Origin of the sequence: Ancylomarina salipaludis (genome assembly GCF_004122035.1) — a bacterium.
Classification (GTDB): domain Bacteria; phylum Bacteroidota; class Bacteroidia; order Bacteroidales; family Marinifilaceae; genus Ancylomarina; species Ancylomarina salipaludis.
The window spans coordinates 1-115,343 of the sequence record NZ_SAXA01000010.1; the positions used below are offsets into that span (position 1 = coordinate 1).

The following is a 115,343-nucleotide window of genomic DNA, read 5'->3' on the forward strand; positions in this document are numbered from 1 at the left end:
GGTACAATACATGTAGAAGACATTCTTCTTTAAATTATTTATCTCCTTTAGAATATGGAAGGCTATTAAATAATGACAAGAGAGCGGCATGACTTAACTTATTGTCCACATTTTTGTTGCAAGTCCACGGGGTGGTGCTTTAGTTATCTAAAAAGAAATCACCTTGCCCGAGTGGTTACCCGATTATTTGGCTGAATTGAAACAAAATAGGGGCAATAAAAAAATTGACCCCAAACCCCTGAAGGGGCTTAAAGTAGACTTGGACTTTTAACAAGAGGCGTAATGTTTCCTCTCCTTTATAAGCAACTCCCTAAGACAAGTTGCGCACCCCTCCTTAACCTAGAATTTGTCTGTATTTAAACTTGACAGATTTGACAGTATGAATCTTAGTTTAGATTTAATACCTTAGTGAAAATTTTCAATATCTCTATAATACATGATATTTAAAATGAATCATAATATAGTATTGTTATCCCTCCAATAGGTCAGGATAACAACAGCTTTTCAGTAGATATATAAGAAATAACAAGTATATGCTTGTTTTAAACAAGTTGTGCGTCATGTGGTGCAACGATGACAACAAGTTTTAATGAAACGATTGAATGAATAACTTTTACGATAAATATGAGTTTTTTCCTCTGACAATTTTAGATAGTCCACTTGAAACTGTGGAATTAGAGATAAAGGAAATATTGAAGAATTGGTGGAAAGATTCAAAAATAGAATTTGGGACTGTAGACTTAGGCAAAATAAACCCTCCTCCAATGCTTACTGCTGGAGGTGCACATTTTCCGAAATTTTTGATATGGGAACCTAAAAATAATCCTAATTCGACAGCCTTCTTTGGTAATTATCAAGACGGATTAAATAGTTTGATTCACGTATGGAATCAACGCTTTGGAAAGAGAGCTGTATCGGTTCGACTTTCAAACGATTCAATATGTGATTATCCTCACCACGAGATAAATGTAAAGACTACTGACAATGAAGAAAGAATCGTTCATACTCATGTGGAATCAAAATGGGAGTTTTTTCAAACTGGACCTGTTCAAGAATTTGAGGATATTGAAAATTATAAAGCAAGGAAAATTAAGGACAGATTAAGTAATGACATTGTAAATAAATATTTAACTAAACTTGGATTCGAAATTAGGGAAGAAGATTTTTATAAATCTAACCAAGAAGGTATTTATTTTGAGAGATTGTCATGGAACAAATAAAAAACACGAACGCACAACAATGTGTATAGCGCATAAGGGTTTCAGAGATTTTCGAGTGGTATCACCCGCATCAAGTTTGGGTGGTAACTTGATAAGTTTGAAGCCCGCAATCCCTTACGACACCATACACTCACCGTTAGCTGCAAGTGAAAAGAACGAAACTGCAACATTGAAACCTGATAATAAAATTTGAAAAAACTGATAGAAAATATTAGCTCTTTGATTGAAGGTTGGTGCAATCAAAAATTAGTTTTTGCCCGCCCGCTTCTGCCCTTCGGGACAGTTGGGGATGCCAACGCACATTGCCCACATTTGTAAATCGCACAAGCCAACACACAAACCAAAATTTGCAAAAGAGCGCAATTAACCTTAACTAAATTAAAACAGATATATTATGGGAGAATATTCAAAACGTATAGGCGAAGTTGGAGAAGCAGTCGTTACTGAGTTTCTTAGCCTTGTTGGATGGGACAATCCAATGCAAAATGATGATATTGCAAGTATTGATACCGAGTTTCGTAAACGAACCAATGGAATCGATGGTTACTATCACTACATTAACCCGATGGTCAGTAATACGATTGAGAATGTTCTCTATTCTGTGAAATATAGTAAAGACCCATATCCTTTATCAAAAATAACAACTCAATTTAAAGAACGCTACTATGAATTAGCTAAAGCAATTGAGTCGTTTAAGAAATCTACATTGAAACAGCAAACTATTGAAATGTATGAAGAAATAGAAAACCATTTTGATAGAGGAATACTTTTTTGGTTGAATAATTCTAACCAAGGTGAGAATGATTTAATTAGTAGATTAAGTAGAGTTGAAGTAAATTCTGGAGTTGAACATGATGGTATTATTTTAGTAGATAATAAAAGAGTTGAATTTATTTATGATTCAATCTGTTTCACATTACTTAAATATCGAGATTATGATATTGAGTTCCTATATTTCTCAAATGGTTTAAATAATGATGAGAGGAATGCACGTAATGGTAAAATAATGCCAGTTCAATATATTAACTCAAGTGTTATTCCTATCAGAGTAAATAGAGGCAGCGAAACAACAGTTTTGCTATTTACCATAGATTATTTCAGTAAAGAAGACTTGATGAAATATATGGGTATTGCAAAAAATATAGGCTGTAATTGTCAGGGTGCAACTCTAATTTGTTTTCCTGATTATATAGAAACAGAACATTTACCAACTGTAAATGTAGTAAAGCGAATTTTTAATGATGATTCCTTTACAGCTAACTTAACTATAGCCAATTATAATAACCCTTTGTTGAAATAAATTATGGAAAAACTAGATGTAAATAAACATATCCCTTTTGGTTTAACTCTTCAAGATGTTTTAAATCATCCATCAATTACAGTTTCTAAGTTACGTAGTTTGCTTAGACAAAAAGGTGTTTTTTTAGAAGATTATTCACCTAATAATTCTTATCCTCTACTTTTATCAATGTTACTTTCACCTTTTGAATTTGAGTTTATTAAGGAGAATATTAGAGGGAAAGAAAAGACACAAAAAATAACATCCCGTCCTCTAGCATGGCACAACAAGGAGAACCTAATTCAAGTTGTTCCTGACAAGATTGATTTAAAAGAAATTCTAAGAGAAGCAGGTTCGCGCCATAAAATAATCTCTCAATCTAATTTTGCACCTGTGGATCATAATCCTAATAAGGTTCGCATGCAGTTCAAGTGTAGAACTAATAATTACAACTCTGGTTGGTATCGTACAACGAATGAATATGAAGGTGAAATTGTTATTGAGAAGGTTCAAGATGATGATAAAACATATTTGCGGATGATTTATACGTCTCCTGAAACTCAGAATATTGCAGATTTAGGAGTAAAATATCTTGCTAAAGTGTTTAAAGAAAAAAAATATACCAAGCCAAACACAGAAGTTGAACGTATTTTATATAATAGTTTCAATAATGAGGAGCGTATAAGTTTCTTTTTGAGTTTAACTGACAGCTCTGACATATTTGATTTTCAACGAGCAACTGATTTAGATATTGCTCCAGATAGGTCTAAGGAAATGCCTGCAGAAGTGAATAAGCTCATGACAGGAAAGGTAAATATTTTGAGAATAAATGGTGAGAATTTACATGAGCATTATTTGATAAAAGAGAAAGACAATCATCAATATATTGAACTTGCAGGTATTGAGGCTGTTTATAATTTTTCTTATCATGCAGCTGAAGGTAATTGTGTTGTATGGTTTGGGTTTGATGGTTATTTTAAAAAGAGGTTAACCAATATTGAATTTTCAATTAATATTACAACGGTCAATCTTAAAAGCGAATATAGTAACGTAAGTAAAGATAAGGTTCGGTTATTCTTACTTCAAGAATTTGAGAAATTCAAAATGGAGAAATACAACTGGCTTAAATATCAAAAAATCAGTAATCAATATATCTAATGACAAACGTAGATTATACAGAAGTAGAAATCAGAAACCTGATAACACATCAAATTGGGAATAAGCTTAGAGATGAGAAAATATCTCTTTCTAAAGAAGAAACTAGTACTGATTTTGAAACGAAGAAACTGCTCTTGAAATATTTCTTAATTCCATTAAAATCAGACGATGTTTATTGTTTTACTCACCCTGTAAACCTGGAAATGAATGATTTATTTCTTGTAATTAGTAATTTATTTGAAAATCAGAATACCTTTTTGACTAGTTCACATGATATTGGTAGATTATTATATGAAGAATCCATGCATCCAAAAATTAAAGAAGGGAAATTAAATATTGTTTATTTCTCAAATGTATTTTTAGATGACGAGGTTGTTGATGCAATTGGAATTTATAAGTCAGAAAAGGATATCCCTTTCATAAGAATGAAGGCAGGTCATTCCAAGTTTGATATTTCGCATGAGTATGGTTTTGACTTAAAAGGGATTGATAAAGGTTGTATTGTTTTTAATTCAAGTAAGGAGAAAGGCTATAAGATACTATTGACTGATAACTCAAATAAAACAGTTGAAGCGCAATATTGGAAGGATGACTTCCTCAAAGTAACTTCAATTAGTAATGAGTACAACCAAACTAACAACTTTCTTGGTTTAACTAAGCAGTTTTTGACAAAGCAATTGACTGATGATGTTGATATCTCAAAATCAGAGCAGATTGATTTACTAAATCGTTCAGTTGAGTATTTTAAAACAAATGAATCATTTATCAAAGAGGATTTTGAAGAAACTGTATTAGGGAATAATGACATTATTGAATCATTTAGAAATTTTGATGAAGGATATAGAGAAAAGCATGATATTCAATTATCGGACAACTTTAATATCTCACCAAAAGCCGTAAAGAAACAGGCTAGAGCATTTAAGCGTGTTTTAAAACTCGATGAAAACTTCGATATATATATAAAAGGGAATAAAGAGTTGATTGAAAAGGGAATTGACGAAAATGGCAGGAAATATTATAAAATTTACTACAATGAAGAGAAATAACCCCCCACACAGTCAAGCACATTTGAAATTCACACAAGCCAACTCACTTCCAAAAATTACAAAAGAGTATGGCTTTGCCGACGCTGATGAACACAGTCAGCATACAACAATATGTATAAAAAATTGCAGAATAGTGCGTTATTAAAGCTTTGTAGCTCGTCTCAAATTCATGTCGATTTGATAAGTTTGAGCTTCGAAGTCGGCAACATTTCATACATTTAACGTTAAAACATATTTTTATGAGTTCATCAATAAAAATCATTTGGATATTCAGTATACTAATTTGGGTAATCATGCTGATCGTATTAACGATTGCATTGACTGATTTAATTCCTGAAAACCCTTTTAGAGAATATAGAATACTTATAGGAATTGGTTTTATAACAATATCTGGATTTATTCGAAACGCTTACAAGAACAGAAAAAGGATACTAAATGTTTAGAATTCTAAGCTGGTGCGCGATTGCATCGCGTTCCCCATTTGAACGGTGTGACGGTTTTATAGGAAAGTGCAACGCAATCGGCTACTATTCTTATATATATATCGTTAAGAATAACGCTAAATGACCTGTATTTTTTTAAGCCATCACAATTGTAACAGAGTTGAAAATGAAATTTATTTGTCCATTAATTACAGTATCAGATATAAAAAGGTCTCGTGATTTTTACGAGAAACTATTAAATCAAAAGGTAAAATATGATTTTGGAGAGAATGTAACGTTTCATGGTGATTTTGCTATTCATTTGAAATCGCACTTCAAGGAATTAATTGATAATAAAGAAATAAAACAGGGAGGCCATAACTTTGAATTGTACTTTGAATTTGATGATATTGAAAAATTAGTCAATACACTGAAAGCAGGGGATGTTGTGTTTGTTCATGAACTAAGAGAACAAGCCTGGAAACAAAAAGTTGTCCGATTCTATGATCCGGATAATCATATCATCGAAGTGGGAGAATCAATGGAGCATCTGGTCTTTAGATTGCAAAAAGAAGGTTTATCAATAGAACAAATATCAAAATTAACAGGAATGTCTGTTGCTTTGGTTAATGATTTGAGTGAGAACGCAAATAGAGCACAAACGACCAATATAGGGGGATAGCGCATGCTGAGGTAAGGCTTGGCTTGATATAGAAGTGAGTATTTGAACGAGAGGACATAAAAGTTGATTAAAAAACAATAAGACTATGAAAAAAATGAAAAGTTATGCAATTCTTCCAATTGTGGCTATATTTTTAATAGCAATGTCAGTAAGTGATAAATTTATGTCTTTACCATATTTACTGAAGACTATATTCGCCTTGACTCTAATACTTATATCTTTGATTTTTTTGATAATTGATTTAAGAAAAAGAAATAGGACTAACTGATTTGCATAGATTTAATTTCAGGATTTTGAATATAGAATAAAAGCACAGCCATAACAAAAGTAAGCGTTGCACAACTCCCTGATATTGCCACAAAAGATAAGCATTTAGAAAATTAGCGTGAATTAGGGTCTGCCTTGTTTTATATGGAAAAATTTGGAGGAAAATATCGAATAGAATCCAACCGGGCTAAATTTTGGGATTATTCATCACCAGCCGATTATTTTATAACGATCTGCGTTTCGGGTCGTGCATGTATACTGGGTGATATCATTGATGGTGAAATGATTTTGTCAGAATATGGTAAAATCGTCGAACGAGAAATACAAAAAATACCTGAATACCATAAACGTGTCATAATGAATGTCTGGACAGTTATGCCCAATCATATCCATCTGCTTGTTTCCCTGGGCGATTATGCTTTCGATAATGGGCTATCAACGATTGATAATGATACCGCCATCGTAAATGATACCGTTAACACCGTAAAGAAAATTCATGAATTTTCTCTGCAGGCATCATCACCCCTATCAGAACAAGACGGGTGGATCAACCCTAATGATCAACCTGATATCAACAACATAAAACAATACCGTAAAGAACGCAGGAGAATGCTAATCCCTAAAATATTGGGTAAATTCAAACAACAAACATCAAAACAGATTAATTGTCTGCGTCATGTATCGGGCATTAAAAATTGGCAATCCGATTATCATGACCACATCATCCGCAATGATGAGGAATATCAACGCATCGAGGCCTATATTATCAACAATCCTAAAAATTGGAAGGTCGATAAATTCAAGGGCTAAAATAATTGGATGAATAAACGGTTAGCTCAAACCTCTTAGAGGCGAATGCTTGCAAAGACTTTAGTCCATTAAGTCAATTCCCAGCTGGTGCGCGATTGCATCGCATTCCCCATTTGAACTGTGTAGCGATTTGGTAGGAAAGAAGGCTACAATTTGCCAACTTGAAAGAGGATGAGCATTTATTAGTAGATAAAATTAGAGGAGCCGTATGATGAGCATTACGAAGTAATCATGAATACCATTTTATAAAATACTCGTGAATAGACTATCACGTACGGTTCTGTGAGAGGCTTAGGGTGAATTGAAAATCGACGAAGTCATACTCACTTTGCCTACTCGATGCGCTATCTGTTACCACAAATTATAAAAGCGAGAAAAACATGAAATACATTTATTGTGGATTTAAAAAATACCACATAATCACAAACTTTTGTAACTTGAATGTAATTCACTAAAATTAAATATTAAGAACTTATATAAAGTTATGGAAGCCGCTTTAGTTTTTAATAAGAAGAAGGATTTTTTGCAAGTTCTTTTGGGTTTTATTTTTGTCAGTTTTTTTTCTAATATTCTCGTCGCCCAAAATAATAAAACATTTACTGTTGGCTCAATCGAAGCTGATCAAGGAGAAATGGCAAAAGGCAGTTTATCTATTGAAAAAGGAATTGACGAAGGTACCTTTATTCCTATTACAATAATCAACGGAGCAAAATCAGGACCGGTATTAACACTGGTTGCCGGGATTCACGGTACTGAATATGTTCCTATAATTACTGCCCAAAAATTAGTAAAAGAAATAACACCGGATGAATTATCGGGAACACTAATTATTGTACATATTGCAAATATACCAGCATTTAGCAGCAGAAGTGATTATTCCAGCCCAATTGATTATAAAAACCTGAACAGGATTTTCCCTGGGAAAATAGATGGAACCGTTTCAGAACGTATTGCTTTTACTCTTTCAAATGAAATTATGAGTAAAAGTGATTATTATATTGACATGCATGGTGGAGAGTTTAATGAACGAATAATAGATTATCTTTATTTTTATTATGGTTGTCCTGATGGTGATTTGTGCAAAAAATCATACCAATTGGCTCATGCCATGGGAAATAAATACTTGTTTCCTGATAAATATAACTCGGTACCTGATTCCTTACCTTCAGGATATTCAGATTTGGAAGCGTTTCGTCGAGGAGTTGCATCAATTACTTTAGAATGGGGAGACCAGGGAGCTGTTAAGCCTGAAGAAATAGACAAGGCTCTAAAAGGAATAAAGAATGTAATGAAAACAATAGGGATGCTTGAAGGAAAACCATTTATTAATGAAAATCCAGTATATCTGATAAATGAAAAATTGGTAAACAGCAATTATGATGGAATTTTATTCACGTTTGTTGATAGAGCCCAATATATTACAAAAGGTACATTAATAGGTTACACAACTGACTATTGGGGGAATGTCTTAGAGGAATACCATTCACCAATAAGCGGGATAGTAGTTGTTGTTAAAATTTGTCCTTCAATTAACAAAGGAGAAAGTGTTTTTCGTATTGCTGAACCAGTTGATGAATACAAAGAATGAATAAATAACTTGTGGTAACAAATTGTATATGGCAGGCGGGGGTTTTAGCGGTCTGACAGGATTTCTGTTGGAAATCTCGCCCGACCACATACAAGTGATCGTTGTATACCATATTATTTAAAGATATCATATTAACTAAACGTTACAGAGATGAAAACAATATTAACAGGAGCAGCCTTTTTTTTATTGATTATCACATCGTATTGTCAAACAATTGAACAACAATTTCAGAAAACAATCGATTCGATTTACAATGCGAATCCTGATGTGATCGGCTATATTGTTGCGATTGAAGCACCTGATCGTAATATTTCTTGGACTGGAGCAATCGGGTATTCAAGCAAGGATAGTTTACACAAACTCGACCCATACCAACCGGTATTAATTGCCAGCAATATTAAAACTTATGTCGCTGCTACAATTCTAAGACTTGTGGAAGAACAAAAGATAGATATTCAACAGCCAATTAAAGAACTGCTTACCCAGAAAACAAGGAAGTTATTCGAGTCGGATGGATATGTATTGGACTCCATCAAAGTAGTACACTTGTTATCTCACAAAAGTGGGATTGGTAATTACGGTAATGACGAATACTATAAATTTGTTTCAGAAAATCCAGAACATAGATGGACCCGAAATGAGCAATTGGAGCGCACAATTACTGTGAGCGATCCTCTCTGTAAATCTGGAATGAGCTATCATTACTCAGATGTAAACTACTTATTGCTGACCGAGATAATCGAACGACTAACCGATCAACCATTTTATGCTGCAATGCGAGAATTGCTAATGTATAAGGAATTTGGCCTTGATGATACATGGCTGGTTACACTTGAAGATAAGCCGTCCAGTTGTAAACCATTGGCACATCAGTATTTCAGCTCGGCTAGCTGGGATTCTTATAAAATTGATCCTTCTTGGGATTTGTATGGTGGAGGTGGAATAGCCTGCACAATGGAAGATATGGCAAAGTTTATATCGAATCTGCATAATCAGAAGATCGTAAAAGATCCCGCAGTTCTGGACTTGATCTTCACACGAATTGAAACTATGGACAGTACTGGAAACAATTACTGTTTAGGTATACAGGAATATACTGTTGAGGGCACGAAAGGTTTTGGACATGGGGGTGCCTGGGGTACCTTTAATATTTATTTTCCTGAGTTAAATACTACAATTGCGCTCTGTCCATTAGAAGCGGAAAAACGGAATCTCAATGGTGATGTGATCGCAGAAATAATAAATCTATTAACATCCAAAGAATAAACGGCATACTACAATGGTAATCGTTGCACAACTCCCTAATATTGCTACAAAAGAGAATCATTTAGAAAATTAGCGTGAATTAGGGTCCGCCTTGTTTTAATATGGAAAAATTTGGAGGGAAATATCGAATAGAATCCAATCGGGCTAAATTTTGGGATTATTCATCACCAGCCGATTATTTTATAACGATCTGCGTTTCGGGTCGTGAATGTATACTGGGTGATATCATTGATGGTGAGATGATTTTGTCTGAATATGGTAAGATCGTTGAAACGGAAATAAAAAAAATACCAGAATACCATAAACGTGTCATTATGAATGTTTGGACAGTCATGCCCAATCATATCCATCTGCTTGTTTCCTTGGGCGATTATGCTTTCGATAATGGACTATCAACAATTGATAATGATACCGTAAAGAAAATTCATGAATTTTCTCTGCAGGCCTCACCACAATTACCACAACAACGCTGGTGGATCAACCCTAAATATCAACCCAACATCAATGAAATAAAACAATACCGTAAAGAACGCAGGAGAATGCTAATCCCTAAAATATTGGGCAAATTCAAATAACAAACATCAAAACAGATTAATACTCTGCGGCATGTATCGGGTATTAAAAACTGGCAATCCGATTATCATGACCACATCATCCGCAATGATGAAGAATATCAGCGCATCGAGGCCTATATTATCAACAATCCTAAAAATTGGAAGGGCGATAAATTCAAGGGCTAAAACAATTGAATGAATACACAGTCATCTCAAATCTCTTAGGTGCGAATGCTTGCAAAGACTTTAGTCCATTAAGCCAATTCGTGCGAATTTCGTGAAAAACAACAAATGTCATTTTATGGAATTTGATAGCTTTGTGCTTTTAAATCATCTTTAAACAATTTGGCAACTGATATTGAGCTGAGTTGTTGGATGTATCACCTGTCATATCAAGAATGAAGCCATAATAATGCAAACACACACACTGAATCTTCAAGATATATTGCCTTTAAGCTGTTCGCGAACGGGTTATTGCTGCTTTGGAAAAATTATTTACATTAATCCGTGGGAGCTGCTCAGTCTTGCCAACGAGAAGAAAATTACGGCAAGGAAATTCCGCGATCTTTATAGCGATTTTGGAGGAATTCGTTTACGCTTCGACGGCAAAACAGGCTTCAATAATCAACAGGCTTGTTCTCAATATGTCGATAATTTTGGATGTAGTGTTCATGGGGGGCGTCCACTTGCTTGTCGCTTATATCCACTGGGTAGGCAGGTACAAAGCGATGACGTTCATTATATGTATCAGGGAGATGAATTTCCTTGTTTGGAGGCATGCTCGGGAGTATTGGAATTAGCTCAGTTTCGTGTCGGTGAATATCTTAAAGGGCAGATGACCGATAAGTTCGAAAAGGCTCAGGATGGCTATTTGGAACTGATGCAAAATATAGCAGATATCGCATTTGAATTATTCCTTGATACGGGTTTGGCTGAATCGGGAGACAGGAAAACATTGGCACTGTGGAGAAAGATGGGGAATGAGCTCCCGGAAGTATTGGCAGAGAGGATAGGACCTGAGTGGGTCGATTGTTTGATGATACCAGATATCTCGGATGATGATCCGCTTGCCTTTGTTGCCAAGCATAATGACTTGATTCTATTAAAGGCACAAGAAAAATTCGGAGCCTTGACTACAAATCAGGAATTACATGAAGCGTCTGTATTAATGATGGGCCTTGCATTACATCTGGCTCGTGGCTTGGGTGCAAATCCCAAAGAGCTTGCTGAACTTTGGATAGATACGGCAAAGAGGCATGGTGGACAGGAATAATTTTCCTGTGATCGGGAGCCGATGATTAGAAAAAAACAAGGAAACCCACAGATTAAACAGATGACACAAATCTAATTGGTGTCAGTTTGAGAAATTTAATCGCAAGCGCATTGACGACTTGGGGTTTAAACAGATTCCATCTCATTTTAAAGATAATTTTGAAATGAGATGGGTGTTTGGGATAATCCGTCTGAAAAGTTTTAAACCTGTGCTTTCCGGGTACGTTTTCTCAGTTTAAAAAGCCGATCGGTGTAGTAGGCCTTGAGTTCCTCGGCAAAGAGCATGGGGTTTTCGTAATCTTTTAGCACCCTGTAGGTTTGCCTGTTTTTAGCCTGTGCCAATTTCTTTTCGAGGGCTTCCTTTTCCAGTTGCAGATAGTGATCTTCTATGGCAGAATTGGTGACCTTACTGTTTATCTTGCTGGTTTGCAATAAGGCATTCCCCGAGAAAATATGAGAATGGAAGGCTTGTAGCTCTCTTAAGCTGCCCGATTTGTAAATGTCAATCAGTTTGCCCGTTATCTCTGTTGCCAAATCAATCTGATCGTCATTTGTCGAGAATTTATCGGGGTGTACATGAAGCATGGCCTCACGGTACAGTCGTTTCTTCTCTTTTTCAATTTCTATCGATTGGCTTGTTTCTAATTTTTGTTTGGGAATTGTTTTTAAGCCTTGAGGTTCTTTATAATTCTTACCTCGTTTTTTCTGTTCCAGACGTTTTTCTTTTTTCGCCTTCTGCATTCGTCTGTACAAGTCGCTGAGTTCCTGTTCCTCAATAATCAGATCGATAAGAATGGCACGTAGCTTGGCTTCAAAGGCTAATGTTTCCTGTTCAACCCGCATCAATTCCTCACTTAAAGCCTGAATTTCTGCTTTAAGCCTGGCTTGCTCTTGTAGCTTATGTTGACGATCGGGATAATTTTGCTTGTTCATGAATATTGTTGTAAGGCTGCAAAGTTGAGCAAAATAAATCGAGATACGCATTCGATTAAAGGAAATTAACAAACAAGGCTTTTGTTTCATAGAAGGTATCGATTGATTCAACAGATTTTTTAATAAGTTTGAATTGATATTGTGTTTCAATTCTGATGTGAGAAATTATGGATTACAGAGATGAGGTTTTTTTATCGGTTGCAGAAAACTTAAGTTTTTCGAAGGCTGCAGAAGATTTGTTTATCAGCCAACCCGCTGTAACCAAGCATATCAAAGAGTTGGAAGCCAGGTTGAATATGGCCCTGTTCGAACGAAGAGGGAATAAGGTGTATCTGACCAAGGCAGGCAAGCTCACCTACAGCTATCTGAATCGAATTAAGCAGGAATACCGCGAGATGGAATTCGAGTTGGGGAGGCTGAATGATACTTTTAAAGGCACACTGCGCATAGGTGCCAGTTCAACCATTTCGCAATACATTATACCCAGGGTGATTGCTGCATTTCACAAACGCTATCCAAAAATTGAGCTCTATTTGCTCAATGGCAATTCCTTTGAGATGGAGCAAAAACTGTTTGACAATGAGATTGATTTGGCCCTGGTTGAGAATGCATCCTCTCAGGCCAGTATTAAATATATCGATTTTTTAGACGATGAGATTGTGGTTGTCACCGGGAGTCAGAGCGTTTATTCGAAACAGAAATTGATTTCAGTTGCCGATTTTATGACGCTTCCCATTGTCCTTCGCGAGAAGGGGTCCGGAACCCTTGAGGTGATTCAGAAAGCCCTGTCAAAACACCATATTCATCTGGATAAATTGAATATTCTCATTCATCTGGGAAGTACCGAAGCCATAAAGAATTTTCTGTGCGATTTTGATGGCATTGCCCTGGTTTCGGAAAAATCGATTGAAAAAGAATTGCAACTGAAAGAAATAACAAAGCTTAGCCTAAATAGCATCCGTTTGAATAGAAAGTTCAGGATGGCCCTACTGCAAGGCCACGAGGTTTCATCGACGAAATTATTTATAGAATTCCTTTCGGCTTATAACTTTTAGTTATTAGCTATAAGAATTGAGTATTTGCTTTGGTTATAGCTTGGGTGTAAGTTTGTCTTAAAATATAGAAGACAAACATGAAACTAAATCAAAGACATATCAGAACACTTTACGGCATTATCCTTTTTCTCTGTTTTATGCCATTTATCTCTCCGGCTATAGCTTTAGGCTTGGGAATTATGCTTTCATTTTTGGGTTTAAAATATGAGAATGCGGCAAAGTATACGGCTTTTTCATTGCAAGCTTCAATTGTACTGATGGGTTTTGGGATGAATCTCACTCAAATTATAAACACATCACGACTTGGTTTTGCGGATACTGCCATCTCGGTTGTATTTGTGATGACTTGTGGTTTAGTATTGGGGAAACTTCTTAAGATTGATTCAAAAATTAGTCTTTTAATTTCTGCCGGAACGGCAATTTGCGGCGGCAGTGCTATTGCTGCTGTTGCTCCGGTTATTCGGGCTAAAAATGCTCAGATTTCTTTTGCTTTGGTTGTGGTATTTATTCTCAATGCCATTGCCTTGCTCATATTTCCGGGCATTGGACACTATTTTAATCTGAGTCAGGAAACCTTTGGTTACTGGGCAGCTATTGCGATTCACGATACCAGTTCGGTAGTTGGTGCAGGTGCCACCTATGGTGCCAAAGCACTCGAAGTTGCAACCACCGTAAAATTGATAAGAGCTTTATGGATTATTCCTTTATCTCTATTGATTGCTTTCTCGCAAAAGGATAAAATTAAGGGAAAATTAAAATTCCCATGGTTTATTGCTTTGTTTATAATGAGTATATTTCTAGCCTATTGGCTGCCTGATTTTGCAAAAACCTTCTCTCATTTGCATTGGTTAGGTCAGCGGGGAATGGTGCTTGCCCTATTTTTGATAGGTTCCAATATTTCATTTTCGGAAGCCAAAAAAGCAGGGGCTAAAAGTTTTGTGCTGGGAATTTTACTTTGGTTATTAATAGGATTCGGTTCATTTATTATGCTTACATCTAAATTCTAAATGCGATGCTTTATTTTTGGATTATACTGATTGTATCAGTGGCAAGTTTGGTTAAGGGGATTACGGGTTTTGGTTTTGCTTTGGTGGCTCTGCCGCCATTAATGATTTGGTATTCCCCAAAGGAGTTAATTCCGGTATTAATTCTTTGCAGTCTGTTTTCCTCCCTTATTATCGTTTTGCAAAAAAAAGATAGAAAACTCGTGAACAAAGCGTTTCAGGTCCTGATTGTTTATGGTGCTTTATTCACGATTTTTGGGGTATTCATGCTCAAGTACATTTCGGAGCACACACTTATAATTGTGATGAGTGTTTTTTTCATTTTGTTATCGATACTGACTTTGTTAGGTGTCAAATACACCCTCAAATTATCGCGCCTATCGTATAAAATAATGGGGGCATTCCTGGGTTTCTTAACGGGAAGTATATCCGTTAGCGGACCGCCTCTGGCTCTCTTTCTGCATTCGGCTAATGTAGATAATCAGGAATTCCGCGAAATTTTTTCATGGTTTAGTATTGTAACGGCATGTATTGCTCTTGTGGGGTATTATTTTGTGGGACTTTTAACAATGACAACTGTTAAAATGACACTTATATTTATTCCGATACTCTATCTGGGCTCGTATTTAGGTAAAAGATTAAATTATCGAATTTCACCTGTTTTGTTTAAAAATATGAGTGTGATTATTACGCTGCTTTCGAGCCTGTTTTTAATCTTAAAATGATTCTTAAATTTTGTGATAAAATGCGGACTTTCTGTTTAAATTTAGGATCTTATTATAAACAGAAGACGCATAAATGAATCAAGATAAAATAATAGAAAAAACCGTTGAATTTGTAAAGGCGGTTTTAGCTGATGCTGAGGGCGGACACGATTGGTGGCATATTTACCGGGTGTGGAAATCAACTAAACGAATCGCACAATTCGAACAAGTAGACTTATTTGTGGTTGAGCTGGGTGCCTTGCTTCACGATATTGCCGACTCGAAGTTTCATGGCGGAGATGAATCAGTCGGTCCTCAAAAGGCACGCGCTTTTTTACAGTCTTTGCATGTGGATGAGGATGTGATTGTTCATATCGAAAATATCATCTCGAATATCTCATTCAAAGGGGGGAATCAGGAACAACCGTTTAAGTCTGCTGAGCTGGATGTTGTTCAGGATGCCGATCGTTTGGATGCTTTGGGAGCCATTGGTATTGCACGAACCTTTAATTATGGCGGCCATAAAAACAGGGAGATCTACAACCCCGAAATAAAGCCCAATTTAAAAATGACCAAGGAGGAGTATAAAAGAAGTATGGCTCCAACACTAAATCATTTTTACGAAAAATTACTGCTGTTAAAAGATAGAATGAACACTGAAGCCGGAAGGAGAATGGCCGAACAACGACATGCCTTTATGGAGACCTATTTGGAACAATTTTATCAGGAATGGGAAGGTGTTTTGTAAGTTCCGTTTTTTAGATAAAGCAATTTACCAAAGCTTAATAGTAATAAGTCAGTTGACTGATAACTTATGGAACAGATTAGATTAACAGATATAAGTCAGCCCTGGTTTGATAGGGCCTGGGCATTGTATAAGGAGGCTTTTCCTTTGAATGAGAGGCGTCTGCTTAAAAGTCAGACCTCTATAATGTGTCATCCCAATTATCATTTTGAAGTGATTTTACAGGATGCTTGTTTTCTGGGGATATTATTTTGGTGGGGATTTGATGATTTAAGATTTATCGAGCACTTTGCCATATTACCGGAGTGCAGGCAAAAAGGATATGGCGAGAGACTCTTGGAGGGATTCAAACAAAACGATTCGAGACCTGTAATCCTGGAAGTCGAACGTCCCACTGGTGAGATTGAGCAAAGGCGTATCCAGTTTTACGAACGTCTGGGTTTTGTTTTAAACCAGCATTATTACGAACAGCCTGCCTATCAGGAAGAAGGACAGCCAATGCAACTGCTGCTGATGTCTTACCCTTTGGGGATTTCAGATGAGGATATGGCCCATTTTATTAAGGATTATCACCCGATTATTTATGGACTTAAGTTGAATTGAAAGTGAGGCTTAATAATGGTCTTAGTTTATTGTATCTGTCTGTTTTTTTTTGATTGAAAAGGGTTAACTTAAGAAGATGAAAGTCTTATCTCTTATAATTTGTATCATGATCGTGAATAATTTGATTCTTTTTGATTTTAACAAAGATAGCACACTTGCCAACTGGCATGTTGTGAACGATGGGGTAATGGGGGGGAACTCCGAAGCTCAATTTGGAATTAACTCAGAAGGGCATGCTGTTTTTTCAGGAGAGGTCTCTCTCGAAAACAATGGTGGTTTTACCTCTGTGCGTTATCGTTTTACACCAATAGATGTCAGAAGCCATCAAAAAGTAGTCCTGAGAATCAAGGGAGATGGTAAGACCTATCAATTCAGACTTAAATCAAGTTTGAATGATGCTCACTCTTATGCCAAACTTTTTACAACAACAGGCAAGTGGCAAACTATCGAAATTCATTTTGCTGATATGCATCCCCGCTTCAGAGGGAGAGTATTAAATAGCCCGAATTACCCGGGAGAAAGCCTGTGTGAAATTGCTTTCCTGATAGCCAATAAAAAGGCAGAAACCTTTTGCCTGGAGATAGATGAAATTAGTTTAAACTGATAGCCTTCTCCCCTTTATTTATGGGCTGTTTGCTTGCATTTGTGCAATCATTTTAGCCGTAATCTGTATTATTTTTAAAAGAATCATAAATTAGAACAGCATAAGATTGGCAAAATTCCTATTTTAGACTTCTTAATTCCCCAATTCTAAAATTTTACTTATGAAGTTGATACGCTATATTGTCTTCCTTTGCTTTTTATTTTTATCTCTTCAATCCTTTTCTTCAGTTAGGAAAAAAATACTGGTGCTGCATTCTTATCACCAGGGTTTGCGGTGGACTGATAATGTCAATTCCGGAATTAAGACTGTTTTGGATTCTTTGGGAAATCAGTTTGAACTGGATTATGAATATCTCGATACCAAAAGGAATCCCTCCCTCGAATATCTGAATAAGATTACCGAACTCTATGATCTGAAACTTTTAAAGGAAAAATACGATGTCATTATTGTTTCAGATAATAATGCTTTATCCTTTGTTAAAGATCATCGTGAAAAATATTTTCAGAATACCCCCATCATTTTTTGTGGAATTAATCATTTTGCAGATGAAATGATTGCAGGAATGAAGAACATAACAGGTATTGCTGAAGCTATTGATTTGGAAAGTACTGTCAATTTGGTCTTAAGTACAAGACCAGGCACGAAACATCTTCTTGTTATTAACGATGATAAAACAACAACAGCAAAGTTGAATAAACTGTTAATGGGCGATCTTGAAGCTAAGTATAAGGCTAGACTTGATTTTATTTATTATGAGAATGAAAGTCTTAACGAACTGGTTAATAAGGTTGAGCAAGTACAGGGTGATACTTCAATTTTGCTATTGACTTTCAACAAAGATAAAGATGGAAAGTTTGTTAGTTTTCAGGATAATTTAGATCTGATAGTGCCTCGTAGTAAAGTACCTGTTTATATTGCATGGGCTTTTTTTATATCCGATGGTGTTTTGGGTGGAAAAGTGGTTAGTGGAAAACTCCACGGGCAAATGGCGGCCCAAATGGTTCTCAAAGTTCTTGCAGGAACACCAGTTGATTCAATCCCGATTTATCGGAAACCACTTGATGAGTATGTGGCAAATTATAATGAACTCAAACGGTTTGGAATAAATGAGGCTGTACTTCCTGCTGAGACACATATCGTTAATAAACCTCAATCTTTTTACAGTGATAATAAGGAATGGATTCAGATCGTGTTTGGAATTCTCCTTATTGCAACAGCTATAATTCTGGTTCTTGCTCAGGCGATTGTACGAAGAGTTAGGGCAGAAAAAGCTTTGTTGAGAGAGCAGGGGCGACTGAAGATATCGGTTATGCACGAGCGTTTAATGGCTAAAATTGGACGTTTATTAAATGCTGCTGAGGATTTTAAAAATGTGTTGGATGATGTTTTAAAACTGATGACGGATGAAATGAATGTAGCACGGGTCAGTCTTTATTCTTTTAACGATTCATCAGATGCCGCTGTGAAAATTAAGAGTCGGTTTTTAACTAAGGGGGATGTTATTAAGGATGTTGATCGCTTTCATTTTTCAGAAATCGAACATGCTATTAATCGTGTGAAGATGAATTTGAGCGTTGTTTCGACAGATTTATCAAATTTAAATGAAAAAGAACAGGCGTATTACAGAAAAAGAAATATCAAGGCCGTTGTGCTTTTACCTGTTGTGGTTGGGAATGAAGTCTTAGGTTTGATGGGTTTTTCACAAAATGAGGTTCATAAATGGACGCGTGATGAAATAGGTGTTTTCTTTTCAACGGTGAATATGATAGCGAATGCCTGGGAGCGCAATTCATTAATGAATGCCAGACTTGAGGCTGAACAGAAGAATGTTGAAGCCATGAGAATGTTGGAGGAATCGTCTCTTTTGGCTTCAATAGGGGTTTTGTCTGCGGGAATTACCCATGAAATTAATCAACCCTTAAATGCCATAAAAATATCCGCAGATAGTATTTTGTATTGGCAGAAGAGAAATCCAGGTGAATTGCCTGAAATGTTTGTTCGGAAAATCAATACAATTTCGGAAGAAACATCGAGGATTGACGCCATTATAAAGCATATGCGAACTTTCTATGATAAACCCAATGTGGTAAAGGATGAGTTTGTTGATATGGTAGAAGGTGTGAGACGTTCTTTGTCATTGGTGAAACGCCAGGTTTGTGATCATAGCATAAAATTGGTGGATGAATTGCCCCAAAGGTCTGTGTTGATTACTGCAAATTACGTTCAGTTTGAACAAATTGTTGTGAATTTAATTGTTAATGCGATTCAATCTTTGGATCAGGTTCAGAAAGAGGATAAAAAAATCAGACTTGTTGTTTATCAGGATGCCAAGCATGGTGTTTTGGAAATTCATGATAATGGGACAGGAATTGATCACTCAATTCGTGAGAAGATATACGATCCCTTGTTTACAACAAAAGGATCAACTGAAGGAAGTGGCCTGGGTATGGCAATTGTTAAGTTGTTTATTGATCGCTTTCAAGCAGAGATATCTGATTATAATAATGACGAAGGAGGGGCTAGTTTTATTTTGCGATTTAAATTAAAAGATTAAAAAGAGATTGGTATTTTAGGCTGAGAATCTGATGGGAGCAAGTAAACTTGTATATTTGCTTACTCTTAGTCTTGGCATAGAAGTTAGCCGGATAACGGTGTGAAAATGACATGAAATAATAGCCATATGAATATTCTTATTGTTGATGACGATACATCCAGTGGATCTGCAGTCGCAGAATTTATTGACGAGCAGTTGGGTTACAAAACAAAACTTTGCCACAATGGGGAAGAGGCTTTGCTTGCTTTAAAAGAGGGTGATTTTCAAATGGTCATCTCGGATATGAGGATGCCAGGGATTTCAGGTTTGGATCTTCTGAAAAGAATTAAACAACTCCCCAATGGTTCGGCAATCGAAGTGGTGATAATGACGGGTTTTGGTGATCTGGACACCTCGATTGAGGCTTTGCGTAGCAATGCTTATGATTACCTGCTTAAGCCTGTTAATGTTGAGGAATTAGCGATTCTTATCGAACGTGTTGTTGAGAGCATTCAATTAAAAGCAGAAAAATCCGATTTAAATCAGCATTCCAATGCAGCTGTTTCAACCACAAAGAGCGAAGAAAGTGAACGCGTGAAATACTATGAAACCACAATTCGCGATATCACCAGTGTGGGTAAAGTGGGTGTGTTTTCTGATGCCATGCGTAGTGTGGTGAAAATGGCGGAACAATTTCATGAGGACAGAACAGTTCCTGTTTTGATTGAAGGAGAAACCGGTACTGGGAAAGAAGTTATGGCGCGTTTGGTTCATTTCGGACAGGAAAGCGATATTCTTCAGCCTTTTATTTCAATCAACTGTTCAGCCATATCACCTACATTGTTCGAAAGTGAACTGTTTGGATATGAAACTGGGGCTTTTACCGGCGCTCGAAAAGAAGGAAAGCTCGGGAAATTGGAATTGGCACAAGGCGGAACCCTGTTTTTGGATGAGATAGGAGAGATGCCTTTGGATATGCAACCCAAATTGTTGCGTGTGTTACAACAAAAGGAAATGTATCGCGTGGGGGGAAACAAAGCCATTAGTTTGGATGTGAGGGTGATCTTCGCTACAAATAGAAATCTGAAGCAGATGGTGGCCGAAAAAACATTCCGTAGTGATCTTTATTATCGTTTGAATACAGGCAGATTGTATATTCCACCTTTGAGAGAACGCAAAGAGGCCATTTTATCCTTTTCACAAGTCTTTCTGGATCAGTATTCAAAAAAACGCGGACGTCGATTTCGCTTTATCAGTAAGGATGCAAAAAAGATGTTACAGGAATACGATTGGCCTGGAAATATCAGAGAGCTTAAGAATTCGATAGAAAGGGCAACCCTACTGTTCAACGATTTGGAGTTGAAACCTGAACATCTGCGTTTTTTGCAGGCGGATGACAGTGATTTTATAAGTTCTGAACAAGTTTTGGTTCCTGGTAGAATTGTTCTACCTGATGATGAGCTGGATATCGAGCAGTTGGAGTTGGAAATTGTCAGGAAAGCCTTAAAAAAGTTTGATAATAATAAGTCTAAGACCGCTGATTATTTGTGTATTACAAGAAGTGCGCTTCGGAGCAGAATGAATAAACTTTAGATAATCTAAAGGTATTCTTTTAATAGCCTTAGGAAAATATCAAAGTATTTGTATAAAAGCCAATCTCATATGTTAATATGCATATGGGCTTGGCTTTTGTTGTGTGCAATTTGGAACACCTGTTCGTTTTCGAAAAAGGGGTTTGATTGATTGTGCAGAATTGAACATCTTAGTTTTTGCTTTCATAATCGATTTGTGTTTTGTAAGTATCTTGTAATTAGAGAGTAGTGGTTTGTTGTGTCTGTTTGAGCTTTATATTAGATCTTTGGCATTTCTTTTGTCTTCCACTAAACCAAGTCTCACCTAAATTTAAATGGATATGGATGTCATTACGGAAAAACAATTGAAAAAAAATGTTTGCGGCGATCAAAATGGAAGTCTTTTGGATTTATTTCTGATGAACTCAAAGAGTTTGGGGCACGATTCCTTGAAAGTTGATCGTAACTTGTTTCTTGAAGCGGCAAGCAAACCCAATGTTGAGTTTGAATTTGTTCGATTAAAGAGTTTTGATCTCAATAAAGCATCTTTAAATAAAGGGGATTCTAAGAATGCGATACTGGAGGCCGATTTTGGGATTGCTGATTCCGGGAAATTGCTTGTCGATACAGAAGATTCCGATGTTTTAGTAAATTTGCTTTTGGCTGAATCCTTGCATATTATTCTTCCGTCCAGTAAGATCCGTTATTCGATGACAGAACACGAACTTAAGGCTGGAAGGCCGGTTGTGGATTTGTTTCGGGGTATTGCTAGCCATACTGCCACATCTTATAATAATGAACTGTGTTTCTCTTCAGATAATCTTCAAACCATCGTTTATATCATTGAAGATCTTTAATTGTCCTAAACAATGATGTATTTCAAAAAACCTCTTATAAAGAGGTTTTTTTTATTCTGACAACTGACCTTGGCTACTCAGATGATTTCATTTCGTCTTCTGGTTTTAATAGAAAGAATCTTTATTTATCGATTTAGATTTAATGATTTTAAGTTCTTATTTGAGGTTTTAATCTCCCCGATTTCCTGTTCGAAAATAGCCAACTGTTCAGAATGGCACAGTGTCTATTTTGTTAGTGTTCAAAATGGAACAGTAACGAAAACGATTGAAATAGACATTTCTGAAAACCTTTTCGATACTTAAAATACTGTAATACAGCTGTAAAAATCTTAGAAAGATTCTATATAACAATTCGGGTGATTTTTTGGCACTCCTCTTGGTTAGGGAAGTCACATCAAAACAAAAAAAAACTAACCCGAATACGATATGAAAGTTATGAAATTACTAGAACAGTTTTTGGAAAAATCGACCCTTGTTGGAAATGAAAACCGTTTAGTCACAACTGTAGATTTCCAGAATGATTTTAAAAGAGAAGATTATGAATATATCCATTTACCTGGCCTGAATATATTTCTTGATAAGCAAGCTGGAGAAGCGGGTATACGCCGGGCATTAATCGAGGCAGATTATGCAATTGCTGAAACTGGCTCGGTTGTGATCGATAGTTGTAATGAGAATTTAAGATTGGCAAGCTGTCTGGCTGAAAAATTGGATGTGGTTTTCCCTTTAAGCAAACTGGTGGACAATATGCATGATGTTGCCGATTTCCTCGAAGAAAGGACATCAGAAAGTGGTGGCTATGTTGCTTTTATTACAGGAGCCAGTCGAACTGCAGATATTGAAAGAGTTTTGACTGTTGGGGTACACGGTCCCAAGGAAATGACAGTGATTATTTTGAACGATTTATAAGCCGAAGCCATGACAATACATACAAAAATAGACGAAAAATTAAACGATAAGGTTTTGTATCAAAATCTTAAGGGATTTGCTACAGCCTATAAGGCATCAAAAGAGAATGCCTATAAAGGATTGGATTTTGAAGCCTTACGAACCAAAGTTCATGATTTAAAGGATCGTGATTTGAATAAAGTCATGCAACAATTCAATCAGTTTAAAGAAAACGTTGAGAAGCATGGCTGCAAAGTCTTTCAAGCAAAGACTGGTGACGATGCTTGCAGGTATATTGCCGATGTGATGAAATCTCACGGTGCCAAATACATGGTGAAGAGTAAATCCATGACCTCTGAGGAAATTCAATTGAATCAGTACTTGGAAAAAGAGGGTTTAAGTCCTATCGAAACCGATTTGGGTGAGTGGATTTTGCAAATTGCCAATGAGCATCCGTCCCACATGGTGATGCCAGCCATTCATAAAACCCGTCAGCAGGTTGCTAAGATATTCTCAGATTATACAGGCGAAAAAGTTGATCCCGATGACATTAAAGCTATGGTTGAGATAGCGCGCCGATTCCTTAGGGAATATTATTTTAAAGCAGGAGTAGGTATGACAGGTGCAAATGTTGCTGTAGCCAGTACAGGAACCATTGGTTTGGTAACCAATGAAGGTAACGCACGTTTGTCATCTACAGTGCCTCCTGTGCATATTGTTTTGGTCGGCTACGAAAAGCTTTGCGATGATTTCGGACAGGCTTTGGATATTGTTCGTGTGTTGCCTAAAAGTGCAACCGGACAGATTATTACCTCTTATACAACATGGATTAAGGGAAGAACGCCATCACATAAAAACGCGGATGGAATAAAAGAAACGCATTATGTGTTTCTTGACAACGGCCGATTGGCTTTTTTGGAACATCCCAAATTCAAGGAAGCATTAAAATGTATCCGTTGTGGCAGTTGTGCTAATATTTGTCCTGCTTACGAAATGGTTGGTGGTCATGTTTATGGTGATCGTTATATCGGTTCTATTGGTTTGATTCTGACTGCGCTTTATCAGGGCGATGCGGCTGCCAAGGATATTCTTAAAATGTGTATTGGCTGCCGGGCTTGTTCTTTCAATTGTCCATCAGGTATCGATCTTCAAACTTTGATCTCAGATTTGAAACTGGTTGTCGGCAAGAAGTATGGTATCAACCCTGTAAAAAAGAAAGTGTTTAAATCTGTGGTTGCAAAACCTAAAAGAATGAAGTCGCTTTTAAGTGTGGGAGCCAATTTCCAGTTTCCTTTAACTACAACCAACAAGTTAAATCAGGAAAAAATAATCAAAACGGTTCCTATGTTGCCTAAGGAAATGGATTTTAGGAAATTTCCGGCTTTGGCTTCCAAAACCTTTAGCAAACGTTTCTTTAAGGACGGTTACGATCAGTTTTCTTCACAACGTAAAGTTTTCTTTTATCCTGGCTGTGCCATCGAATATTTTTATCCCGAAATGGGTTTGGCAATGGTTAAGTTGCTTCAAAAGAGTGGTATCCAGGTTGATATTCCTAAAGTGGCAGCCTGTTGTGGTATTCCTGCAATTGCCTCAGGGGATCCTGACAATGCCAGAACAATGATCTTTAATACGCTTGATAAACTTAATGATGCCAAAGACTATGAAGCTTTGCTGGTTCTTTGTCCAACTTGTGGAGGCGCAATTAAACATGAGTTTTTGGATTTTACGAAAGCAGATCCTGATCGATACAAAAAGGCTTCTCAATTGGGACAGATGGTGACACCTGTAGGTCAGTTTTTGGAAGATCAGGGAATTCAATTCAAGGTAATAGGAAATAAAACGGTGACTTATCATACCCCGTGTCACGATTCCAGATCTCTAAGTTATTCAGCTGAAGCATTTCTTTCGTCTGTACTTGGCGAACAATTTATCCCTCTGACTGATAGTAATGTGTGTTGTGGTTTTGGAGGAACTTATTCTCTCGACTTTTCAAGTATTTCAAATGGTATTTTAAATAAGAAAATTGAAAATATCGAAGCGACCAAAGCTGAGATTCTTGTAACCGATTGCCCGGGTTGTGTCATGCAGATAAATGGTGGTCTGATGCACCAAAAGAAAGCAGTAAAGGTGATGCACCTTACCGAATTTATCGAAAATCATTTGGTCGTTGTCGAATAATTACAAATAAAAAAAATGCCCTATGGAATTTAATGTAAATAAGATTGAAACGAATGAAAACCTAAAGAATTTGAGACGCAAACTCGTTGCCTTGGATGGCATTATGCAACCCATGTTTAAACTCAAATACCTTCAAGACGATAATTATTCAACTGTAGATGTGGATAATCAATCAAATCAAATGGCTATAAATAAAGCCTGTAGTAACTAACCCATACCTAAATCATAATTTATGAACGCATTATTAGCATTTTCCCCAATTCTATTGACAATCATCCTGATGGTTGGTTTCAACTGGGGAGCAAAAAAAGCATTACCCTTAGCCTTATTACTTGCAATAACCATCGCTTTTGGTGTTTGGAAAATAGACTTGCACCATATTTTAGGATATTCCGTCTTTGGATTTTTAAAGGCATTTGATATCCTTATTATCATATTCGGGGCGATTCTGATTCTAAATACAATGAAGATATCAGGTGCCATGGCAGCCATCAATAACGGTTTCAATGGCATTACCACCGATAGGCGCATACAGGCGATTATCATTGGGTTTATGTTTGGAGCCTTTATCGAAGGGGCTGCAGGCTTTGGTACGCCAGCGGCATTGGCCGGACCGCTTTTGGTCGGTTTAGGTTTTCCTCCTTTGGCAGCCGCTATGGTGGCATTAATTTACAATTCGGTACCTGTTCCTTTTGGTGCGGTGGGGACTCCCATCAGTGGTGGAGCCATGGTGACCTTAGAACAAAATTTAGCAAGTGCTGGCGCAAACGTTGAAGGATTCAAGTTGATGTTGACCAAGTGGGTTGCTATCCCCAATGCCATGGTTGGTATTTTTATTCCTTTATTGGGCTTGATCATTTTGACCCGATTCTTCGGAAAGGAAAAATCGATAAAACCAGCCTTGGCAGCGGCACCTTTTGCTTTGTTTGCCGGTTTGGCTTTTGTTATTCCTTATGTGCTGATTGCATCGACTTTGGGGCCTGACTTGCCTTCTCTTTTAGGAGGGTTCATCGGTTTGGGTATTGTTATTTTCGCCGCGAAGAAAGGCTTTCTTGTGCCTAAAAAGAAATGGGATTTTCCTGCCAAATCTGAATGGGAGTCTTCGTGGATGTCAAATGAGACCATACAGGAACCAAGTCAAACCAAGATGAGTCTTTTTAAAGCCTGGTTGCCTTATGCAATGATTGCTGTTATTCTGGTTGTGACACGAATTCCATCTTTGGGATTAAAAAGTTTATTGGCATCACAAACCCTGAGCTTATCGAATGTATTGGGTATCGAAGGGCTTAATTATGTGTTGAAATGGGCTTATCTGCCAGGCACTGTTCCTTTTATTTTAGTTGCCTTAATTACGAATGTGATTTACCGTATGAAGACCAAAGAGGTTGTTAGTTCTTGGAAAACAACATTTAAACAAATCAATGGTGCTGCAATTGCTTTGCTTGCCGGAGTTGCTATGGTTCAGTTGATGTTAAAGTCGGGAACCAATGGAGCTGGTTTGGAGAGTATGTTGACGGTTATGGCAAATTCGATTGCTGATCTGGCTGGGGGAGCTTATCCTGTTATTTCGCCTATAGTTGGCATTTTAGGTTCTTTTATGTCGGGGTCAGCAACTGTGTCCAACTTATTGTTTGCATCCTTACAATTCGAAACCGCTTCCATCCTGCATATTCCTGAGGTATTGGTTGTGGCTGCACAAACCAGTGGTGCTGCACTTGGAAATATGATTTGTATTAACAATGTGGTTGCCGTTTGTGCTACCGTGGGTTGTGTCGGAGCAGAGGGAAGCATCATACGTCGGAATGCAATTCCTGCCTTCATCTATTATCTTCTCATCATGATAATTATAGTGGTTTTTATCAGTTTGGGTGTTAACCCAATGCCATTGTAAATAAACCAGAGAAATGGAATATTGGTTTCGGTTCAATAATTCGAAGGATAGATTGCCAAACCATTTACCCGTTTATTGATAAGCCTTATTTCATGAATGATTTAGGCATAATTTAATATTGGACCCATACTAAAACATAAAGAAATGTTGGAAGGAAATTATAAGAAGTTTTATGATGAAATAAAATCAACGATTGAAGCTTCGCGTTTGTATACAGATGAAATTAGAAATTTAGGCTATGGAACTGATGCCGGTTTTTACCGCTTAATTCCTCAAATTATTGTACGGGCTAAGAATGAATCTGAAGTTCAAAAAGCATTGCTTTTAGCCAATAAATATGCATTGCCTGTGACGTTTAGGGCAGCAGGGACGAGTTTGGCAGGTCAGGCAATTACCGACTCCATACTTATTGTTGCCGGTAAAAACTGGGAAGATTATGAAGTGCTTAAAGATGGCGATGTGATTCGAATGCAACCCGGTATTGTTGGGGCACGAGTAAATCAAATTCTGGCTCCTTATGGTCGTAAACTAGGGCCCGATCCGGCTTCTATCAATTCCGCAATGATTGGGGGAATTGTGATGAACAATGCTTCGGGTATGAATTGTGGCACACATGAGAATTCGTACAAAACAATTCTGTCTGCTCGTTTGATTTTTGCTGACGGAACCGTGCTTGACACGGGCAGTTATGAAAGCAAAAAGAATTTTATGAAAACGCATGCTTCTTTTATTCAGAAGATTGAAGAAATGCGTGATCGGGTGCGTGCTAATCAGACTTTGGCAGATCGAATTCGTCATAAGTACAGCATTAAGAATACCACAGGTTTGAGTATCAATCCGTTTATCGATTATACGGATCCTTTTCAAATTATTGTGAATTTGATGGTTGGGTCAGAAGGGACTCTGGCATTTATGTCTGAGTTGACCATGAAGACGGTTGTGAATCCAAAATTCAAAGCCAGTGCCATGATTTATTTTCATGATATCGTAAGCGCATGTAAATCGGTATTGAGCATGAAACTTGGACCGGTGCATGGAGCTGAGATGCTTGATAGAGTTGCCTTGCGATCGGTTGAAAACGCCGATGGTATTCCGCCATTTATTAAAGATTTTCCGGATGGTGTAACGGCAATTCTTGTTGAGACTTTGGCCAGTTCTAAAGCAGAGCTATACGCTAATATCAAAGAAATTAAATCGCTTTTAAAGGGATTCGAAACCGTTCGTCCCATCGAATTTACCGATAAGGTCGAAGAATATTCAAAATATTGGAATATTCGAAAAGGGGTATTCCCTGCTGTTGGCGGTTTACGCGAAAAAGGAACCACATGTATTATCGAAGATGTTGCCTTTCATCTCAAAGATTTACCGCAAGCCACTGCAGATTTGCAGGATCTGATTGCCAAGTATGGTTATAAGGATGGGGTGATTTACGGGCATGCTCTTGAAGGGAACTTCCATTTTATATTCAATCAGAATTTTGACAAGCCGGAAGAGCTCGAACAATATAAAAGCTTTATGGCTGAGGTTGACCATCTGGTTGTTGATAAATATGATGGTTCGTTGAAGGCAGAACATGGTACGGGGCGAAATATGGCACCCTTTGTCAAACATGAATGGGGAGAAGAGGCTTATCAATTGATGAAAGAGATCAAACAGCTTTTCGATCCTAAAAAATTATTAAATCCTGGTGTGATTATCAATGATGATCCTGATTGTTATATTAAGAATTTTAAGACATTAGCACCTGTTCATGAAATTGTTGATACCTGTATTGAATGTGGTTTTTGTGAGGTGAATTGTTTAACTGCAGGTTATTCGCTTTCTGCCCGTCAGCGAACTGTGGTGCAACGTGAAATCAGACGATTGGAAATGACAGGTGAAGATGCTGGGCGCTTAGAAGCATTGAGAAAAGGCTTTGTTTATTTAGGTGAACAAACCTGTGCCGGTGATGGTTTATGTGCCACATCATGTCCTGTTGGTATCGATACGGGCAAATATATTAAGTATCTGAGATCGTTAAACGTGGCCGGAGATCGACCACAAAAACAGAGTCAGTGGGTGGCTGACAACTTCCATAAATTGGGGCCAGTCATTCGAGGCAGTTTAAATTTTGTAAATGGTGTTCATACTGTTATGGGATCGACTTTATTGGGAGCTGTGGCTGGTGGATTCAGAACTCTGAGCGGGAAGACAATTCCACTTTGGACGCCGGCAATGCCTAAGGGGGCTAATGCGCCTAAACCACATCCGGTAAATAAAGAAAATCCGTTAAAAGTAGTCTATTTCCCTTCTTGTATTGCCCAAACCATGGGACCTGCAAAAGGGGATCCCTACAAACAACCTTTGCACATTGTAACACAAAATTTATTGGAAAAAGCGGGCTACGAGGTGATTTTTCCTGAGAAGATGAGTTCCTTATGTTGTGGTACACCATGGGAGAGTAAAGGTTTTACCAAACAGGCTGATCAAAAATCTTCAGAACTCGAAGCCGCTTTGAATAAAGCATCTGAGGGTGGAAAATATCCAATCCTTTGTGATACTTCCCCTTGCTTGTATCGCATGCGTCGGGTGATGGATGCTAAACTAAAGCTCTACGAACCTGTTGAATTCATCTATGAATTTATAATGGACAAACTAACATTTACAAAAGTGAATGAGGTGGTTGCCATTCATGCAACCTGTACTACGACTAAAATGGGATTAACCCCTCAATTAAGAGCTGTTGCCGAAGCCTGCGCTCAGCAAGTGGTGATGCCTGGTGAAGTGGGCTGTTGTGGCTTTGCCGGAGACAGAGGTTTCAATTTCCCTGAGATTAATCAATATGCCCTTCGCAAGTTACGCCCTGTCTTAAACGAAGGAAAGGTGGTTGCCGGATATTCCAACAGCCGAACTTGTGAAATTGGCCTGAGTCATAACGGCGGTGTTCCGTATCAGTCAATTATCTATTTGGTTGATCGGGTGACTCAAGCGAAATATTTTAGTGAAGAATTAGTATAAAAGTGCTTTTGGGACGAAGTCCCGCTTCAAGTTGTCGTGATTATGCATATAAGGCAGCCCCGATATTTTATCGAAGGATTTTTATTAGACATAGCTTTCAAAAGATCAATTAGGGGCTGTTCTTATATGCATTTATAAACCTGTATCTAACCCTTATAATTTAAACCCCAAACACCGAGGTAAGTTTATCGTGCAAACTGAAGTGTTTTAAATGAAAGATAATAATGAAAAAGATTGTGTTGCTGTTTCTTGCCTTAGCTCCAATTTTGGGCCTGGCGCAAAAAAAAGAAGAGATAAAAGTGAAATTAAGTGGTTTTGTATCAGCTGAAGCCATAGTGGATACAAGAAAAACAATCAATTCCCGTGAAGGTGATGTTTTGTTGTACCCGGCTTCCAAGTTGTCTGATATCAATGGGGCTGACCTTAATGATCGATCTCAATTGTATATGACCAGTATTCATTCCCGTTTGAATGTTGGTATTTCGGGTTTCGAAGCTTTTGGGGCACAAGGCTCTGCTTGCATTCAGGGTGATTTTGTTGGAACATCGAATGATAAGGTGGGTTTGTTTCGATTACGACATGCTTTTGTAAAATTGAATTGGGAGAAAGATGAGTTATTGGTTGGAAAATATTGGCATCCTATGTTTGTTACGTCTTGTTATCCGAATGTGTTGCATTGGGGAGGCGGTTTGCCTTTCAATGTTTTAGGAAGAGCCCCTCAGTTTCGATACACTCGAAAGCTAAGTAAAAAAGGCTATGCGATGTTGGCTGTCTTATCAGAGATGGACTTTAAAAGCACAGGTCCCGAAGGTGCCAATGTGAAGTATGCGCAACAAGCCAGTATCCCCGAATTTTCAGCTCAGTTGAAGTACGATTTGGCAAAGGGATTCAGTCTGGGAGCAACGGCTGGTTACAAGTTTTTAAAGCCTATGCTTGTCAACGAAATGGGAGCAAAAACCGATGAACTTTTATCCAGCTATCAAATGAATGCATGGATGTCTTTAAAGACAGATAAAATTGCCTGGAATTTGCAAACTATTTACGGACAGAATATGTACAATTTTGTAATGATTGGTGGATATGGTGTAAAGCAGGTGAAAGCGAATGGCGATTATGAATACACCAATATAAAGACCACTTCTGTTTGGTCGGATGTGTACACCACTAAGGGTAATGTGCATTATGGTTTGTTTGCAGGTTATACTAAAAATTTAGGCGCAGATGATGATCTGGCTAAAGATACTGATGGTTTTGTAGGCCTGTATAGCCGAGGTGCAGATATCGATTATGTGTATCAATTCGGACCTCGTGTAGAAATCTATTCGGGTAGCTTTATGATTGGAACACAAGTTTTGTATACGGCTGCGGCCTATGGTGAAACACAGGTAAATGGTACAGTTGATCATGCTCATGAAGTCGGAAGTACTCGCTTTCAGCTTCATTTTAAATATACTTTTTAGATAGTGTTATTTTGGTTTAATTAATTTGTTTCACAAATCCGGATTTCATGTTTTGAAATCCATCTGTTTCACTAGCCCTGGCCTTTGGTTGGGGCTAATTTTTGAATGTGATTTCGACAGATTGTCGGTATCTAAAAAAAAATCCTGCAATAAGCTTGAATCTTATTGCAGGATTTTGGTTCTGGTCTTATTTTTTTAATGTTTTCAAGTAGTTGACTAATAACCAACGGTCTTCGTCATCTCTGATTTTCTTTTCGTACGAAGGCATTTCATCCCGACCAAAAATGGTTTTATAATAGATTTCACCGTCAGTTTGATCTTGAAATTCTTTTTGGGTGAAATCAGGTAGTCGGGTTTTTAAGGATTTACTTTTCGTTCCGTTTCCTAAGCCTGTTTTTCCATGACAGGATTTGCAGTGCATTACGTAGAGTGATTGACCAACTCTGCCTGAGTCTTTGTCTCCTGCAAGGGGATTTTTCATTTTCTTATACTTTGCTGGAACCTCCCAGCTCTCATTTGTTGAGAATGGTTTAATAAAAGCCATTAAAAACAAAGTTGAGACTCCAATTAGTACGATTACTAAAGTTTTTGTGTTCATAGTGTTTGTTTTTTAATGATTATTCCTTTTTAATTAAATACATTTCGTAACAGATGTAGATGATAATTCCCCATACGCCCAATAAGAGGGAGTTGACCAGAAGTAAGAGGCTAAGGGGGGCATTTGCCCGTGCTGCCCAAAGCGATCTTTTTTCTTCTGTTACATCGTAAATAACGGGTATGCCCCATTTAACTTCTGTATGTATGATGGTATCGCGAATGGTTTCGGCATCTTCAATTTTTAAGATTAATTTAAGATTTCCCTTTGAATCACCAGGAAGATCCGATGGCATATGAATTTCAACATAGCCATTCTCATCAGTCGTATTGAATCGGTCTCCCACAGGTAAATAACTAAACAAGCGCTCAACATAGAGCGATATGTCCAACTCTTCAACAGGTTTGAGTGCCGAATCTCCTTGTTGAAAAACCTGAATAGCGACTCGTTTGTCAGCTTGGTCATCCAAAAATTTAAAATGGATTTCAGCCGATTGTTTTTGTGAAAAAACCGTCTGGCCAACAAGTAGCAAAAGAAACAGAAAGAAATTTCTGATCAGGCTGTATTGGGGTATTATGGAGATGAAGTTTTTCATATTTCATTGGATTGGTCTTCTGATTTATCTTGATGATGGATATATTCCTGAATGGGTATAATCGGGAATAGTTTGAGAAGAAGTGAAATAATAAGCAGAACGCCGGCAAACGAAGCAAAAGTAATGGCCCATTCTTCCCAGCTGGGATAATAATGCAGATACGATTCATCCACATCCTGAATAGGTAAGTAAGGATGCTGAAGCGAAGGAATAACAATCAGAAACCTTTTAAACCAGGCTCCCATAAGTATAAAGAATGAGATGATCATGATATTAAAGGGTTTTCGTCCGCGTTTGAATACCATGAGCAATATGGGCAGCATTAATCCGGGAACCTGAACAAGCCAGTACATGGCAGCATAATCCCCACTGAAAAGTTCAGTAATGTGTTCTCCTTCGACCCCAACCATTTTAAAGGCGGGTCCCAGGTATTCGTTGATATTGAAATACAGGTAAACCAGTGATAATAAGACCAGAATCTTCCCCATTTTATCGAAATGATCATTGGTGATAAAATCTTCAAGTTTAAAGGATTTACGAATAAAGAACATGGCAACAATAATGACGGCAGCTCCCAGCATAAAGGCACCTGAAACAAAATAGGGGCCAAGGTTGGTACTGTCCCAACCAGGACGCCAGGTTGTTGCAAATAGCCATGAGGTAATGGTGTGGATGGCAAATGCCACTGGAATCACCATGATTTCGAGTATGGTAGAGGTCTTTTTCAAACGGTTTAATTGTCCGGGTTTATTCTGCCAGTTGAGGGCCAGAATTCTGTATAAGTTTTGTTTCCACTTTGCAACATGTTTCAAGCGGTCGCGACAAAGTGCAATATCAGGAAGCATGGGCAGATATAATAAAAGGACACTGATAACCAGATAAGTCATAATCACCAAAACATCCCATATAATTGGGGATTGTATCCTACCATAAATAATAACATTAAAAAAACGATCGGGACGCCCCATATCAACAATGATAATAACGGCTGCACAGATGATTGCAGCGACTGCAATTATTTCTGATATTCGGGTCAAAGGGTAGGACCATTTGACTTTGGCCAGTTTTAAAATAGAACTCACTAGAGAGCCAATCAGACTGACGGCCACAAAAAAGACAAAATTCGAGATGTATATACCCCATGATGTGTAATCCCGCATGGATGTGACTACCAATCCCAGCCTGAGTTGACGATAATAGGCAAAACAACCTATCGAAATGATGACCAAAAGGGCAATAATCCATATTTTAAAAGCAGGATTGTGTCGACCCACCGAACTTAATAGCTTGTCAATGACTTGATCATTATGCTTTTTCATATTGCTGTGTTTTCAGATATTAAGCTTCCGTATCTTTAAAAGGAAATAAGCGGTCTACCGGAGGCAGATAATAAACATTGGGTTCGGTACCCAAATCTTCCAAATATCGGTAACCCGCCTTTTCACGAAGTAACTTACTCAAGCGGACAGTTTCTTCACCATTGGTAACCGTATCCTCATTGGCATCACCAAAATACAGCACCCCATTGGGACAAGCCGTGATGCAGTGAGGCAGTTTCTTTTCTCGAATCATATCCGGGCAAAAATCACATTTTTCAACCGTTCCAATTTTACTGGGCGTACTGGCTTCGGGAGAGTACTTAAGATTTAGCACCTCTTGACTTTGCTTGGGTTTTCCCCAATTAAACACACGTGCCGAATAGGGGCAGGCAGCCATACAAAATCGACAACCAATGCATCGCTCGTTGTCAACGAGCACGATATTATCCGAGCGTTTGAAGGTTGCGCCTACCGGACAGACTTTAACACAGGGCGGGTTGTCGCACTGGAAACATTTTTTTGGCATCCAATAGGGGGCCGATCTGGGATTATCCTGAATTTTCAGAACTTTAATAAAAGGGCGGTCCGGAGTTAAATTATGGTGATGCTCGCAGGCTTTAATACACTCCCTGGCATTTTTACATTTGGCTAAATCAACCACCATCACAAATTTTCTTCCGGGAATCCCTTTTCGGGATTCTTCTATTGATGCAGGATGAGGATGTGCCATAGATAAATGGGCCTCATTTACCTCCATCAGTTTGCCATCAGGAGTCATAACTTTAACTTTTTTCCCTTCAGGTTGTGAGGGAGATGTACAGGATAGAAATTTAAGACCAAGTATTGAACCAACCCCCAGAAGGCCGGTGTATTTAATTAAATTTCGTCGGGTAAAACGGTTTGAGTCCTGCTTTTTCATTTTGCCGAATTAATTAAATTTGAAACGAGTTTTCGAGATATCAGCTGTTTAGCTTCTTATAAATATACAAAATATTTAGTCAAATGCCAGTGTCAAATTTTCCAGGAATCATTTAAAAGATGTTTATCATTTTTATTAATTTATGTGATCTTAGATGAGTGGGAGTTGGGAATTTCATTATTTTAGAGCAATGGAGGCTGATTGGATTTCAGCTTAAAATGAATTTATTTAAAATGGAAGGAAGCATAAGACTCAATACTGAGCGTTTGATTTTACGAGGTCTTAAGCCGGGTGATACTGAGGCCGTATTTAAATACCGATCGGATGCTATTACCAACCGATATCAGGGGTGGGTTCCCAAAAACCTTGAAGATACCCGTCAATTTATTTCAAAAGTTGCCTCAGAGATTGACCAGTACAATTCCTGGTTTCAGTTTGGCATTCTTAAAAAAGACAATGGCGAATTGATTGGCGACTTGGGCATTCACTTTTTCGATGTGGAAAAGTTCCAGGTTGAGATTGGTTGTACTTTGGCTAAAAGTCAGCATGGGAAAGGTTTTGCACGAGAGGCTTTAAGTGCTACTATAAGCTATCTGTTTCGGGATTTGAATAAACGCCGAATCATTTGTTCTATTGATCCTCGCAATGTCAACTCAATTAAAATGGTCGAGGCCCTTGGCTTTCGGAAAGAGGCACATTTTAAGCAGAGCATTCTGATTGATGGGGAATGGTTTGACGATGTGGTTTATGCTCTTTTGAAGGATGAGTGGAATAGGTAAATCAGCTTTAACAGGATGCCACACAACTCTATGGCGGTCTTATTGGAATATTCGGCCTATCTTTAAAATAAGGATGCTTGCTTTGTGAGTATTATCCTTAAAATAGTCGTATTTTTGCAGATTACTGATCGTTTAATTTAAACGATGTGGTATTGATTATTCATATACAGATTATAAGAGCTATGCTTCCAGATAAAAAAGAACACGCTAAAATCAAATCAAGATTACACCCTCGTAATAAGAATCGAGAGCGTTACAATTTTAAAGAATTAATAGAGACCTGTCACGATTTAAAATCCTTTGTTGTTCTGAATAAGTACGACGATCAATCCATTGATTTTGCCGATCCTAAGGCTGTTAAAATGCTGAATAAGGCCTTGTTGATGCACTATTATGGCTTGAGTGACTGGGATATTCCTGAGAACTATTTATGTCCACCCATTCCGGGCAGAGCCGATTATATCCATCATATGGCTGATTTACTGTGCAGCAGTAATTATGGTGTGATGCCTAAGGGGGATAAAATTACATGCATGGATATTGGAGTGGGAGCCAACTGTATTTATCCTATTGTGGGGCGTACAGAATATGGCTGGTCTTTTATCGGAACCGATATCGACCCTGTGGCCATTGCCTCGGCGAATAAAATTATCGAACTGAATCCTTCCTTAAAGGGGCATGTAGAATGCCGTCTGCAGCCAAGCTCTAAGGATTATTTCTATGGCGTATTTACTCGTGAAGAGCGTGTGGATATGACGGTTTGTAATCCGCCATTTCATGCTTCCGCTGAAGATGCACATGCCGCATCGAAACGTAAGGTGACGAATTTGAGTGGCAAGCAAGCAGAAGCGGTAAAGTTGAATTTCGGAGGACAAAGCAACGAGTTGTGGTGCGAAGGGGGTGAAGGTCGTTTCCTGAAGACTATGATATCCGAAAGTAAGAAATTTGGTAAAAGCTGTTTCTGGTTTTCAAGTTTGGTTTCCAAACAATCGAACTTAAAATTGGTGAATAAAACATTAAAGGCAATGGGTGCTGAAAAGGTTGAGATCATTCCTATGGGACAAGGGAATAAAACCAGCCGTATTGTCGCCTGGACCTTTCTAACTGCAGAAGAGCAGAAGGAGTGGCGTGAAACCCGCTGGAAGTAAATCCAGACAAAATGGAATTGAAAACGAGGAAGACCCAATAGGAGCTTCCTCGTTTTTTATTGCAGGCTATACTGAATATAACTGGCCTATATTTAAGCAGACTAATAAGAGCTTATATCTTTTTGGGAAGAGAAGTCTTGTGATCCCGAAGAGACTTGTTTTTGTAAGGCTGATTCGTTTATTGAAGCATACGACTCATTGAGAATTGAGAGATGGATAGCATAAGTGGTGATTGTTATTTACTATGTAGAGCCTTTCTATTTTATGCGGGTATGTTATTTTACATGTTTTTTTAATATTGTTTACTTATTATAATTTTTATATTTAATCTTTCTTATTAGCTATTGTTGTTACATATACATTGGGCTTCATTATAAAAACCAGACAATTCATGATAGAAATAGAAAAATTACAAGACCTTGTTATCAATGAAAGTCAAAGACTTGAAAAGCTAAAGCTATTTTTAAGTCAACCAAACTATCTAGAAATACTGGGTATTAGTCATAGAGAATTACAGCATTCAAATTTTTTAGCGTGGATGATGAATTCAAGGTCATCTCATGATATTGGTAATTATTTCTTAAAGAGTTTCATAAATCTTTTGCCCTTTTCACCCGAAGATAAGATTAGAATAAACCTATCAAATCTAGAAGGCACAAAAATACTTAGAGAATACAATGACATTGATTTACTTATTGTGAATGACAGTTTGAAATTTTCAATATGTATTGAAAACAAGATTAAAGCGGGTAAATCTGGCGATAATCAACTTCTTAAATATTATGAAATTGTTGAAAATATCTGGAGTGATAAGGAGCACAGAAATTACTATGTGTATTTAACTCCATTTCCGAGAACATTGACAGAAAAAGAACTTGAAATTGAATATATCAATCTGACTTATCAATCAATTCTGGAGATACTTGAAGATACAGTAAAAAGTAAACAACCGTCAGAAGAAACAGCACCTTTGATTGATAATTATATCAATAACCTGAAGAAGAACATTATGGGAATAAGTAAAGAGGCAAAACTCGCACAAGAAATATATAGAAAGCACAAATCTGCAATTGATTTTATTGTGAATAATAAACCAAGCCTATATAGTAAAGAGTTGTTCAGACAAATAAATGAGTTTTTTATTCAACATGAGCAATATGAAAATCTAACACCTAAAGACAAAAATATTATTAGAATCTTGCCAGTAAATACAGTGCCATATTTTAATTATAAAACAAATTCATGGGGAGAAACAAAGAGTTCTTTTGCATTAGAAATATTTTGTGAACAAGAAAAAATATGGATGAAATTCTGTTTCGGAGCTATTAATATAAAAAGTGAAAATGAAAGATTAAGATTTCAAAGTATTAAAGATGAAATGTTTTCTTTGATGAAAGAGTTCTCATCAATAAGCAGTAAGATAGTAAGACGTTCAAAATCATCTTCAGGTTATCCATCTGTTGCAAATTTTGATATAATAAGATTAAATGATAAGGTATTATTAGAAACTGATGATGTGTTTTCAGCCTTTAAGATTAAATTCCAGAAGTTTGAAGAAAATACGCTAAACAAATGGACAGAAGAAGTGGTAAATAAAATATCGAAAGCCCAATAATATGTATAGTGTATTAGGGTTTTATAGGCGTAGTAACCCGCTCTAAAATTTGCTATAACTTAACAGGTAAGAAGCCCGCAATCCCTTACTAACCATACCGCCATCCGTTAGCTGCAAGTGGGTACGGTCAAGGAACATCGTTGACACCTAAGTGTCAAATGAGATAAAAAAAGGATGATCAGTAGTGGTCATCCTTTTTTCTCGCATGTGTTGTCTCGTTCTGAAATAAGTTGTCAGAAAAACGACTTATTTCTTGTTTACTGATTTACTTTTGGCTTGATTCAATTTCTTAATGCTATCAGTCATAAGATAATTGATGCCTGTTGAATCAATTTTGATACGAACATTTGCTGATTTCGAATTTACAATTGTATCACTACTTGTGTTTAGAACTATTTTACTTCCATCTGAAAGAATTAAGACAGCCTGCCTTCTTCCAGGTTTAATTTCCTTATCTGCAAGTGCTTGCTTGTTTATGGGGAAGACAAAAATTAAAAAAACAACTGCAAAAACAATTTGTTTCATATTTATAGGTAAGCATTGGGCTACTTTCTCACATTTGCCTTTAAACTCAGATGAGTTTTTTATTCCGGCACACTCTCTCTTCTTCATTAATTCTTTCTGCTTATTTACGCTAATTAAGCGACTCTTTAAATTTACAATACAAAGATACTCGATAGGAATAAAGGGGTGAACAATGATATGTTATTATCTGTTAAAAGATTTTTAAATGTTGTTATCGGATGCGATATGTGTTGATTTAAGGGATAATCCTTGTTATTTATTTGTGGTTATAACAGTATCACGCTTGATGGCAGGCTGTCAGAGCACGTTCTATTGTTATTAAGAGATAATTGAAAATGATAATCGTTTTTCAGGTTCCTGAATTTGTCGAAGGCGGAGGGTGTATTTTGATTCGTCATTATAATTCCGGATGAAAGCCAGCATCATTCTGCTTTTTCTTATCTTGTGTGTTCAACACAAAGCACAGCTATGAATATATTACAAATCATACCGGGCTCAGGGGGGAGTTTCTACTGCGGCAATTGTTTACGCGATGATAAGTTTCATCTTGCCATGAAAAAGCAAGGCCATCAGGTAACCAAATTGCCCATGTATCTGCCTTTGTTTTCCGATGAGCATGATCTGAGCGATATTCCTGTTTTTTATGGCGCTATCAGTATTTACCTGAAACAATTGTATCCCATTTTCAGGCATGTACCTGCCTGGGTGGATCGTCTTTTGAACTCGGGTCCCATGTTAAAACTGGCAGCAAGTATGGCCGGATCGACCAGTGCTAAAGGGCTGGAAGAAATGACCGTTTCGATGTTGATGGGCGAAGAGGGCAAGCAAAAAGAGGAACTGAACCGGATGGTCAGCTGGATGGCAGAATACCTTCAGCCGGATGTCATTCACTTATCCAATGCGCTTTTGTTGGGCTTAGCGCCAAAATTAAAAGCGGTTTTTCCTCAGGCAGCACTAATTTGTTCTTTACAGGATGAGGATGTTTGGGTTGATGCCATGAAAGATTCCTTTCGGGATAAAATTTGGGCTCTGATGAGCAGCAAAGCAGAATATATTGATGGCTTTATTGCGGTTAGCAATTTTTATGCAGGTGTTTCCCTTGAAAAAATGGACATTCCCAAAGAGAAGGTATTCATTAACCATTTAGGCGTTGATCCGGATGAATACAGGTTTATTGCTGCTGATCAGAAAGAACGAAACATTGGTTATATATCCCAAATGTGCGAAGCCAATGGCTTTGATATTATGGTTGATGCCTTTATTCATCTTAAAAAAGATCCGGATTTTGATGATGTGAAACTGATTGTAACCGGAGGCTCAACAGGTGATGATAAGGCTTTAATCAAACAAGTCCGGAACAAATTAAAGGCAGCAGGTCTGACCCATCAGGTTGAATTTCACGAAGACTTTGATGGTGAAGGCAGGCACGAATTTTTCTCAAAGCTCAGAATGATTTCGGTTCCCGTTCGAAACGGAGAAGCCTTTGGTTTGTATCTGCTGGAAAGTATGGCTTCGGGTGTGCCGGTTGTTCAACCCGCTTTGGGGGCATTCCCCGAAATTATTGAAAAATCGAAGGGGGGCCTTATCTATGAGACTAACAGCCCTGAAACACTGGCTGCTGCTTTAAAAGATTTGTTAAAGAATGATGATCAGTTGCAGGAATTATCTTTTGCTGCCCGAAAAGGGGTCGAGGAGGAGTTTAATATCTATACCCAGACAGATAGACTCATTGATATTTACACACAATTTTTCAAAAGGAATTAGTTCTTAACCATTAAATTCCCTCTTTTGTTTCATCACGAAGGCCAGGAGGGGACACAGATATAGCTTATATTTTAAGGAAGCTCCGAATAAGGAACTTCCTTTTTTTTGCAAGTTATGATTTTGTTTATGGTTTAGTAAGGTCCGTCGATGGATTGCCACAGATTATAATTCGATTTATGAAGTTGATATAAGGCTTGCAAAGCCAGCTATACAGTATTCGGAAGCTGCTATAAAGGATTCGGAAACTGCTACATCGAATTCGGAAACAGCTATAAAGGATTCGAGAACTGCTACACGCCATGTTATTACAGCTACATCGAATTCGGAGACAGCAAAATCAAATTCGAAAAGCATAAAAAGCAATTCGAAAGCAGCTAAATGCTTTTCAATAAGATGAAAATTCAATTCGAAAGCAGCTAAATGCCTTTCAATAAGATGAAAATTCAATTCGAAAGCAACGAAATGCCTTTCGAAAAGAAGAAAATCAGATTCATTAACATCAAAATGACTTTCGAAGCATGCAGAATAGAATTCAATGAGAACTAAATGGTTTTCAATAAATGCTAAATCGGTAGTGTCTCTAATTTTGTGTAATTGAATTTAATTGATATTAATGTGTTGACATCTATCAGGAAATGCCATATAAGTTCCCGAAGGATTTATAATCTGTTTAGCAAACGAGACAAAGGTGAGGACGTGGAATTGTTTGATAAACTGAGAGGGTCTATTTATTATGTAGAGTCTTTCTATTTTATCGTGTTGTTTAATTATACATCTTGTTGAAATATTGTTTATGATTTGTAATTGTTAAATTTAGTTCTCCTTATTATCTATTGTTCTTACACTGCCGTATTGGGCTAATAACAACAATAAAACAAGCGAGATAAGAGAAATAACATCAATATTGATGTTGTCATAGGTTGGTTGCAATCTAAAGAGAGTGTGAAACGAAGTAAGATAATTTAAATAAATATATAATGGCAAAAGCATTTTTATCACATAGTAGCAAAGACAAAGATTTAGTTAGAAGAGTGGCTACTCAGCTTGGTAACAAGAATTGTGTACTTGATGAAATTTCATTTGACCCAGGAAGAAAAACACTCGAACAAATCTTTAGTGAATTAGATAGCTCAGATGTTTTTGTTTTATTTATATCAAGCGATTCACTTGATTCACCTTGGGTGAAGAAGGAAATTAGGAGGTCAAAAGAAAATCTAAAGACAGATTATTTAGATAGGATTATTCCTATTATAATTGATGTAAATGTTAAATACTCTGATGAAAGAATACCTAAATGGATATCCAAGCCTTACAACTTAAAATATATCAATAACGAAGTAATTATCTTAAAAAAGATTCATCAGGCCTTAAAGGAAGTGAACTTCAAGAAAACTAAATTTAATCAAGATATTGAGAATAACTTTGTTGGGCGGAATTCTGAGATGCAAAAATTTGAGAATGAGATAAATAATCTTGATAATTGGATGCCAACTTATATTGTAGCTTACAATTATTTTGAAGGTATAGGTCGAAGAACATTCTTAAAAAACGCTTTAAGAAAATACAAACTTACGGAATATCTTGAAACACCTACTGCAATTACTGTTGATGCAAAAGAGAGTATAGAAAATTTTATCTATAAACTTAATACTATAAGTAAAAATTCGGAAATTTTAGATTATGATTTTTCGGCAATAGAATTTGAGGAAAAAATTGATATTGCAGTTAACCTCGTTAAGCAATTTATGGAGTTCAAAGAAATTATCTACATAATTGATGATGGAGGTATTATTTTACCAAACGGCTCAATTGTTAATTGGTTTACTTCTCTTGTTAACTATGATATATTTGATAATAACTTAGTTATCTGTTTAATATCTCGCTTTCGTCCCAATGAGTTCAAATTAAAAAGAGAAAAGAAATCACTAGTTTATAGAATTCCTGAGTTGTCTCAGCCAGAAACTAAAAACTTATTTCTTAGACTTTTAAGAATCTATGGTCTAGAAAATATAAATCGTGAAGATAAAGAATACTTTATTGGTCATTTAAGAGGAATTCCTTCTCAAATAATCTACGCTGTAAACTTGATTGAAATTAGTTCTCTTGAAGCAAAAAGGAATATTAGTGAAATTGCAGAATTTTCAGATAATTATAGTAGTACAATTTTAAATCACCTAAAGGATTCACCTATAGCATATCAATTAGTTGTCTTTATGGCATCAAATGAAATATTTAGTTTGGAATTAATTAATAAAGTATTTGGTGATAATAATGATACATCAATTGCGCTTCAAAAGTTGTACGATTTATCATTATTTAACTTTGTTTTTGGAGGCTATGAATATCTTAAACTAAATCCAACTTTGTCTGATTATATCAATAGGTCAAAGATTAAATTAGACAAAAAATATGACAATCAACTAACACAAATTTCAAAGCAATTATTAAATGAAGATTTGGATGATATAATTGTTGAAGACTATTCTGAGTTTTTATTGACCCTTCAAAAAATGCTTGAAAACGAGGTTAAAATCCCTAAGAAATACTTCATCCCTTCATTAATTATTAAAAATATCATCAAAGAGTATGATAAAGGAAATTACGACTATGTAATTAAGATTTGCTTAGAATTATTAGAACAAACCAATTATGATGACCAAGTTATTTGGGAAACAAATTATAGATTAACTCAGGCATATGCTAGAACTAGAAATGAAAAATTCTTTGATTACGTTCAATTCTTTAATAATGATGTAAACAAATTAGATTATTATTTCTTGCTTGGTTTTTATCATAGACATAAAGGAAATAAGAGTAGAGCAATTGATAACTATTTAAAGGCTTTAGAGTATTACCCAGAACATTCAAGAACAAAAAGAGAAATAGTAAACCTTTATTTATCAACTGGAAATTATGGAGACGCTTTAAATTTAGCAAAAGAAAACTATGAAAAAAGAAGAACAAACATATATCATATTCACTCATATTTTATTTGCTTGTTAAGGAGTAAAAAGAAGCCAACAAAATCTGTTGTGGAAACATTAAATGAATTGATGGAAGCAGTAAAAAGAAGTTCCGACATTAAATCAGAGGATATGTTTCAGTGTATGAAAGGTGAATACTTGTATTATGTAGAAGATGATTTTGAGCAGGCAAATGAAATTCTTATAGAAGCTATGAAATTGAATAAAAATAAATCTTACCCAAAGAAATCATTGTTGGCGATTTATAAAGATAAAGGTTTGGAAAGTGCATTTGATGAATTACAATCAAGTATAGAAATTGAGGATGATGAAGATTAGTTGAAATAAAAACTGTACTCATACAATTTACCGTTAAAAGTTAAATAAAGGAATCATTTAAGAAAACAAAAGCCCGGAAGCATTAGCTTTGAGAATCGATATGTGTTAGCGTCGCAATTAATCGCGTCTGTGCAGATGTGAATATATTGGGGGGATGAAAAATAAATAAAGTAGCATTTAATAAAATGCTACTTTTGTTTTTCAAACACAAAACAACAAACGATTAAGAAGAAAGATGAGTATCGATTTTATATTTATGTTGACCAAGGATGATCAGACCGTATCTGATGCAAGAAAGTATGTGAAGGAGATTGCAGCAGCAGGAGTCAAGCATATTGGTTTTAAAGATATTGGTTTGCCCACTAGCGAATTAAAGAACCTTGCAGATGATTTGAGAAGGGAAGGCGTTGAGGTATATTTGGAGGTGGTGAGTTTGGATGCTGAGAGCGAAATGAGATCGGCCAAAGTTGCCATGGATCTGAACGTCGACTACTTGTTGGGGGGAACCCGACCGGAACTCATTGCTTCTCTGGTTAAAGATCACCCACTAAAATATTACCCTTTTGTAGGCAAAATAGAAGATCACCCAAGTATTCTTAAGGGCACAATTCCTGAGATTGCAGCTCATGCCGCAACAATTACAGCGATTGATGGTGTAGATGGCTTGGATTTGCTGGCTTACCGATTTACTGGTGAAGATATTCCTTTACTGATTCAGGAGGTTTGCAAAAGCTCATCGAAACCTGTTATAGTTGCGGGCAGTATCGACAGTCAGGAAAGAATAGAGGTGGTTAAAACGACCGGAGCCTCAGCATTTACCGTTGGGACAGCAGCATTCGAAATGGAATTCCCATCGGTGAAACCCGGAATTTCGGGCCAGGTTGAAAGCATTCTGGAAATGACCAGACTGTAATATAAAAAAGAGGATCATCTGTCGTGATGGTTCTCTTTTCTCATTGTCAGAAATTTTTGGATCTGCGTATATTGTTTAACTTTAGTCATTAAAAATTTAAGCTTATACACTATTTAGCTGATGAAAAAGTCCGGAAATAAAACGTACTCCCCACTCGAAGAAAAGATAAATATTTATTCGCATGCTTTCGGATTTGTACTGTCTTGCATAGGTTTTGTTGCCCTAATCAGATCCGCTTATCTGCATGGTGAAACGAAACATCTGCTTAGCTTTGGTATTTTTGGAATGAGTATGATGATTCTTTTTGCCGCATCAACACTTTACCATCGGGCGGTAGATCCCGTTAAAAGAGCAGGTTTGAGAATCTTCGACCATGCTTCTATTTATGTTCTGATTGCGGGAACTTATACCCCCTTTTGTTTGGTGACCTTACCCGAGGGAACAGGGCTCATTGTTTTTGCAGCCGTTTGGCTGTTTGCTTTACTGGGCATTAGTATCAAGCTTTTTTTTACAGGGCGATTTTCTTTGATCTCCACCCTGATGTATTTATTTATGGGCTGGATGGTTGTTTTCATATATCAACCACTTGTCGAAAATCTTGCCGAAGCTGGTTTGTACTGGCTTTTTGCCGGAGGTTTAGCCTATACAATTGGCGCCATTCTTTATAGCATAAAGCGAATTCCATTAAATCATGCCTGTTTTCATATTTTGGTGCTGATCGGATGTTTTTGTCACTATATGAGCATCTATTTGTATGTGATTTAATTCTGCAGGAATTTTTCGAAAAGAATAAGGCCCCTCTTTTTTGTGAAAAGGAGGGGCCTTATACATAGCGGAATTTAAAAGCTTAGGAATATCAGTTCCTAAATCAAAGAATTCTAATTGTTTTGTTTGATATAAACGGTTCGGTGTGGGAAAGGGATTTCAACACCTTCCCGGTCAAATCGTTCTTTAATCGATTTAAACAGGTCACATTTCATTGTAAAAGCATTGCCCGAGGTTTCAGCCCAAATATAGGCTCTAAGAACCACGCTTGATTCGGCAAGTTGAATGACACGTACACAAACGGGATGTAGGTTATCTTTTATTTCTTCTTCAGTTCGATTATCCATGAAATTGGGGTGTGCCAAAGCTTCTTCCTGCATGATACGGCTAGCCAAATCGATGGACGATGCATAACTAATTCCAATTTCAAGAAATGAGCAAATCCTCGGGTCAGATATCGTGGAGTTTAAGATGGTTTCAGAACTGATAACTGAGTTGGGGATAATCACACGCCTGTTTTCAGGATTGCGGATAACCGTATGACGCAGGGTAATATCTTCGACATTTCCAAAGTTTAAATCACCTATCTTGATATAATCACCCACTCTAAAGGGTTTAAAAATAACGATGAAGATCCCGCTGATGATGTTCGAGAAGGCCTGTTGAGAGGCAAAACCCAAAATCGCCGCCAGTATACCGGCACTGGCCAGTAAACTGACACCTAAACTTTTCAGTTCAGGAATGGAATAGAAAATGATAATGACAACGGTGATAAAAATTAGGAAACTCACCGCATTCTTCAGAAAATTATAATTGGTTGGATCTACGTTTAGTTTGTCGGCCGATCGCTTCAGCACACGGGTCATAAAGAATCGAATCAGTTTTGATACGATGAATCCGGTTACCGCAACAAATATTACAAACAGGAGCTTATAACCGAGCCCAAGATCTTTTAGAATAGTTTCCAGCATTTCCATTTTTCTAAACGAATATTGATTAAATTTAAAATAGTTATATTAAAGGTAATATTATTCATATCTGTACAGATGATACCACATAAAAAAATGAAAAAAAATTCCTCTAAAAAAGGGATGCCACCCGGTTCTTTAGTTCATGTTGGACAACAAAATCTAAGTCAGGCTTCAATACAGGAAATCCGATTTAATGCCGATGAGTTTCACCTTAAGGAATATAAAAGTAATTTGGAAACGGTAAAATTCAATAGAAAACATTCTGATTGTGTGACATGGATCAATTTAAAAGGCGTTGATGTGCCTGCCTTGGAAAATATAGGCCTTCAGTTTAATATCCACAATTTGGTACTCGAAGATATTTTAAATACTTTTTTGAGACCCAAGTTTGAGGTTTTGGAAGATTATTGTTATCTCTCACTTAAAATGGTTTTAAATGAGAAAGATTCTCTGGCATATGCTTCTGTTCCCGTCCATTTTGTTTTGGGGGATAAGTTTGTCCTTTCATTTATCGATTCTGAAGATCCAATTTTTGATTCCGTGATATCCCGACTTCAAAATCAAAGCCGAAAGATAAGATCAAAAGGGGCCGATTATTTAATGTTTGCGCTTGCTGATCTGGTTGTTGACTGCTATTTTGAATTAATAGAAACGGGGAACGATATCATCGAAAGCCTTGAGGATTATGTGGTTCAGAATTCGGGAATTGATATTCCCGGTAAGATTAGAGAATACAGACGGGTTTTACTCAGAGCGCGCCGAAGTATTCTTCCTCTAAAAGAAGTTTACGATCAAATTATAAGTGGGGAACTGGATCTGATTGATAAGGAGAATCTTAAATATTACAGAGATACCGAAGATCATGTGATGTTTGTGCTCGATCAGTTGGATTTCCTGAGAGATAATTTATATGCTATTAATGATTCTTATCAGTCGATGCAGGATAATCAGCTGAATAAGATCATGAAGTTGTTGACCTTAGTGGCAACCATATTTATCCCCCTAACTTTTTTAGCAGGTATTTACGGGATGAACTTTTCCAATATGCCGGAGCTGAATTACCGATATGGTTACTTTTACCTCCTGTTTATTATGCTTGTAATGGCAATAGGAATGGGCATTTGGTTTAAGAAAAAGAAATGGATGTAGGCGAATTAAAATACGTGTTGCTAAATTACAAGATGATTAATTATTCCCGGATATAAAACAAAGGTTCAATTTTGTTTTATATTATCTCCTTTTGATGAAGGCCCCTTTCAAATAATAAAAAAAAACGTCTGTCTTGAAAGAGGCTTGATGCTGATAGGAGAATACACAATAAGTATAATTTTTTTTTTAATATACTTATTCATAATATAGATTAAAAAGCATCTCTAGTTTTAGTTGGTTTTTAATACTTAATTTTTGATTTACTTTTTAGATTATAGATATAGAATGTCGATATTTTCATCCAGATCTTTAAAAAATTGATCTTTTTTACCCTTAGAGATAGGTATTGTTTCATTATTTATTTTAATCATATTTCCTTCGATGCACGATATGTTATCAATATTGATGATATAAGATTTGTGAACCCTAAGGAATTTATCTTTGGGAAGATGTTCACTTAATTTGAATAATGATGTGAGGCTTGTATATTTATTATTTTTAGTAAAGATTTGTGTATATCTCTGCATACCTTGAATGTAAAGGATTTCATTGAGTGAAATATTAATAATTTTACCATCTACCTTAATGAATAATTTTCCTGCGTTAGTTTTATTTTCAGATGTTGAGATATTATATAGTGTGGCTTTATTCAATGCTTGTATAAAGCGGTTAAATTCAATGGGTTTGGTGAGATAATCGATTGCGTTTAACTCAAAGGCCTCCAATGCAGATTGTTCGCAAGCAGTTGTAAAAATAATTTTATAATTTCTGCGTAATGATTTGACAAAATCGGTGCCTTTCATTCCTGGCATATCGATATCAACAAAAATAATATCCACACTATTTTCGTATAGAAAAGAGTAGGCCTCTATTGCATTTGGAAAGGCTCCGGCACAGCTAAGAAATGGAATTTTTTCAACGTATGATAGCAACAAATCAATTGCTAGTTGCTCATCTTCAACAATTATACAAGTTTGATTTTTCATTACTTAGTTTTATTATAGATTTTTAGAACGATAGAATAAATATTGTCATTTATATTCTCTATTAGTTTATATCTGCCAGGATATAAGAGTTCTAACCGGCGTTTAGTGTTCTCGTTACCAATACCCGAAACAGAATGATTGGGTAAATTATAGATGGTATTTTCTACTTGAAATTCCAGATTTTTCGATTCATCTACAAAGCAGTTTATTGATATACTTGCTTCAGTGTTGTGAAATATATTTGAGTGTTTAAAAGCATTTTCTACAAAATTAATAAGCAGCATAGGTGTGATGAAATAATCATTAATGTAGCCATCGCTATATACGTCAATATCAGTAGATTTAGGTTTTTTAAGTAGTTGGAAGTAAACAAAATTCTCGATGAAATCAATCTCTTTATCAAGTGATATTTTAGACAGACGTGAATTATAAATATACGAGCGCATCATGTCTGAAAGACGAGAAATCATTACCGTTATATTCTCATCCTTTTTTATCGCCATACTGTAGATATTGTTGAGATTGTTAAAGAAAAAATGTGGATCTATCTGACTTTTTAAGTAGTTAAGTTCAGTTGTTATTTTTTCATTCTTTAATTGATATTCTCTTTCCAGACTATTTTGTAAATCATAATATGATCTTGCAAAAACTGCAATCACCGAATAATATAGTATAGATGGAATATTGTATGAATAGTTTTTTAAATATCCTCTCGTATTCCATTCAAACATATCCTTGATATAGAGTTGATAGCCTAGCATTATAGAAAAACAGAAGAATGATATAACCGCAAGTAAGAGTATATATATAGCAAATTTTTTCCAGCTAAGAAATTGACTAACAAGTAAAAAATAGTTTAAATAGAATATTGCTAGTGAAAATAGATTTTCACTTATGAACTGATTGAAGTTATTGGCTAATACGATTCCATCCACAAATAAATAGGGGGGTAGAATTAAGATACACCAAAGTATAAAATGGAGTAGTATTATTTGATATTTCTGTTTCCCTATTATCATATTAGTTTGTGAGTATTACGATACTTGAGGCCTCTAAAGTAGGAAAATAAGTTTAATAACTTGATTAATGTTTTATCACTTGATAAATGCAGTAGGGCTTTGGTTTATCTCATTTTAGCGAAAGTGTAATGCTTGCAAGTTGTTGGGATACAGTTTTGTTTTTTTGTATGACTGTTTTTGTAGTTAACAATCATATGCTTCAAGTCTTATTTCTGTGTTGAATGTTTTTGAGCATGTTTCATTTCTATTTGATCCCAGGCTGATGGCTTTCCTGTCAATTTTGATTCTGATTATATTTTAACTGGGGTAGGTAGCTCTTCCTTTTTTTTAAAAAAAGCTTTTTAGATACGAATTATTTTACGGGACGTAATTCTTGAAAAAGACTTACTGATTGCTGCAAGGGCTCATTAATGCCCGAGTAAAGGCAAGCAGTTAGATTCCTGTCTTCAGTATATAAAGCCCCCTTAACGGTTCGCAAACGATTCTAAATAATTGACATCATATAGTAAATTTTGAGGAATGATAGTGAAAGACAACAATTCGAAAAATCGATTATGCGTGAAAAGATGGCAATCGATACATATAATGAGCCGTTGAGATAAAAATATTTTTTATCCCGAAGGGCTGGGATATATTCGACCTAAATACTAACCCATAAATAGAAAAACTATGAAAATTAATCGACTAATTGTGTTTTTTTCGTTTCTCTTTTTACTTGGATCTTTGGCATCTTGTGAAAAGGATGATCTCGAGGGTAAAATTAAAGAGAGCGAAGATATGACAACTATCTATTTTATGACACAAGATAGTAAGAATTTAGATGTTGTTATTAAAACGAATCAGAAGGAACAGGAAATTTACTGGTTCGAAGCAGGTAAAAAGCAAACCGTGATCATACCTGATGATGGGGTTCTTAATCTTCCATCGAATACCGAATTAAGAGTGTTAAATAATATTGTTGATGAATTGAGTTGTACTACACCATCTCTTATTGGGTTTGATGTAGATAGCTTGGTTAGCTTGAAAGTCCTGGATCTTTCTAATAGTGGGATAACAGAAATGAAGGTGAGTAAATCTGTAAATTTACAGAGCTTGAATTGTTCAAGTACTCCAATTATTTCACTTGATCTGACAAGTAATACTAATTTGAAAGAATTGGATTGTTCACATACAAGTGTGGCAACACTGGATATTTCAGAAAATATTGCGCTGACAAAGCTTAATATTAGCGAGACCAATATCACAACATTAGATATGTCTAAAAATGTTGGGTTAATCGATTTTATCAGTCAGAATGCAGCTTTTGAAGAACTTACTTTTACTGAGAATATTAAGCTTGAAAATATTGACATTGAAAATAGTGCAGCATTAACAATGTTAGATTTATCGGGACTTGAGAATATCAAGACTCTGGCCTGTGCTAATCTTGAAAAAATTGAAAAGATTCTTTATGCTGCGACTGATATTTCAACTGTACCTGCTATAATAAAAGATAATAGTGTTATACAGGAATATTGTGCTATTGATGGTAAATGTAGATTGTCATTAAACTCTGTTTCCAACTACTATTTTGAGGATGGTGAATGGAAGAACGTAAGAGATATTCCTGCCTCGATGAATATAACCAATCTACGTAGCTATGGTAGACCTATAACCCTTATCTCTTTGGTGGATAATATTGTTATTGACAATGAGGGGGTAGAGACGAAGCTACCTGCCGATGAAGAGGTGGAATTATACATTCCTGGTAAGGGCTATATTGTTGTCGATAATGCAAAAGTGTTGCAGAAAATACAGTATACATGGAATGATGTAGAGGAGCTAGATGTAACGAATTGTTATGCATTGGAACATTTAGACTGTGGAGATACTAAAATTAAAAAAATAGATCTTACTAACTGTACGAAACTAAAATACTTTTCTGCCTCTTTGTGTTATGGCTTAACAGAACTTGATCTTACTCAATGTCCTGAGTTAACTGTAGCGAATTGTGGACAAACTTCAATTTCGACTATTAACCTATCCAATAATACAAAACTGGAAGAATTCTCTTGTCAAAATACGCAAATTGAGACCTTAGATTTGTCAGCTAATATAAATTTAAAGCAATTGAGATTTGGTCGTTCAAAAATTACGGCTATTGATTGTTCTATGCTGATAAATTTGGAATTCTTACATGCTGATAAGATTGGCTTAACAAATTTGGATCTGACTAATTGTACTAAGTTGAAAGAACTGTACTGCCTTGAGACAGACGTTAACAGTTTAGATTTATCTAAATGTGTTGATTTGGAAAAATTATATTGTGATAATAATGATTTACTAGCAACAATTAACGTTTCAGGTTGCAGTTCTTTATTAGAAATAAGCTGTTCTAATACAAAGCTTAGCAGTCTTAATTTAGCGGATGTTACTGCATTGGAGTCTCTTAGTTTTAGCGATACTCCAAATCTAAAGAGTCTTGATTTATCGACTAATGTTAACTTAACACATCTTGATGGATCATCTAGTTCATTAACTAGTCTGGACTTGTCTAGCTGTCCTTTAATTACATATTTGTCAATATCTTATTCTGAGATGGAAGAGCTGAATTTATCAAATTGTAATTCAAGCTTATACCTTTCTTGTTATAGTATGCCAAATATTTCCAAGATAATTTACAATGCAGCATCAATTGACGAAGTGTCTTCTAAGGTACTTGATAAAGGAAGTATTCAGGATTACTGTTTTGAAGATCAGACATGTCGTTTGTACATAAACGATACCGATAAGTTCTATTTTAAATACACAGGAAAACATCCTGATTATGGGTATGATATAGGAGAATGGTTTAAAGAGTAATAAATCATAAAAATAAATAAGAATAATATGTTATACACTTCGTTAGGTTTTCAATTCGTGGTAAGTATCATGTTTTGAATTATAAATGAGGGATTATCAACGGTAGAGATAAGCCTAACGAAGTGTTGGTATTTTTAAAAGTATAGATATGCAAATGAGAATTTTTAGAGTTGTAGTACTAGCCTTGTTGGTGAGTTTTTTTTCGTCATGTGAGAAAGAGGGAGGTGCAGAAAGACTGATGGCTGAAGAGTTGACTCTATCAGATACGGCTGTTAAGTTGGAAAAGATTGGTGAGACGTATCAATTGTATGCCATTGTTAAACCGGAAAATGCCGATAACAAAAGTGTGAAATGGAGTTCTGATGCACGTGATATCATGTCAGTTTCAAGTAGCGGATTAGTAACCGTAAAAGCTATGGGGTCAGCCACGATAACAGCAACTCTTATTTCTAATCCCGACATTTCAGCTTCTTGCGAACTTTCCTTAATAGCTGATGAGTTAGTGGGTATATGGAAATCTAAGGGGGCTGATGAGATGATAATCCAATTTAATGGACTGGCAAATCCGGAAGAGGGACGATTTACTTATGATGAGTTTATTACCTATTGCGAAGAGGGCTTGGCTGCTGCAACAACCGAGGAAGAAAAAGCTGATTTTACTGCAAATATTGCTTATGCTGAGCAATGTAAATTAATTTATGGTATAGGATACTCGTTGGAGATAAAGGAACAAAATGAGCTTAAAGTAATTTTGGGAAAAGAGGGCGTATACTGTACCGATTGTTCATGGAAGTCTATGGAATTGAATAAATACTATATCGATTTTACAGAGAACTGGAATTCTAAAAGAGTGCGAAACAGTATTTTAACACTTAGTGAAGATAAAAATAAGGCTGTTCTTGATTTATCGCCTGATCCTGCTGTAAGCCACACCTGGTATATCTCTTTAGAGAGAGTTGAGTAAAAAACAATCTTGAATATATTACAATCCAAACATATATTATAATGAAAGCTTTAAAGATAAATTTAATATTTGGTGCCTTAATTGGCCTATTCTTTTTTACCTCTTGTGATAAGGAGGATGCGGATAATACTATAGCTAGTATTAAGATTTTTGAAGAAATGACGGTTGAGTTGGGGTCTCAAATGAAGTTGGAGGCTGTTGTGTCTGGAAGTTCTGAAACACAGGAACTAGGTTGGTTATCTTATAATCCTGATTTTGTATCTATTGATAGTGACGGGAATATTGAAGCATTAAAATCGGGAATAGCTACAATAAAGGTTTATCTTCTTGATAAGCCGGAGGTGTTTAAGAAGTGTGCCATTATTGTAAATCCCGATCGTTTTCTTGGTAAGTGGACAACTGTAAATGATGTAGAAGTCGTATTAAACAATTTTGAAGGGCAGAGTGAGGTCACCTATTCTGCTTCAGATATTGTTAAATTACTTAATGATACTATTGTTTCGACAAGTGATTACGATAAGCGATCAGTTTATGTAGACCTGGTTAGGTTTATTATGTATACTAATTCTATTTTTGAAAAAGATTTTTCGTTTACGGTAGGGGAAGATTCTGATTTGGAAATTGAAGTTGTAAGAGGTGTTTATGAGGTAGAAGTAAGCGACCAATCCTGGTCAAGATCAAAAGAACCCTCTACTTATGAAGTGAACTATGTAGAGCATCATGATGAAGGCACTCAAATAGCCAGAGAAACATTAGTTACTCTTTCAGATGATATGAATTCTGCAGTTATGAGTTTGTTTCCTTTTACTGAAGGGTTTGATATTAGGGTTAAACTTGATAGGGTAGAGTAATTAAATAATAAGTATTGAAGAAGTTACGAAACAACCATGATATAATAATTATTAGTCCGATACTTCGGGTTAGACGGGTAGAGATCTTATTTAATTCATGGTTAGTTTCATCTGACAAATAAGAAAATATAAACAGATGAAAAATAGATTTATAAAATTGAAAGCTTTGTTGATATGTTCACTTATGCTTGTGTCACTTTTTTCTTGTACGAATAAAGAGGACGAGAACATAATCAGAACTGTAGTAGTGACCGAAACGTTTAAGACCATTAAGGCAGGAGAGTCTTTTGAGATTAGTCTTACCAAAGAATCTGCGGCTCAAAATTTAAGTTACAGAAGTTATAATCTTGAGGTGGCTACAGTTGATGATAAAGGGGTGGTTACTGGTTTAAACGCTGGTTTTGCAATAATTGGTATTGAGAATGAAAGCGGCGCGGAGGCGACTATTGAATTAACGGTAGAAAAAGCAGATTTTATTGTTCCTGCCGAGATCGTTGGACAATGGACAGGCGTGAAAATAGAACTTATCAATAAGGTATCGGGAGATATTTATGATGAGGAGACCATTCTGAGCATGCTAAATAGCGAATTGACTGATGCAGAGAAGGAAAGTTGGTTTAATTCTGTTAGAACCCAATATTCATATACCATGAATGATGACAATTCAATTGTTATGACACTTTCTATGGACGATGGAAGTAATAAGGATGTATATGGAGAGCTTTCAGAAGACGAAAAATACAAAAATACATATCATGCAACTTTTGATGTCGCTGCTAGTGGAATAAGCGGCATTGAAGTTTTAATGAATCAGCCAATTGTTTATAATGGCGAGTATGTGGCAATTGAGACGTCCTTCGGTCCTGATTTTGATCTTGTGACCTATTACAATATAGAGAGGGAATAATTTTTCATAAGCATTTTATGCTGAAATAGAACTAATATGCTGGTAAAGTGTTTCGCTTATTGCATATTAGTTCTATTCGTAATATTTCTCTTTTAATAAGAAAGACGACCTAACCTTAATTATAAAATTCATAATACATGAAAAAAATATTAATATGTCTTGTTGGTGTATTCATCCTATTGAAGGTTAATGCGCAGCTTAAAGACAACACAGGTTTGCCTGAAAAAAGATTTGGATTGATAGAAATTACTGCAGAAAATAGAGCAGAGGCTCTTGAAGCATTGAGCCGGATTCCCAAACTGTCTATTTCGCCTTCTTTAAAAACAGCGAAGTCAGGAGAAACTGCTGTCACTTTTGTTGATAATTCAGATACGAAATTCTTTCCACCGATAGTTAGTCAAATAAGTAACTCATGTGGTCCGGCATCAAATGTCCACTACATTTATACTTACGAGCTAAATCTTTTGCACGACAGAGATGGTAAGTTACCGGAAAATATTGCCAATTATATGTATATCTGGAACTTCATGAATGGAGGTATAGAGAGGGGAACATATGCCTGGGATGTTTATGCAACAATTGAAGCCAATGGTGTTGTACCAGAGTCGGTTTATGTAACCGAAAGCACTACGGAATGGGCATCTGGTTTCGATGTCTACAAAACAGGTATGTCTAATAGAGTTGGTACACTAAGTAGACTTGATCCAACTGTACCGGGTGATTTAGAATTAATGAAGCAATATCTTATCGATCACGGGAATGGTTCTGCTCATGGTGGATTGATCCAATTTTCTGCATTTGCTGATCCTTTGGCTGCAACCCCATATGATGAAGTAACCGATACCGGATTAAAAGCAATTATTCCTGAATTTGGTACCAGTGGAATGCATTCTATGGCTATTGTCGGATTTGATGATTCTGTTTGGTGGGATTATAACAAAGATGGTCAGAAGGACGATTATGAAATGGGTGCCTTTATTGTTGCGAATTCCTGGGGGACTTCCTGGGGAGATCAAGGAAAATTTTATGCTCCCTATCACACATTTACCACTTTAGAACAAGGTGAGGGAGGCACAGGAAATATGGGGAAGGAATGTTTAATGATTGCTGCTGAAGAGCGGGATGTTAAAGTTGCAATTTGCTTGGGTCTTGAGCATGATTCAAGAAATGATGTGAGCGTTAAGGTAGGCATAGCAGCTGATAAGGATGCAAAATATGCCACTACCAGCAGATATTTTAAATGGATGAGAAACGCTGGTGGAGATCATTATATGAGAGGTAAGTATGGACCTTCCAATAAAATTATTGAAGTAGGTATTGATGTGACAGATTTATTGGATGAAGTTGAGGGCACTGAATCTCCTGCATTCTTTGTTGATATAAATGATAAAGATGCCGGGGCTAAATCGGGTGATGGTGAAATTCTCTACTGTACTTTAGTCGATTATCGGACTACACCTGCTAAAGAATATATAGGAGTTGTTGATGCTAAGACATTGGAACCAGGTGAGTTCGTGAAAATTAAAATAAATACGACTCCTATTGCTGCTTTAAATGATAATGCGGGAACGGATTTTATGGGTTTTTCAACTCTTGTTGGTAAGCGGTGTGTGTCTGTCGTTCTGAATTCAAAGAAAGAAAGTCAGATTACAGCGGAATTATTAGATGAAGTAGGAAGTGTAGTCACAATTATGTTTGAAGATACGACAACGGTTGGAACAAACGTGAAGATTTGGGAAGCGAAAAATATTCCTGTTGGGAAATATACAGTTAGAGTGGTTGCAGATAATCAGATTATGTGTAAAACAATAGAACTTAAGTAAGCTGAAATAAGCATGTAAATTTTATGAATAAGTTCCACGATGTGGAATGATTAAAATTTACTTGCGGCTTCCATATGACAATTGAAAGAAAATTATAGACATATGAAACATATATTATTAATACTGCTTGTAGCAACAATTGCATTTGTTTCTTGTAGTAAAGATGAAGGATTTTTAGGAAGAACCGTTAAGGTGGATGGGGGCGATTATATTATGAATATGCCCACCTTAACCATCGATTATGCTACTTCAAAGCTTGAATTTACGAAATATTTTAAAGATGTAAAATTGGATGAAAAAGAAGATTGTATTGTAATTACAGCTTCTAATCCATTTAGTCAGAGCGCCTTATTTGAATCGATTATTTGTACTTATCATCTTTCAGATGGTAAATATGAATCACTTAATTTGGCTGTTGATTATTCCATTGAGAGTTTAAATGAACAATCAGTTAAAGATGTTCAGCAAATTCTTAGAGAGCAAACAACAATATTGCTATAGAATTTAGCTAAAGCATAAACTCTGACAGATAACATATGATACAGTCTGTCAATCATTGCTTGCAAAAGGTAATATTCTTGAGCCTTGTCATGTTTAAAATGAAAAACAATAGACTTTGACAAAGCTCAAGATCATCTTAGAAGGTTGCTTAATCGGGAGACTACTCTCGGTCTGCATAATTTGGGTTTTGATCAATTTTCTTCAGTGTGCTTATTGTGTTCTCTTTTACCCTCAGAAGAATTGTTATCTAAATAATATAATTTATGACGAAATTCTACCGTATTAAAAAATCGATTGATCGTATATTTATTATAAAGATTCCTTTGGTCTTATTTGCTTTAATGTCAATTTTCGGTTTTTCCAATCTGAATAATGATAAGATAGATGTAATATCTCCAGACATTAAATTATTAAGTCCTAAAATGTACACTGAGGTGTTGCCTGGAAGTAAGTTTTTTGTTAGAGCAGACTTGAAGGATAATCAAAAATTGGATTCCTATAAAATACGGATTGAAAAGGGAGGCTCTTCAGATGAAGAGTATGAGAAAGCCTTTTCTGTTTACTACAACCAAGATGCTTCAGGTAATCAATTGCCAAAAATTAATGGGGAGCAATTTGTGCAGTTTGAATTCGATGTCGAGGTTAAATCGAATGCTATTGTTGGAGATTATATTTTTTCTCTTGCGGTTAAGGATAAAGCTGGAAATCATCATGAAATTAAACGCTATTTTAATGTGTGTCGACCCCGATTGTAAGCCTGAAAGCTGTTGATTTCGAATAATAGGGAGAGTCCGTATGGATAGTTAATGAGAGTATGCTCTCGTTCTATTTATCACCAGTTTAAAGAGATGTAAATTAGTGTTTTAAGAATATTATATAAAAATACAGCTAACCATAAATCCTAAAGTTGATGAATTTCAAAGACTTACTATTTACCATGTGCCTTCTCCTTCTTATGAGTGGATGCGGGCCCAATAAACAACTTGCTCAGGTGGCAACATCAAGCTCAAAGCAAATGTACCAACTAATTGCACATAAAAAGTATGGTGAAAATGCTGAGTGCTTTCTAAACCCGAATCTGAGCTATGTACTTTGCCAAAAGCGGAATCCCGATACTCAGCTCATTCCGAATCAACTGATCGAATTTTTCGTTTACGATATTCAGAAACAGAAAATAATTTATGAGGATAAAATTGCTAATGCCGAAATTACCTGGCACAATAACACCCAGCTATTGATCACCAATCAGAGGGGATACATTACTGGCCCTACAGATACAGGAAAATGGACCTATTTATTCGATTTACTTACGAAGAAAAAAATTACCCCTGGAAAGACCCAATAAGATTACTTAAACCATAAGCTAACTAATAAACTTAACCATCCTGAAGATGGACGGGACGCCTAAGATTCCGATGCCTGTTCAATGGCCGAATAATCTTCGGAAAGGTCCCAATGTCATCTTTAGAAAATTATCAATCTATGAAAAAAAAATACCTCTTGGGTACTGTAGGAATTCTGGCCCTTTCGGCGATTCTAATCGGTAACTACACTCAACCTGCGGGAAAGGAATTTTGCTTCGGTAATTTCACCCCGAAAGAGTTTTGGCAGAAGCAGTTTCAGGAAAAGAAAGTCAAAAGAATGGTTGGCTATAGTAAAGCCAATAAGCCGGATATGTACGGCAAGTATTTTAAGGATATCACCACAAAAATAGGAGAGAGCGAATCGGGCTACAAGATGAACTACAAAACTCTGGAGCTTGAAAACGCGCGAAACAATGGTTCAAAATTAAAAAGCACTAAAGCGGCCTTGAACTTCATTCAGCGAGGCCCGGCCAACATCGGAGGACGTACCCGAGCCATTATTGTAGATCCGGATGATCCCAATAAAAACACTTGGATTGCCGGTAGTGCTACAGGAGGTATCTGGAGAACTACAGATGGAGCTGAAAACTGGACTCATCTATCGGACGATCTTACCAATCTATCAGTGAACGCTTTGGTTATGGCTAATTCAGATCATAGTATTATTTATGCAGGTACAGGAGAAAGTTTTCCCGGAGGTGCCGGAAATATGGGTAATGGTATCTGGAAATCGGTTGATAGAGGAGCTAACTGGACCCAACTAGTTAACACGGCTACGGATGAAAAATTTAGTTATACCAACCGACTTTGGGTGAATCCTGTAAATGCAGATATTGTTATTGCTGCTACAGAATACGGCATATTCAAATCAAAAGATGGAGGTGAAAATTGGAATCAGGTATATGAAAGTGATCCGTTGCTATATGGTGTTGACGATCTTGCCGCTCATCCAGAGGAAGAAAATATCATTTACGCGGGAGAAGGTAGAAAAGGTATTCTTCGCACCACAGATGGAGGAGATACTTGGGAGTTATTTTCCAGAGGTTTGGCTATCGGTACCCGTTACGAGATAGCTGTGTCTCCTGTTAATAAAGACATTGTTTACACCAGTATCAATATTTCGGAAGCAGAATCCACTGTTTTTGTTTCCTGGGATAAGGCAACGAACTGGTATCGATATAAGGATGAAGACTCAATTGAGATTAACGAGAACTTATTAGGGGGGCAGGGTAACTACAATAACACTATAGTGGCACATCCGTTTATTGATAGTGTTGTATTTGTTGGAGGTGTTAATATGTGGAAACTTGCTATTAATCATACAACCACTAAAATTGCCCCGGCCATTAAAGCAGCCTATACTGTTAATACTGATTTTCTATCTTTCGTAAATTTTGAAGGCAGTCACTTGGGAGGAGGTTTAAACTCCGAAGGAGGAACTAACCTTTTAGACTCAGACTGGACTTCAATTGAAATTCGTTTTGGAGAAGGAATCTCGCAAATGGCACATCGTTTTATCGTTCCCGATCAAGCCACTTCAGGGGTTGCAAACTCAAGTTACACTTACGCTGATTACAAAGAGGTGCCCTTCCAGGTTTGGGATATTACAAACAACAAACAGTTAATGGTTTCATTCCGTGACCAGGAAAGAGATGGTTCTTATAATCTCTATACCAGAAAAGGGGAAGGGAAAGAATATGGTGATTTAGGGAGAGAGTATATCTTCATCAATGCCGTGGAGTACAATGCAGACACCCCAGATAATAATATTGCGAAAGCAGGTGGCCACATGTATAAATCGATGTATATGATCTGGCCCGAATTGAAAGAGGGGGCGATCTGGGAGGCCGAAAACTTGCCAGAATCTAAAATCATTGTGGAATACGGAGCCATTGAGTTAGCAGGTGGAGAGACCATCAGTGTTGCAGATGCTTATGGAAACGTGGGTGGAGCAAATAGTTATCAACAAGCTTTCGCCAGAGGTGAAACTAAGATTGAAGGTTTGCATCCCGACCATCACAACATCACCATTATACCAGGAGAAGATAATAATTTCAGAATTATTAACGGAAATGACGGGGGAATTGGTGTTTCAGAGGATAATGGTGTAACATTTAAACAGAAACCCAACAACTATATTACGACACAATTTTATGGCGTAGCTAAAAATCCTGAAGCTAATGAATATATGGGGGGGATGCAGGATAACGGAACATGGCAGTCAGCTGCAGATGAAGATGCCTCCTCCAGCTCCAATTACTATTTCCGTTTGGGTGGAGATGGTTTCGAATGCCTTTGGCATAGTAAAGATCCTAAAAAGCTTTTGGGAAGTATCTACTATAATTCCATCTACAAATCTTTAGACGGTGGGAATAACTGGTCAGCCATTAGTGGGATCTCTTATCAGGATGGTCCCTTCATTACCAGGTTGTCCGCTTCCAAGTGGCATCCTGATGTTGTATTTGCTATTGCCAAAGCCGGTGTTTACAAATCCACCGATTTCGGGGCCAATTGGAAACTTAAAAGAATTAATTCCTATTGGGCAGGAGCCACGAGTAAACACAATGTTGAGGTGTCTTTAGCAGATCCGAACATTGTTTGGGCCGGAGCTGCTATGGTGAAAGATGGTGAATATAAAATTCATGTATCTAAGGATGAGGGAGAAACTTTTACAGCAGTGAATGAATATGAAGAAAAAGACATGAGAGCCTACATCAGTGGAATTGCAACCCATCCTTCGGAACCTTCCACAGCCTATTTGCTTTTTGCTGTTAGTAAATCACCCAAAATTCTTAGAACTACCGATTTGGGGCAAAGCTGGGAGGACATTTCCGGATTTGGAACGGGGGAGAAAAGCTCCAATGGCTTTCCCGATGTAGTGACCCACTCTTTGTTAGTAATGCCTCATGCTCCTAATATCATTTGGGCAGGTACCGAAATAGGTTTGTTTGAATCTACTGACAACGGAGCCAATTGGCATGCTGTAATCAGCAATATGCCTCCTGTTTCTATCTACGATATGCATATTGTTGGTAAGCAAGTTATATTTGCAACGCACGGTAGAGGTGTTTGGAGTGTGGACGTTCCTGAAATAGACAAGGTTCCTGAGATCTCGGAATACAAAGAGGTCGATAATAAAGTCATCAAGCTTGATATGGATGTTAAAGTAAACTACGATCAACTGGATGTTTACCTTAACGGAGAATTGAATCAGGTGATTTCATCTCCAGATTTAGGTGCTCTTAATATTTTATTTGATGTGGAGGAATTCGGGGTTTACAGTTCTTATGTGGTTGGTCACATCGGACAGGAAACTTTTAAATCTAACGTGCAAGAGCTTGAAGTCAAGGACAAAACTCCAGTTATTTCAAGCTTTGAAGTTCTGGATGATTATAAAATGAATATCCAAATGGATGTAACAGTTCCCTATGATAAGCTTGAGGTCTATCTGGATAATAACCTTTATGAGACCGTTAATCATTCAACTTTGGGTACAATTAATATTAAGGTAGACGTGGATGAGGCAAGAGTCTACGAGACTTATGCCATTGGCTATATATTTGATACGTCTTTTCAGTCAGATAGCAAATTTGCAGAAATGATTCCAACTGGTGTGGAGACAATCCATAATGAGGTGGATGATTTCAAGATCTATCCAAACCCTTGCCGTGGGGAATTTAGACTGCAACTCAATAGTTCCAAACAAGCATATACTCTTGAAATCTTCAATTTGATGGGTCGAAAGGTATATGTCAAAAAGGATGAGAATCTTGGGACCAACAGTATTTTTATTAATTCTTTACAAAACGGTGTTTATATCGTTCGCATTACTTCTGGTAATGAGACTTTTAGTTCTAAACTTCGAGTGCTGAAATAATATCGATTATCGTATTTTAAAGAAATGAATTAGAATATTGATATAAGAGCTTGGCTTCGCAATTCAATTGTGTATTGATCAGTTTTATTCGATGGAAGAGAATACAATACATTTTACCGTAAATTAAAAAGATATGGAAATATTAAAATATATCATAGTTATAATCTTCGCTATAGTTTTTATAGGCTGTGAAGATGATGAGAAAAATATTGATGAAATCAAACCAAATATTATTTTGTATAGTCCCACTCGTGCTGCGACAGTTACTGTAGGGAGTGTTTTGAATGTAAGAGCATTAATTTCAGATAATAAAGAATTGAAGGACTATGTTGTGGAAATTAACTATGGAGGTGTAAAATCAACTAAAAATATAGAAGAATTTTATTTTAGCTCTTTTATCGACACTGATGCTTACGGAAATGCTTTACCTGAACTGGTAAAGGGAGCTATTTCTTATAATTTAAATTTTGATATTGCCGTGGGGTACAATACCTATCTAGGCGATTATAATTTAACATTGACTGTAATTGATCAATCTGGCAACTTGATGGAAGAAGTGGTTCAGTTTAGTATTGTTCGACCTTAAGCAGTGCTAAAAGATTTATGGCATTCAACTGGTTTTAACCACCTCCTTAATTAGGAGGTGGTTTTTTATTGTCGAATAACATTGGCTTTCTATGTTGGGTTTAGATATGAAACGGTGATATTTCTCCAGATTATCTACTTCTCATCTAAGTTACACTCCCCGAATTAAACTGTCTCGTTTGATAAGAGAATAGGGAGTGAAAGATGCCTGACAGAGTAATTCTCGAAACTCTGGTGAATTTATTTTGGATATCAGTTGTGTTTTGTTGTAAAGGGTTAAAATTTCATGAATTTCTACTGATTTAGGAGACATTTTAAGATCTAATATTATTTTTTCTTTCCACTTTGTAAATTGAAATAAATGATAAAGATACATTATTGGTTAATAATGGGAATGGAGAATTTAGAGGTCGTGGAGGATAGAGAGTGTTGAGATTCTATTAAAATCAGAAGGACTGGCTTCTGGTAATAGCATCAAACTTCAATTGAAGCATAAATCGTTGAAATGATTTAACTGATGATGTAATCTTTCCTTCACCTGTGGAAAAATGATTGTATTTACTATTGAATAGAGAAATAATTCTCTATAAATAGAATGTGCAATAAGGAATCCTATTAATTTACTCTCTGTACTCAAAATCTTTTTTTTTCGCTAGCTGGAATCCATAGTTTTTTAATCAAACTGCTAAATTATTCGCATCATCTTTATAAGCTAATGGACACACTGAAGCGATTTTTATTTGTACAAAAAATAATCATTAGCATTTTGATACTAATGACTAATTATTCCCATCAACAGGTAGTTTGGTGATTATTAGTTGCTGTTTGAATTAAATATTAGAAGGCGAGTTGTTAGTATGTAGCCTTTCCTTGATAGAAAATGAGATTGAAAAATTCCCAGATTGGGTATTTTCACCCACCAACTATATGTTGTATAGTATTTCTTCTAAAATTTTGATCTAATTTGATAAAGGTCATCCGTTGCTACTTAATTACTTGAAGAATAAGATGATATGTGGTTGTTGGTGGTCGTGTTAGTTGATATACAAACGTTTACGGACATGTATTGGTGTTTTAAAACAGTTTCATATCTACAATGAAAGTATTTATATTCGTCCATCAATAATGAAATAATTCTTTAAACTGGATTCGGATCTAAACAGAAGGTTTAAATATTTAGGTTTAAAATTGAATAGCAATTGAAGTAAAATAGAAACTCCTTGAGGTTTTCTTAGCAAATTACTTGAAAAAAAATATAAAATGAAGGTATCTGAAAAGTTAGATCTCTTAAAGAAAAAAAGAGAAGAAGTTAAAAAAATGGGTGGAGAAGCTCGTGTTGCCAAGCAGCATGAGAAAGGTAAGCTTTCCGCACGTGAGAGAATAGACTTGCTTTTTGATGAAGGAAGTTTTAGAGAGTTGGATATGTTTGTGGAACATCGTTGCGTAAACTTTGGTTTTGAAACAACAGAAATTCCTGCTGATGGCGTAATTACTGGTCATGGTTTAGTGAATGGACGAACAGTATTTGCTTACTCTCAGGATTTTACTTCGCGTGGAGGATCTTTGGGTGAAATGCATGCAGCAAAAATCTGTAAAATAATGGATTTGGCAGTAAGTGCCGGAGCGCCTATTGTTGGACTTAATGATTCAGGTGGAGCACGCGTAGAAGAGGGTGTTGATGCACTAAAAGGTTACGGTGAGGTATTTATGCGTAATTCAAGAGCTTCTGGTGTAATTCCACAGATTTCTGCTATTATGGGTCCTTGTGCCGGTGGAGCAGTTTATTCTCCAGCTATGACTGACTTTGTATACATGGTTAAAAAGCAGAGTCACATGTTTATTACATCTCCTTATGTAATTAAAACAGTAACAGGTGAAGAAACGACTTTTGAAGAACTTGGTGGAGCTATGGCTCACAACGCTAAAAGTGGTAATGCACATTTTGCCTGCGATACTGACGAAGAAACAATTGAGGCTATTCGTGATATTTTAAGTTATCTTCCAAATAATAACTTAGAGGAAACGCCTCAGATTCCAATGGGTGACGATCCTGAGCGTGTTTGCGAGGAACTGGATACGATTATTCCGGATGATCCTAAAACACCTTACGATATGAAAGCTGTAATCGAATCAGTTCTTGATCAGGGTGAGTTTTACGAAGTACATGAGTATTATGCAGAAAATGCAATCATTGGTTTTGGTCGATTAGATAATCGTTCGGTAGGTATTATTGCCAATCAACCTTTAATTCAGGCAGGTTGTTTAGATATTGATGCTTCTGATAAAATTAGCCGGTTTGTTCGTACTTGTGATGCCTTTAATATTCCAATGGTAACCTTTGTTGATGTTCCGGGATACCTTCCAGGTGTACAACAAGAACTAGGTGGTATTATTCGCCATGGAGCAAAACTACTTTGGAGTTATGCAGAAGCTACAGTGCCTAAATTTACTGTAGTAACACGTAAGGATTATGGTGGTGCTTATTTGGCAATGTGTTCTAAGCCATTGGGAGCTGATATGGTATTCGCTTGGCCAACTGCCGAAATTGCAGTAATGGGAGCTAAAGGCGCTGTAGAGGTTATTTCTACTTATAAAAAAGAAATTTCGGCTGCTGATGATAAGCAAGCGAAGACTGATGAGAAAATTAAGGAGTACGAAAATGCATTTAACGTTCCTTATTTGGCAGCTCAGCGTGGCTATATTGATGATGTGATTCTTCCAAGCGAAACTCGTGCCCGATTGATTGATGCATTGAAAGCGATGCATACAAAAGCGGAGGTTTTACCAGCTAAGAAACACGGAAATATTCCATTGTAAGAAAGACTTTAATAAACTAATTATTAATACCAATAATTATGACACGAGAAGAAAAGATTAAAAAAGCAGTTCTTATAGCAGTTGCTCACCATATAGAATTAGAGAAAGCTGAAGCATTAAACGTTGAAAGTTCGACTAATGGTTCTTGGGCACGTACCGGCATTAAAATGATGATGTCCAAACGTAAGATTGTACAGCTTCGTGGTCGAAATCTACGAAGTGCATAATTCTATTTTCCTGTGAATTGGGAAAAGTATTAATTCAAAAAAAAAATAAAAAGATGATATACGATAAGCACGGGGTTTTACAAATGACCCAACTTAATTATGACAGTGATCGTCCGAAAGCTGAGAATCCAATTAAAATTAACGACGTAAGTTTACGTGATGGTCACCAGTCTCTATTCGCTACACGTGGTCGTACAGAGGATATGTTGCCTGTTGCCGAAATGATTGATGAAGCTGGATACAATGCAGTTGAAACATGGGGTGGTGCTACTTTTGATACGATGCACCGTTTCTTGGGTGAAGATCCATGGGAGCGTTTAAGAGTATTGAAAAAGCATATGCCTAAAACACCATTTTCGATGCTTCTTCGTGGGCAGAATGTGGTAGGATACCGTAATTATGCCGATGATGTGGTTCGGGCTTTTGTTCAGCGTTCAATCGATAATGGTATGGATATCTTCCGTTGTTTTGACGCACTGAATGATTTCAGAAATTTCGAAACGGCAGCTAAAGTTATTAAAGATAACAAGAAGCACTTACAAGGTGTTGTATGTTATACTTTGAACCAGCCTCGTTTGGGTGGTGAAGTATACAATATGGAATACTACATCAATAAGGTAAAAGATTTGATCAAGTTTGGTGTTGATTCTATCTGTATCAAAGATATGGCTGGTTTGATTGCACCTTACGATATCTATAATTTGGTACGTGAAATCAAGAAATTCACTGACACACCAATTAACCTGCATACTCACTTTACTTCAGGTATGGGTGACTTGGCAATTTTCAAAGCCATCGAAGCAGGTGTGGATATTGTTGATACATGTATCGGACCTTACGCATACCGTACTTCTCACCCTGCTGTTGAGCCAATGATTATGTCATTATTAGGCACAAACCGCGACTCTGGAATGGATATTAATAAAATTAATGCCATTGCTGAAGAAATGGAGAAATACATTCCTAAATATAAGCACTTAGACAATAGTCCTAAGTATGCAACTACGGATATTAATGTGTTATTACACCAAACTCCGGGAGGAATGCTTTCTAACTTAGTAAATCAGTTGAAAGCTATGGATGCATTGGATAAATTACCAGAAGTATATCGTTTACTTCCTAAAGTTCGTAAAGATCTGGGTAATATTCCATTGGTTACGCCTACATCTCAAATTGTTGGTGTACAAACAGTAAACAATGTACTATTCGATTCTTATGAAGGGGAATATGCACAAATTACCAAAGAAGTAAAAGATCTTTGTTACGGATTGTATGGTAAAACGACTCATCCAATTAACCCTGAGGTTCAAAAGAAAGCGCTTAATGGTTATCCTCGAGGTGAAGAGCCTATTACAGTTCGTCCGGGATCTATTCTTGAGCCAGAGATGGAAGATGTTAAAACTGAATTCGGAAATCTTGCTAAAGATATTGATGACGAAGTTTTATGCGCACTTTATCCTATTACAGGAAAACGCTTCTTGAAATGGAAATATGGTTTGGAAGAAGTACCAGCCGATGTCAAAGCAAAAACCATGGCAGAAGTTGAGAAAGAGCAAGAGCTGATAAGAAAAGCCCTTTCAGGAGAATTGACTTCTAAAGGAAAAGGTAAGGGACGTGAGCTTGAAGTTACTGTTGATGGCGAAACCTTTACTGTAGAAATCAATGACCCTAACGGTCCTGCTACACCTCAATTCAAAGGTCGTAAGAAAAAGGAATCAGCTGCTGACGAATTTGCCACAGGAAGTGTTGTTGCTCCAATTCCAGGTATGATTGTGGAGTGCAAAGTAAAAGTTGGTGATGAAGTAAAAGTAGGAGATACATTAGTAGTACTTGAAGCAATGAAGATGATGAATAATCTTGATGCTAAAGCAGAAGGTACTGTAAAAGAGATTAAATGTGATTCTGGTGATTCTGTTGCTAAAGGCGATTTGCTTTTAGTAATAGAGCCAAAGGCCTAATGACTATTTAATAATTGAGTATTACACCCCCTGAATCTATTTTCAGGGGGTATTTTTTTGTTTTATTTTCCCGGATGTATACTCCAAATGTAAGTTTATTGATTTTTTGAACCTCCAATTCGATTAAAGCCTTCCGTCGCAGAAACGGCTTTGGTTAGGGAATCTAGCCAGGAGTTTTGCATATTAATTGTGTAAGGAATTTGAATTAGATAAACAGGTTAAAGAGCGAAATCAAGTAGTGGTATCTAAGATTTCAACAGAGGAGCAAGTCCTCAAGAAATGGACAGATTTGATGAGCTTATTGGGTGGTTCAAAGCATGTTTTTAATACTTATGTGCAGCGTTTGACCCTTCATAATCTGATTCAGCTAGCTAATGTGTATTTGTTAAAACTAAACAAGCGTTATTCTCTCAGATTGGATTCCATTTATAAATCAGGCAAGGAGCTTTTTTTTTTTAAGTTAATTGACCATTGTCAGACCGATGAAGCCCGCTATTTGGATACATCAGGTGGAGGGGATAAGTTTTTGATCAGTTTGGCTTTAGCACTTGTTTTATCAGATTTGGCCAGTAATTAATGTAAGCATCAATTCACTATTCATTGATGAAGGTTTTGGTATTTTGGATGACCAAAACTTATAGACAGTTATCTCAAGCTTAGAAACGCTACAATCTTAAGGTAAAATGATAGGACCTACCTCTCATGTACAGAATTTGAAGGAATGTAGACCTGCTCAAATAAAAGTTCTTAAAAGGAGCAGTGGCGTGAGTGAGGTTGAGCTGGTGTAGCAATTACTCATATATTCCCAACGACAAAATCGAACTAATTTCTAAGCCTACTATACTTACATATCGTTGAGAAAGCTGAATTAGTTGGATCAACCTCACATCTTAATAGGAGCGAGCCTTTTTTCGTTAATTTTTCGTTTGATATATATTTGGAATACATTATTTATGAATGAGATAACTAAAAGTCTTTGTTTGGATTTAGTTTAAATATTGGGCTGGTTTAAACTTGACAGATTTGACAACTTGTAATTTTAATTATGTGGTGTAAGTTTATTGTGAATTGTTGCATTCTATAAAGAAATGTAGCTGCTTGTTTGTTTTAAACCTAAATCAGGATATGATTAAACCTTTACTCTCATTTTTTTGTTTATTTCTGTTCTTTTGGGGACAAAATACTTCTGCCCAAACAATTTTGTCAGTTAGTAGTATTGAGGCTTCACCTGGTGACGAAATTGTCATTTCAGTAAGCATTGAGAATGATGAGGTATTCAATGCCTTTCAGTTCGATTTGTGTTTTCCCGATCAATTAAGTTGGAAACAAGGGAGTGGAGCACTCAGTAGTCGAGCTGATGGTCACACTCTTTCGGTCGATTTAGTTGAACCAGGGCGTCTACGTATTATCTCCTATTCGATGACTCTTGCTGAATTTTCAGGGAGCACAGGAGAGGTGTTTCAAACTCGCTTTGTGGTGGGAAATAATCCAGGAACATGGTCTCTGACTCCAGAGAATGTGACTGTTGGTGGGTCGTCAGGAGATATTTTGGATCAAGTGAATGTAGGTGCTTTTACTCTACGGGCTCCCAACTTAGTTATAAGTTCGGATGTTCTTGATTTTGGAGAGGTACCCCTTGGTGAAAATAAAACTGAAAACTTACTGCTTCAAAATACAGGTAATCAAAATCTTAATGTGACTGGCTTTACTTTTGGTGATTCGCGATTTTCATCTTCCGAAGTGCAATCTTTTATCATACCCCCCGGGCAAACCCATAGTTTGAGTATTAAATTTAATTCTGAGACTAAAGGTCTAATAGAATCGAGTTTTACGATACAGTCAGATCAGTCTAAAGGTGATGTTGCAACAAGACTTCAAGCTTTGGCTTTCGCCGTTAATGAAATTCATTTGCTCGCTGCCACAGGACATTCCGGACAAGAAGTAGAAGTGCCAATCAGCTTGAATAATATGGAAGCTTTTTCAGGCTTTCAATTTTCTATTCCCTTACCAGATGTGGCTACTTTTGTAAAGGGCTCAGCAAAACTAAATTCTGAAAGAATAACAGATCATGTTCTTACCGCCGATACAACAAATCACAAATTAACCATTATTGCTTACTCTCCTTCTAACGCAGCTTTTATTGGGACTGATGGATCAATCATGACAATTCAGTTGAACTTGCAAGGGCAGGGAGGTTATTACTCAATTAATCTACAGGATGCTATTATTGCCAGTGCTGAGGGTGAAAACATTATATCAGCAGTTTATGGAGCTAGCCTTAGAGTAAAAGCGCCTCAAATTTCAGTTGAAGCTAGTTTAATAGATTTTGCTCAGGTTTCTTCTCTTGAAACACAATCTCGAGACTTAGTCATTCACAACTATGGTGATACAGAATTACGTATTGATGAATTGGTGTTTGGTGACAATCATTTTTCTACTAGCAGTATAGCTCCAATATTAATACCTTCTTATGGTAGCGAAACGCTTTCGATTCAGTTTTCAGCTGATGATGGATTGCTTCACGACAGTTTTCTAAGAATTCGGTCTAATGATGTGGAACGGGATCCAATGAATATTCAGTTATTGGCTCAATCCTATCTTCCCAACGAGTTACAAATTGTGGATGTCTGGTCTCAGGCTTCAAGTCGTGATACCCTATATGTTAATTTGTTTAATCAAGAAGGAGTCAGTGGCTTTCAATTTGATATAGAGTTTCCATCAGGTTTAAATCCGGCATCTTCAGAGTCTTTTCTTACCAATCGTAAATCGGATCACGCTCTTGTCGCATCAGATCTTTCTTCCGGTAAAATTCGCGTACTCTGCTGGTCAGCCTCTTTAAGTGTATTTTCAGGAACGGATGGTCTTATTGTTGGTATCCCGGTTGATATTGCAGCAGATGTTACAGGTTCTCAAAATATACAACTTACCAGTGTGGTGATCAGTAACGAGAAAGGAAAGAGTATTGAGTCAGGCTTTAGTAATGGAACTCTCACCATAGGAATGGATTTATCACAGGTCGATTATCACATTGCTGAGGGAAAACTTTTGAATACGACAGCAGCGATGGAATATGCAATGGGAGATGATAATTGGAAAACCTGTACTGAAGTAGAGACTCTGAATGTTCTGTTTACTGAGGGTGATTTAAAACTAAGAGAAATATCGATTCCTTCAAATACAAGGCTTATTGCGTCACTTTCCAGGCCCAAAGGACCTGGCTTTCAAATTGATTTTATGAATGAATCAACTCTGGAGGCAATCCCAGAGAATGTTTGCTATTCAGTAAATGCAGATCTGACGGAAAATCTGTATTGGGGATCAAATCAGATTGTGGCACTAAGTCCGGGACAGGATTTGTATTTCCGTATAAAGGCAACAGCTCATGAATTAGCTTCTCATATCGAAAAGCTTAACGTTCCTGCACGACCCGTTTCACCTGTTCACACCATCGATTATGAAAATGAACAAACTTCCGAAGTGGTAGCAACCAATGAAGCGTACAGTACTGATGGATTTGTGAATGTTAGTAAGGAAGGTACTGGTAATCACTTGGACTTAAGTCCTGGGAATAATATTTGGTTTGTTTATCCGGCTACTGAAAGTAGCTTTCGATCTGACATAGTGAAACTGGAAGTAAAAGCTCGTCCGACCAAACCCGTTTTTACGGTGGACTATGCACAGATGAAAACGTCTGAGATTGTTTCGGAAACAATAGAATATGCTAATGATGCAGCCTATACTCAGAATTATGGTGTAGGTACTGGTCAGGTGTTTTCATTAGCCCCAGGTTTTAGTTATTGGTTTCGTGTAATGGCTTCTAATACAAGTGAGCAATTCCGCAGCGAAAGCTCTCAATTGCAAGTTGCTACCGTTCCTACTGCACCAAACTATACGATTGATTACCTGAACGAACAGACAACTGAGGGAATTCCTGAAAATGTGGAATATGCCGAAGATGATCAATTTACTCAGAATGTGCGAAGGGGTACAGGATTAATGATTACTGTCGTACCGGGAATTAATTTGTGGTTCCGAGTGGCTCAAACTGGAAATAGTCCTTCGGGAGAGATTAGTCATTTAGCGGTGCCTCAACGACCTACTGTTCCTGTTCATACCATTGATTATGAAAGGGAACAAACTTTCGAAATTATTACAAGCAATGAAGCATACAGTTCCGATGGATTTGTGAATGATAGTCAAGAAGGAAGAGGTGCTTGTCTGGACTTAATTCCCGGGAATAATATTTGGTTTGTTTATCCGGCTACTGAAAGTAGTTTCCGTTCTGACAAGGTAAAACTGGAAGTGAAAGCTCGTCCAACGATACCCATTTTTACAGTTGACTATGCGCAGATGAAAACTTATGAGATTGTTTCGGAAATGGTAGAATATGCCAATGATATAGCTTATAGCCAAAATTATGGAGTCGGTGTGGGGGAAGCAATATCACTGATTATTGATAAAACATACTGGTTCAGGTCGTCTGCCTCTAATGCCGATGAGCAATTCCGTAGTGAAAGCTATCAATTAGATGTTACTTCTATTCCTGCTGCACCACAATATACCATCGATTATCTTAATGAACAGACAGCACAGGAGATTTCCGAAAGTGTGGAATATGCCGAGGATGCAGACTTCACCCAAAATATTAAAAGAGGAACTGGAGTGAAAATTACCTTGGAACCAGGGAAAGATCTGTGGTTTAGAATAGCCTCAACAGATAACAATCCTGTGGGAACTATTTATCATTTAATTGTACCTATACGACCAGACTCGCCAAATCATACCATCGATTATGAAAATGAACAAACTTTCGAAATTGTAACAAGCAATGAAGCATACAGTTCCGATGCATTTGTGAATGATAATCAAGATGGAAGAGGTGATTGTCTGGACTTAATTCCCGGGAATAATATTTGGTTTGTTTATTCGGCTACTGAAAGTAGTTTCCGTTCTGAGAAAGTAAAACTGGAAGTGAAAGCTCGTCCTGCGAAACCCGTTTTTACTGTTGACTATACACAGATGAAAACCACTGAGATTGTACCAGAGACCGTTGAATATGCTTATGATGCAGTCTATACTCAGAATTATGGCGTAGGTACTGGTCAGGTGATTTCATTAGCCTCAGGTCTTAGTTATTGGTTTCGTGTAATGGCTTCCAATGCCAATGAGCAATTTAGAAGTAAAAGTTACCAATTGGATGTGTCTACGATTCCTGCAGCACCGCAATATACGATTGATTACCTGAACGAACAGACAGCACAGGAGATTCCAGAAAGTGTGGAGTATGCCGAAGATTTAGACTTTACCCAAAATATTCAAAAAGGAACAGGAGCAAAGATTGCTGTACTACCGGGAACAGATTTATGGTTTAGATTGTCTCAAAGTGATAATCATGATGCAGGAGAGAAATTTCACCTGATGGTACCTGATAGACCTTTGGCTCCAATTGTGGTCGAGGAAAATAATGAAACCAAAGTTTTTGACTGGAATTGGGTGGACACTTTTGATCAAGCTGAAGATTATGATTTTTCAATGGACGGAGGAGAGAGCTGGAAGCCTGTTTCAGAAAAGCCTCTGCGAATTGGTGACATTTCACTGCCTGCAGGAATGCTGCAAGTTCGATTGGCAAGCCATATAGATGGTGATGTTCTTTGCTTTTCAGGAATGGAGCTGGTTTCAACAATTGACTTCTCTGTTGTTACAGGAATTGAAGATTTTGAAGCCCATATCTCTGTTTATCCTAACCCGGTTCACAACTATGTTAGAATCCAGCTTCCTGCTTACCAGGATGCTCGTTTAGTTTTAACCAACCAACAAGGTCAAGTTGTTCTTATTCGAAAACTTAAGGAGGAGAGTTTCAGCTTGAATCTTTCCCATTTGTCTTCTGGTATCTATTTCCTTGTTCTGGAAATTGATGGATCTCGAACCACAAAAAAAATCATCAAATTATAATAATACAAGTCTTTGCTAATTCTATAAACACAATACTATGAATCGATTTTACACTTTAATTCTTTTTTCCCTTCTGTTTGGTACAGGGAATCTAAAAGCTCAGGAAGCTTCTGCTTTTGTAAAGGGAAAAAGTGAGCGGTTTGATCCACGTTCGGATCAGAACAATTTTGTGCCCAATGAGGTACTGGTAAAATTTAAAGATGACGTAATACTGAAATCCGGAAGCTTAAAGTCTTCTTTCATAAATGGTTTGGATGCAGTTCTTAGTAAGCATGGTTTAACTGTTGGAGAAGAAATGTTCCCGGGAGCACGAAAACTGAAAAGTGGACAACGTTTTGTTATAACTCCCACCGGGGAGAAAATGGAGCTGCCTAGTATGAAAAATGTTTTCCGCCTAAGCTTGTCGAAGACAAAGTCGGCAAAAGCAGAACCTGTGAACATACACCAGGCTATGGAGGAGTTGAAGGCCTTATCCGAAGTGGAGTATGTCGAACCCAACTATATTTTTTCGATTGGTGATTTTAAACCGGCTGGTCCGGAAATGAGCCAGGAGGAGATTGCAGCAAGTGCTGCTAATGATAACTTATCGACCAAATCATCAGGTACGATTCCTAATGATCCCCTATACAACTCTCAATGGGGTATTCCTGCTTGTAATATTGATGATGTATGGACAGGCCATTCAGGTGATGGTTCATCGGTAATTGCTATTTTAGATACAGGAGTGGACTGGGAACATGCCGACTTAACCGACAATATTTGGGTGAATGAGGCTGAATTGAACGGAGCTGAAGGTTACGATGACGATGGTAATGGCTTTATAGATGATATCCGTGGATGGGACTTTATTAACCAGGATAACGATCCTAAAGATGATAACTCTCACGGAACCCACTGTGCAGGTATTGCTGCAGGGGTAGGAAATAATGAAGTCGGGATTACCGGTGCAAACTGGAAAGCCAAAATTATGCCCATTAAGGTGTTCCAATCTTCCGGACGTGCCGATGCGGCTACAATTGCCAAAGGAGTGAGCTATGCAGCTGATAATGGAGCCCATGTGCTCTCAATGAGTTTTGGTGGCTATGCCGAATCCATTACTATGCGCAATGCCCTGGCTAATGCTTACGCAACTGCTGTTCTGGTAGCTGCTGCTGGTAATGATGGATTGTGTATTGGTCCGGAACGTTGCCTTGATAAACGTTGGGGACTTCCTGAATATCCCGGAGCCTTTTCCTTTGTACTTGGCGTAGAAGCAAATTCAGAATCTGCGAGAGCTGGTTTTTCCAATTTTGATCAGGATGGTCCTGTCTTTTCAAAATACCATGATCTGCTGAATTATGAATTGAAAGCGCCTGGAGTGGGGATTCTATCTACAGTTCCTGGTGGGAACTATCGTTCTTATAATGGAACCTCAATGGCGACGCCATTGGTGGCGGGTGCTGTTTCCTTATATTTGGAGCAAAGACCTGATGATTCACAGGAGATTCTTTTTGGTAATTTGATCAATTCAACAGGAAGTCATTTGGATTTAAATGCAGCATTAAATGTAGTTGCTGAGCCTCGTTTGGCCATTGTATCCTATGAAGTAATTGATACCCTTGACGGTGATCGGGATGGAAGAGCGGATGCTGGTGAAACTATTGAACTGAAAGTAAAAGTTCGAAATACCTGGGCACAGGCCAATGATGTAAAAGTCGGTGTTCAGTTTCAGGAATTCGAAGATCCAACGGTTGCTGATTTAATAGCTTCTGAAGCTTTGATTGGTAATGTCTCAGCTTATGCCACCAGAGAAAGCGATATATCTCTAAAACTTAAGATAGCCGATGATGTTATTGACGGTAGAGATATTGCTCTGGAACTGGATACCTGGTATGGAGATAATTTAGGGCTTAAAACGAAAAAGATTATCCTAAGTGTAGAGAATGGGGTGGAGCTAAAAGGCATCATTTCCGAAGATATGACTCTATATCCAGATAAGCATTATATTATTATGGATAATATCGCTATTCCCAATGGAGTAACGCTTACTATAAAACCAGGAACAACACTGAAATTTGGGGAAGGTATAAGTATGGTTGTGGCTGGAACAGTGAATGCCATTGGAACCAAAGATAGTTTAATTTACTTTACTAAAAGAGATTTAGGTTTGAATTGGATGGGAGTGAAAACGGAAGGTAGTTCTAGTTTTCGAGCTAAATATTGTGTGTTTGAATATGCTGGTATTACTGATCGATTTGTTCTTAATCTTAGTTCAAGTGGTGAGTCTAATTTAGATAATTGTAAAGTACAATATTTGAGTAATAGAAATTATGGAATGAATGTTGGGTATAATACAAGTGTGATAAATTCTTGCTTTTATTACAATGATTGGAATTTCTATGCAATAAGATTAGATAATAATCCAGGTGGACTTAAAAATTGTAATATAATTTCGAATAATAATTCTGCATGGAGCACTGCATATGGAGGAGCGATAGGTTCGTATCAATCTAGTTTCTATTTGAATGAATGTAATGTGTTTTCAAATATTCACACCCCTACTAATCAGGAGATAAATATAGCCTCAAGTTCTAGTGAATTTGTAGTTTCTATGTTAGATTCTACTTACTATGGTACAGGTAATGAAGACAAAATTAATAGTGGAATTTATGATTTCCCGGAAAGAGGAGAAGGAATTTGGTTTGATATTTCAAAAAAGATGAAACGTCCTTCTAAAGAAGCCCATGGTATCGTTTGGAAAGTCCTTGTAAACGGAGTGGATGCCCAAGATGAATACGATTCGTTAGACCCGGTAGGCGTTGGTAAGCAGAAGTTTGAAGTTTATTTTAACCGTCCTATGGATGTTGAAATTACACCAAATATTTCAATGGGCGTTCGTTATCCTTATTCTCAAACGTCTATTGCCGAGGAAGGCAGCTGGAGTGCTGACTCAATGATCTACACGGTATACGGTACGCTTGGTTTGAATACGGGGGATGGCATCAATACCATTCGTGTAGAAGGTGCTAAGGATACAGATCATTTCGAAATCCCAATTGAGGATAGGCGTTTTAGAGTCTTGGTGAGTGCCGCGGGTTCATTGGCTGATGGTTTTGGAGCAACCCCTGGTATGGGTAAAGTAGACTTGAATTGGGAAGTGCCCGAGGGAGAGGTTTCCGACCTTTTGGGCTACAATATGTATCGATATACTTTTGTCGATGAAGAGAATACCTCTGATACCCTCATGATAAACACGCAATTGCTTTCGGAACCGGATTATACCGACTTTGAGGTAGAGCCTGCGACAAAGTATTTTTACACTTATAAAACAGTTCGTACCAATTTTACCGAATCGGATTATTCAAAAGTGGTCGCAGCTACGCCACTAACAGCAGCCAAAGGTGATGCTAATGGTGATTTATTTGTAAATGTGGTTGATGTGACTACAACGGTTTCACAAATCCTGCAAAAGGAACCGAAACCCTTTATTTTCGATGCAGCTGATATTAATGGGGATGCTACTATCAATGTCCTGGATATTACAGGTATTGTCAATTTGGTACTTCATCCTGCAACAAAAAGCAGTCAAGCTTCTAATGGTGCTATGCTTGCCGAATTCTATATCCGTCAGGATACACTGTTTGCAAATAGTCCTGTGGCTTTGGGAGGGGTTCAGTTCATGCTTTATGAAACAGAAAAAGGGGCTTATCAGGTTCTTCCTGCTCTTAAAGATATGGAGCGGGCCGAGATGCTGAAAGGAGATAGTTTATTATTCCTTGCTTACAGTATGAGAGGAAATACATTGTCAACAGGAGAAGTACCTTTATTAAAATTGGGCAATTCTGAATCATATATCGATAATCTGGTACTTGCGTCATCTAATGGTGATAAGGTAGAAGGTATTGTGGGTAAAGCTAAACCAGTCTTCGATGACTTGGATGATAAGGAGCAAGTTGCAAAATTGCTTAATAATTACCCTAACCCATTCACCGATAATACAACAATTCAGGTGGAAATAAAATCGCCAGTGGAGAAAGTGGAAATTGATATTATTGATATTCAAGGTAGAAAAGTAGATGTCTTGAAAGACTATAACCTAAGCCCAGGTTTGTATCAATTTACATGGCATCCGGGAATACATAAAGGTGTTTTTATAGCTGTTTTAAAAGTTGTAAAGGATAGGAAATCCTATAATGGACAATCGATTAGAATGCTAGTAGAGTAAAATCTATTTGTATAAATAAATGAAGGAGTGCTCAGTTTGGGCATTCCTTTTTTATTTGAAGTAAAGCAGTATTAAATTTGCTTAAGAAGAAAGAAACTCAATCTTTGGTCTTTACTAAAGGGTTCAAACGGAATGTTTGTTATAGAGGTGAAAAAGGAATGATTACATCGGATCAAGTTGCAGAGTAGCCAAAGCTACACCTTATTTAACTAGTCAAATCGTTTTTAATCTTTAATTAATGTCAAGCTTAATTTAGTATATTGGTCATCAGTATCATTTGCATCTAATTGATAAGTGTAATTACCATTTTTAAGAAGTGTTTCTCCAACATAATCAATTGGTTGTAAAGTATATGTTTTTCCATCAATTTCTAATTCAACAAAAGCATAGCTATAAGCTTTGTCAAAATCTTTATATTCAGATTTTTGTCCAGACTTTAAATTCTCGAAGTTTACATCTCCAGTTGTAGTGTTTACAACAATATTTTGAAAATCATATTGGCTAACATTTGATAATCGAATTTTAACTTCATTGTTCTCATTATCTTTTGAGCAGCCGAATAGTGTGACTATTGTAATACATAGAATCAGAGTTTTCTTCATGGTTTTTATTTTAAGTTTCTTATTTCTAGTGATGTAAGCTAGCGCCAAAGGTTGCGTTAAATGTTTGCCAACTAGGCAATATATTGTTCTGACGGCAAATGTTATGCGGATGTATCCGCCACAGCCTGAATGTGAGTTTAATTATCCTGATTTGTTAGAAAGAAAAAAGCCTGCTATTGCAATAAATTGCTTTGGTGGGCGAAGGTGGGGAGAGAGGGATGATTCGTTCGTTCCTTACTCATTAATGTGGATCAGTTATAAAAGTTGGGTCAAAGTGATTAAATATATTTTAGGATTATCTTTTAAATTTTTCGCTCAAGCCGCTAGGCTTCTACTTTTACTCATATAATAATATCACATTAAGGAATTCATGATTTTCAATTCTCCTTAGATGAGAAAAGTAGACAACCCCGAAGGGCTCATGAGCACTAGAAATTACATTTGCGAATAAAAGAATCAAGTCAGCCTGATCCTTGTTTTCTCTAAGTGGAAAGAAAATTAGCACGCTTCACGGCAGGCTGACAAGACACGCCCAAAACATTTTTATAAAAAATGATTGAAATTGTGAGACGTTTTTTTGTTTCTGGCCTTGGCAACGCAAGTGGGGACCCATAGGTGAAAAAGGCGTTAAAAACAGAATGCTGTTTGAGTGAGGTACGAACGAGTTCAGTCTGTTTAGCCTTTGAACCGTGATGGGTCACTGAGTGCCGGAGCCATTGATTTTTGTTACTTTTCATCAAGGAAAAGTAAATAAAAGAGAAAAAATGGTTCGTATCACGGATCTAAGATTTTTTCCTGTTTAGGCTTACCAAAATTAATACTTGGAATTAGAAAGACCCAACTTTTACCAGTGATCCATCCGTTCTCATCCATAAACATTTAGGAACAAAAAAAGCACCAAAGTATTTCTACCTTGATGCTTCATTCAGCGGAGAGAGAGGGATTCGAACCCCCGGTACGTTGCCGCACAATGGTTTTCAAGACCACCGCATTCGACCACTCTGCCATCTCTCCAGTATTTGTATGTGTTATCTCTTGTGATAACGGGTGCAAATGTAAGTCAAAAAAGATTGTTTCGCAAATATACAGGCCCCTCTGGAAGAATATTTTTTTGTTAAAATAAGCAATGGGTTGACATTAATGAATTTAATAAACAGGTTTATGTAGAAATAAAAATGGAATTTCGTTTTTATGTCCGAAATTGTAAGAGCGTTTGGGGCATAAATCAGTTTGGTTTAATTTTTGTTTGGGATGGAAAGTCGGGTTTTCCCTATTTGAAGAGCAAGCCAGTCAATTTATTTTTGCGCACTGAATGTGCGACAACTATACCTTAAATAAATTAAACTGTGAATTAAAATGAGTGTTGAAAAAAAAAGTACTATAAAAGAGCGCTTTTCCAGAGCCTTTTGGGTGGCCAACTCGGTTGAATTATTGGAACGTGCGGCATATTACGGGGTTTTTATTGTAATTACAATTTACCTTTCCCGCATATTGGGTTTTAGTGATATGGAGTCGGCATTAATTTCGGGTAGTTTTTCTGCCGGATTGTATTTGCTACCAACCTTCAGTGGCGCATTAGCTGATAAAATGGGTTTTAAGAATGCTTTACTATTAGCATTTAGTCTCTTAACTGTTGGATATGCTGGTTTGGCAATTCTTCCTACCATGCTGGAATCTGCAGGTTTGGTTGAATATACAGATATTACCGTTTTTAAAGGCTTAAGAGAAAGTTCTTATAAGTGGATGGTCGTTCCGGTCATTATTGTAATCATGATTGGTGGTTCTTTCATCAAATCGGTGATTACAGGAACAGTAGCCAAGGAGACGACTGAAGCCACACGTGCAAAAGGTTTTTCTATCTTTTATATGATGGTTAATATTGGTTCTTTTTCTGGAAAAACCATTGTAAAGCCATTGCGTGAAGCTATGGGTAACGAAGGTTTGGTGAACTTGAACTATTTCTCAGCAACCATGACTGGTTTAGCCTTAATTGGTGTTTTCTTTTTCTTTAAGAGTGCTCGCCATGAAGGAGAAGGTAAAACGATTCGTGAGATTTGGGATGCCCTTTTAAGAGTATTGGCAAATGGTCGTTTGGTTGCTTTAATTTTGATTGTAACCGGATTTTGGATGGTTCAGCACCAATTGTATGCAACCATGCCGAAGTATGTATTGCGTATGGCCGGCGAGGGGGCTTCACCATCCTGGTATGCCAATGTGAATCCTTTGGTTGTGGTGCTTTCGGTAGGATTAATCACCCAACTCTTACGTAAGAAAACAGCCCTGTTCTCAATGACTGTGGGGATGTTTATCATGCCAATTTCAGCCATGTGTATGGCAGCGGGTAATCTTTTGGATGTGGAGTCTGTTGACTTAGGTCTGTTTAGCTTGCATCCGGTTGCCTTTATGATGATTGTGGGGATTGTTTTTCAAGGTTTGGCCGAATCCTTTATTTCGCCACGTTTCCTTGAGTATTTCTCCTTGCAGGCGCCTAAGGGTGAGGAGGCTATGTATTTGGGCTTTTCTCACTTGCATTCATTTATCTCCTCAATCTTAGGTTTTGGATTATCGGGATACTTGCTTTCCAGATACTGCCCGGATCCAATGTTGTTTGAGAATCATGCGGCCTGGGAAGAAGCATCCGTACATGCCCATTACATCTGGTATTATTTTGTAGCGATAGCTGCTACATCTGCCATCGCCCTGATTATATTCGGACGAATAACGCGTAAACTTGATGCCAAGCAAGCGCTTGCTGAAGCATAATGATAGAATTCCTCGGGGCTTGGCTCTGAGGACCTTATTAAGGCTGTCTAAAAAGTAGAATCTGGTCGTATTCAACGACTTCCCTAAAGGGAAGTCGTTGAAATTCAGTCTTCCTTTAGAGGGAGGAGTAAAAACTGAATTTTATATGAGTATGATGGCATTACTTTTTGGATAGCTTTTTTTATTTGTCTTTTAATTAACAAGTGAGAGTTCTGTTAAAAGAATTCTGTTTGTAAGAGTTTACTGAGTGCCGGTCCCGAACGTTCGGGATGAATTTTTGGTACTTTTTTTTCAAGTAAAAAGTACAAGAAACTAAAGTTTAAATGGGAGTTCAGAATAACAAGACTTGCATTTATGAATACCCCCTTTTATATTGCATCCATTTAGTTTGTTTTCTGATCCTTCACATTCTCCCAATGCGCCAGAACAAAGCGCAGATCACTCATGCTAACATCTTTTCCCAAATCGCGTTTGGCATCGTTTAGGGCATGTACTTCGTGTGTGTCAAAATAAGCCATGATGTTGTCCAGCTTCTCATCTTCAACAAAACTGCTCACCGGCAAAGCATTGATGCCCACATAATAAGTCAGGTGTTCTTCTATGGTAGAACGGGTCAGATCGCGCATGGCTGCAATCACCGGAATACTCTTTCCCTCTTTAAACATCTGAAAGCTTTGTTCTTTACTACTCACTTTCTTAGGTGTTTCTGTTTGTGCAGATGAAAAAATATCGGGAGCCTGCGACAGATTATTTTCTTTTTTAAAGGCATCTACCAGTTTCAAAAGTTCCAGTCCAAATTCGTCAATCTTTTTAGAGCCCATGCCTTTGATCTTTTTCAAAGCCATTTTGTTTTGAGGCAGACTGTTGCAAATCTGAACCATTACCTTCAAGCTAATAATGGAAGCCACGCCGGTATTCAGGGCATCGGCTTTGGCATATCGCCAATCTTTAAGTTGTTTGAAAAGTTCAGGATAGTCCACAACGGCCGAATAATCCTCTTGCTTGGGCATGCGTTTGAAGCTAATGGTTTTCAGATGCTCCTTGGCTTTGAGTTCAAGAAAATCTTTCAGAACAAAACCATGCTGGCAGTAAAGCATACAGGCCAGTTTTACACGCGTTAACTCCACAATCTGCAGGCGCAGTTCTTTAACTGTTTTTTCAAGAGCCTGATTATCCGTATCGAAATAGCTCTCATGAACGGGTTCCAGAATATAGAGTTCAAGCTTGGGAATAAAGTATTGACAGGCTTTGTGCAGGCGTTCCTGAAAAAGTTTGTCGTTTTCAAGATTGGCCGAATCGCCAAACATATGAAACAATTGGTTGGCGAATTGTTGCCCAACCTTAACCAGTTCAGATTTTATCTGGTTGATGACGGCCTTTAGTTTTTCCTTGCAATCACCTTGTGAGGTAGTGGGGTAAGCCTCAAATACCTTGTTCAGCCGATAGCAATAATGGTAAACCAAATCCATATCGAAGAGTTCTTTGAGTAGAGAGAGCTGATAGTCACGCTTTGCCTTATACAAATCTTCTTGCTTAGGCGGATTCTCTTGCATGGCCTTATTAAAACTGGCTACCGAGCTGTCGCAGATAATGCCCTGAGGATTGATGCGGGTTTTCAGCACCATCCCTTCAAGCGACTTGCAGCGCGACAGAGCCACATACACCTGTCCGTGTGCAAAGGCCGAAGCCGCATCGATAATGGCTTTCTCAAAAGTGAGGCCCTGCGATTTGTGTATAGTGATGGCCCAAGCCAGTTTCAACGGAAATTGTGTGAAGGAACCAATCACCTCTTCCTCAATCTCTTTGCTTTCTTCGTTGATATTGAATTTTATATTCTGCCAGGTTTCCTTTTCAACTTCAATGACATCTTCGTCGCCCTCACATTTTACGCTGATGCTGTCCTTATTCATAAAGGTAATCACACCAATCTTGCCATTATAATAACGTTTGGCTGACTGCGAATCGTTTTTCACAAACATCACCTGAGCCCCTTTCTTTAGTTCCAGTTCTTCCAGGGTAGGGAAGGAATAGTCAGGAAATTGGCCATCTATGCTGGCTGTAAAACTTTTTTTGTCGGTTTCAAGCTTTTCCAGTTTAATCTCGTTGATTTCCTCTGCCTTTCGGTTGTGCGTACTCAGTGTGATATAGGCATCCTTATCATCCGGATCGAAATCGGGCTTGTAGTTGGCATTCAGTCTGCGTCGCGACGCGTCTGACAGTTGGTTGTTGCGTATTTCGTTGAGAATACGAATAAAGCTTTCATCCGTCTGACGATAGATGTGTTTGAGTTCTATACAGATATGAGGTGACTTTTTCAGGGCGCGCGAACTGAAAAAGAACTCCGTTTCGTAAAAACGACTGAGGATAGACCATTCTTCTTGTTTCACCACGGGAGGCAATTGTTGCAAATCGCCAATCATCAGCAGCTGAACACCACCAAAGGGCAATTTCGAGCTGCGGTAATGACGCAAAACCGAATCAATCCCATCCAGCAAGTCGGCACGCACCATCGAAATCTCGTCAATAACCAGTAGATCTAACGATTTGATGATATCAATCTTGTTTTTTCTTAAACGGTTTTCAGGGGCATTTTTAGCTTTGTTTTGGTATTCTTCATCGGGCAGAATAGGACTGAACCCCAACTGAAAAAAAGAGTGAATGGTCACCCCGCCCGCATTAATAGCAGCTACACCCGTCGGAGCCACCACAATCATGCGTTTGAGCGATTCCTGACGCAAACGGTGCAAAAAAGTGGTTTTACCCGTCCCGGCTTTTCCTGTGAGAAAAATATTGGTGTTGGTGTTCTCTATATAGTCGTAAGCCAGCTTCAGCTCTTTGTTTTCTGCCATCTGATTGTGAAAAATGATAATCAGTAAAATTAATACTTTCGGTGGAGAATGGGAGAGAAGCGGAAAGGAAAATCAAGGATAAAGTTTCAAAGAAGAGTTTGACGCAGATTCTCACGGATTAAATATGAGTCATCATATTGCTTGATTGTTGATTTGTTTAAGTTTAGACAAGAATATTTTCATTAACCCAGTTTTGAAATTTACTTTTGTATTTCTCACTTACTGAGATGTAGATTTTGTCATCAAAAATAATCCTGTTACGTTCGATTACAGAAATTTTAGTTAGGTTCACAATATACGACCTGTGAATACGCATAAACTTGTAATCAGGGAGTTTATCTTCAATTGATTTTAAGCTGCAAAGCGACATCACTTCGCTTGAGTTGTCTAAATGAATCTTCATGTATTCGCTTATTGACTCAATATATTTTATATGATTTAAATCAATTTTAACGGTTTTATATTTCGACTTAATAAAAAGAAAATTGTTTTCTGTTTTATCCGGACTCGTAATCGGTTGATGAATTTTAAACCTCGTTTTAGCTTTATGTGCTGATTTTAAGAATTCGGAGTAATTAAAAGGCTTAAGTAGATAGTCAATGGCATTTAAGCGAAACCCTTCAATTGCATACTGGCAGTGTGCGCTGGTAAAAATCACCATGGGGGGATTGTCAAGCAATTTAACAAAGTCGATACCACTTAAGCCGGGCATGTCAATATCAATAAACATCAAGTCAACCTGCTTTTCTTGTAAAACATCTATAGCCTTTTCGGGACTGGTATAAATTGCAACCTTCTCAAGAAAGGACGATTGATCGATATACGATTCGATCTGTTTTAAAGCTATAAGTTCATTGTCAATAGCAATGCATTTTATCATAATGATTCTGAGTGTTTGGAAATACACATAAATTTGAATTCAACTTATACGAATGAAATCAATCAGTTGTAAGATTTGTCAATAAATATATGCTTTTTATCAGTAAAAATGTAATAGTTGTCAATTAAATGTTATAGTTAAACTATGATGAATGGTATTTAACTAAATACGAGTTAAGCAATTGTTGCCTTTTGTGAGCTTAATACGATCTATGCTATTGCCAATTCGTTTTCATTAAAGCTGTATTTATCGCACATAAGAAAGTCCGGTTCAATACCGGACTTTCTTCATTTTTGCATAGACACATAAAACCGTTTAAGTTAATGGATATGCATAGGGTTTTCAAAAGAGAAAAGCCTTAAGGTTTGCTTCAGATTTTATTTTTTGATAAACTTTTTGGTTATAATCTCTTTTTTCGTCTCAACTGAGATAAGGTACAAGCCAGTTGGAAGTTCTGAGATATTAATTCTACTCTCATTATCATCCATCTTAACTACTTTTATTAGTGATCCGGTTGTACTGTAAATTTTAAGCTTACCATTTGTTTTAGCATTTGTAACCTGTACTTTAATGAACGAGCTAGCTGGGTTAGGATAAATATTAACAGCTGGTTCTGTTACGATAGTATTCATATTGGAATTAGTAGCAGTAATACCGTAAGTAGTACTAGGCAGACAGAAACTGGTCACCTCTGATGATCCAAATGAACCGCCCGATGCCAAGATCGTTCCTGTGCTATTTTCTAGTTTGTATGAACCGTTTCCATAGGCACAGCAAATGCCATCACCGTAAGCATCCGAAATAGTGAACTCATAACATCCATCTGTTAAATCATCAATTGGAATAACAAGAGTTGATTCATCTGCTTGCGAGTTGTATGTGCCTCCCGAAGCAACAGTTGATCCATTACCATCTTTTAGTGCCCAACTTGTTTCTTCTGGATATCTGTCGAATGTAATTGTAAGAGTTAAGTTGTTGGTACTGGCTGTTGTCGTTGTGACATCTAATGAATTACTTGCAGCCGAAATATTACCTTTAGCATCTGTAGCAGTTACATAAAAGCGGTATGTCGTAGACTCTGTAAGACCTGTTACATTCGTTGTGGTACCTGTTGTTGTTGCTATTAAATTTCCATCCTGATAAACTTGATAATCTTTTACCGCAACATTATCTGTTGAAGCTGTCCAGTTCAAGGTGCATGATGTATCTGCAATATTCGAAGATGCCAGGTTTGCAGGAGCACTTGGAGCTTCTGTGTCATCTGATGGTTCTCCAAATGTTACGGTGTAATCTTCAACTTCACCGTAGCCAAATGTCTCACAAGTCGTTTGTGCGCCATTGTATTTCATAGAGATTCTCATACGTGTTGTTCCGCTTGCCGAGGCATCCAGGGTCATGCTTCCGGTTACAACACCACTATTTACAGCACCGGCATCATATACCAATTCGTCAGCGCTAAAGGTAAAGTCCTTATTATAATCTATCCAGATTTTCCAGTATTCATTATAGGATGTACTGGCATATCCAGGTGTTAAAGTTAAATCAACTGTTGCTCCAGCCTCAAGGTTTATGGTTTTATCCGTAAAATCGGAATAGCCCGTTGCACCTGATGAATTTGTATATGTTCCAATAGCAACTTCCGAAATCCACTCATAACTAAAGTCACTCCCTTTTGAACTACAGTATGTATCATTAATCTCACCATATGGTGTACCAACACCAATAGCATACATGGCATTGGTTACCGAAATTTCTTCCTGAGAACCTGCTCCATAAAGATCTTGAGCTGCTTGTATGGCAAATGTTCTTGCATCTGCATAATTAGAGCTTGAAGTCATATACTGACTTTCAATTCGAAATGTAATTTGTTCTGCTTTTTCAATTCCAATGGCTGTTACATTATACGAGTCGCCATTATCATTTGTTCCGGAGCCACCTTCGGTTATTAAATAAAACCAGTGGCAGAAAGGACCATTGTTTGTATGAACCCCGCCATAATCATTATATCTGCTGGGGCTACTTGAAAGGGGGGCCCAGTTTGTACCTTGATAAGTATCAGGTAAACCTTTCGATTTTGGATCACTTATTGAGCGGAGTGCTGAACCTAAATCTTCACCCATTGCCCAGGTATCTTTATTTGGAGCATATTTGTATTCAATAGCACAACCCCAAATGTCGCTGAATGCTTCGTTTAGAGCACCTTCTTCATTTTGGTAGTTAAGATCAGCCGTATATGAACAAACTGCATGTCCGAATTCATGACCAAAAACATCAAGAGAAGTTAAAATATCAAAGGAGCTTCCATCGCCAAAAGTGAAAACTGAACCATTCCAATACGCATTATCATAGTTCACATCGAAATGAACATAGGTTTTGATTAATGCACCATTATTATCAAAACTGTTACGATTAAAGGTGTTTTTAAAATAATCATAGGTCATCATGCCTGCCCAATGCGCATCTAAAGCACCGTTATCTTTAGCAGAATTATCATATTCGGCTTGAGACCAGTTATTATCATTATCAGTAAAATCGACTGCACTGGTATAACTGGTTCCTTGATTACAGTTATAAGTCACGATACCATTACCTCTTGTATAATCTCTTAATCGATAGTAGGTACTGTAACTTTCGGTGTTGATTGGTTTTGTACCACTATAGCGTGTAACTGCCGAACCTGTTTCATTAGCTCTGTGAAGACGAGCATTCGTATGAACAATCTCTCCGGTATGAGCGTCTACATAAATAAAGGCACGACTTAAAGGTTTTGTGGCATAAATATCAATTTTATAGGCCAATACCATTTCGTGAACAGCCTTAGGATCTTTGCCGTAATCATAAGCAACAATAACCAATTCAGGAGCTGTATAAAAATCTTTGTTGTCCGTGCTCATGTATTCTTCAGCGTTAACAAAAGCTTTTGCTTTTTCACGGGCATCATTTTCGGTGAGAGAAGGTCTAATGTTAATCTCTTCGACTAATTTGTAATTTCCATTTAACGATTCGATTTGTTTATTACGACTATGAACGATATAAACACCATTTTCTACTTTGATTCCCTTATGATACTGTTGGAATCTCTCATGGCTATAACCATTGCGATCATTTTCTGATCGTAATGATTTATACGCATCATTTGTTGTCATGTTAAACAAACCAGACAATACGGCTTTTGTTTCTGCCTGAGTAGCAGCTTTCGTTTTGCCTTTAGTGTTGAATTTAATAAAGGTTGGGTGACCGTTCTGGTCAAGTTTTTGTTTTTCAATCTCTTGCGCATAGGTCGAATGACATATAAATGCAAAAATAAAAATAAGAGTAAAACATTTTTTCATAATTAATGGGGATTAGGTTAATAAGTATTAATGATATTTAATAACATAAACTTAAAAATGAATTAATCGTTTAGTGAATAAAATCAGTAGAGAGTTATTTATTATCTGTAGATAGGTGAATCTTATCAGTAAACAGAACAAGTGCATTTTCAATAAATTATAATCGTGCAATCTTTTGTCTTAAGGTCATTTACAATCTCCAATGACGAGAATAGGGGGTGTAAATTGAATAGTCATGCTCTGATTATAAGTAAGCTGTAAATATCAGGGTATGACTAGACCCCGTATTTTACCAAACTTGAATCAGGTTAATAAAATTCCCCTCCTTTATGAGGAGGGGTGCCAAGCTCCGCTTGGCGGGGTGGTGCATTCTCATCAACAAACATCTAAATTTCAATCGAGTTCCCTGAGCCGTTGCATTGAGCGAAGTCGAAATATTGTCGAAGTAGAGGAGAAATGTTTGGCGAATTGAATTGTCATGCTCTGATTATAAGTAAGCTGTAACTATCAGGGTATGACTAGCCCCCATATTTTATCAAACTTGAATCAGGCTAATAAATTCCCTTCCAGTTTCCTAAGTCTTCAAACCTTTCTCAATTATAACCACCTCCCCCAAACAAGTTTGGGTACTCCTCCTTAAAAAGGAGGAGAAATGTTTGGCGAATTGAATAGTCATGCTCTGATTATAAGTAAGCTGTAACTATCAGGGTATGACTAGACCCCATATTTTATCAAACTTGAATAAGGCTAATAAATTCCCCTCCCGCTTCCTGAGCCCGTCGAAGGAGAGGAGGGGTGGCGAGTTTACTCGACGGGGTGGTGCATTCCCATAAACAAACATCTAAATCTCAATCGAGTTCCCTGAGCGGTTGCATTGAGCGAAGTCGAAATGTTGTCGAAGGAGAGGAGGAAAGGGTAGAGAACTGAATAGTCATGCTCTGATTATAAGTAAGCTGCAACTATCAGGGTATGACTAGACCCCATATTTTATCAAACTTGAATCAGGCTAATAAATTCCCTTCCAGTATCCTTAGTCTTCAAAACCTTTCTCAATATATAACCACCTCCCCCAAACAAGTTTGGGTACTCCTCCTTAAAAAGGAGGAGAATTTATAATGAAATAATAAGATTTGATTTGACTAACAGTTTCCCCTCCCGCTTCCTGAGCCGTCGCATTGAGCGAAGTCGAAATGTTGTCGAAGGAGAGGAGTAAAGTGTAGAGAATTGAATAGTGATGCTCTGATTATAAGTAAGCTGTAATTATCAGGGTATGACTAGAACCCATATTTTATCAAACTTGAATCAGGCTAATAAAATTCCCCTCCTGTATCCTTAGTCTTCAAAACCTTTCTCAATTATAACCAGCTCCCCCAAACAAGTTTGGTTACTCCTCCTTAAAAAGGATGAGAATTTATAATGAAATAATAAGATTTGATTTAACTAACAGTTTCCCCTCCTTTATGAGGAGGGGTGCCAAGCTCCGCTTGGCGGGGTGGTGCATTCTCATCAACAAACATCTAAATTTCAATCGAGTTCCCTGAGCGGTTGCATTGAGCGAAGTCTAAATGTTGTCGAAGGAGAGGAGAAATGGGTGGCGAATTGAATAGTCATGCTCTGATTATAAGTAAGCTGTAATTATCAGGGTATGACTAAACCCCGTATTTGTCCAGATTTGAATCAGTCTAATAAATTCCCCTCCTTTATGAGGAGGGGTGCCAAGCTCCGCTTGGCGGGGTGGTGCATTCTCATCAACAAACATCTAAATTTCAATCGAGTTCCCTGAGCGGTTGCATTGAGCGAAGTCTAAATGTTGTCGAAGGAGAGGCGAAATGGGTAGAGAATTGAATTGTCATGCTCTGATTATAAGTAAGCTGTAACTATCAGGGTATGACTAGACCCCATATTTTATCAAACTTGAATTAGTCTAATAAATTCCCCTCCAGTGTCCTTAGTCTTCAAAACCTTTCTCAATTATAACCACCTCCCCCAAACAAGTTTGGGTACTCCTCCTTAAAAAGGAGGAGTATTTATAATGAAATAATAAGATTTGATTTAACTAACAGTTTCCCCACTCGCTTCCTGAGCCATCGCATTGAGCGAAGTCGAAATGTTGTCGAAGGAGAGGAGAAATGGGTAGAGAACTGAATTGTCATGCTCTGATTATAAGTAAGCTATAATTATCAGTGTATGACTAGCCCCCATATTTTATCAAACTTGAATTAGGCTAATAAATTCCCCTCCAGTATACTTAGTCTTCAAAACCTTTCTCAATTATAACCACCTCCCCCAAACAAGTTTGGGTACTCCTCCTTAAAAAGGAGGAGAAATGTTTGGCGAATTGAATTGTCATGCTCTGATTATAAGTAAGCTGCAACTATCAGGGTATGACTAGACCCCATTTTTTATCAAACTTGAATCAGGTTAATAAATTCCCTTCCAGTATCCTTAGTCTTCAAAACCTTTCTCAATTATAACCACCTCCCCCAAACAAGTTTGGGTACTCCTCCTTAAAAAGGAGGAGAATTTATAATGAAATAATAAGATTTGATTTAACTAACAGTTTCCCCTCCTTTATGAGGAGGGGTGCCAAGCTCCGCTTGGCGGGGTGGTGCTTCACACACACAAGCCTTAACTTAATTTTATTCTTTCTATTTAATGCCTGCTAATCATTTTACTTCTCTGGTAAATACTGTTTATTTAATTGTTTTCATAAATTTGATAGACTTTATTATTTAAAAAAATAATAGAAGACCACAAAGCTTTACAAGATATACTCTATAAGGAAATATTGTTCAGGTTTTTTGAACAAATAAACGAGTTGTGGTGCATTATAACTGAACTTGTACACTTTTGTCAAGCTCTATCAAAAAATGGCATATATAACAGAATATGAAATTAAATAAAGCCTAAGATGATTACAAATAAATAACATAAAACGAACATGCCTAATCATGAATTAAGCTCTGAAAATCTTTATCACTTTAAACAAGATTATAAAATAATTGAATCTATCTTGAAAAATGGATTTAGACATACAAAATGGAATGAATCAATACCATACGAGAATTTAATACAGCAAAATTTCATTGTCTGCTTTTGTGATATTAGAATAGAAGATTCTCGTAGTCACAGAGCTTGCTATGGCAACAATGCTATTGTACTTACAAAAGAATGGGGAATTAACAATGGTGTTTCACCTGTACGATATGTACATGAAAATTCACCTGGCATCTCTCAAGACTATATCCAGAGCAAGAACAGATATAGGGATATTAGACAAAGATCTAATGGTCGGGGTGATGATGTACTTAAGGAATATGTAATTTTTTCTGTATTAAAAGATTCTGATAAACTAAAATCTGATACATTCCAGACTGAAATTAATGAAAACCCAGCTTTATTAAGAGAAATGTCCGAACTGGAAACTGAGTACAGAGATATATATCATATTTTAACTAGATATAAAAAGGGAAATGTTTTAGCAAAATTTTTGCGTTCACTTATTAATAGGATTTTTGAACTACACAACGAATTAGAAAGAAGAGATTCGTATATGCGGATTTACAAAGATGATTTTACTCAACCAGCAAATAATCATACTATTCATGATAAAATTTTATATGAAGAGAAAGAATGGCGTTCAATAAAATACCGCGATATATCAGAGAAGAGTGACTTTTTGCCTGTTAGCTATAATTTAACTTTCAATGAAGATGATATCGTTGCAATACTGGTAGAGGACAAAGAAAAAAAGGATTCTCTAATTCAATTTTTAAGTACAAACAGCACTTTAGTTAATGCAACTAAAACAATTCCTAAAATTGAAATAATAACTAATTTTAAAGAATAACGACACCACAACACACGCTCATAAATAATTGCCGAGACAGTGGCATTCGAAGGTTTCTAGCTCGCATAAACTGCAATGAAACTAGAAAGTAAAACCCTCCGAAATCGGCAACTATTCATAGCGTCGACCGTTATATGCAATTCGCTCTATAAAGGAAAAATTCATTGATTATTGAAGCGAACGATAAAAATATAAATCACTGAAAATCAAAGACTAATTTTTACCGTTAGTCAGAAACCGATAAATGAACGAGTTAATATAATTAATGAGTATAGAAGGAAATGAAATAATAGAAAAACCTAACGCGAAAAGCAAGAGTTTGTCAGCTCATACTTGTAACTCCCCTTTGCTTGTCAAACACATGCTTTTATTGTTTTAACTCGCTTCTGCATTAATGATTCGATACTATGAAAGCAACTCCAATATTTACAGATAATTTTTTATCACATTATATTTCTGATTTTAGGATTACTTCTATTCCTGATATCAGGGGTATATCGATTGTTATTAAGAGTCTAGTTCAAGAGTTAGAAACAGGAAAATTCGAAACACTCAAAGAAGAAGAAATAAAATCAAGGTTCATTACTCAGTTTTTTGGAGACGTATTGGGTTTTAATTATGGTAATTCAAATGAATGGCTGTTGCGTGAAGAAAAGAAATCAATTATTGACGGAAAAAAATCTGACGGTGCATTAGGATACTTTTATAAAGAAGGTAAAAAAGATGATGTAAGAGCAGTTATTGAATTTAAAGATGCGAAAACTGGAATTGATTCAAAACAAAATAGAAGAGGCGAACAAACACCCGTAGAGCAAGGTTTTTCCTATGCTCCAACAATGGGAGGCAACTGTAAATGGGTTATTGTATCAAATATAAAGGAAACAAGATTTTATATTTCAAATGATAGTTCAAAATATCAATCATTTTTTCTTAAAGATTTAGTTAATGAGGATAAGTTAAAATCGTTACTTTTTTTATTTCATAAGGATAACTTTATAAAGAAAGAAGGTAATTCACAAACTGACCGTTTATTGGAAAAATCAAAAATACTTTCTGAGAAACAAGATTTACCAATTCATATTATTGATAAATTATATAATTGCATTCATAAATTTGAAGGTTTAGGTTTTGTTGACCCAAACTACATATCAACTCTTTTCCCATTCAATATTCTAGATGAGCATGTGTGGCAATATCATAACCGTAACTTATTTACAATAAACGCTGAGCTTTATAAGCTATTATCTGAAATTGAAATTGAAAATAATGAATTGATAATTTCTCAACAATTAAAAAATGAGATTGCGACTTCAAATGTAATAGATGCAAGAAATAAACTTGAATCAACATTTATATTCCTGAATCAGTGTATGATTGATGAAATAAGTGCAATAAAGGATTACAAACAAATTGAAGCGAAAAATAAAAGAACAATTGGCTTTAGTACCAGACATTCATTTCATTTTAAAGAAAAAGAAGAAGGTATAACAAAAAGAATTCAGCTATTCGATAATAAGGAGTGTGATTGTTTAAGTTGCAACTTCAGAAGTTTAAACTTTAAAAAACTACTTGAAAAACTAAAAGCTGGTTTAGGCAATGAAGATTTAAACACAACAGAGTATGCCTTCGGAAATTATTTAGTAGCCTCGAATAATTACAAGAATGCATATAACATTTTAAAGTCAATTGAAAAAACGACTAAAGGAAGGGAAACTAAAGAGATTGAATACTTTCTCAGTAAATTAAATATTAAATATTTACACAACTTGATAAGTGATTATCAGTACGCTGATGGAAAGGAGATTTTAAACGATATAAAATCCATTGATTTAGACAAAGTCATTTATGATGAAATCGAATTCAGCGTTGATAGGGACGTTAAAAACTATTTAATTGGAATAAAGGAAGATAAATTAATTTATAAGTTACAAGATAAAATTGAAGATGTTGTATTTCAAATAGAAAAATTAAAAAATCTCTATGACAATGGAGGCGTGCAACATGCTGGTCCTAATTTGCCGTTTAATTTATCTCAGGCATATTTTTCTCTTTATCTACATGTAAATAAAAATTATATCATTTATGATGTCTTTAACCGATATAAATCTCTCACAGAGAAAGTTTTCAAAGGACTTGTCATAAGTTATCAAACCAAAGAAGTAGGAATAACCGAATTCAATGAGTTTTTTCTAACAGAAGCAATACTCCATATTAACCCAAGTGACCTACAGGAAGTACTAAAAGAAATTGATGTGATAAAATTAAACAAACAATGTGTTGATAATTTATTACAAAAGCTCAATAATTTTACATTATCATATTTCAGAGATGGCTTGTTCAATGACCATTATAAAAGTTCTTTGATTGAAGAGTATTTAACTAATTATGGGTTTAGAGCTACTTATAGAAATATCTTCTCAAATTTGTTTACTATTCTTAGAAGGTTAGAAATTGATAAAGAACAATTCAGCAGTTCTAAAAAATCATTATTAAAGTTCTTAAAAATAGAAACAGAATTAGCATGGAATGATTTAAAACAATTCTCATTTTTTCTTACAGATAAAGGCTATCTATTTGTCCCTGATGAGTTGATGGATATTTTAAAGATTGCCATTGAAAGAGATGAATTTTATAATACTAAATATACCGATTTGATAGAAACTACTTCTATTGTGATAGGAAAGTTTTATTCTAATTATAAAATCGAGAATACAAAACTAATTCAAACTGCAATTCTAAAAAGTAGTTCTGATGATGGTAAACGCGCAAATTACTCTCACCTACTACATTTAATTAAGGTGTGTAATGAAAAATGCAAATCAATATTAATTGAGATGATAGAAAATGAACTAAATGACAATTTTAGTGGTGATTTTTATTTTGACTTACTTAATAAATCAGATTATAATTACAATTCAAATGGATACTTTCAAAAATATTGTGATTATATAAATCAACACAAAGGAAATGGGGTATACAAATATGGGACTTTAAAGCTTACTGATGGGCTATTTATTAGATTAGTATATTTAATCTATAAATTCAACATTGACTTTGAAATAGAAGAATTAAAAGGATTTACAAATCTTAATGACTTCGAGAAATGGCTTTTAAATCCTGATACTTTCAATTATGATGACTTTGATGCGAACTGGCTTTTAGACTGTAATAAACCTATGTTCCTAAATAGATTAAAAGGAAACGGAGATATTGCTAATGCACTTGATTTAAAATTAATTACTTCTTTTAATTCAGAATTAGCTAGTATGAAGTACAAATATTTCAGAAGGTAATATGATTATTTATATAAGCTATACTATTATACTCTTCGCATTATGCATATTTAGTATTTCCGCAAAGCTTGATCAGAGACCCCGTATGCCCAAAGTGCCTGAAAGTCCATTGAGATTCAATAGATGGATTTAGAGATGTTTGTGCCATTGCCGATGCGCGATTGTATCGCGCACCATTAAATTAGAATCCAAGGGAGTTCTTGTTTTTTAACTCATTTTATATGTAGGATTCAAATGAGTCTGACTGCCTCAAAAGAATAACCCAAAGCCCCCCGGTTTTGGGTTTTTTTATGCCCTCTCACCAGGTCCTTCCTTTGGCTCATTTGGAAAATAAAAGCTATAAAACAATAAAATATCTTCGTTTTCGAATAGTCTTTTGATTACTCGGTGTTTAGTGAAAAAGATCAGGATTAAAATTCGAGGAAAATATTTGATGTAAAAAATAGTCGTCCCTAATTGTTCGGGAATGCCAATAAAATCAGATTATTTAATCATCCTTAAACGAGTGTTTTTTGTTGATGAATAAACTTTTTTCGTCCATAAGTGAATTTTAAGTTTGGAAGTTAAAGAATAATTTCTTTAACTTTATTGTAGAAAACGATCCATAGCTTATTAAAGGTTTGAATCATAAGTTTGACTTGAATGGCTATTTATTCTCTAAAAGTTTCTTCCGGAAGAGCTTTTTATATTGATTTTGAGTAATCAGTATAATTGAAATCTAATAATCCCACCAAAAACTTGAAATAAGACTTCCCTTATTTCTAAATACACAATGTTGAATAGTAATGACTAACTAAAATTTTAAACAGAGACGGCAAATTTTCTTACCGGGAATTTCAATCGGCATACAGAGCGGATGAATTTTTATACAGAGAATTTCAATCGGCATACAGAGCGGTCTAATTTTCGTACAGAGAATCTCAATCGGTATACAGAGACGACTGTTTTTTATACAGAAAATTTCAATCGGCATGCAGAGCGGATGAATTTTCATACAGAGAATTTCAATTGGCATACAGAGCGAGCTGATTTTCGTACAGAGAATGTCAATTGGCTTACAGAAAATCTGCCATCTCTTACAGAGAAATAGACTTTGACAGGTCGCATTATTATTCTGAATAGCTTGGTTTTACTGCCTTGCAGGGTTTCGGGAGGCGATTGCCAAATTTTATAAAAAGCATTGTGAGTTTGTTTGGTTCAGATATGAGTTTGCCAAACGCAAGAGTGCATTGGTTTTGTAAATCTTTAAAAATTGAAGTGATGAATAAAAAGTATTTAGCTACTCAAAACATGCTGTTTCAATTTAACGATTTTATAACAGCACATAAAGCAGAGCTCGAAAGCAAGCCTGTTATTTGGGAATTAATTCAATTGATACTTACTAAAAGCATCGAATTCAATGAGGCTATAGGTGTACAAAGTATCAATTATGGAGGGTATACCATCAGTAAAAATCAGAAAAAGGCCATGCTCGCCATTTGTTTGATTCAAATTATCAATCTGTTGTACAACGATTGTTTGAAGAATAACAAGATGGATGACATTGAGAACTTTAAATCGACCGAAGGGAAGTTGCTGAATATGTCGTATACAAATCTGTTGAAATATGCGATGGAAATCGCAAAATATTGTGATAAACATACTGCTGATTGGGCTGCTATTGGCATTACTGAAGCCATGTATACAAGCTTGGGAGACGCCATTACTGCAATGCGTACTTATTTGCCATTGCCTCAGGAAATGAGAAAGAGGAGAGAGGAGGCAACCAAAACCATTAAGAAAATTGCCAAAGATATTGATGTTTTGCAAACCGAAAGGTTGGATAAGCTAATGGAGAGTTTTTATAAAAACTCGAATCCGCTCCTGTATTCGGCCTACCAACAGTCCGTCAGGCGTGATAAACCAGGCAGTAGTAAAATGGCTCTGGTTGGATCGGTTAAGGATAAAAGAACCAACAAACCCATTACCCATGCTCAAATATTGATCCCTAAGGCTGAAATTGAGCATATTATCAGAGGAGAAAAGGGTGGTTTCCGTATCCCAAATCTCGAAGCAGGAACCTTTCCTATTGAGTTTCGGGCTGTCAATTATAAAAGTCAAACGATAACCCTGGTTCACAATTTTGGTGCGACTGATCGTTTAGATGTGTTTTTGGAGCCCCAATTGTAAACGATGAAAGTCTTATGGAGGTAAAGTTTTGTTAGTCTGGTTTTTATGGGAAGTTTATTTTGTGTTCATTTTTACTGTTTGATGCCTGCGTAAAAATACGTGCATGAACAAAACACGTATTTTTACGCTATTTTCCCATGAATATATTGATAAACTTTATAATGTTGTTTTGGATTAAAACCCCTTTAAGATGAGAGATATAAAATAGGATTGTTTAATAAATAAAGACATTAAAAAGGAAGGAGGTTCAGTGACTATAGTTTAAGCATAAGCGAATACCACAAGCATATCGGATTTAAGTGCGAATTAAGTATCAATATCATGTGAGTAAACGCCTATGCCCTATTCAATTTTAAAATAAAATTAAAACCAAAATTATGAAAATTTCAGAATTACTAGCTAGCGCTAAAAAAGAAACTGGTGTCAATTTTAATGGTCTGTTAAGAAAAACTGCTCGTATTAAGCATGGTATGGGTTCAGATCTTAGTGATGTTTTGGGTTGGGATATTGTTTTACGTTCAAAGGATGGTGACTGTTATTCATTTTACTCAGCACAGGCGCCTTTGCTTGGAACAACAATGGCACAGCCGGTTGTGTGTCCGCTTGGGATTGTGGCGTTTGACGAATATAAAATTGGTATTAAAGAGGCTATTCAAATTTTTCACACACAAAACGGAGGTGATAAATTTACCCAGATTTGCTTAAGCTGGCCTTTGGTTCATCCTGCGGCAATTGAACCGCACTGGCATTTCAGAACCAATTTAGGTAATGATGTTGTTATTGGAGCTAACTCGGGTCGAATTGATTGGGCAGAAGCGAGAACGCTAACCAATCAGATGGCGAAACAACACTAGGCAAAGATCTGTATCCGGGAGTTTTCCCGGATTATTCCCGGGTCTTTCTTCTACGAAAAAATTTTATGATTATACCGAAGCCGTGAGGTTTGGTTACTTATTCGTAAAGGAGGGGTTGATTGATAGTGTGTATGCAAAGGTTTTTTATCATAGAGATGCCCTTATAGGCCTGATTTAATCGAAATAATTTAATCTATTAAAACTGAAATTATGACACCAGATAAAGAAAAACAAGTTCTTGAGAGTTTATACGATCGTCTTTTTGATGCCATCACCTACGCGCCTGATGGTAAGGTTGCTTCCTGGCATAAGGATACCACCTTTATTCAATTTGCAAAAAATATTGTCATCAATCCTGATGATTTTGCAGATATGATGAATCCCGGCAATCCCAATGGGAGTTTAACCAAGGCTGAACTCTTTTCGGCAATGGTGGATGCTTTGCCAAACACCGATGCCATGTGGAGCGATTCAGGTCAAAAGGTTTCGGATGTATACGGGTCTATAATACGCAACGCCAATTCTGATAGCAAACCCAATCCCGACCAGCAGAAACTTTATCAGCAGGCCTTCAATTTTCTGAATGTTGCCGTTGAGAAGAAGACAATGAGTGGGACTAAAACAGTAACCGAACCTAGCCCTGAGGCCGATGCTTACGATGAGGCACAAGCCGCTTATATTACGGCAGTTGGTGGATATCGTACGGCTTATAATGGTTACGATTTGGACAAAAAAGAAGATCAGAGAGCTTGGAATGCTGTTGCTCCCGGGCTTCAGCTGACTTTGGATCAGGCATGGAATAAGTGGGTTCGTGCCAATAAAGCCGAAGTTGAAGAGGCTCAAAATGCGCTTGTGTCTACCATTAATGATGCCGTTAGATATGTGATTGCTGAAAGCATTAAGATGATTAATGAGCAGCATCAGTTGGCGCCATCGACACCAGGTGGCAATCCATGGTTGCCTTCGTATGCAATGCCTACCAATTGGTACGACGACAGTTGTAAGGCGTCAAAATTGACATTCAAGAGCTCTTATTTAAATAAAACAGCTAGTAGTTCTGCGACGAAATATGCGACAGAAGCCAGTGGAGGCTGGGGCTTGTGGCATGCTTCAGCGGGCGTTTCAGGAGGTTCTGAAGAGCAGCGATCGCATATGGATGCTGAAAATTTAACACTGGAAGCTGAATTGATTAATGTGACCATCAAGCGTTCCTGGTTCAACCCATTGATCCTGAAAATGAAGGATTGGTTTGTGAATGGTATCGAGAAGGGTGGTATTTCAAATGCAAAAATCGAAAACCTATTGGGTATTATGCCATTAATTCCAACCGGTTTTATCATTGCTCGTAATGTAAAAATTACAGCCGATTTTTCTTCTGAAGATCAAAGCTTTATTTCAAAATCAATTTCAACCAAGGCTTCAGGCGGATGGGGACCATTCAGTGTGAGCGGAAGTTATTCTCATAGTTCGTCGAAAAGTAATTTTGAAGCGAAGTTTGATGGGGGAACACTTGAGTTGCCAGGTCTGCAGCTGATTGGATGGATCAATAGCATTATGCCTTTTAGTCCACCGGAATCAGCTAAACAACTGGAAGGTGCAAATCAGCAGGACGAAGCAAAATCGTATTAATTCTTCTTGTTAGATCAAAAGAGGTGAGTCTTTGGCTCACCTCTTATTAATGTGATAAATCGAAAATTAAAGCACACAAGCCATGGGTTTGTAGCTTGTTTTTTTAGAAAAGATTATGGATTTAATAAAAGCAATAGCCAATTCAGTCAAACTACCCCGAGCCAGTGAATTTGAGACCGCCGAACTGATATCACCTGTCAAAACAGGCCTGAGCTTTTCCGGTAATCAGTTTGCTTCAGGGCTTCAGCAGGCTTCTTCCTTTATCGGAACGTCTCCCTTATCTGCCAATGTGCTTGAGGTCCAATCGCAAAACAAACCCATTTTTCAATTGAATCAACTGCCTGTCAGTCTTGATCCTGATGCCTATAAAGATGCCAGATCCGGTTCCAATCCCAATGGCGATTTGAAACCTCTGTTTGCCTTTCGGCAGTTGGTTGATCCTGTGCCAAAATTCGATCAGAACTATTTTGCATCCCCATATTCAACCGAAATGTTGTATGCCAATTTTCTGAATGGAGCCAGTATTCTGAGAAACGATCCCTTTGTTAGCAGTGTAATTGCAAATGCCAGGAAACAGTTTGAGGAAGAATTTTTTCAGGATATGGATGGCACCTCAGGTGACTGGAGACCCGTTTATGCCAGTCCTGAAGATTGGGCCACGGCTGATATTAGCCGCTTTAGCGAGGTGTCGGTTGACTTGAACAACAGCTCTGAGGATGGTCTTTTTGGAACGATTCAGGGAAAAGAAAATCTCAAATGGAATTTGGGAGGGCAAATGGTAAGTACACTAAATCCGAAGACAGAAATAAAGTCTTTGGATATGAAATACCTTTTTGTCGAGTTCAGAAGACCCTGGTTCAATTTGTTGTTTTTTAAAATGAATCAGTGGTATTTGTCCGGCCAGCAAGCTGGTTTTTGTTCTTCGGGCTCATCCAAAGTAAATGATGGTGCACTACCTCTGATTCCAACAGGCATGCTGATTGCAAGAGACGTTAAACTGAATGCCAACTGGCATCAGGACGATAAAACGATTATGGATAAGTCGTTGGCCAATAGTGCGACCGCCTATTTGGGGCCTTTTTTGATGTCCGGGCCTGCATCCAATAAGTCTTCGATACAGATTATTGCCTGGGTGAGTGAGGTGATTCCCTTATCTCCAAAAGTTGATGCGCCCTAAAATCTTCCCTAACTATCGAATTTCAAATAAATCTATTATTCAATTATTATGAGCAAAAAAACAAGAGTTATTATCGTTGTCAATAAGTACTGGGAGTGTGATCCGGTCTGTTGGGTCTTGACCAACAAATATATAAACGAACAATGTGGTATTGAGTTGGATGCTCGGTTAACTTGCCTGACCTATCCCTCTTATGGACCTGTAAAGTCGACTCGTGCTGAGGATACTTTGCCAAGATTGATTTTGGATACAGATTACAAAACAATTGAAGTTTGGTGTATATCCGATTTGTTGAGTTGCAGCCCTGAGGAATTCCAGTCGAGTTCGGAAGAAAAGATGAAGCTTTTGCCTATCATTTTCAAGTACGATATGGAGAAGAAAATTGAATTGGTAGTTGCTGTTGGAACGGCCTCTTCGGGTCCGGGTGTATCCCATAATCCTGTTTTTAAATCGTCCAATATTAATGGTTCGGTGGTGATTGGGAGTCAGGTGTTTATGCACAATGGTGGCGATGAGCAATCAAAGAGCCATTATCAATGTGATTCCTGGGATAAGCTTATGGAATCGGGATCGACCACTTTTATCGATCAGCTGAAGGCTGTCGATTTTACAGATTACGGCCAATTAATGCTTTGTCCTCCCACCAATCCTGCATTGGAGGGGCAGCAGGTTTATGTAGACAAAGATTTTGTTGCTTTGGGTGATGTTAATGTAACCGATTATAGCCTTTATGCCCAAAAGGATGGAGAAACCGGAGCAGCCTTCGCGGCTCATTATCCCCATAACCTCAACGGGGTTTCATTGGAGACTACCCATTGTCTGATTTATAAGGCTGCAAAAGATCACCTCAAGAAACACAAACCTCCTTTCATTTTTGTGAGTGGCGAGGTTGATCGCTATAAGATGTTTGCGACTGATGTGAACCCTAAAGTGTATGCTCAAAATGTTTCGGGTGCACATAATTCGGGTGTAGCCGTTGCTCTTATTGTTTCGTTGCTGAATAAACAAGCGCATGATATTCATACGGACTCCAGAAGAGAAATGACTCAGTGTATTTGATCTTTTAAATGATAACATCCTTCGGCTTATGCCTAAAAAATATGTTTGAAGTAAGGTGCTAGCTCCCCTGCGGAAGAGGAGGTTCTGAGTAGAATGTTGTGCCTGGAATTTAGTACTAGCATAAGTTTGATTATGCGATAATGAACGTGCTCCAATTGGCCTTATCCTTGGTGGGAGGGGTTTAGGTGGAGCAGCTAAAGGTGTGGGAGGTGTCCCACACCTTTTTTATGTGCTGTTTTTTGTTCGCTTTGTTGGGCATTGAGTATCGTCGCAATGCGTTTGAGTATGGAACGTCTTATGTTTTAGAAATTCACCTTAGATTCCTTTCATTTTTGTGTCGATTCTTCTGTTATTCATAATTATATAGAAGAGTTCTATTTTATGTTTCTTGTATGTTTTACTATGCTTTAATTTATTGTTTGCTTTTGAATTTTACTAATTTAGGAATGCTATAATTTTAAGGAAGTTGTCTGATCGGGAATATTTGCGATAGCAAGAGTAGAATGGGAAAATCAAAATTGACCTCACAGAAAGTGACCGATTTATAGCAGGTGTTTATAAAAACTCAAATAGATCATGATTAAGAACGTTTTATTAATTGGAATTGGTGGGTTTGTTGGGAGTGTTGCCAGGTATTTTCTGTCAAGACTCAACTTGAATGTTGATTTTTATGCCATTCCTATTGGAACGCTCAGTGTGAATGTTCTGGGGAGTTTTATTATTGGTTTGTTAATGGGGATTTCTGATAAAAGTACCATTCTGACAGCAGACCTCAGATTATTATTGATGGTTGGCCTTTGTGGGGGATTTACAACATTTTCAAGTTTTACCAGTGAGAATCTCATGTTGATGCATAACGGGCAATTTTTCTCCGTTTTTCTATATACGGGCTTGAGTATTCTTTTGGGTTTTCTGGCTGTTTATTTGGGTTTTATCACATCAAACTTATTGTAATATGAAGACAAGGGAGCATAGCGTTTTAAAAATTTACGCAAGTACAACTGATAAAATGGGAACGAAATTGCTTTATGAGCATATTGTTTATTTGGCAAAAGAGAAAGGTATCGCTGGTGTAACTGTTTATCGTGGTGTTATGGGATATGGCTTAAGCAGCACACATATTAGTTCGTCTAAGTTCTGGGAATTGACTGAGAAACTTCCCATCATGATTGAAATGGTTGATCAAACGGATACCCTTGAGAATTTTTATCAATTGATTGAACCCGAACTCCTGAAGATGCCTAAAGGCTGTTTGGTTTATATGGAACCGATTAAGATTAAATTATTGAAGTCGGGTAAAAAATAAACGATTACCAATATAAACCTTAAGGGCAATTGGTGAAAATGGAAGTGTTTTGAATTGAAATTCTTAATAATTAATAGAACCCAATCATATGAAACAAGATAGGTTATTAGCCTTGAGTCTCATTCAACTCAAGCAAAAGAAGAGAACTTACACAGGCCTGCTTTTGGTCTTGTCTGTATTGATATTAAGTCTTTTTGCACTGACTTTTTACATGAGTTTAAAATCAGGGCCTACCCCGATGTTAGCCGTTCCCTTTGCTTTAATTCCACTCCTAATTAATGGTTTTAGAAAATTAAAAGCCATTGAAAAAGAAATTGAATTTAGGGCGGTGTCGTCAGCTAAGTTGGAATTGGGATAATTTAAAATTGATCCTTGAGTATAGGGATGCTTCTTTTTTTTTTTGAGAAATAAGCAGAGTGGAATTGAGCTTATTTGTTGAAATATCAGATTAATTGACTCACCTCATTTTCTTGAAAAGGAGGTGAAACAATTAGAGTTGTGGGAATTTAATATTCCGAACATAGATAAAAGCTAATAAAATTCCCCTCTCGTAGAGGAGGGGTGGCATCCTGATAATTCGGGACGCTTGGAAGGAGGAAAACAGATATGTTTTTTGAATTTCCAAAAGAAATAATAATGGTGAAGTCGGTTTGGTGATTTATTGAAATATCAGATTAATTGACTCACCTCGTTTTCTTGAAAAGGAGGTGAAACAATCAGAGTAGAATTGTGGGAATTTAATATTCCGAACATAGGTAAAAGCTAATAAAATTCCCCTCTCGTAGAGGAGGGGTGCCAAGCTCCGCTTGGCGGGGTGGTCCGATATAGTTGAGATCAAATTTCTATTCAAATGAAAAGAAATATAAATAAGCTTTATTTCAAACCCTTTAGGAAAAGACTTAGAAATAGGTCAACATCTTCAGAAGCAAGTCTGTGGAAGTTGTTGAAAAATAGACAAGTTGCTGGCTTGAAATTTCGAAGACAAATTTCAATAGGTAATTATATTGTTGATTTTTATTGTCCTGAAATAAAACTGATTATTGAGCTTGATGGAGCATCTCATGATAACTATCTATCTGAGGAAATGGATGAAAAACGTGATGCTTATTTAATGAACGAGGGGTATCGTATTTTGAGGTTTGAAAACAGATGTGTTTTTGAGTTTCCGGAAGAAATAATAGGAGAGATCATAAAGGTGAAGGAGGCTTAGTAAACTAATGCAAATATTGGATTAACAGAACCACCTCGCCTTCTCCCAAATAAACGGGAGAAGGCACTCCTCCTTAAAAAGGAGGAGAAAGAATTAGTGCAGACTTGTTGTTATTTATATTCCGGGCTTGAGTTAAAATTAAGAGAATTCTTCTTTCAAAAGGAAGGGGATTATCCCAATAATTCGGAGCGCTTGGCGTGATGATTTGATATGGAAATAATCGGGATTAGGTCTTTTCTTGAAAAGGAGGCGAAATAAGCAGAGTAAAGTTGTAGTTAATTATATTTCGAGTTTGAATTAATGTTCAGAAAATTCCCCTCTCGGAGAGGAGGGGTGCCAAGCTTTGCTTGGCGGGGTGGTTGGATATGGTAGAGATGAAATTTCTATTTAAATGAAAAGAAATTTTATTAAGAAAGAGAAATTGGTTTTGAGGGCATTAGTACTCCTTGTTTAATATTGATAAGAGATTGATGTAATTATAAGTAAAGTTTAAATGAAATACCTGTGATAAAGAACTTCTGAGATAAGAAGATGTTTATCATGGGTATTCTATTTGAATCAAAAATAAAAATGATAAGTAAATGAAATTTAAAAAGAAGATTGGGGCTCAATTGATGATTGCCTTTGGAGTGATGATTGTGAGTTTTTCGACTTTGTTTGTGACTATGTATCAGGCCTCTATTATGAACAAACAAACCGAAATTTTATTGACACAAACAAAAGCCAATGCCTGGCCCTGTTTGATGGTTGAGAAAACTGAATTGGGAAGTGAAATATCAGGTCGAATTGAAGAGTATCATTTTAATTTGGTTAATAAAGGAACGGGGCCAGCCATTATTGTGGGTGTGAGACTCACCTATAAAGGGCAGGTTGCAAGGAGTTGGGACCATTTATTTGAAATTATGCAGACTCCGGAGTCTATTGTTCGGAGCCGAACATTTGGTCAGATTTCTAAAGGGGTGCTTTCTGCCAACGAGACCAGTTTGGTGGTTGATTTTAGCGATCGATTTGAATTTATAGACTGGATGAAGAAAAATGGGGCCGATATTAAAATCGAAATTTATTACCAATCGGTTTTTAATGAAATATGGCAGATTGAAAGACGATTGGATAATACGTCGACTTCTTATCCTCTGAAAGTGGATGAATGTGCAATTTCCCAAAATGAGATGTTTACCAATTGATAAATTAAGTTGTGTTTTTTTAGGAGAACATTTTGACATAAATACTTACTGGTATGCGAATGTTGATAGCTGCTTAATGAATTATTGCTTTCCTTTGTACGGTAAAGAATAATTGGGGATAATGAACAAATCAATCGAAGAAAAAATCATTGCTTATCGCAGACATTTCCATGCGTTGCCCGAATTGGGTTGGCTGGAATATGCCACTGCTGCCTTTATTGCAGATGAGTTGGAAACCTTAGGTTTTGAAGTAAAAAAGGGAAGTGAACTGATGCAGGCTTCCGGTCTGATGGGCTTACCTTCGGAGCAAGAAAACAGAATAGCCTTTGAAAGAGCCGAGGGGATTTATGGAGCTGATAAACTGAAACCCTTTGCCAATCATTGTACAGCCGTTGCCGGGATACTCGACTGTGGAGAGGGGCCAACTGTTGCTCTTCGTTTCGACATGGATGCCTTGCCCATAAAAGAGGCTATGGATAAAGGCCATGAACCCTTCGAAAAAGGATTTGTCTCAGAAAATACGGCGGTGATGCATGCCTGCGGCCACGATGCCCATATGGCTATTGGTTTGGGACTTGCCCATTGTCTGATTAACCATACCAATCAGATTAAGGGAAAAATCATCTTGTTGTTTCAACCGGCCGAAGAGGGGGTCCGGGGGGCTGCTGCCATTGTCAAATCAGGTTTTCTAAAAGATGTCGATTATCTACTGGCTGCTCATCTGTGGAGCAATATGCCTATGGGGCAGTTGGTTTGTTCTCAGAATGGAACAGCAGCGACAGATAAGCTGGATGTTATTTTTTACGGACGAGCAGCTCACGCAGGTATTTGTCCCGAAAAGGGGAATAATGCGATCTTGGCTGCGGCCAATTGTATTGTTGATTTGCATGCTATAAAGCTTGATGATGAAGGGTTTTTTAGAGTAAATGTAGGGCGAATTGAGGGTGGAACTGCCCGGAATATTATAGCGGACAAAGCGAAGTTGGAGATCGAATTGAGAGCCAGTAATCGGGAAAGCGAATATCAGTTGCTTCAAGAAGCTGAAAAAATCATAGCTTCAGCTTCAGGCCAACAGAATTGCAGTTTCGAGATTCTTAAGCAAGGACAGGCTTCAGGTGCTGTGGGAGATCTGAGACTTGCTAAATGCATTAAAAAGGAGGCTGAAATAAAACCTTTCTTTTCAGATATTATTTTGTCGGATGAGGTCAATCGTGGCAGTGAAGATTTTACCTCACTGATGCATGAGGTTCAGATCAGGGGAGGTCAGGCTTGTTTTATTGGCATTGGCGCGTCCTTAAATAATAAGTGCCTGCAGCATCATACCCCAGATTTTGATATCGATGAGCGGGTTTTGTGCCCAACTGTTGAGTTGTTTGCTAGTCTGATTAAAAAACTGACTTTGTAAGCTGACAAAGATTTCATCTCGAAAAAATGTCATTTTGAATCGCGTTATCCTAATAAATGAGTTGCTAATCTTTTAAAATAGTGCGTGATAGGTGAATTAAAATTTTGATATTAAATATTTATTGTTAATTTTAAAGGGGAGTCATCTTTTAAGCCTAAGGAATTAACTGATCATATTAATTATGAGATCTATTTATATCAATGCTCATGATTTAATAAGTCTTGAGCACACTATTCGGGAATTGGAACAGGAAAATCGTACCAAAGCGATTCTGTTCTTAATGGCAGATGAGGAGCATTACACTGAAGATCTTCTTGGCCCTATACTCCATGAAATTAAAAAGCCTCTTATTGGAGGTATTTTTCCAGAATTAATTTTTGAAGGGAAACGAAAAAAGAAAGGCGTTCTATTACTTCCCTTGTCCTTTGATTTGAAAACTCAGCTTTTTGATTTAAACGAAAACTCAGAGGATTTTTTGAAACAATTAAAGAATGTGCAAGTTGATTCATTATCGAGTCAAAGTTCCTTGTTTGTTTTTGCAGATGCTTTAAGTGCGCATAAGGCCAGTTTTATAGAATCCTTGTTCGATTTTTTTGGGATGAATACCAGTTATGTTGGTGGTGGGGCTGGTTCTTTGAGCTTTGAACCTTTCCCTTGTATAATCTCTAATAAAGGTCTGTCGGCAAATGCAGCGGTAATCGGATGGGCAGATAGAAAGATGAGTTTGGGTGTGGCACATGGTTGGAAGGCGCTATCAGGTATTTTAAAGATTACTCAAACGGATCAGAATTTAATTAAAACAATCAATTGGGAACCAGCTGCTGAGGTTTATAAAGCCTTTGTTGAAGAACATTCGGGGAAAATAATAACAGCCGAGAATTTCTACGAGATTGCAAAATCCTACCCTTTGGGTATTGAAAAGCTTGATTCTGAAATGATAGTCAGAGATCCTGTTTGGCTTACTAATGAAGGACTTCAGTTAATTGATAAGATACGCGAAGGGGAATATATTAAAATTTTAAATGGTGATCTGGGTTCGCTTCTTGAAGGGGCATCACATGCAAAGAAATTGGTTCTATCTAAACTTAAAGAAGAGATGGATCACGATGCACTCTTTTGTATTGGTTGTATTTCGCGCGTTTTGTTTATGAATGAAACCTATGAAAAGGAATTGGCTATTTTATCTGAGAATAAAAATGTTTCAGGTATTTTAAGCTTGGGGGAAATTGCAAATGAAGGGGATTCTTTCCTGGAAATTTATAATAAGACTATAGCAATTGGGATATGGTAGAGAAATGTTTACAAGCCGAGATATTATTGGAATTGGTTTTTAGCGTTAGCTTCGAGAAAGACGAAGAACTGATTCTTAAAAAGACGATGCCGTTGTATTTGCGTAAACTTAATTGTTTTCTTGCGGGTATACTTAAAAAAGAAAATGAACGTCTGGATGAGTTGATGACTATTCCTATTGTTGCCAGTCAATCATCTGAGTGGGCAGATGTAAAGGCCTATTTTTCCTCTTTAGATTTTGAAGTGGCACATGAGTGTCCAAAATATGTTTTAAACGATCATTATTATTATAGCTTTTGTCTGCATGGTTATGGTATGTTGATTTTAGGACGAAATAAGGCTTTTGATCATTTCTTTGTAAAAGAATTGCAAAATACGGTCAATTACCTGGGTAGGATGTTGATTCAAGCTAACGAAATAAAAAGACGTGAGTTGGCTGAAGAAAAGTTAAGAGAGAGTGAGTTCAGACTTTCCCTTTTGATGCAAGAATCCCCCAGAATTATGGAGATTTATGATGCGAATGGTTATCAGGTAGTTGTGAATAAGGCTTATGAAAGATTTTGGGGTGTCAAGTCTGCTGAAACGCTTAATCAGTTTAATGTTTTGGAAAGTGAAGATGTGCGGGAAATGGGAATGAAAGAATACATTCTTAGAGCTTACAGGGGTGAAACGATTATGGTTCCCGAGTATCAGTTTAGATTCAAAAGCCAGTTTAATGGTAAGGACGAGAAGCAGGATATGTGGTTATCGACAAGTATTTATCCTCTTCATAATAAAAATGGAGATGTTGAGTATATCGTTGTGACACATGAAGACGTTACTGAGAGAAAAGAGGCAGAAAAAGCGTTACTGATTGCAAAAGAAAAAGCTGAAGAAAGTGATCGGTTAAAGTCTGCTTTTTTGGCCAATATGAGCCATGAAATTCGCACGCCCATGAATGGTATTTTAGGCTTTACCAGCCTTTTGAAACGACCATTGCTGAAAACAGATGAGCAATTGGAGTATATTGAGTTGATCGAAAAAAGTGGTGCACGCATGCTTACTGTAATTAATGATTTAATTAATATCTCTAAAATTGAATCCGGGCAAATGGAAATCTCAATTAGACCAACGAATATCAACGAACAACTTAACGATATCTATGCTCATTTTTTACCTGAGGCCAATGAGAAACATTTGAAATTCAGTTTAGGTGATTTATTGCCTAATGATTTGTGTAAATTTAATACCGATAAGGAGAAACTGTATGCCATTTTATTGAATCTGGTTACAAATGCAATCAAATATACGGATGAGGGAAGCATTGAAATTCATGTTGAGAAGAAAAAAGACTATTATGAATTTTGTGTCAAGGATACGGGAATTGGGATAGATCCGGAAAGACAGGAAGTGATCTTTGATCGGTTTATTCAGGCAGATATAGGTGATCAAAGAGCCTTTGAAGGTGCAGGTTTAGGTTTAGCTATTTCCAAGGCATATGTAGAGATGCTTGGTGGAAAAATCTGGTTGGTGAGTGAATTAAGGAAGGGTTCTGCATTTTATTTTAATTTGCCATGTGATGCAAAATTAGTCGATGATGTCGATACGTTTAAATTTGTTAGGCCTTCAGATTATTCAGTCTTTGAAAGAGAAAAATTAAAAGTTTTGATTGTTGATGATGATATGGTCTCACGAAATTTAATCGCTAAACAGATTAAGCCCATTTGTAAGGATTTGACTTTTGCGAAGAATGGCGTGGAGGCTTTAATTTTCTTTAAAGAAAATCCGGATTTTGATTTGATCTTAATGGATATAAAAATGCCTATGTTGGATGGTTACGATGCCACTCGTGAGATTAGAAAGATGAACAAAAATGTTATAATTATAGCTCAAACAGCTTTGGGGCTTTCTGGTGATAGAGAAAAGTCTATAGAGGCAGGATGTACCGATTATATCGCTAAGCCCATATTAAAAGATGAGTTGTTGAATCTGATATATAAATGCTTTAATCAATATGAGGTACGTACTGAATAAGTCCTTTTATATTATTATATATAGAATTCCGGGGCTGAAGTTGAGAAACTTTGGCCTTTTTTTTGATTTTTTAATTAGTCGATATAAAAAGATGTCTGAGTCTTTAATAATATTGCTTTCTGTCTTAAATTTTTATAAATTGGTATTCAGTCTCATAAATTTCTGATAGATGGTATTTATCAGAATTATAAACAACTATTTCATATAAATTCAGTTTTTAAAATTATTTTAATATGACAACAATTAACACCTATTTGACTTTTAATGGAAACTGTGAAGAAGCCTTCAATTTTTATAAATCAGTTTTCGGTGGTGATTTTTCTCATGTGGCAAAATTTGCAGATATGCCTGATGATCCAAAATGTCAAATTTCTGAAGAGGATAAAGAAAAGATAATGCATGTTTCATTGCCGATTAGTAAAGAAACTGTTTTGATGGGAAGTGATACAGGTGGAGAGTGGGCAAGTCAGTTTAAAGCGGGAAATAATTTTTCTATATCGATTGCTGCTGATAGTCAGGTTGCTGCAGATGATTTTTTTAATAAGCTGTCTAAAGATGGAAAGGTGATTATGCCCATGGATAAAACGTTTTGGGGATCTTATTTTGGAATGTTTACCGATCAGTTTGGCATTCAGTGGATGGTGAGTTTTGATGAAGCACACTAAATCTTTTATCTTGATAAAATGAATTGATAATTTGAGTGTAGTCCTTCGGCTGCACTTTTTTTTGCCTAAAAAGCAGAATTGAATTAGTTTAAATGTTATTATGTCACATTTTCAACCTTTGGTGCTGTCAATTTGACTTGAGGAATAAAAGGGTATGCGTTTTGAATAGTAACTGTCGACTTATAAATAATTAAAATAAGTAACTATGAATTTTAATAACTACACCATAAAATCGCAAGAAGCGATACAATATGCTCAGCAAATTGCTCAGGGCTTTGAAAATCAGCAAATCGAGAATGCGCATATCCTAAAAGCCATTTTTGAACTTGATGAAAATGTTTTGCCTTTTATTTTTAAAAAGATTGGTATAAATACGGAGATTTTTCAAAAAACAATCGATCATATCATTCAAAGTTTTCCTAAAGTTCAGGGAGGCGATATCATGTTGTCACGCGATTCAGTTAATAGCTTGAATGATGCGGCCAATATTGCGAAGAAAATGAAAGATGAGTATATTTCAATAGAGCATCTTCTTTTGGCCATGTTAAAAGCTAAGGATCCGGTGTCTCGTTTGATGAAAGATAATGGGATTAATGAAAGCAACCTCTCAGCAGCAATTAATGAACTGCGCAAAGGGAAAAATGTGACCTCGCAATCGCAGGAGGATAGTTATAATTCTCTGGACAAATATGCACGTAATCTGAATAAACTGGCCAATGATGGTAAGCTGGATCCTGTAATTGGCAGAGACGAAGAGATAAGACGAATCTTGCAAATTCTTTCGCGTCGAACCAAAAATAACCCCATGCTTATAGGGGAACCTGGCACGGGTAAAACCGCCATAGCTGAAGGTTTGGCCCATCGTTTGGTTAAGGGGGATATCCCGGATAATCTGAAGGATAAGATTATTTACTCTTTGGATATGGGAGCCTTAATTGCCGGAGCCAAATACAAAGGAGAATTCGAAGAAAGGCTCAAGGCTGTTGTGAAAGAGGTGGTTTCTGAGGATGGGAAAATCGTTTTGTTCATCGATGAAATTCACACCCTTGTTGGCGCGGGTGGTGGTCAGGGCGCTATGGATGCGGCAAATATTTTAAAACCCGCTTTGGCTCGTGGCGAACTTCGTGCGATTGGGGCAACCACATTGGATGAGTATCAGAAATACTTTGAAAAAGATAAGGCGCTTGAACGTCGTTTCCAGAAGGTGATGATTAGTGAACCGAATCGAGAAAGTGCCATTTCGATACTTCGGGGTATTAAGGATAAGTATGAGAGCCATCATAAAGTGAGGATACAGGATAGTGCTGTGATTGCTGCTGTCGAACTTTCGCAACGTTATATTACCGATCGTTTTCTACCCGATAAGGCTATTGATTTGATGGATGAATCGGCAGCAAAATTGCGTATGGAAATAGACTCAAAACCGGAGGAGTTGGATGTGCTCGATCGCAAGATTATGCAATATGAGATTGAATTGGAAGCCATCAAACGCGATAAGGATAAGGCTAAAATTTCGCAAATAAAAAAGGAACTGGCAGATGTTAAAGAAAGCCGTGAAGGCATTTATGCCAAGTGGCGTTTGGAAAAAGATTTGGTGGAAAAGGTGCAATCGGTAAAGGCACAGATCGAAGATCACAAACAGAAGGCGGACAGAGCCGAACGTGATGGCGATTTTGGTCTGGTTGCTGAACTCCGCTATGGGAAAATAAAAGAGGATGAGGAATTGTTGAATCAGCTTCAAAATGAATTGGTTGCCAATCAGGAAACGGCTTTAATCAAAGAGGAAGTGACCAGTGAAGATATTGCTGAGGTCGTGGCAAAATGGACCGGGATACCCGTTTCAAAAATGTTGCGCAGCGATAGAGAGAAGCTCTTGTATTTGGAAGATGAGCTGCACAAGAGTGTGGTTGGACAAGATGAGGCAATTGAACTTGTTGCAGATGCGGTCAGACGTTCGCGTGCCGACTTGCAGGACAGTCGTCGCCCCATTGGAAGTTTCTTATTTTTGGGAACAACGGGGGTTGGAAAAACGGAGCTGGCTAAAACTTTGGCCGAGTACCTTTTCAACGATGCGAATGCCTTAACTCGTATTGATATGAGTGAATATCAGGAGCGTCATGCGGTGAGTCGTTTGGTTGGGGCACCTCCGGGATACGTGGGTTATGATGAAGGGGGACAATTAACCGAGGCAGTTAGACGTAAACCCTATTCGGTTGTGCTTTTAGATGAAATAGAGAAAGCGCATCCGGATACCTTTAATATCCTTTTGCAAGTTTTAGACGAAGGTCGGTTAACAGATAATAAGGGCCGGGTGGCTGATTTTAGAAACACCATCATTATTATGACATCGAATATGGGTGCTCATATCATTCAGGATAAATTGGAGAATATCGATATGAGTAAGCGAATGGTTGTGTTGGATGAAACAAAGCTTGAGGTACTTAAACTATTAAAACAAACGGTTCGTCCGGAATTTTTGAATCGTATTGACGAAACCGTGATGTTTACACCGTTGAATATCGAAGAAGTGAAGCAGATTGTCGAACTTCAGATTGGTCTTTTAAAAAGTATGCTGGCTAAAAAAGATATTCAACTGGAAGTGTCATCTGATGTTATTTCTCATTTGGCCGATGTTGGTTTTGAGCCTCAGTTTGGAGCGAGACCCATCAAACGGGTTATTCAGCGAATGATTCTCAATCCGCTATCCAAAGAGATTTTATCGGGAAGGCTGATTTCAGAGAACACCATCTCAATTGAATTGGAGGGTGATAAGCTGGTTTTTAAAAACAAGTCATAAAATATGGTTTAGTAAGTTTAATAGTTTAGAATTAGGTGCAGTCATAGGGCTGCACCTTTTTTTCATCTCTATGTTGGGAAAGTTGTTGTGTTTTAAACATGAAATTGGTGTTCTGAATTTTGTTTCAAAAAACTTTCAAAAAAAAATAAAGACTTTTAGGTGTTTATTTGTGTTATATTAGTCATGTTCTGTTA

81 protein-coding genes and 1 tRNA gene are annotated in these 115,343 nt (G+C 36.9%); 67 read left to right on the forward strand and 15 right to left on the reverse strand.

From position 1 onward, the window contains the following. Nucleotides 1–602 precede the first annotated feature (602 nt). From EO244_RS11370 to EO244_RS11420, 10 genes are all read left to right on the forward strand, one after another. Nucleotides 603–1,220: a hypothetical protein gene (locus EO244_RS11370; protein WP_129254800.1), complete on the forward strand. Its 618-nt coding sequence runs from the start codon at nucleotides 603–605 to the stop codon at nucleotides 1,218–1,220. 394 nt (nucleotides 1,221–1,614) lie between these two features. Beyond that, nucleotides 1,615–2,520: a GapS4a family protein gene (gapS4a, locus tag EO244_RS11375; RefSeq protein ID WP_129254801.1), complete on the forward strand. Its 906-nt coding sequence runs from the start codon at nucleotides 1,615–1,617 to the stop codon at nucleotides 2,518–2,520. A gap of 3 nt (nucleotides 2,521–2,523) precedes the next feature. Next, nucleotides 2,524–3,657: a GapS4b family protein gene (gapS4b, locus tag EO244_RS11380; protein WP_129254802.1), complete on the forward strand. Its 1,134-nt coding sequence runs from the start codon at nucleotides 2,524–2,526 to the stop codon at nucleotides 3,655–3,657. Continuing rightward, the gene (locus EO244_RS11385; protein WP_129254803.1) at nucleotides 3,657–4,703 is read left to right on the forward strand and encodes a nucleoid-associated protein; all 1,047 of its coding nucleotides are present in this window, start codon (nucleotides 3,657–3,659) and stop codon (nucleotides 4,701–4,703) included. Before gapS4b ends, EO244_RS11385 begins: the two co-directional genes overlap by 1 nt. A 609-nt stretch (nucleotides 4,704–5,312) precedes the next feature. Beyond that, nucleotides 5,313–5,807, forward strand: coding sequence for a VOC family protein (locus EO244_RS11390; RefSeq protein WP_129254804.1), 495 nt, complete (start codon nucleotides 5,313–5,315; stop codon nucleotides 5,805–5,807). A 411-nt stretch (nucleotides 5,808–6,218) separates the two neighbouring features. After that, on the forward strand, nucleotides 6,219–6,884 hold the full coding sequence (locus EO244_RS11395; RefSeq protein ID WP_129254805.1) for a transposase: 666 nt from the start codon (nucleotides 6,219–6,221) through the stop codon (nucleotides 6,882–6,884). Between the two features lie 631 nt (nucleotides 6,885–7,515). Further along, a complete protein-coding gene (locus EO244_RS11400) occupies nucleotides 7,516–8,472 on the forward strand; it encodes a succinylglutamate desuccinylase/aspartoacylase family protein (RefSeq protein WP_164977477.1) in 957 nt (318 codons plus the stop codon). 150 nt (nucleotides 8,473–8,622) lie between these two features. Further along, nucleotides 8,623–9,738, forward strand: a complete 1,116-nt coding sequence (locus EO244_RS11405; RefSeq protein ID WP_129254807.1) for a serine hydrolase domain-containing protein — start codon at nucleotides 8,623–8,625, stop codon at nucleotides 9,736–9,738. A 101-nt stretch (nucleotides 9,739–9,839) separates the two neighbouring features. Next, nucleotides 9,840–10,313: a transposase gene (locus EO244_RS11410; protein WP_129254808.1), complete on the forward strand. Its 474-nt coding sequence runs from the start codon at nucleotides 9,840–9,842 to the stop codon at nucleotides 10,311–10,313. Nucleotides 10,314–10,704: 391 nt separating this feature from the next. Next, nucleotides 10,705–11,565: a YkgJ family cysteine cluster protein gene (locus tag EO244_RS11420; protein WP_129254809.1), complete on the forward strand. Its 861-nt coding sequence runs from the start codon at nucleotides 10,705–10,707 to the stop codon at nucleotides 11,563–11,565. A gap of 200 nt (nucleotides 11,566–11,765) precedes the next feature. Here the strand turns inward: EO244_RS11420 and EO244_RS11425 are convergent, their stop codons facing one another. Further along, on the reverse strand, nucleotides 11,766–12,497 hold the full coding sequence (locus EO244_RS11425; RefSeq protein WP_129254810.1) for a hypothetical protein: 732 nt from the start codon (nucleotides 12,495–12,497) through the stop codon (nucleotides 11,766–11,768). Nucleotides 12,498–12,664: 167 nt separating this feature from the next. Between EO244_RS11425 and EO244_RS11430 the strand changes: the two genes are divergently transcribed. The 15 genes from EO244_RS11430 (at nucleotide 12,665) to EO244_RS11500 (ending at nucleotide 31,587) form a co-directional block, all read left to right on the forward strand. Further along, complete coding sequence (locus EO244_RS11430) at nucleotides 12,665–13,552, forward strand: LysR substrate-binding domain-containing protein (protein WP_129254811.1); 888 nt, start codon at nucleotides 12,665–12,667, stop codon at nucleotides 13,550–13,552. Between the two features lie 77 nt (nucleotides 13,553–13,629). Further along, nucleotides 13,630–14,559: a YeiH family protein gene (locus EO244_RS11435; protein ID WP_129254812.1), complete on the forward strand. Its 930-nt coding sequence runs from the start codon at nucleotides 13,630–13,632 to the stop codon at nucleotides 14,557–14,559. 5 nt (nucleotides 14,560–14,564) lie between these two features. Beyond that, a complete protein-coding gene (locus EO244_RS11440) occupies nucleotides 14,565–15,281 on the forward strand; it encodes a sulfite exporter TauE/SafE family protein (protein ID WP_129254813.1) in 717 nt (238 codons plus the stop codon). Between the two features lie 73 nt (nucleotides 15,282–15,354). Further along, complete coding sequence (locus EO244_RS11445; protein ID WP_129254814.1) at nucleotides 15,355–16,008, forward strand: HD domain-containing protein; 654 nt, start codon at nucleotides 15,355–15,357, stop codon at nucleotides 16,006–16,008. Between the two features lie 66 nt (nucleotides 16,009–16,074). After that, a complete protein-coding gene (locus EO244_RS11450) occupies nucleotides 16,075–16,608 on the forward strand; it encodes a GNAT family N-acetyltransferase (protein ID WP_129254815.1) in 534 nt (177 codons plus the stop codon). A 106-nt stretch (nucleotides 16,609–16,714) separates the two neighbouring features. Then, nucleotides 16,715–17,212: a CIA30 family protein gene (locus tag EO244_RS11455; RefSeq protein ID WP_206734547.1), complete on the forward strand. Its 498-nt coding sequence runs from the start codon at nucleotides 16,715–16,717 to the stop codon at nucleotides 17,210–17,212. Between the two features lie 160 nt (nucleotides 17,213–17,372). Beyond that, the gene (locus EO244_RS11460) at nucleotides 17,373–19,766 is read left to right on the forward strand and encodes an ABC transporter substrate binding protein (protein WP_129254817.1); all 2,394 of its coding nucleotides are present in this window, start codon (nucleotides 17,373–17,375) and stop codon (nucleotides 19,764–19,766) included. Between the two features lie 126 nt (nucleotides 19,767–19,892). Next, nucleotides 19,893–21,338, forward strand: a complete 1,446-nt coding sequence (locus tag EO244_RS11465) for a sigma-54-dependent transcriptional regulator (RefSeq protein WP_129254818.1) — start codon at nucleotides 19,893–19,895, stop codon at nucleotides 21,336–21,338. Nucleotides 21,339–21,657: 319 nt separating this feature from the next. Further along, the gene (locus tag EO244_RS11470; protein ID WP_129254819.1) at nucleotides 21,658–22,173 is read left to right on the forward strand and encodes a hypothetical protein; all 516 of its coding nucleotides are present in this window, start codon (nucleotides 21,658–21,660) and stop codon (nucleotides 22,171–22,173) included. A 435-nt stretch (nucleotides 22,174–22,608) separates the two neighbouring features. Continuing rightward, the gene (locus EO244_RS11475; protein WP_164977478.1) at nucleotides 22,609–23,082 is read left to right on the forward strand and encodes a LutC/YkgG family protein; all 474 of its coding nucleotides are present in this window, start codon (nucleotides 22,609–22,611) and stop codon (nucleotides 23,080–23,082) included. A 9-nt stretch (nucleotides 23,083–23,091) separates the two neighbouring features. Continuing rightward, on the forward strand, nucleotides 23,092–25,239 hold the full coding sequence (ldhH, locus tag EO244_RS11480; RefSeq protein ID WP_129254821.1) for an L-lactate dehydrogenase (quinone) large subunit LdhH: 2,148 nt from the start codon (nucleotides 23,092–23,094) through the stop codon (nucleotides 25,237–25,239). Nucleotides 25,240–25,261: 22 nt separating this feature from the next. Beyond that, nucleotides 25,262–25,450, forward strand: a complete 189-nt coding sequence (locus EO244_RS11485; RefSeq protein ID WP_129254822.1) for a hypothetical protein — start codon at nucleotides 25,262–25,264, stop codon at nucleotides 25,448–25,450. A gap of 21 nt (nucleotides 25,451–25,471) precedes the next feature. Then, nucleotides 25,472–27,130 carry an L-lactate permease gene (locus EO244_RS11490; RefSeq protein ID WP_129254823.1) on the forward strand — a complete coding sequence of 553 codons (1,659 nt, stop codon included), beginning with the start codon at nucleotides 25,472–25,474 and terminating at the stop codon, nucleotides 27,128–27,130. 144 nt (nucleotides 27,131–27,274) lie between these two features. Next, a complete protein-coding gene (locus tag EO244_RS11495; protein ID WP_129254824.1) occupies nucleotides 27,275–30,127 on the forward strand; it encodes an FAD-binding and (Fe-S)-binding domain-containing protein in 2,853 nt (950 codons plus the stop codon). 224 nt (nucleotides 30,128–30,351) lie between these two features. Next, nucleotides 30,352–31,587, forward strand: a complete 1,236-nt coding sequence (locus EO244_RS11500) for a hypothetical protein (protein WP_129254825.1) — start codon at nucleotides 30,352–30,354, stop codon at nucleotides 31,585–31,587. Nucleotides 31,588–31,774: 187 nt separating this feature from the next. Here the strand turns inward: EO244_RS11500 and EO244_RS11505 are convergent, their stop codons facing one another. From EO244_RS11505 to EO244_RS11520, 4 genes are read right to left on the reverse strand one after another with little or no spacing between them, the layout of a single operon-like run. Continuing rightward, entirely contained in the window at nucleotides 31,775–32,185 is a 411-nt protein-coding gene (locus EO244_RS11505; RefSeq protein WP_129254826.1) for a c-type cytochrome, read from the reverse strand. A gap of 19 nt (nucleotides 32,186–32,204) precedes the next feature. After that, nucleotides 32,205–32,777: a hypothetical protein gene (locus EO244_RS11510; RefSeq protein WP_129254827.1), complete on the reverse strand. Its 573-nt coding sequence runs from the start codon at nucleotides 32,775–32,777 to the stop codon at nucleotides 32,205–32,207. After that, nucleotides 32,774–34,096 (reverse strand): NrfD/PsrC family molybdoenzyme membrane anchor subunit, encoded by a 1,323-nt coding sequence (nrfD, locus tag EO244_RS11515; protein ID WP_129254828.1) that lies wholly within the window; start codon nucleotides 34,094–34,096, stop codon nucleotides 32,774–32,776. The genes EO244_RS11510 and nrfD overlap by 4 nt, the downstream gene beginning before the upstream one ends. Before the next feature lie 19 nt (nucleotides 34,097–34,115). Beyond that, on the reverse strand, nucleotides 34,116–35,015 hold the full coding sequence (locus tag EO244_RS11520; RefSeq protein ID WP_129254829.1) for a 4Fe-4S dicluster domain-containing protein: 900 nt from the start codon (nucleotides 35,013–35,015) through the stop codon (nucleotides 34,116–34,118). 218 nt (nucleotides 35,016–35,233) lie between these two features. On the opposite strand from EO244_RS11520, the gene EO244_RS11525 reads away from it, so the two are divergent. The 3 genes from EO244_RS11525 to EO244_RS11535 all read left to right on the forward strand — a co-directional run bounded on the left by EO244_RS11525 (nucleotide 35,234) and on the right by EO244_RS11535 (nucleotide 38,557). Further along, nucleotides 35,234–35,794: a GNAT family N-acetyltransferase gene (locus tag EO244_RS11525; RefSeq protein WP_241687977.1), complete on the forward strand. Its 561-nt coding sequence runs from the start codon at nucleotides 35,234–35,236 to the stop codon at nucleotides 35,792–35,794. 182 nt (nucleotides 35,795–35,976) lie between these two features. Then, complete coding sequence (gene rlmF / locus EO244_RS11530; RefSeq protein WP_129254831.1) at nucleotides 35,977–36,942, forward strand: 23S rRNA (adenine(1618)-N(6))-methyltransferase RlmF; 966 nt, start codon at nucleotides 35,977–35,979, stop codon at nucleotides 36,940–36,942. A 391-nt stretch (nucleotides 36,943–37,333) separates the two neighbouring features. Then, nucleotides 37,334–38,557 (forward strand): PDDEXK-like family protein, encoded by a 1,224-nt coding sequence (locus EO244_RS11535; protein ID WP_129254832.1) that lies wholly within the window; start codon nucleotides 37,334–37,336, stop codon nucleotides 38,555–38,557. Between the two features lie 246 nt (nucleotides 38,558–38,803). Here EO244_RS11535 and EO244_RS11540 read toward each other — a convergent pair whose 3' ends face one another. Next, a complete protein-coding gene (locus EO244_RS11540; protein WP_129254833.1) occupies nucleotides 38,804–39,169 on the reverse strand; it encodes a hypothetical protein in 366 nt (121 codons plus the stop codon). A 381-nt stretch (nucleotides 39,170–39,550) separates the two neighbouring features. Here EO244_RS11540 and EO244_RS11545 point away from each other — a divergent pair, with 381 nt between their 5' ends. Further along, nucleotides 39,551–40,846, forward strand: coding sequence for a glycosyltransferase family 4 protein (locus EO244_RS11545; RefSeq protein WP_129254834.1), 1,296 nt, complete (start codon nucleotides 39,551–39,553; stop codon nucleotides 40,844–40,846). A gap of 174 nt (nucleotides 40,847–41,020) precedes the next feature. Here EO244_RS11545 and EO244_RS11550 read toward each other — a convergent pair whose 3' ends face one another. Continuing rightward, the gene (locus tag EO244_RS11550; RefSeq protein WP_129254835.1) at nucleotides 41,021–41,200 is read right to left on the reverse strand and encodes a hypothetical protein; all 180 of its coding nucleotides are present in this window, start codon (nucleotides 41,198–41,200) and stop codon (nucleotides 41,021–41,023) included. Between the two features lie 623 nt (nucleotides 41,201–41,823). Here EO244_RS11550 and EO244_RS11555 point away from each other — a divergent pair. The 3 genes from EO244_RS11555 to trhA all read left to right on the forward strand — a co-directional run bounded on the left by EO244_RS11555 (nucleotide 41,824) and on the right by trhA (nucleotide 45,826). Beyond that, nucleotides 41,824–44,148: a toll/interleukin-1 receptor domain-containing protein gene (locus tag EO244_RS11555; protein ID WP_129254836.1), complete on the forward strand. Its 2,325-nt coding sequence runs from the start codon at nucleotides 41,824–41,826 to the stop codon at nucleotides 44,146–44,148. Between the two features lie 235 nt (nucleotides 44,149–44,383). Beyond that, the gene (locus tag EO244_RS11560; protein WP_129254837.1) at nucleotides 44,384–45,061 is read left to right on the forward strand and encodes a 4-hydroxythreonine-4-phosphate dehydrogenase; all 678 of its coding nucleotides are present in this window, start codon (nucleotides 44,384–44,386) and stop codon (nucleotides 45,059–45,061) included. A 120-nt stretch (nucleotides 45,062–45,181) separates the two neighbouring features. Next, on the forward strand, nucleotides 45,182–45,826 hold the full coding sequence (trhA, locus tag EO244_RS11565; RefSeq protein WP_129254838.1) for a PAQR family membrane homeostasis protein TrhA: 645 nt from the start codon (nucleotides 45,182–45,184) through the stop codon (nucleotides 45,824–45,826). A gap of 113 nt (nucleotides 45,827–45,939) precedes the next feature. Here trhA and EO244_RS11570 read toward each other — a convergent pair whose 3' ends face one another. Next, entirely contained in the window at nucleotides 45,940–46,797 is an 858-nt protein-coding gene (locus tag EO244_RS11570) for a mechanosensitive ion channel family protein (protein WP_206734548.1), read from the reverse strand. 93 nt (nucleotides 46,798–46,890) lie between these two features. Between EO244_RS11570 and corA the strand changes: the two genes are divergently transcribed. Further along, nucleotides 46,891–47,946, forward strand: a complete 1,056-nt coding sequence (gene corA, locus EO244_RS11575) for a magnesium/cobalt transporter CorA (protein ID WP_164977479.1) — start codon at nucleotides 46,891–46,893, stop codon at nucleotides 47,944–47,946. 272 nt (nucleotides 47,947–48,218) lie between these two features. On the opposite strand, the gene EO244_RS11580 is transcribed toward corA, so the two are convergent. Together EO244_RS11580 and EO244_RS11585 are read right to left on the reverse strand one after the other, a co-directional pair. Then, nucleotides 48,219–48,932, reverse strand: a complete 714-nt coding sequence (locus EO244_RS11580) for a LytR/AlgR family response regulator transcription factor (RefSeq protein ID WP_129254841.1) — start codon at nucleotides 48,930–48,932, stop codon at nucleotides 48,219–48,221. Next, a complete protein-coding gene (locus EO244_RS11585) occupies nucleotides 48,932–49,693 on the reverse strand; it encodes a sensor histidine kinase (RefSeq protein WP_164977480.1) in 762 nt (253 codons plus the stop codon). The genes EO244_RS11580 and EO244_RS11585 overlap by 1 nt, the downstream gene beginning before the upstream one ends. A 948-nt stretch (nucleotides 49,694–50,641) precedes the next feature. Between EO244_RS11585 and EO244_RS11590 the strand changes: the two genes are divergently transcribed. From EO244_RS11590 to EO244_RS11665, 16 genes are all read left to right on the forward strand, one after another. Beyond that, nucleotides 50,642–52,792, forward strand: coding sequence for a leucine-rich repeat domain-containing protein (locus EO244_RS11590; RefSeq protein ID WP_129254843.1), 2,151 nt, complete (start codon nucleotides 50,642–50,644; stop codon nucleotides 52,790–52,792). A gap of 148 nt (nucleotides 52,793–52,940) precedes the next feature. Then, complete coding sequence (locus EO244_RS11595) at nucleotides 52,941–53,756, forward strand: Ig-like domain-containing protein (protein WP_129254844.1); 816 nt, start codon at nucleotides 52,941–52,943, stop codon at nucleotides 53,754–53,756. A gap of 41 nt (nucleotides 53,757–53,797) precedes the next feature. Beyond that, a complete protein-coding gene (locus tag EO244_RS11600; RefSeq protein WP_129254845.1) occupies nucleotides 53,798–54,607 on the forward strand; it encodes an Ig-like domain-containing protein in 810 nt (269 codons plus the stop codon). A gap of 136 nt (nucleotides 54,608–54,743) precedes the next feature. Then, complete coding sequence (locus EO244_RS11605) at nucleotides 54,744–55,514, forward strand: hypothetical protein (protein ID WP_129254846.1); 771 nt, start codon at nucleotides 54,744–54,746, stop codon at nucleotides 55,512–55,514. A 137-nt stretch (nucleotides 55,515–55,651) separates the two neighbouring features. Further along, nucleotides 55,652–57,337: a C1 family peptidase gene (locus EO244_RS11610; RefSeq protein WP_129254847.1), complete on the forward strand. Its 1,686-nt coding sequence runs from the start codon at nucleotides 55,652–55,654 to the stop codon at nucleotides 57,335–57,337. A 102-nt stretch (nucleotides 57,338–57,439) separates the two neighbouring features. Further along, on the forward strand, nucleotides 57,440–57,838 hold the full coding sequence (locus tag EO244_RS11615; RefSeq protein WP_129254848.1) for a hypothetical protein: 399 nt from the start codon (nucleotides 57,440–57,442) through the stop codon (nucleotides 57,836–57,838). Nucleotides 57,839–58,101: 263 nt separating this feature from the next. Then, nucleotides 58,102–58,593: a DUF4625 domain-containing protein gene (locus EO244_RS11620; protein WP_129254849.1), complete on the forward strand. Its 492-nt coding sequence runs from the start codon at nucleotides 58,102–58,104 to the stop codon at nucleotides 58,591–58,593. 155 nt (nucleotides 58,594–58,748) lie between these two features. Continuing rightward, nucleotides 58,749–59,183, forward strand: coding sequence for a hypothetical protein (locus tag EO244_RS11625; protein ID WP_129254850.1), 435 nt, complete (start codon nucleotides 58,749–58,751; stop codon nucleotides 59,181–59,183). A gap of 137 nt (nucleotides 59,184–59,320) precedes the next feature. Beyond that, nucleotides 59,321–63,079 carry a T9SS type A sorting domain-containing protein gene (locus EO244_RS11630; protein ID WP_164977481.1) on the forward strand — a complete coding sequence of 1,253 codons (3,759 nt, stop codon included), beginning with the start codon at nucleotides 59,321–59,323 and terminating at the stop codon, nucleotides 63,077–63,079. Nucleotides 63,080–63,212: 133 nt separating this feature from the next. Further along, nucleotides 63,213–63,665, forward strand: coding sequence for a DUF4625 domain-containing protein (locus tag EO244_RS11635; protein ID WP_129254852.1), 453 nt, complete (start codon nucleotides 63,213–63,215; stop codon nucleotides 63,663–63,665). A 1,259-nt stretch (nucleotides 63,666–64,924) separates the two neighbouring features. Then, entirely contained in the window at nucleotides 64,925–66,481 is a 1,557-nt protein-coding gene (locus EO244_RS11640) for an acyl-CoA carboxylase subunit beta (protein ID WP_129254853.1), read from the forward strand. Nucleotides 66,482–66,519: 38 nt separating this feature from the next. After that, nucleotides 66,520–66,708, forward strand: a complete 189-nt coding sequence (locus EO244_RS11645; RefSeq protein WP_129254854.1) for a hypothetical protein — start codon at nucleotides 66,520–66,522, stop codon at nucleotides 66,706–66,708. A gap of 53 nt (nucleotides 66,709–66,761) precedes the next feature. Next, a complete protein-coding gene (locus tag EO244_RS11650) occupies nucleotides 66,762–68,666 on the forward strand; it encodes a pyruvate carboxylase subunit B (protein WP_129254855.1) in 1,905 nt (634 codons plus the stop codon). 238 nt (nucleotides 68,667–68,904) lie between these two features. Further along, on the forward strand, nucleotides 68,905–69,243 hold the full coding sequence (locus EO244_RS11655; protein ID WP_129254856.1) for a hypothetical protein: 339 nt from the start codon (nucleotides 68,905–68,907) through the stop codon (nucleotides 69,241–69,243). A gap of 548 nt (nucleotides 69,244–69,791) precedes the next feature. Beyond that, on the forward strand, nucleotides 69,792–74,618 hold the full coding sequence (locus tag EO244_RS11660) for an Ig-like domain-containing protein (protein WP_129254857.1): 4,827 nt from the start codon (nucleotides 69,792–69,794) through the stop codon (nucleotides 74,616–74,618). 37 nt (nucleotides 74,619–74,655) lie between these two features. Next, a complete protein-coding gene (locus tag EO244_RS11665) occupies nucleotides 74,656–78,822 on the forward strand; it encodes a S8 family serine peptidase (RefSeq protein WP_129254858.1) in 4,167 nt (1,388 codons plus the stop codon). Nucleotides 78,823–79,046: 224 nt separating this feature from the next. Here EO244_RS11665 and EO244_RS11670 read toward each other — a convergent pair whose 3' ends face one another. Beyond that, nucleotides 79,047–79,424, reverse strand: a complete 378-nt coding sequence (locus EO244_RS11670; protein ID WP_129254859.1) for a hypothetical protein — start codon at nucleotides 79,422–79,424, stop codon at nucleotides 79,047–79,049. A 929-nt stretch (nucleotides 79,425–80,353) separates the two neighbouring features. After that, nucleotides 80,354–80,438, reverse strand: a tRNA-Ser gene (locus EO244_RS11675). Between the two features lie 342 nt (nucleotides 80,439–80,780). Between EO244_RS11675 and EO244_RS11680 the strand changes: the two genes are divergently transcribed. After that, entirely contained in the window at nucleotides 80,781–82,187 is a 1,407-nt protein-coding gene (locus EO244_RS11680; RefSeq protein ID WP_129254860.1) for an MFS transporter, read from the forward strand. A gap of 383 nt (nucleotides 82,188–82,570) precedes the next feature. Here the strand turns inward: EO244_RS11680 and EO244_RS17160 are convergent, their stop codons facing one another. The 3 genes from EO244_RS17160 to EO244_RS11695 form a co-directional block, all read right to left on the reverse strand. After that, nucleotides 82,571–85,036, reverse strand: a complete 2,466-nt coding sequence (locus EO244_RS17160; RefSeq protein ID WP_129254861.1) for a helix-turn-helix domain-containing protein — start codon at nucleotides 85,034–85,036, stop codon at nucleotides 82,571–82,573. Nucleotides 85,037–85,199: 163 nt separating this feature from the next. Continuing rightward, nucleotides 85,200–85,916, reverse strand: a complete 717-nt coding sequence (locus EO244_RS11690; RefSeq protein ID WP_129254862.1) for a LytR/AlgR family response regulator transcription factor — start codon at nucleotides 85,914–85,916, stop codon at nucleotides 85,200–85,202. 377 nt (nucleotides 85,917–86,293) lie between these two features. After that, on the reverse strand, nucleotides 86,294–89,248 hold the full coding sequence (locus EO244_RS11695; RefSeq protein ID WP_129254863.1) for a M4 family metallopeptidase: 2,955 nt from the start codon (nucleotides 89,246–89,248) through the stop codon (nucleotides 86,294–86,296). Between the two features lie 2,941 nt (nucleotides 89,249–92,189). Here EO244_RS11695 and EO244_RS11700 point away from each other — a divergent pair. The 17 genes from EO244_RS11700 (at nucleotide 92,190) to clpB (ending at nucleotide 115,149) form a co-directional block, all read left to right on the forward strand. Beyond that, complete coding sequence (locus EO244_RS11700; protein ID WP_129254864.1) at nucleotides 92,190–93,098, forward strand: abortive infection system antitoxin AbiGi family protein; 909 nt, start codon at nucleotides 92,190–92,192, stop codon at nucleotides 93,096–93,098. A 407-nt stretch (nucleotides 93,099–93,505) separates the two neighbouring features. Then, nucleotides 93,506–96,391, forward strand: a complete 2,886-nt coding sequence (locus EO244_RS11705) for a hypothetical protein (protein WP_129254865.1) — start codon at nucleotides 93,506–93,508, stop codon at nucleotides 96,389–96,391. A gap of 1,260 nt (nucleotides 96,392–97,651) precedes the next feature. After that, nucleotides 97,652–98,560: a carboxypeptidase regulatory-like domain-containing protein gene (locus tag EO244_RS11710; RefSeq protein ID WP_164977482.1), complete on the forward strand. Its 909-nt coding sequence runs from the start codon at nucleotides 97,652–97,654 to the stop codon at nucleotides 98,558–98,560. A 377-nt stretch (nucleotides 98,561–98,937) separates the two neighbouring features. Then, a complete protein-coding gene (locus EO244_RS11715) occupies nucleotides 98,938–99,414 on the forward strand; it encodes a hypothetical protein (RefSeq protein ID WP_129254867.1) in 477 nt (158 codons plus the stop codon). 210 nt (nucleotides 99,415–99,624) lie between these two features. Then, on the forward strand, nucleotides 99,625–101,043 hold the full coding sequence (locus EO244_RS11720) for a hypothetical protein (protein WP_129254868.1): 1,419 nt from the start codon (nucleotides 99,625–99,627) through the stop codon (nucleotides 101,041–101,043). A gap of 115 nt (nucleotides 101,044–101,158) precedes the next feature. Further along, nucleotides 101,159–102,220, forward strand: a complete 1,062-nt coding sequence (locus EO244_RS11725; protein ID WP_129254869.1) for a hypothetical protein — start codon at nucleotides 101,159–101,161, stop codon at nucleotides 102,218–102,220. Nucleotides 102,221–102,268: 48 nt separating this feature from the next. Further along, nucleotides 102,269–103,279, forward strand: a complete 1,011-nt coding sequence (locus tag EO244_RS11730) for a hypothetical protein (RefSeq protein ID WP_129254870.1) — start codon at nucleotides 102,269–102,271, stop codon at nucleotides 103,277–103,279. A gap of 576 nt (nucleotides 103,280–103,855) precedes the next feature. After that, on the forward strand, nucleotides 103,856–104,233 hold the full coding sequence (gene crcB, locus EO244_RS11735; protein ID WP_129254871.1) for a fluoride efflux transporter CrcB: 378 nt from the start codon (nucleotides 103,856–103,858) through the stop codon (nucleotides 104,231–104,233). Nucleotide 104,234: 1 nt separating this feature from the next. Further along, entirely contained in the window at nucleotides 104,235–104,585 is a 351-nt protein-coding gene (locus EO244_RS11740) for a DUF190 domain-containing protein (RefSeq protein WP_129254872.1), read from the forward strand. A gap of 88 nt (nucleotides 104,586–104,673) precedes the next feature. Beyond that, entirely contained in the window at nucleotides 104,674–104,943 is a 270-nt protein-coding gene (locus EO244_RS11745; RefSeq protein WP_129254873.1) for a hypothetical protein, read from the forward strand. Between the two features lie 492 nt (nucleotides 104,944–105,435). Next, the gene (locus EO244_RS11750; RefSeq protein ID WP_129254874.1) at nucleotides 105,436–105,795 is read left to right on the forward strand and encodes an endonuclease domain-containing protein; all 360 of its coding nucleotides are present in this window, start codon (nucleotides 105,436–105,438) and stop codon (nucleotides 105,793–105,795) included. Nucleotides 105,796–106,376: 581 nt separating this feature from the next. Beyond that, the gene (locus EO244_RS11755) at nucleotides 106,377–106,979 is read left to right on the forward strand and encodes a hypothetical protein (RefSeq protein ID WP_129254875.1); all 603 of its coding nucleotides are present in this window, start codon (nucleotides 106,377–106,379) and stop codon (nucleotides 106,977–106,979) included. A gap of 121 nt (nucleotides 106,980–107,100) precedes the next feature. Beyond that, entirely contained in the window at nucleotides 107,101–108,384 is a 1,284-nt protein-coding gene (locus EO244_RS11760) for an amidohydrolase (protein WP_129254876.1), read from the forward strand. A 181-nt stretch (nucleotides 108,385–108,565) separates the two neighbouring features. Beyond that, nucleotides 108,566–109,675 carry an FIST signal transduction protein gene (locus tag EO244_RS11765; RefSeq protein WP_129254877.1) on the forward strand — a complete coding sequence of 370 codons (1,110 nt, stop codon included), beginning with the start codon at nucleotides 108,566–108,568 and terminating at the stop codon, nucleotides 109,673–109,675. Continuing rightward, a complete protein-coding gene (locus tag EO244_RS11770) occupies nucleotides 109,669–111,687 on the forward strand; it encodes an ATP-binding response regulator (protein WP_129254878.1) in 2,019 nt (672 codons plus the stop codon). The genes EO244_RS11765 and EO244_RS11770 overlap by 7 nt, the downstream gene beginning before the upstream one ends. 233 nt (nucleotides 111,688–111,920) lie before the next feature. After that, nucleotides 111,921–112,352, forward strand: a complete 432-nt coding sequence (locus EO244_RS11775) for a VOC family protein (RefSeq protein ID WP_129254879.1) — start codon at nucleotides 111,921–111,923, stop codon at nucleotides 112,350–112,352. 205 nt (nucleotides 112,353–112,557) lie between these two features. After that, complete coding sequence (gene clpB / locus EO244_RS11780; RefSeq protein ID WP_129254880.1) at nucleotides 112,558–115,149, forward strand: ATP-dependent chaperone ClpB; 2,592 nt, start codon at nucleotides 112,558–112,560, stop codon at nucleotides 115,147–115,149. Nucleotides 115,150–115,343: the final 194 nt, after the last annotated feature.

Bases quoted from the DNA above. Each gene is read 5' to 3' on its own strand.
- EO244_RS11470 (WP_129254819.1), top strand. From the start codon at position 21,658: ATGGATGTCATTACGGAAAAACAATTGAAAAAAAATGTTTGCGGCGAT.
- EO244_RS11420 (WP_129254809.1), top strand. From the start codon at position 10,705: ATGCAAACACACACACTGAATCTTCAAGATATATTGCCTTTAAGCTGT.
- EO244_RS11705 (WP_129254865.1), top strand. From the start codon at position 93,506: ATGAAAGCAACTCCAATATTTACAGATAATTTTTTATCACATTATATT.
- EO244_RS11405 (WP_129254807.1), top strand. From the start codon at position 8,623: ATGAAAACAATATTAACAGGAGCAGCCTTTTTTTTATTGATTATCACA.
- EO244_RS11775 (WP_129254879.1), top strand. From the start codon at position 111,921: ATGACAACAATTAACACCTATTTGACTTTTAATGGAAACTGTGAAGAA.
- EO244_RS11765 (WP_129254877.1), top strand. From the start codon at position 108,566: ATGAGATCTATTTATATCAATGCTCATGATTTAATAAGTCTTGAGCAC.
- EO244_RS11430 (WP_129254811.1), top strand. From the start codon at position 12,665: ATGGATTACAGAGATGAGGTTTTTTTATCGGTTGCAGAAAACTTAAGT.
- EO244_RS11535 (WP_129254832.1), top strand. From the start codon at position 37,334: ATGATAGAAATAGAAAAATTACAAGACCTTGTTATCAATGAAAGTCAA.
- EO244_RS11645 (WP_129254854.1), top strand. From the start codon at position 66,520: ATGACACGAGAAGAAAAGATTAAAAAAGCAGTTCTTATAGCAGTTGCT.
- EO244_RS11370 (WP_129254800.1), top strand. From the start codon at position 603: ATGAATAACTTTTACGATAAATATGAGTTTTTTCCTCTGACAATTTTA.
- EO244_RS11640 (WP_129254853.1), top strand. From the start codon at position 64,925: ATGAAGGTATCTGAAAAGTTAGATCTCTTAAAGAAAAAAAGAGAAGAA.
- EO244_RS11440 (WP_129254813.1), top strand. From the start codon at position 14,565: ATGCTTTATTTTTGGATTATACTGATTGTATCAGTGGCAAGTTTGGTT.
- EO244_RS11680 (WP_129254860.1), top strand. From the start codon at position 80,781: ATGAGTGTTGAAAAAAAAAGTACTATAAAAGAGCGCTTTTCCAGAGCC.
- EO244_RS11475 (WP_164977478.1), top strand. From the start codon at position 22,609: ATGAAATTACTAGAACAGTTTTTGGAAAAATCGACCCTTGTTGGAAAT.
- EO244_RS11620 (WP_129254849.1), top strand. From the start codon at position 58,102: ATGACGAAATTCTACCGTATTAAAAAATCGATTGATCGTATATTTATT.
- EO244_RS11465 (WP_129254818.1), top strand. From the start codon at position 19,893: ATGAATATTCTTATTGTTGATGACGATACATCCAGTGGATCTGCAGTC.
- EO244_RS11585 (WP_164977480.1), bottom strand. From the start codon at position 49,693: ATGCTAGGCTATCAACTCTATATCAAGGATATGTTTGAATGGAATACG.
- gapS4a (WP_129254801.1), top strand. From the start codon at position 1,615: ATGGGAGAATATTCAAAACGTATAGGCGAAGTTGGAGAAGCAGTCGTT.
- EO244_RS11670 (WP_129254859.1), bottom strand. From the start codon at position 79,424: ATGAAGAAAACTCTGATTCTATGTATTACAATAGTCACACTATTCGGC.
- EO244_RS11495 (WP_129254824.1), top strand. From the start codon at position 27,275: ATGTTGGAAGGAAATTATAAGAAGTTTTATGATGAAATAAAATCAACG.
- EO244_RS11450 (WP_129254815.1), top strand. From the start codon at position 16,075: ATGGAACAGATTAGATTAACAGATATAAGTCAGCCCTGGTTTGATAGG.
- EO244_RS11500 (WP_129254825.1), top strand. From the start codon at position 30,352: ATGAAAAAGATTGTGTTGCTGTTTCTTGCCTTAGCTCCAATTTTGGGC.
- EO244_RS11400 (WP_164977477.1), top strand. From the start codon at position 7,516: ATGGCAAAAGGCAGTTTATCTATTGAAAAAGGAATTGACGAAGGTACC.
- EO244_RS11540 (WP_129254833.1), bottom strand. From the start codon at position 39,169: ATGAAGAAGAGAGAGTGTGCCGGAATAAAAAACTCATCTGAGTTTAAA.
- EO244_RS11615 (WP_129254848.1), top strand. From the start codon at position 57,440: ATGAAACATATATTATTAATACTGCTTGTAGCAACAATTGCATTTGTT.
- EO244_RS11390 (WP_129254804.1), top strand. From the start codon at position 5,313: ATGAAATTTATTTGTCCATTAATTACAGTATCAGATATAAAAAGGTCT.
- EO244_RS11520 (WP_129254829.1), bottom strand. From the start codon at position 35,015: ATGAAAAAGCAGGACTCAAACCGTTTTACCCGACGAAATTTAATTAAA.
- ldhH (WP_129254821.1), top strand. From the start codon at position 23,092: ATGACAATACATACAAAAATAGACGAAAAATTAAACGATAAGGTTTTG.
- EO244_RS11445 (WP_129254814.1), top strand. From the start codon at position 15,355: ATGAATCAAGATAAAATAATAGAAAAAACCGTTGAATTTGTAAAGGCG.
- EO244_RS11550 (WP_129254835.1), bottom strand. From the start codon at position 41,200: ATGCTTTTCGAATTTGATTTTGCTGTCTCCGAATTCGATGTAGCTGTA.
- EO244_RS11715 (WP_129254867.1), top strand. From the start codon at position 98,938: ATGAAAATTTCAGAATTACTAGCTAGCGCTAAAAAAGAAACTGGTGTC.
- EO244_RS11625 (WP_129254850.1), top strand. From the start codon at position 58,749: ATGAATTTCAAAGACTTACTATTTACCATGTGCCTTCTCCTTCTTATG.
- clpB (WP_129254880.1), top strand. From the start codon at position 112,558: ATGAATTTTAATAACTACACCATAAAATCGCAAGAAGCGATACAATAT.
- EO244_RS11650 (WP_129254855.1), top strand. From the start codon at position 66,762: ATGATATACGATAAGCACGGGGTTTTACAAATGACCCAACTTAATTAT.
- EO244_RS11740 (WP_129254872.1), top strand. From the start codon at position 104,235: ATGAAGACAAGGGAGCATAGCGTTTTAAAAATTTACGCAAGTACAACT.
- EO244_RS11435 (WP_129254812.1), top strand. From the start codon at position 13,630: ATGAAACTAAATCAAAGACATATCAGAACACTTTACGGCATTATCCTT.
- EO244_RS11695 (WP_129254863.1), bottom strand. From the start codon at position 89,248: ATGAAAAAATGTTTTACTCTTATTTTTATTTTTGCATTTATATGTCAT.
- EO244_RS11750 (WP_129254874.1), top strand. From the start codon at position 105,436: ATGAAAAGAAATATAAATAAGCTTTATTTCAAACCCTTTAGGAAAAGA.
- EO244_RS11700 (WP_129254864.1), top strand. From the start codon at position 92,190: ATGCCTAATCATGAATTAAGCTCTGAAAATCTTTATCACTTTAAACAA.
- nrfD (WP_129254828.1), bottom strand. From the start codon at position 34,096: ATGAAAAAGCATAATGATCAAGTCATTGACAAGCTATTAAGTTCGGTG.
- EO244_RS11410 (WP_129254808.1), top strand. From the start codon at position 9,840: ATGGAAAAATTTGGAGGGAAATATCGAATAGAATCCAATCGGGCTAAA.
- EO244_RS11580 (WP_129254841.1), bottom strand. From the start codon at position 48,932: ATGAAAAATCAAACTTGTATAATTGTTGAAGATGAGCAACTAGCAATT.
- EO244_RS11755 (WP_129254875.1), top strand. From the start codon at position 106,377: ATGAAATTTAAAAAGAAGATTGGGGCTCAATTGATGATTGCCTTTGGA.
- EO244_RS11610 (WP_129254847.1), top strand. From the start codon at position 55,652: ATGAAAAAAATATTAATATGTCTTGTTGGTGTATTCATCCTATTGAAG.
- EO244_RS11490 (WP_129254823.1), top strand. From the start codon at position 25,472: ATGAACGCATTATTAGCATTTTCCCCAATTCTATTGACAATCATCCTG.
- EO244_RS11455 (WP_206734547.1), top strand. From the start codon at position 16,715: ATGATCGTGAATAATTTGATTCTTTTTGATTTTAACAAAGATAGCACA.
- EO244_RS11725 (WP_129254869.1), top strand. From the start codon at position 101,159: ATGGATTTAATAAAAGCAATAGCCAATTCAGTCAAACTACCCCGAGCC.
- crcB (WP_129254871.1), top strand. From the start codon at position 103,856: ATGATTAAGAACGTTTTATTAATTGGAATTGGTGGGTTTGTTGGGAGT.
- gapS4b (WP_129254802.1), top strand. From the start codon at position 2,524: ATGGAAAAACTAGATGTAAATAAACATATCCCTTTTGGTTTAACTCTT.
- EO244_RS11395 (WP_129254805.1), top strand. From the start codon at position 6,219: ATGGAAAAATTTGGAGGAAAATATCGAATAGAATCCAACCGGGCTAAA.
- EO244_RS11760 (WP_129254876.1), top strand. From the start codon at position 107,101: ATGAACAAATCAATCGAAGAAAAAATCATTGCTTATCGCAGACATTTC.
- EO244_RS11770 (WP_129254878.1), top strand. From the start codon at position 109,669: ATGGTAGAGAAATGTTTACAAGCCGAGATATTATTGGAATTGGTTTTT.
- EO244_RS11605 (WP_129254846.1), top strand. From the start codon at position 54,744: ATGAAAAATAGATTTATAAAATTGAAAGCTTTGTTGATATGTTCACTT.
- EO244_RS11665 (WP_129254858.1), top strand. From the start codon at position 74,656: ATGAATCGATTTTACACTTTAATTCTTTTTTCCCTTCTGTTTGGTACA.
- EO244_RS17160 (WP_129254861.1), bottom strand. From the start codon at position 85,036: ATGGCAGAAAACAAAGAGCTGAAGCTGGCTTACGACTATATAGAGAAC.
- EO244_RS11635 (WP_129254852.1), top strand. From the start codon at position 63,213: ATGGAAATATTAAAATATATCATAGTTATAATCTTCGCTATAGTTTTT.
- EO244_RS11485 (WP_129254822.1), top strand. From the start codon at position 25,262: ATGGAATTTAATGTAAATAAGATTGAAACGAATGAAAACCTAAAGAAT.
- EO244_RS11710 (WP_164977482.1), top strand. From the start codon at position 97,652: ATGAATAAAAAGTATTTAGCTACTCAAAACATGCTGTTTCAATTTAAC.
- EO244_RS11505 (WP_129254826.1), bottom strand. From the start codon at position 32,185: ATGAACACAAAAACTTTAGTAATCGTACTAATTGGAGTCTCAACTTTG.
- EO244_RS11720 (WP_129254868.1), top strand. From the start codon at position 99,625: ATGACACCAGATAAAGAAAAACAAGTTCTTGAGAGTTTATACGATCGT.
- trhA (WP_129254838.1), top strand. From the start codon at position 45,182: ATGAAAAAGTCCGGAAATAAAACGTACTCCCCACTCGAAGAAAAGATA.
- EO244_RS11570 (WP_206734548.1), bottom strand. From the start codon at position 46,797: ATGCTGGAAACTATTCTAAAAGATCTTGGGCTCGGTTATAAGCTCCTG.
- EO244_RS11730 (WP_129254870.1), top strand. From the start codon at position 102,269: ATGAGCAAAAAAACAAGAGTTATTATCGTTGTCAATAAGTACTGGGAG.
- EO244_RS11385 (WP_129254803.1), top strand. From the start codon at position 3,657: ATGACAAACGTAGATTATACAGAAGTAGAAATCAGAAACCTGATAACA.
- rlmF (WP_129254831.1), top strand. From the start codon at position 35,977: ATGCTTCCAGATAAAAAAGAACACGCTAAAATCAAATCAAGATTACAC.
- EO244_RS11560 (WP_129254837.1), top strand. From the start codon at position 44,384: ATGAGTATCGATTTTATATTTATGTTGACCAAGGATGATCAGACCGTA.
- EO244_RS11630 (WP_164977481.1), top strand. From the start codon at position 59,321: ATGAAAAAAAAATACCTCTTGGGTACTGTAGGAATTCTGGCCCTTTCG.
- EO244_RS11555 (WP_129254836.1), top strand. From the start codon at position 41,824: ATGGCAAAAGCATTTTTATCACATAGTAGCAAAGACAAAGATTTAGTT.
- EO244_RS11745 (WP_129254873.1), top strand. From the start codon at position 104,674: ATGAAACAAGATAGGTTATTAGCCTTGAGTCTCATTCAACTCAAGCAA.
- EO244_RS11510 (WP_129254827.1), bottom strand. From the start codon at position 32,777: ATGAAAAACTTCATCTCCATAATACCCCAATACAGCCTGATCAGAAAT.
- EO244_RS11525 (WP_241687977.1), top strand. From the start codon at position 35,234: ATGAATTTATTTAAAATGGAAGGAAGCATAAGACTCAATACTGAGCGT.
- EO244_RS11595 (WP_129254844.1), top strand. From the start codon at position 52,941: ATGCAAATGAGAATTTTTAGAGTTGTAGTACTAGCCTTGTTGGTGAGT.
- EO244_RS11545 (WP_129254834.1), top strand. From the start codon at position 39,551: ATGAATATATTACAAATCATACCGGGCTCAGGGGGGAGTTTCTACTGC.
- EO244_RS11660 (WP_129254857.1), top strand. From the start codon at position 69,792: ATGATTAAACCTTTACTCTCATTTTTTTGTTTATTTCTGTTCTTTTGG.
- EO244_RS11600 (WP_129254845.1), top strand. From the start codon at position 53,798: ATGAAAGCTTTAAAGATAAATTTAATATTTGGTGCCTTAATTGGCCTA.
- EO244_RS11460 (WP_129254817.1), top strand. From the start codon at position 17,373: ATGAAGTTGATACGCTATATTGTCTTCCTTTGCTTTTTATTTTTATCT.
- EO244_RS11425 (WP_129254810.1), bottom strand. From the start codon at position 12,497: ATGAACAAGCAAAATTATCCCGATCGTCAACATAAGCTACAAGAGCAA.
- corA (WP_164977479.1), top strand. From the start codon at position 46,891: ATGAAAAAAAATTCCTCTAAAAAAGGGATGCCACCCGGTTCTTTAGTT.
- EO244_RS11690 (WP_129254862.1), bottom strand. From the start codon at position 85,916: ATGATAAAATGCATTGCTATTGACAATGAACTTATAGCTTTAAAACAG.